The organism is Exiguobacterium sp. J17977, from assembly GCF_018616375.1.
Classification (GTDB): domain Bacteria; phylum Bacillota; class Bacilli; order Exiguobacteriales; family Exiguobacteriaceae; genus Exiguobacterium; species Exiguobacterium mexicanum.
Genome location: NZ_JAEQBB010000003.1, coordinates 115,344 through 229,312, shown reverse-complemented (window position 1 = coordinate 229,312; position 113,969 = coordinate 115,344). Strand labels below are relative to the sequence as shown.

Here is a 113,969-nt window from a genome sequence, read left to right as displayed (position 1 = left end):
ATGAATCATCGCGGCGAGCGTCGTCGACTTCCCCGACCCCGTCGGTCCTGTGACGAGAATGAGGCCGTATGGCTTCTCAATCAACCGCTTTAACACTTGCGGCAAATCGAGCTCGTTCATCGTCGGGATTTCCCCGGAAATGGACCGGAACGCGATCGCGACCGTGCCCCGTTGGTAATAGGCGTTGACGCGGAACCGCGACACGCGCGGGACCCCGAACGAGAAGTCGAGGTCACGCTGCATCTCGAGCCGGCCCCGCATCTCTTCGGTCATGATCTCTTTCAAATAACTCTCGATATGGAGCGGCAACACTTTCTCGTCACCCATCGTGATGAGGCTGCCGTCGACCCGAATAATCGGCGGCGAGCCGGCGGTCAAATGGATGTCCGAGGCGCGTTGTTCGACCGCTTTCGTTAAAATCACTTCAATCGACTGATGGATCATAGGCTCACTCCGTTATCACTGTTCTCAATATTTCTTCGGTGTTCGTCAGTCCGAGTGCGACTTTCTCAAGTCCATCGGCGAGGAGGAAGCGGACGCCTTGTGCTCTCGCATAAGCGACCATTTCGGCCTCCGTCGCCTGGTTCATAATCAACCGGCGTAATCCTTCATCAATCGGCACGACCTCATGGATGGCGAGCCGTCCACGGTACCCCGTGAAGTTACACGAGGCGCAACCGTTGCCACGCATGATCCTTTCAACGGGGACGCCTTCAGCAGCAAACAGTTCCTGTTCGCGTTTCGACACCGGCTGTTCGTGCCCGCAGTCCCGACAGACGCGACGGACGAGCCGCTGAGCGACAAGTCCGGACGTCGAGGCGGCGACGAGGAACGGTTCGACCCCCATATCAATCAAGCGGGTGATCGAGCTGATGGCCGAGTTCGTATGTAACGTCGACAACACCAAGTGACCGGTCAATGACGCCCGGATGGCAATCTCGGCCGTCTCGGTGTCACGAATCTCCCCGACCATGACGATGTTCGGATCTTGTCGCAAAATCGAGCGCAGACCCGACGCGAACGTCAAGCCGACCTTGGTGTTTACCTGGACTTGGTTGATCCCGTCGAGCTGATACTCGACCGGATCTTCGACCGTGATGATGTTCTTCGATTCATCGTTCAGTTCGCGTAGCGACGCATAGAGCGTCGACGACTTCCCTGATCCGGTCGGCCCGGTGATGAGGATAATCCCGTTCGGCCGTTTCAACATGTCGCGGTACACCGTCTCGTTCTGGTCGCCGAAGTCGAGTTTCGTCAAATCGGTCAACCCTTCCGAAGAATCGAGCACCCGGATGACGATTTTTTCGCCATACATCGTCGGGAGCGTCGAGACGCGGAAGTCGTACGGGCGGCCCCGCAGCGTATATTTGATGCGTCCGTCCTGCGGCAAACGGCTCTCGGTGATGTCTAAGTTACTCATGACCTTGAGCCGTGTCAGCATGACGCTTTGAATCTTTCTCGGATAAATCGCCTCGGTCCGGAGGTCACCATCGACCCGGAAACGAACGTACAACTGTTTCTCGTGCGGGTCAAAGTGGATATCTGAGGCGCGCTGGTCAATCGCGCTCAAGAAGAGCTGATTGACGAGCCGGATGACCGGCGCGTCGTCGCGCGACGCCGTCTCTTCGCGCTCGAGTTCCGGCGCTTCTTCTTTTAAAATCTCGATGAGTGACGCGTCCATCTCGTAGTAGCGACCAATCGTCTTGCGAATCTGTTCGCGCGTGGCGATCCCGACCTCGATGTTCATCCCGGTCTGGAGCCTGACGTCATCGATGGCAATCAAGTCGAGCGGGTCCGCCGTCGCGATGAACAGGGTGTTCCCTTGTAACGAAATCGGCATGATGTCATGTTTTTGGGCGATGACTTTCGGGACGAGTTTCGTCACGGTCACGTTGATGTCTTCTGAATATAATGAGATGACCGGCACGTTCAACTGTTCGTGCAACACTTGAATCAGTTGGGTCTCGGTCAAATAGTTCAAACGCATGAGCGCATCCCCGAGCTTTTCCCCGGTCCGCTTTTGTGCGAGCGCTTCATCGAGCTGGGCTTGCGTGATGATTCCCGCCTCGACGAGCATCTCGCCGAGCCGTTTTTTCATTCTTCTCAACTTACTTCACCATCCTCTGTGGTACCTCCTGTGCGACGTCTCGCTGTTCGATGAACGTACTGAGTGCCGCACCGCCGGCCAAACCGAGGGCGAGGAGGACCCACGCCCACCACGTCCGCTCGAGCCCTTCAACATACAGGCTATAGACGCCGAGCGAAAGCACGGCGACGAGCAACACGATGACCCCTTTCGTCTCGCGTTTCCGAATGTACGGAATCGACAAGGCGAACACAGTCAATGTGGCGAGTACCCAAAAGGCAATCAAAATCAAATATCCGATCATCCGACTGCCCCCTCACTTGGTACCGGATCCGTGTCATGAACCGGTGGCTGTTCTTCAAACTGATTCAATCCGTCATCTTCTACATCGTCATCGAACGGGTCATCTTCCAGTGTTTCATCTGGGAAAGTTGGGATGACCGGTTCGACAGGCTCTGGAGGCGGAAGCGGGACGGAACTTTTCGTCACAATCTCCGGGATCGGCTCGTAAAAATCGAATCCGAGCAGTTCGAGCGACTCGCCCGTATCCGTGATGCGGACACGGTATAGCTTGCCTGACTCGCCGGTCTGTCCGGACTGGGTCACAGACGAACTGCCGGCCGTGAGCGATGGCGAGAAGCGGACGATATTTTGGTACGGGACGCTCGTCACGTCTTCGACGCGCGATTCATAGGCGCCGACGAACATCTTGCCGAGTAATTGGACGGTCATCGCGTTCCCTTCTTCCAACACGATGAGCGCGTACGGCGTCTGTTCCGTATTCTGGACGGCGAAGTTTGAGCGTTCATCGACTTTGACGTCGTAGCCGAGCTCGATGCCGGACGGGAGCGTCTCATGTTGCACCCGTTCGAGGATTTGGAACGGTGTCGCCGCGAACAATTGATACATCGATGATCCGAGCGTGCTGAGCGCGTCAAAATCTTCCCCGAACGCTTTCAAGCTGAAGATATCCCCCGCCTCCATCTCGAAGCCGTTCATTCGTTCAAGTGCCGAGCGCATCGCTGGTGTCGGACTCACCGTGATCGAGGCGACGACTTCGCTCTCCGTCGCCGTCATCTCGAGGACAACGTCCGAGTTCAAGTTCGATGCCGCTTCGACGAGCGGTGGTGTCACCATCGATAGCGTCACCGGTTGATTCTCTAAGTAAGGCGTCAATCGCTCTTCGTCGACCGTCGTGACGAGCGGATATGTACCTGGTTCAGAAGCCGTCTTGAGCGTCGCATCGACGTTGAATGAGACGACGTCCTTGCCGACCTCGAGTGCCGTCCCATCGACGAGCGTCACCGTGAACGGCGTGTTATTGAAGTCTTTGATGGCGTTATCGAGTCGGACGACCGCCTCTTGCTTCGTCATCCCCGACACGTCGATACCGGCCACGGTCGTCTCTTTATATGTAGCAGTCGTCTTCGCCGAGGCGTCGAGATAGTTCACGAGCCCAATCGTCGGCAATGACACGAGCAGCACGAGTCCCGCCAGGATGAACAAATGCATCCCATATCGCTTCATTCCATTTCCCCCTCTATTTCAAGTCAAATGAGACTTTTGAATTACTATCCGTTCCCACTGTAACTTTAGTATAATATGCATTGTACAGAAAATAACAATTATTTCAGGTGAAAAGTCTCTTTTTTCCTATCTTTAAATGAATTTTGAAAAGGAGGTCAATGCGTTGGACCGTTCCGAACAAGGTTTCACGCTCGTCGAAGTACTCGTCTCGATCGTCGTCGTCTCAATCCTGGCATTATCGCTCATGAATATCTTCTCCCAAAGCTTGCGAATCACCTCCTCGGATCTTGACCGGACCGTGGCGAACCAAGTCGCCCAAAACACGCTCAATACGTTGAAACGTCGGGCAGCCGAGACACGGGACCCGATCGATATCGCGGCGCTCCAACAAACACCGGCCAACGTCTGTGATTTGTGTGATGTCACCATCAACGGGCGCGCCTTCGATGTGACCATCCTCTCTCCGGGCAATGAGCCGGCCGCTGACCTCGTCAACGTCGAGATTACCGTCGCCTCGGAGACGTTGCTCCAACCGATTACCTTGAAAGGAGTGGTGACGAATGCGACGCTTCAAGATAAATTCCCTGAGACGGACGTTCCAGAGCTTCCGTGACCGTGAGGATGGCGTCACGCTCGTCGAGTTGTTGCTCGCGCTCGTCATCTCTGCCATCTTCGCCGGCATTGTGATCACCGTCTTTTTGTCCGGCTCGCTCGGTTTCCGTCTGACGAACGATACGAGCTCGCTTCGAAGCGAGGCCGACTATTTGATCACGAGTGTCCTCCAAGACATCAACCGGACCGAGTTCGACGCCTTGACCGTCAACGGGGATACATATTCGTTCCACCGTCTCCATACCCCACGCATCTCGACGGAAGGCATCCTGTATCGGCAAGGTGATTATATAGAGGACGCCGTGCTCGAGCTCGACCCCTCGAGCTTTGTGACGAATAACCCTAACGTCATCGTTCAGGCCGTCGACATTGACCTCCGTGACGAAGTGACCGACCCGAGACGCGGACGTGAGGCATATATCACTTCTGGATTGATTGAAATTCAAGTAACACTCGCCTCTCGTGAAGATACGACGCTCGTCAAAACGTTCACGAGCACTATCCCGTTATGAAAAGAGGGAGTCAAATGAAACAAGATGAACGAGGCTACGTCCTCATCCTCGTCCTCGTGACGATGGCGGCACTCGCCGTCCTCTCGCTCGCAGCGATTCAAGTCAACTTGGCCACGAACAAGCAGACGAATCTCCGTGTCGACGAGACACAGCTCGACACCGACGTCAAAGGCGTGCTCGATGTGCTCGTCGCCGACCTCCGAGCGACGTTCCCGCTCCACGATGCGAACGTCGTCCAACCATATATGGAGAACGAGCAATTGTTCCAGGCGAAAGTCGAGACTGTACTTAAACAAGATACGTTGTATGCAGGGACGCGCCAATCGGGCGATAACGATATCCGCTACTCAATTACCCGCTCGACAGCGGACCAGGCGAACGCCCCGTTCACGACGGTGCTCACGTTGACCGCGACCGGGACGACGAAAGCGAAACCGGAACAGCCGATGCAAACAAGCTCGTATAGCCAGGAAGTGTACGTGACGGCCCTCCCGTCATTCCTCTATTATGTGCTCGGGTCGGACGACACGTTGACGGTCAACGGTCCACCGAAGATTGAAGGGAACTTGTTTGCAGGTACGGAGCTCGCACTCGAACGCGACGCGAAGTACCAACTGAAAGACCAAATCAACACGCTGAACAATAGCGCTTCGAGCCGGTTTTATCTCGATGGCCGCATTGACCTCGGAAACGGGGCGACGTGCGACGGCTGTGAAACTCCGAACTATTTCACGAACTCGACTACTCCAGGTGTGAACCATGAACCTGAGATTGGTCCGGTCGAAAGCAGCTTCTCCAATTTCAATTACGGTTACTCGGTCGTTCAATACGTGAATCGGTTTATGGGTTCTTTGGCGGACATCCCGTATAATGCCAATCCGGCCGATGAAATCTTTGCTAAATCGAATATCACTCGAACGAATGAGCCATTCATCGAACAAATCTATCGCCCCGTTAACTCGAACAAACCAGAATTGCTGAAAACTAATTTGATCGATCAAGGTAAATTAGATGCCATCACTGGCATGCAAATCGTGAGGCTACACCCGGAGGCAATCGCTAACTATACGGGCAAGGACGGTATCTCGATTGTCATTTCAAAATCAATCGCTAGCAAGACAACCCCGCTTCTATTAGATGGCGACGTAACCATCGATTCATTGAATGAGATCACAATCAGTCGCCCCCTGATCATTAACGGCGATTTAACGATTCGTGGAAAGGTCGCTTTTAATACAACGGTATATGCGCTCGGTGATACGTATATCGATGGGGCTGACTTGTTGCCGGCGACCGCGGGGGGCAATGACAGTTCACTCGTACTCCTCTCCAAAGGGAAAATTTTGTTAAACCGAATCAATGAGTTCCAGAACACGTCTTCTACACTACAAGCGTTCATGTACAGCGCCTCGACTGAACCGACTCGTCTCTATGCTGTCGGATCAATCGTCAACATGAAAGGCGGTCTATATAGTAAAGGCCCACTCGAAGTGAACACGTTCCGCGGCACATTCAAATCGTTGCCGGAACAGGCAAATAAACAAGCATCTTTCGCCCCGGGAAATGTTGACGCTTATGCTGAAGTCGATAAATCTCGTCTCGTCATGGAATACAACGAAGGCGTATTCCGACAAATCACTACACTACCGGTCACGAACCAGTTGCAACTGTTTGTCGGCCAACAACTGAAGCAATAATAAAGAAGCTACTCGCGTGAGTAGCTTCTTTTCTGTGGCGTCATTAATAGAAATCAGTTGATGGCTCCGCAGTACCTGGATTCGGATCGGCACCTTCTTTGACCTGAACGTAGAACGTCTGGCTGATAACTTCAGGACCTTCTCCCGCCTCAAAGGAGGCGCTCACATCCTGCGTTACAAGCCCCACCTTAGCGATTCCTGGCCTCACGAGTGTCAATACGCCATTTTCAGCTTTGAGCACGTCCTTACCCTCTAACACTGTGAGTCCGTAACCCGTCACGTTCGCCGTCTCCGGCCAGAACTTAACAGGGTACTCGTAAGGACTGTCCGACATATATAACACAACGTTAGGTGTCGCGACACGTTGTGGGTATTCTTTCACTTCAATCAAAGACGTTTCTGTTTGACCTGGGTATTTCGTCAAAGCCGCGATTACCGATACGTTCCCGGTACTTCCGTGTTCGGCTTGGACCGTCGCCGTCGAGTTTTGACTCGATACGATGCTGAGTGCAGTAGAGTTCACGGCCCACGTGGCATCGAACGGATTGTTGACGACTTGGTTATCACCAATTAATTGCGTGAGGTTCAACACTGCTTGTTGTTTCACTAAGCTCCCACTCTTATTTTGATAGACCCATAACACTTTGTCCGTAGAGTCAATTGCGAGATCAGGCAATCTGACTTTTACCGTCACCGGTTGGGATTTCGATTCATATCCGTTGCTATGAACATAAACAGCTTGAATCGTCGTCGTTCCGACTTTTAACGCCTCAACTGATAAACTTTGCTTAGCGACATTTGTCTGTTTTACGACTTCAGGATTCACAATGCTCCATTTAAGCGTTACAGTGGAAGGCATTTTCGCTTTTACTGTCGATATCTCAGCATTCACGTTTCCAGTTTCATTCAAATACAAATTCAACTCTGATGGAAGTTTGATATTCAATGCTTCAACGGTAACAGTTGAGCTAGGCAATTTGCTACCTGGATCTGAAATTGAACGATCATGTTTTACTGAACCATTACCGTTCCCAGCGTGATCTGCCTCTAACGAATAAGAAAATCGACCGTTCGTAAATTGAAACGTTCCTGGCTTCGTAGCCGTCAACTCAAGTGTCAACGAATCGTAAAACGCCTCATTTTTGTATTCATTACAAGATTCTAGTCCCAAGTTCTTCTTACCACACATAATCTCAACCGTCCCTGTCAACGAACGTGTAGCAGAAGAATACACAAGCCCCTTTTTTTCTACTTCAGCCTTATTTACCTCGAAACCTTCCGGAATCGTCTCATTAATGGTTACCGCCCATTCAACGTATTTATACGAATTGATATTCGGACCTTTTTCAAAATCAAGAACGTTATTTAAGGCAAAACGATATTCCAACTTAACCTTTTCTCCTACTAATACCGCATCAGGTGTAACTTTTCGTTCTAACTCATCACTAATAGGATTTTTTAATACGATTCCTTGATTATTCGCAAACGTTGACGTATATGCGAACAACAATAAGACCATCCCTATCACTATGAGGAACCCGTACTTGGATCTTAGCTGCCTCTTCATCGTTGTGCCTCCAGTCGGTTTGTCATCACACTTCTTCAGTTAATTCATACCCCTTTTTCTTCCTGTTCACAAGCGGTTTTTTTCAAACTTTGGAAATAGGTTCTGACCTCACTGATGAAGTAGAGCGACCCGGTCACGACGAGCGTCTCGGATTTCGGTGTTTCGAGCCATGATGCCAACCAATCCTGCCAGTCCACGTAACGGGCCCCGTCGGCAATCAGACTGTCTTTCGTTCGGGTACGCGGAAAATCGAACGTCGTCTCATAGACGTCCGCCACCGTCTGGAGCGACGCGACCATCGCCTCGCGGTCCTTGTCTGCGAGAATGGCGGCGAGCACGGTCACGTCACGCTCGAGTTTCAATTGCTCGACGAGCGCGGCGACGCCTTCTGCGTTATGCGCCCCGTCGAGCACGATGCGAGGCTGTCTCGAGATCAGTTCATAGCGTCCCGGATGTTGCGCCGACTCGAGTCCCGCTTGAATCGCTTCTTTCTTCCAGCCAAGATAGTGCGCGACGGCGACGGCACATGCCCCGTTGTAAGCTTGATGATGTCCGGTCAAACCTAATGTCACCGGAGGCATCCCATCATACGTGACGACCGTGTCGGCCCCATCCTCAATTGACGTGACGAGTGACGTGACGTCTTGTATCGGCGCATCCATCTCTCGTCCTTGTTGTTCGAGCAAGGAAATCAACCGCTGCTCCGTCAAGCTATGGAACATCGGCACGCCCGGCTTCATGATGCCGAACTTCTCGAGGGCAATCTCTTCGAGCGTGTCACCGAGGATACCTTGATGGTCATGCCCAATCGATGTCACGATGGTCGCGAGCGGCTTCTGCAACACGTTCGTCGAGTCGAGGCGGCCGCCGAGCCCGACTTCCCAAATGACGAGGTCAGGCTGTTGCTCATAGAAATAGAGCCAGGCCATGACCGTCAGCAGTTCGAACTCCGTCAACGTCTCCGGCGACTTGGCGGCACAGTCGCGGACGCGATTGGCGATTTGGACGAGGTCGTCTTCACGAATCGGCTCCCCGTTCAACATGATTCGCTCCTCGAACTGGATGATATACGGCGAGATGAACGACCCGACGTTCAAGCCCTGTTTCATCGCCATCGCCCGCAAGAAAGCGACCGTCGACCCTTTCCCGTTCGTCCCTGCCACATGAATCGACGGTAACTCCTTGACTTGTAGCTCGTTCAGCATCCACCCGATCCGTTTCAGGCCCGGCTTAATCCCGAACCGTAGCTGGCCATGCAGCCAATCAAATACATCTTGTCTCGTCTCCATCTTCCATCACTCCCGTTTTCACACTTCTCTCTCATCTTACCAAAATTCGCGAAGCGCTACGCACGGAATCGGCTGTGCTATACTCGAGGCGAAGAAGGGGGAATCACCATGACAACCAATTGGAATTTCGAGGCGACCTACCTCGATCTCCGTGACATCTTTTACGACCGGGGGCCAATCCATCCGGTCGACAAGCCCGAGCTCGTCCTTTGGAACGAATCACTCGCCGGGACGCTCGGCCTCGACGACGAAGCGCACCAAGACGTCACGCTCTTCGCTGGGAATCGCCAGACCGACACGTCGTTCTCGCAAGCGTATGCCGGCCACCAGTTCGGCCATTTCACGATGCTCGGTGACGGGCGGGCACTCGTGCTCGGGGAACATGTCGCCCCGAACGGAAAGCGTTTCGATGTTCAATTGAAAGGTTCGGGTCCGACCGCGTATTCACGTGGTGGTGATGGACGTGCCGCCGTTGGACCGATGGTGCGCGAGTTCCTCATCAGTGAGGCGATGCACGCCCTCGGCATCCCGACGAACCGGGCGCTCGCCGTCGTCACGACCGGTGAGCCGATCATGCGTCAAGGACCGAAGCATGGTGCCATCTTGACGCGCGTCGCGTCGAGCCACTTACGCGTGGGCACGTTCCAATATGCCTCTGCGGCCGGATCGATTGATGACGTCATCGCGCTCGCCGACTATGCGATTCGTCGTCATGACCCGGACCTTGAAGGACAGCCGAATCGTTATGAACAGTTCCTCGGCCGCGTCATCACCCGCCAGGCGAAGCTCATCGCGGATTGGCAACTCGTCGGATTCATCCACGGTGTCATGAACACGGACAACACGTTCATCAGCGGTGAAGGAATCGACTATGGCCCGTGTGCCTTCATGGATACGTATCACCCGAAAACCGTCTTCAGCTCGATCGACCGCGAGGGACGCTACGCCTATGCGAATCAGCCGTATATCGGGTCTTGGAACTTGGCCCGTCTGGCCGAGACGTTGTTGCCGCTCCTCGCTGACACGCAAGAAGGCGCTGTCGAGATTGCCAACAAACTGTTAAACGACTACACGGAAACGTATAAAGAGGCGTATTTCACCGGGCTCGCCCATAAAATCGGGCTCTACGTCCGCAAAGATGGCGACGATGAACTGACGGACGAGTTGCTCCGACTCATGATGGAGTCTGAGGCCGACTTCACGAACACGTTCCGCGCGCTCACGCTCGGCGACACAAATTCGCTTGCCTTTGCTAAGCAAGATGATGGAAAGGCGTGGCTGTCCGCTTGGCAAAAACGCCTCGGAGAGCAAGGTCTCCCGGATGAGGACGTCACCCGGCTCATGCGTCAGCATAACCCGGCCGTCATTCCGCGCAATCATCATGTCGAGGCCGCCCTCACGGCAGCCGAGCGCGGTGACTTTGGACCAGCCCATGCCCTACTCGACGTATTGCGGAAGCCGTACGATTACGAAGCCGACTATGGACGCTATGTTTCACCAGGACCGCCACGACCGTATCCGTATCAGACGTTTTGTGGCACATGAACCATCTCGCTTTCGCGGGATGGTTTTTTGGAACCTTTTTCATTTTCGAACGTAAAGTGGATTACATCACTTTTAGTAGGTCCACCATGCTTTTACTCACTTCGCTCATCGCGTTAGGTTTTGCCTGTTTGATGTCAATCGAGCTATTGCAAGGACCCTTTTTAGACGGCTGGGCCTGGCTCATGCCTGCCTTTTTCTTTGCTGTTTCCTTTTCTACCTTTATGAGACACTTGAATAACCTTGAGTGGAATGAATCGAAATGAAGATGACCGTATTGCTCATGACAATCATCGTCGTGTCCACATCTTATCTCGTCTACAGTTTTTATTTGTCGTTTACGGGTCAGTCGATTCATCCGCAAGTCACCGGACTCGCAATCGGCGCCCTGCTCACGTCGTCTTACTTCGTGACGAACGGACGATTACCGTTTTGGACAGAGCCAGAGGAAGAGGACGTATGAAAGTTCTTTATTCAATTTTACTAGGATGCGGCATGATCCTTTATGTCGTCTATGCCATGCATCTTTTCCGCATCGGCCACCCTCAACCGCTCATCTTTCACACCTTGATTGCCATCGCTCTATTTGGCATCATCCACATTGGACGCAAACGAACCCCCGAACATCGATGAAGACGCTCGGGGGGTTCTTCTTGTCTGAAGACTCAAAGGCCAAAATGAATCATGTCCTTCTGTTCGACTTGGGCTTGAGCGATTTTCGAGATGAGTCGATGCAGTTCGTCTGATTCATGCGTGTACATTGCCTGTTTGACCACTTGATAGAACAGCGTCAATGACTCATGTGGAATGAGCGTGATCCCGCATTCGTTTAATCCAAATCCAGGACGGTCATAGGAGTGGAAATACGTACGCATCTGGTTCAACTCATCGATAAAACCATCTACTAGTTCCCCATCCATCGAGACACAGTCAAAGCGTTCCGGCGTATACATATCATATGACGATTGACGGTTTTGTAAATCTAACACACCGAATTCGTGAGTGTATGGCATGATATTCCCTCCTCCTGAATGAATGATTGCTTACTTTATCGGAAATTCAGCCGACCACGCCTCCGGCAGCGAGTCCGATAGGTCGAGCAATACCTCTTCCGACACATTGCCCGTCACGACGATGAGCTTGCCTTGATCTACATAAAACAAGCCGTTCCCTTCCGGTTGATTCAATCGATACCGCTCATTTGACACGTCCCGCCGTTCAATCAATTCTCCGTCTGCCACACTGAACGCATCGGTCACTAAAATCGTGATGCATTGCGTCTCATCATACAACGTCCACATCTCCACCGGTCGCTCTAACTGATTCATCTCGAAGTGGGTGACAAAGAGCTCTGATTCAGGCAAGTGCAACCCGTGTCGGACTTTTTTGGCCGTCTCGGGAATCATAAAATTTTGAATCCCGTGTAACCCCCACTCCTCGCCCCGTGAATAGTTGAATACGCCGAACGAATCGTCGCGGTTTGGTAACTTGATGGCAATGAGTCCGAGATCATCGATGACGGTTTCATAGATCACACCGTCTTTCGAAGGTCGTTCGGACGTGCCATCCGTATATTGAAGCGTATATTGGGCCGTGACCGCATCGACTAGTCGAACGGTCCCTTTCGGCACGTCCTCAATCATCGAGCCGAACACTTCTTTGTCCGTCGTTACGGGAATCTCCTCGGAAGACGTCTCTTCTGCACTTTCATTTATTGTCACTCCTGATTCCGTCGGTTCAATCGGCTCAGTTCGTTCCGCCACACACCCACTCAATCCCATCACTGCCATACTTAACATCATTCCGATTCGTCTCATGTCACGTCACCTTTATATCGTCTCCTCTCCTAAATTCCACCAAACGACAAAAAAACCTTCTTCGGAGAACAGGTCTCCAAAGAAGGTTGATGTCTTACTTACGCAACTCTTCCAAACGGGCGCGGACTGCGTCACGTTTGTCGAGGTAGTCTTTCTCTTTCGCCTTCTCTTCGTCGATGACGTGAGCCGGCGCCTTGCCAGTGAAGCCTGGGTTGCCGAGTTTCTTCTGAACGCGCTCGACTTCCTTCTCGTACTTCGCCACTTCTTTTTCAAGACGGGCGATCTCTTCTTCAAAGTTAATGAGGTCAGCGAGTGGGATGAACAGTTCCGCACCCGTCATAATCGCCGACATCGACTTATCAGGAGCCGTCAAGCCGCGTCCGATTTCGAGCTCGGTCGCGTTCGTGAACTTCCCGATCGTTGCTTCGTTCGCGCTCAAGTAACCTTGCGTCGCCTCATCTGACGTCGAGATGAAGAGCTGAATCGGTTTCGACATCGGAGCGTTCACTTCCGAACGGATGTTACGGACCGAACGGATGACGTTCATGACCGCTTCAAACGCTGGTACCGAGTCCGCGAAGTGGAGCTCGTCGCGACGTGTCGGGTAGCTCGCACGGACGATCGAGTCGCCTTCGTGCGGCAAGTGCTGCCAAATTTCCTCGGTGAGGAACGGCATGAACGGGTGCATGAGACGCATGATCGAGTCGAGCGTGTACGCGAGCACTGAACGTGTCGTCGCTTTCGCCGCCTCGTCCTCACCGTAGAGCGTGAGTTTCGCCATCTCGATGTACCAGTTACAGAACTCTTCCCAGATGAAGTTGTACAAGTAACGGCCGGCTTCGCCGAACTCGTACTTGTCGACGAGACGCGTCACTTGGTCAATCGTGTCGTTCAAGCGTGTGAGAATCCACTTGTCAGCGAGCGTCTTCTCACCTGACAAATCGATGTCCTCATACTTCATGCCGTCCATGTTCATGAGGGCGAAACGGCTCGCGTTCCAAATCTTGTTCGCGAAGTTCCATGTCGACTCGATTTTCTCCCAATAGAAGCGAAGGTCGTTCCCTGGTGTCGATCCTGTGAGGAGGAACCAGCGGAGCGAGTCCGCGCCGTATTGGTCGATGACTTCCATCGGGTCGACGCCGTTACCGAGCGACTTCGACATCTTGCGGCCTTCCGAGTCGCGGATGAGACCGTGGATGAGCACGTCGTTGAACGGCTGCTTCCCAGTGAACTCGAGCGATTGGAAAATCATGCGTGACACCCAGAAGAAGATGATGTCGTAACCCGTGACGAGCGCGCTCGTCGGGAAGTAACGTTTGAAGTCGGCTGAGTCCGTGTCCGGCCAGCCCATCGTCGAGAACGGCCAAAGCGCTGACGAGAACCATGTGTCGAGCACGTCTTCATCTTGGTGCCAGTTCTCACTGTCCGCCGGTGCTTCTTTCCCTACATATACCTCACCCGTCTCGTTATGGTACCAAGCCGGGATGCGGTGGCCCCACCAGAGTTGACGGCTGATACACCAATCGCGGATGTTCTCCATCCAACGGAGGTATGTGCCTTCGAACCGCTCTGGGACGAAGTTGACTTTCGTATCGTCATGTCCTTGTGCTTCGAGCGCTGCTTTCGCGAGCGGCTCCATGTCGACGAACCACTGTTTCGAAAGATACGGCTCGATGACCGCGCCTGAACGTTCCGAGTGACCGACCGAGTGCGTGTGCGGCTCGATTTTGACGAGCGTGCCGTCCGCTTCTAGGTCTTTGACGAGTTGCTTGCGGCATTCGAAGCGGTCGAGCCCTTCGTACTTGCCGGCGTTCTCGTTCATCTTGCCGCCTTCGTCCATGACGAGGATGCGAGGGAGCTCGTGGCGGTTCCCAATCTCAAAGTCGTTCGGGTCGTGCGACGGTGTGATTTTGACGCAACCTGTACCGAACTCCATATCGACGTAGTCGTCGGCGACGATTGGAATCTCGCGGTTCATGACCGGAAGCATGATCGTCTTGCCGACGAGGTGCGCATAACGCTCATCTTTCGGATTGACGGCAACGGCCGTATCGCCGAGCATCGTCTCGGGACGCGTCGTCGCGATCTCGATGTGGCCTGAGCCGTCAGCGAGCGGATACTTCATGTGGTAAAACGCACCCTCAACTTCTTGGTAGATAACTTCGATGTCCGAGACGGCCGTCTTTTGTGCCGGGTCCCAGTTGACGATGTATTCGCCGCGGTAAATCAAGCCTTTCTCATAGAGGCGGACGAACACTTCCTGGACCGCTTTCGAGAGTCCTTCGTCGAGCGTGAAGCGCTCACGTGAGTAATCGAGACCGAGACCAAGTTTTGACCACTGGGCACGGATCGTGTCGGCGTACTCGTCTTTCCATTCCCACGTCTTCTCGAGGAACTTCTCACGTCCGAGGTCGTAGCGCATGATGCCGTCCTCACGGAGCTTCTGTTCGACTTTCGCCTGCGTCGCGATACCGGCGTGGTCCATCCCTGGGAGCCAAAGGACGTCATAGCCTTGCATGCGCTTGAGGCGCGTCAATAAGTCTTGGAGCGTCGTGTCCCACGCGTGTCCGAGGTGAAGTTTCCCTGTTACGTTCGGTGGCGGGATGACGATCGTGTACGGCTGTTTTGAATCGTCCTCGTCTGCTTTGAATACGTCGTTCTCTAACCAGTAGTCATACCATTTCGCTTCCGTCGCACTTGGATCGTACTTCGTCGGCATGGTGATTTCGTTTGTCTCGTTGGCCATATGCCCAACCTCCTCTAATAATGTGGACAAAAAAACGGCTACTCTCGTCCTTAACGCTAAGGACGAAAGAAGCCGTATCTTCCGCGGTACCACCTTAGTTCGCCACATGTGGCGCCCTCAAAATCGAATAACGGTCGATGGACCGGACCTTCCTACTTCGTTCAAAAGGTCAGCTCCGAGGCGACTTCCGCACCATCCTTCGCGGCCTTGCACCAAGCGGCCGCGTCTCTGAAAAAGGATGTTGTTGGCGTACTATTCCTCATCGTAGCTTTTAATCGTATCTGTTAAACAATTGTAGCGACAGAAGCTGGTTCCGTCAAGATTACAATGAAAACTCTTGTTGCAGCTCTTTGAATGTCGCTTCGACCGCTGCGAGCGTCAAGTCGATATCTTCGTCCGTATGCACGGTCGAGAGGAACAATCCTTCGAACTGTGACGGTGGCAAGAACACGCCGCGCGCCGCCATCTTCTGATAGTAAGCGCGGAACAAGTCGAGGTTCGCCGTCTTCGCCTTCTCGAAGTTCGTCACTTTCTCGTTCGTGAAGAAGAATCCGAACATCGAGCCGGCCCGGTTCGTGTCGTGCGGGATGTTATACTTCTCGGCCGCTTTCGTATAGCCTTCGGCGAGACGGTCCGCTTTGCGTTCGAACTCGGCATAATGCTCAGGCTTGAGTTGCGACAACGTCGTATAACCGGCAATCATCGCGAGCGGGTTACCCGAGAGCGTCCCAGCCTGATAAATCGGTCCTTGCGGCGCGATTTGTTCCATAATCTCGCGTTTCCCACCGTAGGCACCGACCGGAAGGCCGCCGCCGATGACTTTCCCGAGGCACGTCAAGTCCGGCGTCACGCCGAAGTAGCCTTGGGCACAGTTATAGCCGACCCGGAATCCGGTCATGACCTCGTCAAAGATGAGGAGCGAGCCGTACTGTTCCGTGATTTCGCGGAGTCCTTCGAGGAAGCCAGGTTGCGGTGGCACGAAGCCCATGTTACCAGCCGCCGGTTCGACGATGACACCAGCGATATCGTCGCCAAACTTCTCGAAGGCGATGCGGAGAGCATCCAAATCGTTATACGGCACCGTGAGCGTCTGGCTCGCCAAGTCTTTCGGCACGCCCGGCGAGTCCGGGAGACCGAGCGTCGCAACGCCTGATCCGGCTTTGATGAGAAGCGAGTCGCCGTGACCGTGGTAGCAGCCTTCGAACTTCAAGATTTTCGTCTTGCCCGTGTAGCCGCGTGCGAGGCGGAGTGCCGCCATCGTCGCTTCCGTACCCGAGTTGACCATGCGCACCATCTCAATCGATGGGACGCGCTCGATGACGAGCTCGGCCATTTTCGTTTCGAGCTCGGTCGGTGTCCCGAACGTCCAGCCTTTCTCGGCTTGCTCTTGAATCGCCTTCGTGACGACAGGGTCACGGTGGCCGAGGATGAGTGGTCCCCATGAGAGGACGTAATCGATATATTCGTTGCCATCGATATCGTAGACGCGTGAGCCTTCACCGCGTTCAGCGAAGATTGGCGTCATGCCGACTGATTTATAGGCACGGACCGGGCTGTTCACCCCGCCCGGCATGAGCGGACGTGCTTGTTCGAACGCCGCTTCTGAGCGTGTTTGTTTGTAGGTCATGCGTAGTCTCCTTCCAAATAGCGACAGACGTCTTTTGCGAAATACGTGACGATGAGGTCCGCACCGGCCCGTTTAAAGCCGACCATCGTCTCCATGACGATGCGTTGCTCATCGACCCAGTCGTTCAAAGCAGCCGCTTTGACCATGGCGTACTCTCCGCTCACGTTATACGCCACAATCGGCATATCGAGCGAGTCGCGCATGTCACGGATGATGTCCATGAACGCGAGCGCTGGTTTGACAATCATGAAATCGGCGCCTTGCTCGACGTCCGATTGTGATTCGCGGAACGCTTCACGGCGGTTGGCCGGGTCCATCTGATAGCCTTTGCGGTCGCCTTCACCAGGTGCCGATTGCGCTGCGTCACGGAACGGTCCGTAATACGCCGATGCGTACTTGACGCCGTAACTCATGATCGGGATATGGTTGAACCCGTTTTGGTCGAGTCCTTCACGGATGGCGGCGACGAAGCCGTCCATCATCGAGCTCGGCGCGATGATGTCAGCGCCTGCTTGCGCTTGCGTGATGGCCGTCTGGACGTGAAGTGGTAGCGACGCGTCGTTATCGACGTCACCGTTCTTCACGATGCCGCAATGGCCTGTCGACGTATATTCGCACAGGCACGTGTCGGCGATGACCGTGAGCTGTGGTGCCCACTCTTTCACTTTACGGATCGCTTCTTGGACGATGCCGTGGTCATGATACGCTTCCGTACCTTCCGGGTCTTTATGTTCCGGCACGCCGAACAATAGCACCGATTGAATGCCGAGGTCGACGATTTCGTTGATTTCGTCCTCGAGACGGTCAAGTGAGAAGTTGAAGACGCCCGGCATCGAGCTGACCTCGCGTTTAATGTCCGTCCCTTCGATGATGAAGAGCGGGTAAATCAAATCTTCTTTGCGAACATGATTTTCACGTACGAGTGCACGCATCGACTTCGATGAACGAAGACGACGGTGACGGTCAAACTGGTTCATGAAAAATCCTCCCCTATACGCTGTATTAATGCATCCATAGTATAACACTCAGGCACTCGGACCGGTAACGTCGACACTTCCCGGACGGCGCGCTCGGTCACTTCACCGATGGCGTACCACGTCCCGTGGAAATGATCGAGATACTGCGTGAGCGCATGGACGGCGGACGGGCTGAGCACGAGGAGCGCCTCGATTCCTTCGAGCGCCTCGACTTCCGTCGCTGTCAGTTCACGGCCAATCGTCTCATAGACGACCCAGTCGTGGACGTTCTCAAGTTGTGCCATATGCGCCGTATTCGCCAAGTCGCCCCGGGCGAACAGGACGACTTCGCCTGCTTTTACGACAGTCGCAAGGTCGCGGAACAGCGCCTCGCCCGTGTACGTCTCCGGCATAAGCGCGACGGTGAATCCGACGGCCTCGAGTGCTTGTTTCGTTTTCTCTCCGACGGCCGCGACTTTGACGTCACGCGGGACGTCACGAAGGGCCGGCACCGCCGTCTGGCTCGTCACGACGAGCCAATCGAATCGGTGAATCGGCATCTGATTGTGCGTCAATCTCGTCTCGATGAGCGGGACGTGATGAACGGAAAGACCGCTCGCGGTGAGCCGGGCTCGCTGCGAAGCGGTCAGTCGTTTTGTCCCTGTGTACCAGACGTCACGCATTGACCGAGGCGAGAATTTCGCGCCCGCCGCGTCCGAGCAGGTCGTCTGCCACGTCTTTCCCGAGTGCGACCGCGTCTGACGACGTCTTCGTCACACGGAGCACTTCTTTGCCGTCGACCGAGGCGATGAGGCCTGTGAGCGTCACGTCGTCGCCATCGACCGTCGCATAACCGCCGACCGGTACGTGGCAGCTGCCTTCGATTGCCTTGAGGAACGTCCGCTCGGCCGTTGCGGCTTTCGCCGTCACGTCATCGTGAAGCAATTGTAGAATCGCCGTCACTTCAGCGTCGTCCTTCCGGCTTTCGATGGCGAGCACACCTTGTCCGACGGCCGGGACCATCATGTCAGCGTCAAGCGCTTCGAAGTCGACACGGTCCGTCCACCCCATCCGTTCGAGCCCGGCTTTGGCGAGCAAGATGGCGTTGAAGTTTTCTGTCTCGAGTTTTTTGAGACGCGTGTCGATGTTGCCGCGAATCCATTGGATGTCTAAATCCGGGCGCGCTGCGAGCATCTGGGCACCGCGACGAAGCGAGCTCGTCCCGATGACGGCACCTTCCGGAAGCGTCTCGAGCGTATAACCGTTCTCGCAGATGAGCACGTCACGCGCGTCGACACGTTTCGGCATGCAGCTGATGTAGAGTTCCTCTGGCAACTCGGCCGGAACGTCTTTCATGCTGTGGACGGCGAAATCGATGTCACCGGCAATCATCTGTTGCTGAATCTCTTTGACGAACAACCCTTTACCGCCGACTTTTGATAGTTGCACGTCGACGATTTGGTCCCCTTTCGTCACGATCTCTTTGATTTCGAACTCGTTTTGAGCTCCGGCTTTCTTCAATTGATCGATAACCCATTTCGTCTGTGTCATCGCAAGTTGTGAGCGGCGCGAGCCGACGATAATTTTACGCATAATCGGTATCCCCTTCATCAAAAAAGGCGACGAGAGTCGCCGCCTTTTTGGTTTTGTATTAGCGCATCAAGGCGCGAAGTGGTGCTTTCGCTGACATCGCTTCGGCTTCTTCCGTTTCCGGTTCGGCGTCCGGCACGTCGACATCGAGGCCGAACGTCTCCACGAACTGATTGATGCGTGTGTTCGCATCCGGTTGTGCGGCAGCGTCTTTAATATAGTCAATCGGTTCGCGAAGCATCTGGTTGATGATTGACTTCATGTGCTTGCCGATGACTTTTTTATCACGGTCCGACAGATGGTCGAGCTTACGCTCGAGGCTCTCCATCGTCTCTTCTTGAATGTTGAGCGCACGGGCGCGCAATTCGTTCATGATCGGCACGACACCGAGCGTGATGAGCCATGCTTGGAACTCTTGAATCGCCTCATCGATTTTGATTTCAATCTTTTCGGCTTCGATGAGACGGGCCGCCAAGTTTTTATTGACGATGCCGTTCAAATCATCCACATCGAACAAGTGGACGCCCGGAAGCGCCCGGACCGCTGGATCGATATCTCGCGGCACGGCAATGTCGATTAATAACAGTGGACGTTCTCGGCGGAGCAGTTGTGCTGCGGCGACGTCATCATAGGCGATGACCGCTTCTTTCGCACCGGTCGAGCTGATTAAAATATCGGCGTCGAGCAAGCCGCAGGCTAGCTCACGAATCGAGTGGGCCCGGCCTTTGAATTTATCGGCGACAGCTTTCGCTTTAGTTTCAGTCCGGTTGAAGACGGCAATCTGTTTCGCACCGGCCTCGAACAAGTTGAGCGTCGTCAACTCGCCTGTCTCTCCGGCACCGACGACCATGACTTGTTTGTCGTCGAGCGACGAATACATCTCTTGCGCGAGCGTGACCGCTGCCGCGCTGACCGATACCGACATTTCCCCAATTTGCGTGTCAGTATGGGCACGTTTGGCGAGCGTCACGGCTTCCTTGAACAGTTTGTTGAACACCGTTCCCGTTGTCCCATTCTCTTGGGCGCGGAAGAAGCTCGATTTCACTTGCCCTAAAATCTGTGTTTCCCCGATGATCATCGAATCGAGTCCAGACGTGACGCGGAACAAGTGGCGAATCGCCTCTTCTCCTTCACGAATCGACAAGTATGGTGTGAATTGGTCCATCTCTAAATCGAACCAGTTCGCTAAAAACCGTTTTGTATAATAGCGTCCTGTGTGGAGCTGGTCTGTGACGACGTATAGCTCCGTCCGGTTACAAGTCGACAAAATAACCGATTCAAAAATGCTTTTCTCTTCGCGAAGTGCAATCATCGCATCCACGATTTCTTGCTCCCCAAACGAGAACTGCTCCCGAATCGCGACAGGGGCTGTCTTGTTATTTAGTCCAACGACGACAATATGCATGTATCTCTTCCCCTCATCCAAAATCCACCGACGGTTGTCTTTTCTATTTCAATCTCTACCGTACATTATAACAGTTCTTATCTGGTAACTATAATCTTCTGTTTGATTTTCCTGAAATAAAATAAGAACTTTTTGTGACATAAAAAAGTAGAAACGGACATAGCGACCATTTCTACTTGATTCCTCATTTTAGAGAGGATGGATCGGTGATGATTGAACTCTCTTGTTTCTTTTCTTCTTCCTCCGCTTCGAGGTAATGTTTCCGTTCCCTCAGCTTGTAGATGCGGACGATGTTTTTCACGACGACCTTCGCCACCGCATAGAATGGGACCGCGATGAGCATCCCGATAATCCCGGCCAAGTTCCCGGCGACGAGCAAGACGATGATAATCGTCAGCGGGTGCACCTTGAGCGACTTCCCTTGGATGAGCGGCGAGATGACGTTCGATTCGATCTGTTGCACGATGATAATGACGACGATGACCCAGAGCACTTTAATCGGGTCTTGGATGAAGGCGACAACAACGGCCGGTGCCGCACCGAGGAACGGTCCGACGTACGGGATGATGTTCGTCACCATCATGAAGAGCGCGAGCAGAATCGCGTAATCGATGCCGATAATCCATAGCCCGATGAGCGACGTGATTCCGACGAAGAACGCCACAATCAATTGAGCGTGGACGTAGTTTTTAACCGTCGTGTGCATGTCATGCAAAATTTTGCGTGTCTCCGTCTCATAACTCGACGGCAACAACTTCACGATCGAGTCCGGAAGACGTTTTCCGTCAAGCAACATGTACAAGAGCATGAACGGGATGACGACGATTGTGATGACGGCCGACGTGATGAAGCCGACCAGACGACCGAATGACGAGGCGATATTCCCGAAGACGTCTCCGAGATACGACGTCACGTTGTTCGTGAAGTCAGTGAACATGTCATCGTTCTCGGCAATGAATCGTGATAAGAACTCATTTTGCATGAGCGAGTCACGGACGGCGAACGCCTGTACCTGCAACTCTTTAGCGATGCTCGGCATCGCGTTGACGAGCGACGTCACCTGTTCCGCGAGCACCGGTCCAAGGATGCTGAAGACAAGCGTAAAGACGAGCACGAGTCCGCCGAGCGTAATCCCGACGGCGAGCGGCCGTTTGCCTTCCATCCGTTTTTCTAAGAAATCGACAATCCCTACTAAGAAATAATAAAAAAGTCCGGCAATGATGAGCGGTACCGTGACGAGCGCCAAAATGACTTGAATCGGTTCGAATACGAAAGAAATTTCCGTCCCGACCCAGATGACCAAGAAAATCGTCAGCGTCCAAAATAAAAAGCGGTACCATTTGTTCTGAAACATGATTTGCATCTTTCCACCTCGTTCTCTATTCTCTTGTCTTATGTAATTAGGACAATTATACGATACTTACCCGCTCACGTAACCCTGAAAACAAAAAAGACGAGGGGGTTCCCTCGTCTTCGGTCAATCTTCTTCGCGTGTCAATAAATCGTAAATTGCTTTCCACGCCTCGTCTTTTCCTTCTGCCGTCTCCGCCGAGAACGCGACGAACCGGTCAGTCGATTCAAACTGAAGCTTTCGTTTGACGGCCGCTTCATGTTTTTGACGCTGCGCCTTCTTGATTTTATCGAGTTTCGTGGCCACGACGATGACCGGAATCTCGTAATGCTTCAAGAAGTTGTACATCGTCACATCGTCGCTTGACGGCTCATGACGGATATCGACCAACAAGACGACGCCGCGAAGCGCGCTCTGTGACGTCAAATATTGCTCCATCATGATGCCCCACTTCTCCCGCTCCGTCTTCGAAACTTTCGCGTAGCCGTAGCCCGGGACGTCGACGAACATGATTTCATCGTTGATGTTGAAGAAGTTCAGCGTCTGCGTCTTCCCTGGCTTCGAAGACGTCCGCGCGAGTGCTTTGCGCTGACAAATCTTGTTGATGAACGATGACTTCCCGACGTTCGAACGTCCGGCAAGTGCGACTTCCGGCAACTCGTGAATCGGGTAATGGTCCGGTGCGACGGCACTCGTGACAAATTCTGCTTTAGTGATTTTCATTATTTAATTTCCTCCAAATGCTACTTCTAATACTTGATCGAGCGTCGTGACCGGGACGAACGTCAGTTTCTCACGGACGGTGTCTTGAATGTCATCGATGTCACGCTCATTGTCTTTCGGAATGACGATGGTCGTCAAGCCGGCTCGGTGTGCGGCGAGCGCTTTCTCTTTCAAGCCGCCGATTGGCAAGACGCGGCCGCGGAGTGTGATTTCCCCGGTCATCCCGATGTCACGGCGGACCTTCTTCCCGGTCAACGCCGAGATGAGCGCTGTCGCGATCGTAATCCCCGCCGACGGACCGTCTTTCGGGACGGCACCTTCCGGCACGTGGATATGCACGTCTTGGCGCTCGTAAAACGTCGGGTCAATCCCGAACCGTTCCGCGTTCGAACGGACGTAGCTATACGCCGTCTGCGCCGACTCTTGCATGACGTCACCGAGTTTCCCCGTCAACTGGAGCTTGCCTTTACCAGGAGCGAGCGCGACTTCGATCGTGAGCGTGTCGCCCCCGAACGCCGTATAGGCGAGTCCGGTGACAGCACCGATCGAGTCTTCCGTCTCCCCTTTACCGTAGCGGTACTTCGGTTTCCCGAGGTAGTCGCCGAGGCTCTTTAACGAGACGGTGACGCGTTTCTTCTCGCCGATGGCGATTTGCTTCGCCGCTTTCCGACAAAGCGAACCGATGACACGTTCCAAGTTCCGGACACCGGCCTCACGCGTGTAACGGCGGACGACTTCATACAGCGCGTCCTCTTTAATCGTGAGCTGGCTCTTCTTCAAGCCGTGCTCTTTATATTGTTTCGGTACCAAGTGACGCTTGGCGATTTCGACTTTCTCGAGTTCCGTGTAGCCGCCGATTTGGATGAGTTCCATCCGATCGAGCAGCGGCGCCGGAATTTGCGAGACGTCGTTCGCCGTCGCGATGAAGAGCACGTTCGACAAGTCGAACGGTTCCTCGATATAGTGGTCCGAGAACGAGACGTTCTGTTCCGGGTCGAGCACTTCGAGCATGGCCGACGCCGGGTCGCCCCGGAAATCGGACGCCATTTTGTCAATCTCGTCGAGCAAGAACACCGGGTTTTTGCTCTCGGCCTGTTTCAAGCCACGGATGATGCGGCCTGGCATCGCCCCGATATACGTGCGGCGGTGCCCACGAATCTCGGCCTCGTCACGTACCCCGCCGAGCGAGACGCGGACGAAGTGACGTTCGAGCGCCGACGCGATCGAGCGGGCGAGCGACGTCTTCCCGACCCCTGGAGGTCCGGCGAGACAAAGAATCGGTCCACGGAGCGAATTCGTCAATTGACGGACCGCCAAGTACTCGAGGATCCGGTCTTTCACCGACTCGAGCCCGTAGTGGTCGTCATCCAACACATCGGCCGCATGTTTGACGTCGAGCTTGTCTTCCGTCTCGATGCCCCACGGCAGCGAGGCGATCCAGTCGAGATAGTTGCGGATGACGGCATACTCAGGTGACGTCGCCGGGACGACGTTCAATCGTTCGGCTTCGCGCATGACGTTCTTCCGTGTCGTCTCTGGCAAATCCAGCGCCTCGAGTTTCTCACGGAGACGGTTCGGTTCAGACTCTTGCGACTGGTCGCCGAGCTCTTGCTGAATCGTCTTCATCTGTTCGCGCAAATAATACTCTTTTTGTGCCTGTTCAATCGTCTTTTTCGTCCGTTCACGCAACTCTTGCTCGAGCTCGATGATTTCGACTTCATGCGTCATAATCTCGAGCAGCTCCAAGCCGCGTTTGACGGCGTCCGGTTCTTCGAGCATCGCTTGGCGGATATCGACGTCGACGTCGAGCTTCGATGCGATATAGTCGGTCAACGACTCGAGCCGCTCATACATCTCGAAACGACGGCGTTCGTCCGGTGACAATCCTTTGATGGACCCGACGAGTTTGCCGAACTGTTCTTTCAATAGGCGCACGAGTGCCGTCCGCTCGACTTCTTCCCCTTCGACGAGTTCGAGCGGCTCGACGTCTGCGAACCAGCCTTCCTTCGTCTCTTCAATCGAGTTGATCTTGACGCGCTCTTTCCCGACCAAACGGACGCGGACCGTCTCGTTCGACAGCTCGCTCATCTTGGCGATATGGACGCGTGTCCCGATTGCGTACAAGTCTTCCGGTTCAGGTGATTCTTTCCCCGTCTCTTTTTGTGTCACAACAATCAAATCTGTCTCGTGTTCCTTTGCGGCAAGGAGTGCCCGTAGGGAGAGCGGACGCCCCACGTCGATTGTCACTCCGATGAGCGGATACACCACGACTCCACGCAAAGGAAGGATTGGTAATTGTTCCATTACAACGCCTCCTGTGCAAAAAGGCCCAAAACTCGGATGTGCCGAGTGTTTGAGCCTTCTTCGTTCAAAATTATGCTGTCTCTTTATTGTCGCCTGTCTGTTCGACAGTACCATCGCGAAGGACGTATTTCGGACCGGCAAGACCCGTAATCGTTTCATCCGTGATGATGACTTTCTCGATATCGTCGCGCGATGGGACAGTGAACATCACATCGAGCATCATTTCTTCGATAATCGAGCGGAGACCGCGTGCGCCTGTCTTACGTTTGATGGCAAGTTTGGCGATTTCAACCAACGCCTCGTCTGTGAACGAGAGTTCGACATCGTCAAGTTCGAGCATTTTCTCGTACTGACGAACGAGGGCGTTCTTCGGCTTCGTCAAGATTTCGACGAGGGCTTCCTCGTCAAGCGTCGTGAGCGTCGCCATGACCGGTAAACGACCGATGAATTCCGGAATCAATCCGAATTTCTGAAGGTCTTCCGGAAGCGCGCGGGCGAGCAAGTCTTCTTGCGTCAACTCGCGGTTTTCTTGGTCGTTCCCAAATCCGATGACTTTCTTCCCGATGCGGCGTTTGACGACCGCTTCGATGCCAGCGAACGCGCCGCCGACGATGAACAAGATGTTCGTCGTATCGATTTGGATGAACTCTTGATGCGGATGCTTACGTCCACCTTGCGGCGGTACGCTTGCGACCGTACCTTCCAAGATTTTAAGAAGTGCCTGCTGAACACCTTCACCTGACACGTCACGCGTGATCGATGGGTTTTCCGACTTACGGGCAATCTTATCGATTTCATCGATATAGATGATCCCTTTTTCAGCCTTCTCGACATCATAGTCAGCCGATTGAATCAACTTGAGCAAGATGTTCTCGACGTCTTCCCCGACGTAACCGGCTTCCGTCAAGCTCGTCGCGTCCGCGATTGCGAACGGGACGTTCAAGACGCGAGCCATCGTCTGAGCGAGAAGCGTCTTACCGCTACCAGTTGGTCCGATCATGACGATGTTCGACTTCGAAAGTTCGACATCATCCGAACGGCCACCGGCGTTAATACGTTTATAGTGGTTGTAGACAGCTACTGAAAGCGCACGTTTGGCGCGGTCTTGACCAATGACGTAGTCGTCTAGGATGTTACGAATCTCTTGTGGTTTTGGAATGTCTTTAAATTCGACTTCTTCCTCCACACCGAGCTCTTCCTCAACGATTTCATTGCAAAGTTCGATACATTCGTCACAAATGTATACGCCAGGACCGGCGACTAATTTACGGACTTGTTCTTGCGATTTTCCGCAAAACGAGCACTTGAGTTGCCCCTTTTCCTCGTTAAATTTGAACATTCGGTACACCCCTTCTAAATGAAAATGGATGTAAGTGCGATAAATCGCCTATTTGTATTCCCAGGTGCGCATGCACCATGAAAAGACATTTACATCTCTGCGTTGCAATAATTGTAGCATGAACAAATCACTTCATCAAAGATAAACACATGCAAAGTGTCGTGACGAAAAAAAGGACGACTGCTGAGCAGCCGTCCTTCTGTCATCCGATTACTTCGCTTTCCCGTTTTCAACGAGAACGTCGATCGCTTTACGGAATTTGAGGTCACCTTTAAGTGTCTCGATTCCGCCTTGTGGCGCGAGCATCGTGCGGAGTTGATCCGGTGCGATGTTGTAAAGTTTAGACATTTCTTCGAGTTCTTTCTCAGCATCTTCGTCAGACACTTCGATCGCTTCTTTCTCAGCGATTGCTTTCAAGACGAGACGAGCTTTAACGCGCTCTTCAGCTTGCTCTTTCATCTCTTCGCGCATCGCTTCTTCAGTCGTTCCAGTAAGCTGGAAGTACATGTCGAGGTCGATTCCTTGTGAAGAAACACGTGTGCCGAATTCTTGAACCATACGGTCTACTTCTTGGTCAACGAGTACTGCAGGTACGTCGATTGTTGCGTTAGCTGTTGCTTGCTCGACGAGTTGGTCGCGCATTGTGCCTTCCGCTTCTTGTTTCTTCGCAGTCTCTAAGCGCTCACGGATTTTCGCTTTCAACTCGTCAAGTGATGAAACTGACTCGTCGATGTCTTTTGCGAACTCGTCGTCGAGCTCAGGAACTTGCTTCGCTTTGACTTCGTGAAGTTTGACTTTGAATGTCGCTGGTTTACCCGCCAAGTTGTCAGCGTGGTACTCTTCAGGGAATGTTACTTCAACGTCTTTTTCTTCGCCAGCCGTCAAGCCGACCATTTGCTCTTCGAATCCAGGGATGAATTGGCCTGAACCGATTTCGAGCGTGTAGTTTTCAGCTGTGCCGCCTTCGAATTGCTCTCCGTCAGCGAAACCTGCGAAATCAAAGACAGCTGTATCGCCGTTTTCGATTGCGCCTTCTTTGACAGCAAGCTCTGCGCCTTGCTGTTGAAGCGCGTCAAGTTCAGCTGCAACTTCTTCGTCAGTGACTGTTGTTTCAACAGCTTCGTACTCGAGACCTTTGTATTCGCCAAGCTCAGCTTCTGGCTCAACGACGAACGTTACTTTGAACGTTACTGGTTTGCCTTTTTCGAGCGTGCCGTCTACATCGATGTTTTCGAGAGCGATTGGTTCGAAACCAGCTTCTTCGACCGCACCTTGAACTGTGTCACGGTAGAGGATATCGAGCGCATCTTGATAGAGTGCTTCTTCTCCGTACATTTTGTTGAACATTGGGCGTGGCAATTTCCCTTTACGGAAGCCAGGCACGTTCAAAGTTTTGACGACATCTTTGAATGCGGCGTCGACTGCTTTATCAAAAGCTTCTGCAGGTGCTTCGTACGTGAGTACGCCTTGGCTACCTGATGTTTTTTCCCATTTTGCTGTCATGCTAAGTCCCTCCAACAATTCGTTTATACGTACAAGAATGTACAACAATCCGTATTATAGCATAAATCCGGCGACTGCACACAAGGATTTAGTCTAGAAACGCCTCGGTGAAACGCATGTCCGCCTCGAGGATTTCCGCTGCCAGGCCGTCCGTTTCCTCGTGTTGCAAGATGGCCGTTTTCGCCTGTCCGATCGCCGCCTCCACGTCAGACGCTTCTTGCGGTGTGAACGGGTAATGCGTATACATGTAGTTCATGAGCAGTTGTGTCGCGATTTCGTCCCCATATACGACCCGCTGCAATTGATTCGTCATCGCTTCCCACGCTTGTGTATGCACGGCCGCCTCGTCTCGCGTCAACCGATGCCGTGTCCCAAGATCGGTCCATTCGATGACCGGCAACTCGTCGAACGCTTTTTGAAGCACGATCAACTTCATCAATTTCGGACGGTCGGCGACGAGAAGTTCTTTCAAGACGTTGTCGAGGACGTCGTCGATGTTGAAATGGACGTGTTCGAGTGTCTCGATTTGTTCACCGATTCCGCCACGATTCAGGATCCGCTTCACTTTGGCGATTGCCGCCGGGAACTCGGTCAACTTCAACACTTGCAACACTTGATGCGCTTGCGTGTTGACGTGATCGGTCTTCTCTTGCCATTCGAGATAGCGATTGATCCAATGGGCCGCCTCGAACGGTTGGTCACGCATGATGTAATACTGGGCGATTTGAAGCCCGCCGGCTGCAGGTTCTTCTGCCACCGTCATCTGAGTCGTGACGAGTTCTTCGAGTTTCTCGAGCGTCTCCGGTTCTTCCGGACGTTCCATCAGACATTGGAATAGTTCCATGAAAACAAAGGGATCACCGGGCACTGCCTCATACCAATCCCATAGAATCGGTTCGACCCGTTGCCGTTCTCCGGCCGTGTCCGCTTCTTGAATCATCTTCTGAAGCCGCGACCAGTTCCCAGGAAACGGGTACGCTTTCTCTTTTGCCATCTCTCCACACCCTTTCCATTCATCTCCATCTTCCGTTAGGAATCGATTCGTTGTCAATCAATACCCCGAAAAACGAAAAAAGAGACAACCTCCGTGGAGGCTATCTCTATTTTAAATGGAAGTGTCCCAAGAGGGATTCGAACCCCCGACCGACGCCTTAGCTTACCACCATGGCTTTCGCCACCAACGTGTGTTGTTTGTAGTCTGGACTATATCTTCACCATTTCAGGTGCGACACGTGTAGTCTCTACGGAACCTCACGAGCAAACTGCTCCTTCAATGGCTCTACCTCTAAAGGATGACCTTTAGTCCTTCGAACCATCTTGTCCCCGAAAGGAAATAAGTTTCCTCGGTATTACCATCAGCATGATCTGTTAAGGCTTCACCGATATAGTGTCGTCCACTCTATAGGTTTCTGTTTCCCTATAAAGGCTCCTATTTGTCTTGAAGGGCGTTGCTCTATCCAGCTGAGCTATTGGGACATTGACAAGAAAACTATAATAGAAAAATGGTTTGCTGTCAATTCCTTCTTTTCATTCCGTCACAGCTTTCCGCTCACATCGAGATCCTCGACGGCCGAACCGTCCTCAGACCGATAAAAGCGGACGTTGGCCTGTCCGTTCTCGAGATCCATCAGTACATACGTCTTGTCACTCCGTCCGCGCGGCATCCGAATCGAGCCCGGGTTCACGTAGAGCACCCCGTCCTCAATCAACGCACCGGCGACGTGCGAGTGGCCGAACAAGACGACGTTCGCCCCGACCTCTTCGGCCCGGTAACGCAACCGGTTCAAGTCGTACTTCACGTCGTGATGATGGCCGTGGACGATGAGAATCGTGCCTTCGGCCGTCTCCTCGATTCGCTCGAGCGGCAAGTCGCCACCGAAATCGCAATTGCCGCGCACCGTGTGATACGGGAGCAGGTGCTCGTCGACGAGCGCGAGTTGCGAGTCGCCACAATGATACGCATCGTCGATTTCTTGTTCGTGCCGATTGAAGATGATCGATAGTTCTTCGGTCAATCCGTGACTGTCACTGACTACGAGAAAACGCATACGGGTCACCCTTTCATGAACGGAATGATTTCTGCCTCTAACTTTCGTAGTGCTTGACCGCGGTGACTGACCGCCGCCTTTTCGTCGCGTTCGAGTTCTGCTGCCGTCTTATGGAGCGACGGGACGATGAAGAGCGGGTCATAACCGAAACCGTTCTCCCCGTGCGGCGCGTAGCCGATCGTCCCTTCAATCGTACCGCGTACCGTCAACGTCTCTCCTGATGGTTTGGCCAGACAGAGGGCACAGATAAAGCGTGCCGTCCGGTCGGTCGCCCCGTTCAACTTCTCGAGCAAGAGGGCGTTGTTCGCCTCGTCCGATTTCTCAGGTCCGGCGAAGCGGGCCGAATGGACACCCGGTGCCCCGTCGAGTGCGTCGACTTCAAGCCCCGAGTCGTCAGCGAGGACGGCATGACCAAAGTAGCGGGCCGCTTCCTTTGCTTTCAGTTCGGCGTTCGCTTCGAACGTCGTGCCCGTCTCGTCCGTCTCCGGTGCGTCCGGATAGTCGAGCAATGACTCGACCTCGAAGCCGAGCGGCGTGAGCATGCCTTCGATTTCTGCGACTTTTCCTTTATTACGTGTTGCGACGATGAGTTTCATGTTGTTTCCTCCAATTGTTCCCCGACATACCACCATGAGGCACCGAGCGCGTCTTCGGCCGCTTTGAACAGCGTCTCGATCCCGCTCTGGGCCATCTGGAGCATCTCGTTCATCTCGAGCAACGTGAACGTCGCCTCTTCTCCTGTGCCCTGCACTTCGACGAAGCGTCCGCTCGCCGTCATGACGACGTTCATATCGACCTCGGCCGCAGCATCTTCTTCGTAGTTCAAGTCGAGGAGCAGTTGATCGGTCCGACCGACCGAGATGGCGGCGACGCCTTCTTTAATCGGTGTGTCGTCGAGCTTGCCTTGACGGATGAGCGCGTCGACCGCGAGGACGAGGGCACAGAAACCGCCAGTGATCGAGGCCGTGCGCGTGCCCCCGTCCGCTTGGATGACGTCACAGTCAATCCAAATCGTCCGTTCGCCGAGCCGTTCCAAATCGACGACCGAACGGAGCGAGCGGGAAATGAGACGCTGAATCTCCATCGTCCGGCCCGACTGTTTCCCGCGGACCGATTCACGTACGGTGCGGTTGCCGGTCGCACGCGGAAGCATGGAATACTCGGCGTTAATCCAGCCCTGTTTCTTGCCGCGCAAAAAGTTCGGGACGCGTTCTTCGACCGTCGCCGTACAGATAACTTTCGTGTCCCCGATCGAGATGAGGACCGATCCTTCCGCATGCTTGTTCACATGAGGAACGATTTCGACGGGCCGGAGCTCGTCCTGGTTTCGTTCGTTACGCATCGACACCGGACACCTCTACTTTCTCCGCTCTCACGGGCTGACCGAGCCACTCTGTCGCGAGCCGGTCAAAGATGACGACGTCCCCCGTCGCATAAAACTGGTGCGCCGGGACCGTGTCGAGGTCGTTCTCGAGCTCTTTGAAATCAAGGATGGCCGCCACTTCGAGCGCCGTCTCGTCACCTGACGAAATCAAATGGACGTCCGGTCCGACGACGTCTTGAATGACCGGAGCGAGCAACGGATAGTGCGTGCAGCCGAGGATGAGCGTATCCATCTCGGAAGACTGGAGCGGCCGAATCGTCTCGGCGACGATCGTGCGGACGCGTTCCCCGTCGAGTTCGCCGGCTTCGACGAGCGGGACGAACGGTGGACAAGCGAGCGAATACACATCAATCTCGCCGGCCACGTGCCGAAGTGCCGTCTCGTACGAGTTGCTCTCGATCGTCATCTTCGTGCCGATGACACCGATATGTTTATTGCGCGTCCCTTTGACGGCCGCGCGGGCACCCGGATCGATGACACCGATGACCGGGATGTTGAGACGTTTGCGCGCTTCTTTCAAGACGACCGCTGTCGCCGTGTTGCAGGCGATGACGATCATCTTCACATTCTTGCTTAACAGGAACTCAATCAGTTCCCACGTATAGGCTTCAATCTCGTCGTGCGGGCGCGGGCCATACGGACACCGTTCCGTGTCGCCGATATAGATAATTTCTTCTTTTGGTAGTTGGCGCATCAGTTCTTTGACCACCGTCAAGCCGCCAACTCCTGAATCGAGTACTCCAATCGCTCGTTTCATGATCATCACTTCCATTCCCATCTATCTTACCAAAAAAGCCGATTCTGAAAAAGAAACGGTCTCGTGACAAACAAAAAAGACGAGGTAGCCAATTGGCCGCCTCGTCCGTCGCTCAATTACTGAGCAAGACCTTCGCTTGTGAGCATGTCAGAAAGCGTGTTAACCGCTTCTTCTGCATCGTCACCAGCTGCAGTGATTTTGATTGTAGAATCTTTAGCGATTCCGAGTGAAAGAACACCCATGATCGACTTGAGGTTTACTGTTTTACCGTTGTACTCAAGGTTGATATCTGATTGGAACTTAGAAGCTGTGTTAACCAACTGTGTAGCTGGACGAGCGTGAATTCCTGAATCTGCAACGACTGTGAACGTTTTTTCCATGACGTGATAGTCTCCCTTCAAATTTCAATTCTACAGGCGGACCTGCAAAATAATTGTTTGTGAACTCATTATCAAATGATAGCGGATTCGCAAAAATTCTGCAAGCGATTTTTATATTCTGGAGTCCATTCGGTCGGACGACCGGATTTCGACAAGTGCACGAGGCTCGTGCGCCCCGCGAACATGAGTTGGTCTCCATCATATGCCCCGTAATGAATATCACATGAAGTGTTTCCGACCGTCAAGACATTGGCATACACCTTGATCGATTGGCGCGGCATCACTTGGCGGACATAGTCGCACTGGGCGTCCGCCACGACGACGAACCCATCTCTCAATGAGAATCCAGTCGCTTCAAGCAACTCGATTCGCGCATCCTCGAAATAGATGAACGGAATCGTGTTATTCATATGGCCATACGGGTCGCACTCCGAGAATCGGACTTTGACGTCTAGCGCTACCCCTGCTCTGACACGTGTTTCCCAATCGGCTTCCCGGAAGTACTTCGTCATCCGTGACCCTTACGCCTCGACCGCAGAACCGGTGCGGCCTTTGTCGCTACCGAAGAACGATTTGAACGAGTGAAGCGTCGTCTGACGGTTCATCGCAGCGATTGACGTCGTGAGCGGAATGCCTTTCGGACAAACTTCGACACAGTTTTGTGCGTTACCGCACTGTGCGAGGCCACCGTCTTCCATGAGCGCTTCCAAACGTTCTTCCGAATGGAAGGCGCCGGTCGGGTGCGAGTTGAAGAGACGGACTTGCGAAATGGCGGCAGGTCCGATGAAGTTCGATTTGTCATTCACGTTCGGGCATGCCTCGAGGCAGACACCGCACGTCATACATTTCGACAATTCATACGCCCATTGACGCTTGTTCTCTGGCATCCGTGGACCTGGTCCGAGGTCGTACGTCCCGTCAATCGGGACCCACGCCTTCACTTTTTTCAACGCGTCGAACATGCGTTGACGGTCGACTTGAAGGTCACGGACGACCGGGAACGTCTTCATCGGTGACAGACGGATCGGTTGCTCGAGCTTATCGACGAGCGCCGTACACGATTGGCGCGGCTTGCCGTTAATAATCATCGAACAAGCACCACACACTTCTTCGAGACAGTTCATGTCCCAGTTGATCGGTGTCGTCTTGTCCCCGTTCGCGTTGACCGGGTTCCGGCGGATTTCCATCAACGCCGAGATGACGTTCATATTTGGACGGTACGGGACGGTGAACTCTTCCGTGTAGGTCGGTTGATCCGGCCCGTCCTGGCGTTCAATGATAAAACGAATGTCTTTTTGGTCTGCTTGCATCGGCGTCGTCATTTCGTCTTCGCCCCTTTCTTCGAGTAATCCCGTTTACGTGGCGGGATTAACGAAACGTCGATCTCTTCAAACGAGATATCGACTTCCCCATTGTCGTAACGTGCCATCGTCGTCTTCATGAAGCGCTCGTCATCACGCTCCGGGAAGTCCGGTTTGTAATGCGCGCCACGGCTCTCGTCGCGTTTCAGTGCGCCGAGTGTGATGACGCGTGCGAGGTCGAGCATGTGGTCGAGCTGTCGGATGAACGAGGCCCCTTGGTTGCTCCAGCGTGCCGTATCGGTCGCGGAGATGTTGTTGTAACGTTCACGAAGCTCACGGAGTTTGAGGTCCGTCGCTTCAAGTTTGTCGTTGTAACGAACGACCGTGACGTTGTCGGTCATAAGTTCACCGAGCTCACGGTGGATTTGATACGCATTTTCCGTACCGTCCATCGCGAGGATATCGTTGAACCGCTCGATTTCTTCACGTTCGTTGAAGTTGAAGAGCGCTTCTGGCACGCTCTCTGTCGCTTGGTCGAGACCGCGCATGTAGTGAACGGCAGCCGGACCGGCTTCCATCCCGCCGTATACGGCTGAGAGGAGCGAGTTGGCACCGAGACGGTTGGCACCGTGCATCGAGTAATCGCACTCCCCGGCAGCGAACAGCCCTGGGATGTTCGTCATCTGGTCGTAATCGACCCAGAGTCCGCCCATCGAATAGTGGACGGCCGGGAAGATTTTCATCGGGACTTTCCGCGGGTCGTCGCCGACGAACTTCTCGTAAATCTCGAGGATGCCGCCGAGTTTGATGTCGAGCTCTTTCGAATCTTTATGTGACAAGTCGAGATACACCATGTTCTCGCCGTTGACGCCGAGCTTCTGGTTGACACAGACGTCGAAAATCTCACGCGTCGCGATATCACGCGGCACGAGGTTTCCGTAGGCCGGATACTTCTCTTCAAGGAAATACCATGGCTTGCCGTCTTTGTATGTCCAAACACGTCCGCCTTCACCGCGCGCCGACTCACTCATGAGACGAAGCTTGTCGTCCCCCGGGATTGCCGTCGGGTGGATTTGGATGAACTCGCCGTTCGCGTAGACCGCGCCTTGACGGTAGACCGCTCCAGCCGCTTGGCCGGTGTTGATGACCGAGTTCGTCGATTTACCGAAGATGACACCTGGTCCGCCGGTCGCGAGGATGACCGCATCCGATGGGAACGCTTTAATTTCCATCGAGCGTAAATCCTGACATACCGCACCACGGCAGACGCCGGCTTCGTCGATGATGGCCCGGAGGAACTCCCAGCCTTCATATTTCTCGACGAGTCCTTGCGCCTCATAGCGACGGACCTGCTCGTCTAGCGCGTAAAGGAGTTGTTGCCCTGTCGTCGCACCAGCATAAGCTGTGCGGTGATGGAGCGTACCGCCGAAACGTCGGAAGTCGAGAAGACCTTCTGGCGTCCGGTTGAACATGACGCCCATCCGGTCGAACATATGGATGATTTTCGGTGCCGCTTCCGCCATCTTTTGGACCGGCGGTTGGTTGGCGAGGAAGTCGCCCCCATAGACCGTATCATCGAAGTGTTGCCAAGGAGAATCCCCTTCCCCTTTCGTGTTGACGGCACCGTTGATGCCGCCTTGTGCACAAACTGAATGTGAACGCTTGACCGGTACAAGCGAGAAGAGTTTTACCGGAACACCCATCTCAGCCGACTTGATTGTCGCCATGAGTCCAGCCAGACCGCCACCGATGACGATCAAACTTTGATTTGCCATGTACTTTTCCCCCTATTACAAGATGCCAGCGAACGTCAAGATTGAACGGATGCCGACAAAAGATAGTGCCAAGAAGACCGCGCCTGAGACGTAGCTCATGAAGCGCTGTGAACGAGGCGACTGTGTGATCCCCCACGTGATGGCAAACGACCAAAGACCGTTCGCGAAGTGGAACGTAGCCGAGAGGATCCCGACTATGTAGAAGATAAGCATGAGCGGATTGTCGACGATGTTTTGCATCATCTCCGCATTCACTTCGACGCCACGCAATTTCGCCAAGCGCGTTTCCCAAACGTGCCATGCGATGAAGATGACGAGGAAGACGCCCGTGAAGCGTTGGAGCATGTACATCCAGTTACGGGCGTATGAGTAACGGTTCGTGTTGATCGAACCGAGGAACGCATAATACACGCCATACACGCCGTGAAAAATCATCGGCAATGCGATGACCGTGACTTCAAGGAAGTACAAGTACGGTAAGCTCTCCATGAATTTTGCTGCCTTGTTAAACGACTCCACCCCATCGACGATATAGTAGTTGACCGACAAGTGGACGATCAAAAACAGGCCGATTGGGATGACCCCAAGTAGCGAATGGACTTTACGACTGAAATAGTCACGCTGCGAAGCCATTCTAGTTCCCCCTTTGTACGAGCCCTTGGCTCGTTTTGTAAATAAAAGCGTTTTCAAATGTAAATATAGCTTTCTGTCTCCTATTCTACTCTTGTGAATTTTGTATGACAAGACAACCTGACCGATTTGTGACACATTCTTTTGCAAAATACCCGGTGACCAAAAGCCGATTCGTCGTTATAATGGTATAGAGAGATTGGAGTGATGGAAGAAGATGGAAACGATGAGCCAACCCACTTTCGCGATCGAACTGTTGCGCGATTATGTGTTGACGGATTTGCTTGGGGACGATTACGCCCAAGTCATCTATTGGTCGGGTAAACGGGTCGCACGCAAGTTCCCGGTCATGCCCAACGAGGAACTGAGCGCCTTCTTTAGTGAGGCCGGCTGGGGAGATTTGACGTTGCTGAAAGAAAAAGGAAATAAATTCTTGTTCGAGCTTACACCCCCACCCGCGACCCAAGAAAAGGCAACGGGCTACTTCCAGCTCGAAGCTGGGTTTTTGGCCGAACAGATTGCGGGTCGTTTCCAATGTGTCGCCGAAGGCTACGCCGAGGTGGCGCGCAAGGCCGTCCACATCACCGTCCAACTAGACCGAAAAGATACGTATGAATGACGAAGAGCCGATGCGATCATCAGACCGCATCGGCTCTTTCTTTTTGAGTTAATCCTCCAACTCATCCATATCTTCATACGGGAAGAGGCGCTCATTGGCAAAGATATAAAAGTCGATGAGCTCCGTTCTTGAGAACGTACTGTCTGCACCCGCATACGCCGCTGCCGCTTTTTGAATGACAAGCAGGAGATTGGCCGGAATCGGTTGTCGCTTCGCCCACTCGAGCACTTCTCGTTTGGCGAGCACACGTCCATCCGTCTCGTAGGCAATCACCCGCACGAGGTTCAATACGCTATACACGGGATGATTATCAAGCGAGCTCAGGCAATCCACCGCGTCGTCCTTGATTGCTTCTCGGTAATGTTCATCTTCAAACCCGAGCAACAACTCATGTAGCGGAGCCCCATACAAGACACAGCCTCGCTCCATGATGACTTTGAGGTGGGCGGCCAAATCCGGATCGGTCAACTCACGTTGCTCGTGGAGTAGCTCATCGATTGTTGCTTCCTCCAACCGAGAACGCCACTGCTCACTATAATGGAACTCGAACGGACTCGGATGGACCCATTCGTGTAACGCCCGTTCCGTCAGCACGGTCAACTCGAGCGGATACGGCTGCGTCGATGTCGCCAGGCACAGTCGCATCAAACCGAGCCGTTCCGCATCCGACAGGTCTCGGTCGCTCACGAACAGTAAATCGACATCACTCTGCCTCGGATGAAACCCTCCCATTGTCACAGACCCGTGCACGTATGCATGTCGAATCGCGTCCGTCACGTCACGAAGTCCACGAACAAACTGTTCGATGAAAGGTGCTGTCTTGTCTGGAAAATCAGCTAACGCGTCTCGGTTCATTCATCGGTCTCCTCATGGACGTATTGGATTACGGTCTCGGCCAACTTCTCAGGCAGACCCGCTTCTTTTAACTGTTCGAGCGAGGCGAGACGGATTTGCTTCATCGACCCGAAATGACGGATCAACTGCTGACGCCGCTTCGGTCCGACGCCCGGGATGTCATCGAGCACCGACTTCGTCATCTTTTTCGTCCGCAGGCTGCGGTGGAACGTGATGGCGAAGCGGTGGACCTCGTCTTGCATGCGTTGCAGCAGATAGAACGCGCTCGAACGCGAGTTGAGTTCGACGACTCCGCCCCCTTCCCCGAACAAGAGCTGGCTCGTCCGGTGACGGTCATCTTTCTTCAACGAACCGACGGGCAAGTCGAGTCCGAACTCATTCTGCAGGACGTCGAGGGCGGCGTTCAATTGACCGATGCCCCCGTCAATCAACAGCAAGTCCGGCAGACGTTTTTCTTCCGTCAATAGGCGACGGAATCGACGGCGGACGACCTCTCGCATCGTTTCATAGTCGTCCGGTCCCTGGACGGTACGAATCTTGTATTTCCGGTATTCTTTCTTGAGCGGCTTGCCATCCTCAAAGACGACGAGCGCCGAGACGGCGTCCGCCCCTTGAATGTTGGCGTTGTCGATGATGTCGACGCGCGACAAGTTCGGGATACCGATTGCCTCACCGAGCTCACGCATGGCGAGGAGCGTCCGCTCTTCGTCCCGCGCGAGCAGCTCGAACTTCTCGTTCAAGGCGATGCTCGCATTTTTCGTCGCCAAGTCGAGCAGTTGCCGTTTCGCCCCCCGCTTCGGTTGCATCACCTTCGTCCCGATTGCCTCGTTCAACAAGTCGATACGAACGATTTCCGGTACGAGCACTTCTTTCGGCACGACGTTCTGCTCATAGAACTGGACGATGAAACTCTCGAGTTCCTCGGACGGTTCCCCATGAAGCGGGAACAGCGACACGTCGCGTTCAATCATCTTGCCGCCCCGCATATAGAACACTTGGACGCACATCCAGCCCCTGTCGAGCGTATAGCCGAAGACGTCGCGCGCCGTCGGGTCGGCCGTGATCATGTTCTGTTTGTTCATAATCGATTCGACGGCCCGGATTTGATCACGTAGTTCGGCCGCCCGTTCGAACTGCATATCCTCGGCCGCCTTGCCCATGTCGACCTGGAGCTTGGCGAGCGTCTCGCTCGTTTCTCCGTTCAAGAAGCGACGAATCTCTTGGACGATATCCTTCTGTTCATCGGTATCGACAGCGAGTTCACATGGCCCGAGGCACTGCCCGATATGGTAATACAGACAGAGCTTGCGCGGCATCGGTTGGCACTTGCGGAGCGGATACAGCTTGTCGAGCAACCGTTTCGTCTCATTGGCCGCGTAGGCGTTCGGATACGGCCCGAAATAGTAGCCGCCGTCCTTCTTAAGTTTCCGCGTCGTGAGCAGCCTTGGGTACGGCTCGTTCGTGATTTTGATATACGGGTACGACTTGTCATCTTTGAGACGGATGTTGTATTTCGGGTCGTGCTTTTTGATGAGCGTCATTTCGAGCAGGAGCGCCTCGAGTTCGCTCGCCGTGACGATATATTCGAAGTCGCGAATCTCGGCCACGAGTCGCATCGTCTTAATGTCATGCGCCCCTGTGAAATACGATCGGACCCGGTTCTTCAGATTTTTCGCTTTCCCGACGTAAATGATTTCACCGTACTCGTTCTTATGCAAGTAACAGCCGGGTTCGTCCGGGAGGAGCGCCAATTTATGTTTAATGTGGTCAGAATGACTCAAATTCAATCACCTCAGTTTAGGTTCCTTCCAGACGGGAAAAAATTGATGAAGTCTCAGAGGGAGGGTTTTGGAATGAAACGGTACGATGTCATCATCATCGGCAGCGGCTCGGCAGCGAGCCAGGCCGCCAGCGTGTTACGTGACGCCGGTAAACAAATTGCGATTGTCGAGAATTGGACGTTCGGCGGGACATGTCCGCAGCGCGGGTGTGATCCGAAAAAGATGCTCGCGGAAGGAGCCGACCTGATCGCCCGGGCGGAGCGGATGAAGCCGCTCGGTGTGACCGGTGAGCTGAAACTCGATTGGCACGCCTTCAAACGTCGCGTCGACGAGTACCGTTTCGCCGTCCCGACGACGAAAATGCATCATTGGAAAGGGCATGGCATCGACTTGTTCGAAGGAGAGCCTCATTTCATCGACGAGGACTCGATTGTCATCGAAGGGCATGAAATCTCGGCACATCAGTTCTTGATCGCATCGGGTCAAATCCCGCGTCCGCTCGACATCCCTGGTGGAGACGGCGCGATCACGAGCGATGACGTCTTCGACCTCGAGGTATTACCGCGACACATCATCATCGTCGGTGCCGGCTATATCGCCTTCGAGTTCGCCCATATCCTGCGCCGTTTCGGGTGTGACGTGACGCTCCTCGTCCGGTCGCGGGCACTCAAACCGTTCGACCGCAAAGTCGTCAAGCGTCTCGTCGATGAGACGCTTCACATCGGAATCGATGTCCGTTACGGAATCGAACCGGTCAATATCCATGGCGACGTCGTGACGTTATCAGATGACTCTACCCTTGAAGGGCTCGTGCTTAACGCCACCGGGCGGATTCCAAGCATCGAGCGGCTTCGCTTGGACGCGGCCGGCATCGAGTCCGACCACAGCGGCGTCTTGGTCAACGAGTACTTGCAGACGACGAACCCGAACGTCTATGCGGCCGGCGACGTCGCCAAAAGTCGCAATCCGGCCCTCACCCCGTTCGCCGGACAGGAAGGTCGCATCGCCGCGCTCAACCTGCTCCGGAACAATACGCGTCCGCTCCCTGAGCGTCCGGCCCCGACGGTCGTCTTCACAACGCCCCCTATCGCCAAAGTCGGGCTGACAGTCGATGAGGCCAGAGCACAAGGCATCGACTATGAATGTAAAGACAACGACTTGTCCCATTTTCTCACGTATGAGCGCATCAATGACACGACCGCATTCTCCCGCATCTTGCTTAGCAAGGATGGTCATGTGCTCGGTGCCCACTTGATCGGGCAACACGCGCCGGAACTGATCAACTTGTTCTCATTCATTATACAAAACAATATGACCCATCAACACGTCAAACACTTGGAGTTCGCGTATCCGACGTCCGCGTCCGATGTCTCCTATCTCATCTAAAAAAGGCTCTTCCACGTCGGTGGAAGAGCCTTTCGTCATTCGATTCCTTTATCCTTATCTTCTTGCAACGCGTCCTGGAGCGATTTGTCCCAGAGCTTGACCCCTTGGGCGTGCGCCGCCCGCGCAATCAAGTGCCCACCGACCGGAGCCGTCAAGAGGACAAAGAACAAACCGAGCAGGAGCCGTGCGTCAAAGACGCGTTGGTCGACCCAGACATGCAGGAGCGCTGCGAACAAGACGAACATGACGCCGAGCGTCGCGCTCTTCGATGCCGCATGGGCCCGCGAGTAGATGTCCGGTAGCCGGATGAGACCGATGGCCGCGACGACGGTGAAGAATACCCCGATGATCGTGAAGACACCGGTCAAGATGTCATAAATCATTGTTGCGGTCATGTTGGATGATCTCTCCCTTCTCGAGGAATTTCGAGAACGCCACCGTTCCGATAAAGGCTAAAATCCCGAGCAAGAGGATGACTTCGAAGAACATCGTCGTGTCGAGCAGAATCGACAACAGTGAGACGACGGAGATCAAGCCAATCCCAATAGAATCGAGCGCGATGACACGGTCTGCCGTCGTCGGTCCTTTGATGACCCGATACAACATGCCAAGCATGGCGAGCACGAGGATGGCGAGCGCCACGTAAATGATGATATTTAACATTAGCTGGTCGCCTCCTTAATCTTCGTCTCAAAGTTATCGTAAATGTCTCGTCTGAGCGACTCTTTATCCGGCATATGGAGCGCGTGGATATAGAGCGTCTTATTGTCATCCGACACTTGAACGACGAGCGTCCCTGGTGTCAGCGTGATGAGCATCGACAGCCAACTGACCTTCCAACCGGCATCAAGCTCGGTATGGTACCGGAAGATGCCTGGTTTAATTTTCAGTTTCGGACTGAGGACGAGCCGGAGCACCTCGACGTTGGCGAGGATGAGCTCCCGGCAGAAAATCAAGAACAGTTTAAACAGTTTCAAGACGCGGATGAAGTAGAAATCCGTGTTCTTGAAGAAGCGACGCATCATGAAGATGACGAGTAATCCGAGCAAATAGCCGATGATGAATCCGCTCGTCGTGAACGTACCCGTGAAGAACATCCAAATGAACGCCAGGAAAAAGTTGATGAGTAGTTGATAAGCCATCTCTAAATCACTCCTTAATCACGGCATCGATATAGATTTCGGGTTGCACGAGCGGTTCAATTGCCTGGGTAATGAACGGATGCATCGCCTCGGCACCGAACCCGTAAGCCACGGCGACGGCGACGAGCAAGAACGTCGGCACGATGAGTTTCTTCATGTGCGGCACGAGCGGGCCGTCATAGGCACGCTTTTCTTCTCCCCAGAACCCGTACAAGAAGATTTTGATGACAGAGAAGAGGACGAACAAACTCGACAGCAAGATGAGGAGCGGTCCGAACAGGCTGCCCTCGGCGACACCACCTTGAACGATTAACAGTTTCCCGAAGAATCCGCTGAGCGGCGGGATTCCGGCGAGCGACAAGGCGGCGATGAAGAACGTCCAGCCGAACAACGGGAAGCGGGTAATCAAACCACCCATGTCGCGCAACTGACCGGACTTGGTGATGCCAATCATCATCCCGACGAGCATGAACAAGGCGGCCTTGATCAACATGTCATGAATCAAGTAGTAGAGCGCCCCTTCGAGCGATGTCTGCGTATCGAGCGCGATTCCGTATAGAATGACGCCGACCGCGATCATGATGTTGTAGATGATAATCAACTTGACGTCGTTGTATGCGATGGCGCCGATCATCCCGATGACGATCGTCAACACCGCGAGGGAGATCAAGAAGTTCTGCATGAACGCCCCGCCGTCAAACAAGAGCGTGTACGTCCGTAAAATCGAGTACACCCCGACTTTCGTCAAGAGTGCGCCGAACATGGCGAGAATCGGTGTCGGTGCAACGACATACGAGCCTGGGAGCCAGTAGTGAAGTGGAACGAGTGCCCCTTTCAATCCGAAGACGATGACGAACAGCACGCCGATGACGACGATGACGGATTGATTCTCGACGAGCGGAATCTTTTGCGCGAGGTCAGCCAAGCTGAGCGTGCCGACCGTTCCGTACAGCAACGCGACAGCCATGACGAACAACGCCGAGGCGATGACGTTCACGAGCAAGTACTTGATCGACTCGCGAAGTTGGACCCCTTTCCCACCGAGGACGATGAGCACGTACGACGAGATGAGGAACACTTCGAAGAAGACGAACAAGTTGAAGATATCGCCTGTCGTAAAGGCACCGTTCACCCCGACGAGGAGGAACAGCATCGCGACGTAGACGTAGTTCGATTCATACGCGTCCGAGAAGTAATGCGTCGCAAACCAGACAATGAAGAAGACAATCAATGTCGCCGTGGCGACGAGCAATGCCGACAGCATATCTGAGACGAGCGTGATGCCGAACGGTGCCGGCCAGTTTCCTAAGTTGACGGTCAAGATACCGTCTTGTGAGACGGTGAAGATGAGCAACACCGTCATCGCAAACGTTACAAGTAAAGCCCCGAGTGCCACTCCGCGTTGCAGACGAATCTGCTTCGGCGCGAAGAGGAGGATGATGGCCGCAAGCGCCGGGATGACAATCGGAAAGATCGGTAAGTTAATCATTCGATTCCGTTCCTTTCATTTCCTCAATATTATCCGTATTCAGTTCTTGATAGGCCCGATACGCGAGCACTAGGAAGAACGCGGTCACCCCGAAGCTGATGACGATGGCCGTCAAGACGAGCGCTTGCGGGAGCGGATCGGTATATTCCGTCACCCCGTCAACGAGGACAGGTGCCGCTCCGGTTTTCAACCCACCCATCGTCAAGACGAGCAAGTGGGCGGCGTGACTGAGCAGGCCGGTGCCGATGATGATGCGCAACAAACTCTTTGAGAGAATCATATAGACAGCGCTCATCGTCAAGACACCGATGATGATGCTAACGAAGATTTCCATTATTCACTCTCTCCAATCGTTTGAATGATCGTCATCGTCACACCGATGACCACAAGGTAGACGCCAAGGTCGAAAGCGATCGCCGTGTGAAGCGTCTGTTCGCCTAGAAGCGGCAAGTCGAACTTATCGTATGCATGCGTCAGGAACGGACGGTCCCAGAAGATGCTGTGCAGCGACGTCAGCATCGCGATAGCGAGACCGAGCGCCGTCATCTTGCGATAGTCGAACGGGAGCACGTTGGCGAGCGTCTTCGAATCGAAGGCGAGCAACAGCAGCACGAGCGCCGCGGCCGTCATCAAACCACCGATGAACCCTCCGCCCGGCGAGTAGTGCCCGGCGAAGAAGAGGTTGATCGAGAACACGATGATGATGAAGAAGATGATCACCGCGGCCGTCTGTAAGATGACGTCATTGACTTGATCATTTTTTCGGTTCATGTTCACGTGCTCCTTTCGTACGTTCTGTCGTTCTGAATTTGATCATCGTGTAAATCCCGATGGCCGCGATGGCAAGGACGACAATCTCGAACAACGTATCAAAGCCCCGGAAGTCGACAAGGACGACGTTGACCATGTTTTTCCCGGCTGCCAAATCATAGACATTTTCTTTATAGTACTCTGAGATTGATGACAGGGAACGGTTCGATAGCGCCATGAAGCTGAGGAGCATGACCGTCACCCCGACGATAATCGAGACGATTGCATTCTCGATTTTGAATTTCACTCGCACTTCTTTCTTGCTGATCTCCGGCATATGGTAGAAGACGAGCAAGAACAAGGCGACCGATACCGTCTCGATGACAAGCTGCGTCAACGCGAGGTCCGGTGCATTGAAGAAGACGAAGAACAACGCGACCGAATAGCCGACGACACCGAGCAAGATAATCGACGGCAGGCGCGAACGCATGAACGTGATCGCGAGCGCCGCCAAGATGATGACGGCCCCGAGGACATATTCATACGGAGCGACTGGTTCCATCTCGCCGAACGAGAAGTTGAACAAATCGAACCAGTACATCGAGAACAACATCATGCCTGACAAGAACAAGAAGATATAGACCAAGTACGAGCGGATGAAGCCCGTCATATAGTTATCTTTGAAGCGGTACGCCGCCTTGTTCGACCAGACGAGTGACCCGTCGTACATGCCGTTGAGCGTCAAGCGGTGCGGAATCCGGTTATAGATACCCATCCACTTGTTGATCGTGTAGAACATGAGCGTTCCGAGCAAGATGACGCCGATCGTCATGAACAACTCAGGAGTCAATCCGTGCCAGAAGTAGATATCGACTTTCACCTCTTGCCCGCTCGCGACGAGCGTCGGATAAATCGATTCGACGGCCGGCTTGATGAGCGAGTTCGATAACACGTTTGGCACGAAACCGAGCACGACGACGAGGATGGCGAGAATCGCCGGCGGGATGAGCATCCCGATTGGTGCCTCGTGCGGCTGTTTTGGCAAGCGGTCAAACTGCGCTTTGCCCATGAACGTCCGTGTGAAGATGATCAAGCTGTAGATGAACGTGAACACACTCGCGATGAATGCTACGACCGGAATCAAGATGCCGATTGTGTCGAGCGCGAAGAAGTCCATCGAGAACACTTTCGTCGTCGCCTTCAAGAACATCTCTTTACTGAGGAAGCCGTTGAACGGCGGTAACCCTGCCATCGACAATGAACCGATGACGGCGATTGTGAACGTGATTGGCATGACGGTCATGAGACCGCCGAGTTTACGGATGTCACGCGTCCCCGTCTCGTGGTCGACGATTCCGACCATCATGAACAGCGACCCTTTGAATGTCGCATGGTTAATCAAATGGAAGATTGCCGCGATTGTCGCGACCATGTAGATGTTGTCATCCATGCCGTCATAATGAAGCGCCGCGGCACCGAGTCCGAGGAGCGACATGATGAGACCGAGCTGACTGACCGTCGAGAAAGCGAGAATCCCTTTCAAATCAGTCTGTTTGACCGCGTTGAACGAACCCCAGAACAAAGTGAACGTCCCGACCGCGGCAATCGTCCATAGCCAGATCGGTGACTCTTGGAACACCGGGCTCATCCGTGCGACGAGATAGAGACCGGCCTTGACCATCGTCGCCGAGTGGAGGTACGCACTGACCGGGGTCGGTGCTTCCATCGCGTCCGGCAACCAGATGTGGAACGGGAACTGCGCCGATTTTGTGAAGGCGCCAAGCAAGATGAGAATCATCGCCGCGATAAAGAACGGGCTGTCCGCGATGACCGCCTGATTGGCGACCATGTCGCGGATGCTGAACGAGCCGACGATCGACTCGAGAATCACGATCCCCCCGAGCATCGACAGACCACCGAACACGGTGATGAGCATCGATTTACGCGCTCCGTAGCGCGAACGCTCTTTCTCGTACCAGTATCCGATCAAGAGGAACGACGAAATCGACGTGAGTTCCCAGAACATGTACATGACGACCATGTTGTCCGAGAGGACGACACCGAGCATCGCGCCCATGAACAATAGCAGATACACATAAAAATGACCGAGCGACTCTTTGTCTTTATTCAAGTAATAAATCGAATAAAGGACGACGAGCGCCCCAATCCCTGTAATCAGGAGGGCAAACAATAGTCCGAGCCCGTCCACGTAGGCCGTGAAGTTGATGCCGAGCGATGGCATCCATTCGACCGTTTCCGTCACGACGTCTCCCGCGCTCGTGATTCCGATGAAGCGGAAGAAGTACACGAATAGGACGACCGGAACGATTAACACGAACCAACCCGTATGGATTCGCTTCAGCGCCCGGAACAAGAACGGGATGAACGGTGCCGCGAGAAGCGGCAATAAAATAGCTAAATGTAACACCGACAAGAAAATTCCTCCTTCGAACAGAGTCTTACAAACGATGGCTTAATTATTAAGGTCATTTGACGCCATCACGTCTTCTTCATGAGTATAGCGTAAATTTTCAGTCTGTTTCCATGATAAAACCTTGCCGCATTTTCCGGTCTCTTCAAAAATTCCCGAACTGTTAAATATGAAGAGAGTCGACAAAAAGCGACGAAAAAAAGTTAGAATCGCAGTCTATATGTATGCGTTTTCAACTGGTGATTTTTCCGAATTCTCGCTCTCAATCCGTACCGAACCTTAACCGTTGTTATTCCATGCGAAACGACTAAACTCCTTCTTCCCTAACACGCCCAACAAAAAACAGCCGACCGGTTGCCCGGTCGGCTGTACGTGATTATTGTGCTGTCGCGATAAACTCTTTGAGTGCTTCTTTTGGTTGGAAGCCCATTGTTTTCGAAACAGGTTGTCCGTCTTTGAACATCATAAGTGTCGGGATACTTTGGATTTGGAAAGCGCCCGCTACTTCTGGGTTCTCGTCAACGTCGAGTTTGACGATTTGGACTTGGTCGCCCATCTCTTGGTCAAGCTCTTCGAGTACCGGTGCGATCATGCGGCACGGTCCACACCAAGCTGCCCAGAAATCGACGAGGACGACGCCCTCTTTTACTTCTTGTTCAAATGTTTGAGTCGTTGCGTGTTTAATAGCCATTTGGTAAATACCTCCCCAGTAAGATGTGAGAGCCGAATGAATCACTCTCATGCATTTCATGTTCAGAGTATACCACGGAGGGTACGTTTCCCCAAACGTTCTGCATATCAGCTATTGACGAGGTGTTTGCGGAACTCTTCCGTCAAGAGTGGGACGACGTCGAACAAGTCGCCGACGATGCCGTAATCGGCCACGCTGAAGATGTTCGCTTCCGGGTCTTTGTTGATGGCGACGATGACTTTGGCGTTGCTCATGCCGGCCAAGTGTTGAATCGCGCCCGAGATGCCGCAGGCGATATACAAGTCCGGCGTGACGACTTTGCCCGTCTGACCGATTTGAAGCGCATAGTCACAGTAGTCCGCGTCACATGCTCCACGTGAAGCACCGACGGCACCGCCGAGCAGTTCAGCGAGCTCTTCGAGCGGCTTGAAGCCGTCTTCGCTCTTGACGCCACGGCCACCGGCGACGATGACTTTCGCTTCTGACAAATCGACTTTCCCTGTCGCCTTGCGGACGACTTCTTTGACGATCATAGCGAGGTCTTTCAGTTCCACGCTCGGTGTCTCGACCGTCGCGCTTGCGCCGGCTGTGCGTGGGAGTGCGTCGATGTTGTTCGGGCGGATCGTGAAAAACATGACCGAGTCTTTGAATTTCACTTTCTCGAACGCCTTCCCTGAATAGATCGGGCGGACGAACTCGGCGTCTTTGCCTGACCCTTCGATTGAGACGACGTCACTGATGAGACCGGCATCGAGACGCGCCGCGAGTTTCGGGGCGATGTCTTTCCCGAGTGCCGTATGACCGAGCACGATCATGTCCGGTGACTCTTGGTCGATGACTTGGCGGAGCACTTGCCCGTAACCGTCCGGCGTGTAGTGCTTGAGACGCTCGTCTTCGATGACAAGGACGCGTCCTGCGCCGTACTCCCCGAGTTCCGTCGCGAGTGCTTGGACGTCATCCCCGATGACGACCGCCGTCACGTCGTCCGTCAACTGTTTCGCTGCAGCGATTGCTTCAAATGATACGTTCCGTAACGCGCCTTCACGCGCTTCTGCGAGTACTAAAGCTTTCATCTATGTTGTCCCCCTTAAATGACTTTGGCTTCCGTGCGAAGTAATTGAACGAGCTCGCTCACTTGTGACGACGTATCCCCTTCAAGGATGCGCCCGGCTTTTTTCTCTTCCGGCAAGAAGCGTTCAATCGTCTCGATTTTCGCTTCAATCTCGTCTTCATCGAGGTCGATGTCCGACAGTTCAAGTTCTTCGAGCGGCTTTTTCTTCGCCTTCATAATGCCTGGAAGGCTCGGGTAACGCGGTTCGTTCAATCCTTGCTGCGCGGTCACGAGGAGCGGGAGCGCCACTTCGATCACTTCCGTGTCCCCTTCGACGTCGCGTGTGACCGTCGCCGTCGTGCCGTCGATATCGAGCTTCGTGATCGTCGTCACGTAGTTCATATCCAACAGTTCCGCGACGCGTGGTGCGACTTGGCCGCTACCGCCGTCGATGGCGACGTTCCCCGCGAAGATGAGATCTGGCGCTTGCTCTTTCAAGTACGTGGCGAGCACTTTCGAAATCGTCACATGGTCTGCGTCCTCGACGTCATCCTCGATCGAGATGCGGACCGCTTTGTCCGCACCCATCGCGAGCGCCGTCCGAAGTTCTTTGTCCGCGTCTTCAGGTCCGACCGTCACGACCGTGACTTCTCCCCCGAGATCGTCACGCTTGCGGATGGCCTCCTCGACCGCATACTCATCGTACGGGTTGATGATGAACTCAGCGCCGTCTTCTTGAATTTCCCCATTCTCGAGCTGAATCGCTTCCTCTGTATCGAACGTACGCTTCAGCAACACAAAAATATTCATCGTAGTTCCCCCTTATAAGTTGTTCGCACCATCATTCATGAATCAGCGTTCATTTTTTGAGCTAGCGAGAGGGCTTACGGTTAAGCAAGCCCTTTTTTTAACATATGGTGTACTTTCGGTAGCGTCGACATCAAGTCATACTTGAAGCCGCTCGCCATCCAACTCGTGACCACTTCATCGATCGTGCCGAAAATCATCTGCCGAGCCAGGCGATAGTCGAGCTCGCGATCGAATTCGCCGGTGTCGATTCCATGTTGCACGACCGCATCGATTAAGTTCAAGTACGGTTTGAGCACTTCGCTAATCTTTTGACGGAGCGCCAAGTTCGACTGCCGGAGCTCGATTTGCGTCACGACGGCGAGGTCGTAATCGGCCGATAGTTGCTTCAAGTGCGACTCGATCAACTGATACAGTTTGTCGCCGGCCGTCGTCTCCCGCTCGATTTGTTGTTTCGAGTAGTCGATGAACAGGCCCATCTTCGTCTGGAACAATTCAATCAACAGATGTTCCTTGTTTTTGAAGTACAGATAAATCGTTCCGTCGGCGACGCCCGCCTCTTTGGCGATGGCCGTCACCTTTGCACCGTGATAGCCATGGTCCGCAATCACTTTCACTGCCGCATCGATAATGCGGTCACTTTTTGATCCATTCTTTGTCATAAACACCCAAGCTCCTTACCGCTGCATAAAAATGAATGATGGTTCATTCATTTATTATTCTATCATGTGACACCGTTGTGTCAACTGCTTTGTTTCACTTGTTTCGCCTTCTCTTCGTCGACGAGGACGCGGCGCAAAATCTTACCGACGAACGTCTTCGGCAACTCTTCGCGGAACTCATACAACTTCGGCACTTTATACGCTGCGAGCTTCTCGCGGCAGTGCTTGTCGAGCTCTTCTTCCGTCACGCTGGCGCCGTCACGCGTCACGATGAACGCCTTGACCGTCTCGCCGCGATACGGGTCCGGCACGCCGATACAAACCGCTTCCTTGACAGCCGGATGTTCATATAGCACTTCTTCGATTTCACGCGGATAGACGTTGAAGCCTCCGGCGATAATCATGTCCTTCTTCCGGTCGACGATATAGAAGAAGCCGTCCTCGCCCATATAGCCGAGGTCACCGGTCGCGAGCCATCCGTCCTTCAAGACGGCTGCCGTCTCTTCCGGCTTCTGCCAGTACCCTTTCATCACTTGCGGGCCATGTAGCATGATTTCCCCGATCTCGCCGATCTCGGCCAATGTCTCTCCGTCTGCCTTTACAATCTTAGCAGAAGTGTCCGACAACGGCACCCCGATTGAGCCGACAATCCGTTTATCCCATAAGAAGTTCGCGTGTGTGACCGGTGACGTCTCCGACAGGCCGTACCCTTCGACGATGCGTCCGCCCGTCACTTTCTCAAACTGTTCTTGCACCTCGATTGGCAGCGGGGCCGATCCCGAGATACATGCCTCGATTGACGACAGGTCGTATTTCTTCAGTTTCGGGTCGTTCAAGATCCCGACGTACATCGTTGGGGCGCCTGGGAAGAAGTGTGGTTTCTTCTTGTTGATCGTCTTCAAGACGTCGGTGACGTCGAAACGCGGCACGAGGACGAGCTCATATCCGTTCGCCATTCCGAAGTTCAGGCAGCATGACATGCCGTAAATGTGGAAGAACGGCACGACACACAAGACGCGCTTGTCGTCACCTCGGTTATATTTATAGAAGAAGTTCGAAATCTGGTCGACGTTCGCCGTCAAGTTGAAGTGGGTCAACATGACGCCTTTCGGCAACCCCGTCGTCCCGCCTGTGTATTGGAGCACGGCGACGTCTTCTTTCGGATCGACCGCGAGCGGCGTGATCGGGCCGAAGTCTTTATAGTCCTTGAACGCGACCGAACCCGTCGTATCGATGACGATATTGTTCTCGCGCTTCACTTTGATCGGATACAGCTTGTTCTTCGGGAACGGCAGATAGTCGGCGATGCTCGTCGTGATAATCGTTTTGACGTCCGTCTTCTGCTTCACGCGAAGCGATTTTGGATACAGGAGGTCGAGCGTGACGATGATGCTCGCTCCGGAGTCCGTAATCAAGTTCTCGAGCTCATGCTCCGTATAGAGCGGATTCGTCTGGACGACCGTTCCGCCGGCGTACAGGACCGCATAGAACGAGATGACGAATTGAGGACAGTTGGGGAGCATCAGACTGACGCGATCCCCTTTTTGCAGTCCTTTCGATTGAAGCATCGTCGCCAACCGTTTCGCCGCATCGTCGACTTCGGCGAACGTCAACTCTTTGCCGATGAAGGAGATGGCGGTCTTGTTCGGGTAATCGGTCGCGGCTCGGGATAGCGCCTCATAGAGTGGTTTCACCTCGTAATCGATTGTTTCAGGCATGTCAGCTGGATAATCTTGCAACCACGGTTTGTTCATCGCTTTTCCTCCTTGGAATGAATAGTCATTCAGTTAACTCTATTATAATGCGAAGAAAACGCTTTCATCTACCCTTTACCCAATAATTTTCAGAAAATATCGAAAAAAACGTGTGCGGAGGAAGTTTCCGCACACGTTCAAATTCTCTTGAAATAAGCTTCCGTCTGTTCTTCGTTGCTGATTTTCTCGTCCAAGCGGTCCTTTAAATCTTTTTCCCACTTGATTGTCGAGAAGTCGATGTCGAGCCACGCCTCCATCTCCGGACGTGAGAACGCGTATGTCCGGTTCGGGAAAGCGAAGCGCACGATTTCCGCGTTCCGAACGAGCGTGAAATACGTCGCCGCATTACGGATGGCCAACCGTTCTTGCTCGATGCGCTCGATTTCCGGGTCGCTATAGCGGACCGTCAAACCGTAAGGCCGCTTCGACGTCTGCAGCTCGATCGACTTGTAACAGTCATGCATCGGCAACGTCTGGGCAATCCCTGAGACGGCGCTGTTGTCACCGACATACGAACCTTTGTATTGGAAGGCGTTCGGTCGATGGGTATCCCCACATCCCGCGAGCATGACGAGCAAGACGACGAACAGACTGAGCCGTTTCATGGAATTCCTCCTTACGATTTGAGTTTCAAGTTAAAGCGGTAAAGCAATCGTTTCGCGAGCAAGTGGGCGATGAAGCCTCCAAGCACGAAACCGATGATGTATAAGACCATATTTGGCGAGAACGTGACGGCTGACAGCAGAATGCCGCCGAGCATACCGAAAGTGAGCACCATGACGAGATGGACGAGCCAGAGCCAGTTCGAGAACATGAAGAAGCGGCCGTTATTCTCTTGCGGGGCCCGGTTGAACGCCCATAAACCGAGACCGAACGAGATGACGATTGAAGCGAGTGCACTGAGCGGTGCCACCGTGACAAAGTCTTCCCATAACCCGTTCGATCGGAAGATGTCATACGTGTCGATGTTGAAAACATTCGCCAGCGGAGAGATGACGCGCAACGGGATACTCTCCATCCACATTTGGGTCAAACTGTACGACACATCCACAAAGCGCTCGAACGTGTATAGCGACCCTTCAATCAAAGTAACGATTCCAATCGGGAATAAAAGGGCAACGAACGACCAGAGCGCCTGGGAAATCGACTCGCCTCCAAATGAACCCATCCAAAGCGAGATCGAGAAGACCGAGATGCCGGTCAACATCATAAATAGAATCATGATGGAGACCTCTAAATCTTTTGGCTGAATCAAAAAGCTAAAGTCTGACAAGTGGATGATCGCCATCAAGAGCGGGCCGCCGAGCAACGTCGCGACGACGAAGCCGCTGGCCCCAATCAGCCATTTCGATATGTACAATTGGGTCCGTGTGAACGGCAACGACATCGAGAAGTCGGACATTTGGCTGTTCCGTTCCCCGCCAATCAATACCGACGCCATGAGCAGTCCGAAGACGACGTAAAGGAAGATGACCATCCCCATCGGAATGAGTGACATCAAACCGTTGTAAAGCATCCCGACGCTATCGCCCGATTCAAAGAACCATCTGTTCGGCAGGTTTGAGGCGTCCAATGGCACCCCTTCAAAAGACGAAGGGTTGGCCCGGATATTCTCGATTTCTCGATTGAAGTCTTCCAGCTGGGTCCACGCCGGTACCGTGAACACGATGACGCTCAACACGACGAGCAACATCCACAAAATCGAGACTTGTTTCCAATCTTTCTTTAATAGGACTTTAAAAGACACTTGCCTCACCTCCTAATTGGACCCGGAAGATGTCTTCGAGCGACATCGGGATCTCTTCGATTAACATCGGGTCGTGCGCATCGACGAACGTGTCGAGTTCTTTCGTCCGTTCTTTCGCCATGAACAGGGCGACGCGTCCCGTGACGTTGATGACCTCGATGTCTTTCCGTTCGAGCAGTTCGACCGGTACTTGCTCGTTAAAGACGACTTGTAGCTTGACGCTCGTCTCGCGCGCCTCATCGAGCGACATGACCGCCTTGACGCGGCCCTTCTCGATCATGATGATACGGTCGGCGATTCGTTCGAGCTCATGTAACTGGTGGCTCGAGACGATAATCGAACAGTTGCGCGCCTCGACTTGGGCAATCATCAGCTTTAACACGTCCGACTTGGCGACGACGTCGAGTCCGTCCGTCGGTTCATCGAGCAAGTAATATTTCGCTTGGACGGCGAACGCGAGCGAGAGCGTCACCATCGCCTTCTGCCCTTTAGAGAGCTGGCGAATCTTCTTGTTATCGATGTTGTATCGGGTGAGCGTCTCTCTGAAAACGGACCGGTTGAATCCTGGGTAAATCGATTCGTAGAGCGCTGCCGCTTCGTTAATCGTATAATGTTTGAGGGCGTCGGCCGAATCCGGGACGAAGATGACGTCACGCTTCAACTCGGCTTTCTCGAAGATGCTTGACGGTCCGTAACGGACATCTCCTTTATCCGGTCGGATGATGCCGACCATCGTCCGGAGCAACGTCGTCTTGCCGGCCCCGTTCCGGCCGACGAGCGCGATGATTTCCCCGGAGTTGACCGTGAAGTCGATATCTTCTAACACTTGCTGGCGATCGATCGTCTTACTCAGTTGCTGTACTGTCAGCATGGTTCTCCCCTACTTTCTTATACTCTGTCTCAAATAACGTCAGCGCTTCGTCGAGCGCGATGTTCGCGTAATGGCAATCGATGGCGAGCTTTTTGATCGCTTCAAGGATCGGTGTGCGCGGCGAGTCCTGGTCAATCCAGTCCTCGGACACGAACGTCCCGCGCCCGCGATGCATCTCTAGCAAGCCGAGCCGTTCGAGTTCCTGATACGCCTTGCTGACCGTATTCGGATTGATGACGAGATCGGTCGCAAGCTCTCGCACCGACATGACTTTGTCCCCCGGACGTAAGATGCCACGGATAACGAGTGCTTTCGTCTGATTGACGATTTGTTCATATAGCGGTTCCGCGCTCTTCATATCGATTTTATATAACATGGGTCACACCCTTTCTTGTGTACGTAACTTAAGTGTATTATATGTATTAGTACACGTAAAGATATTAGTTCTTCAAGGGCACTTTTAGTTTACAGGTATTTGGTAATAAATTGAATACGACTTTGGACCGAGGTAGTCCACTTCCATTTCAGGTACATTGGTAGAGAGGTGAATCAAAAATGAAAAAACGATGGTTAGTCGCGACCGCTGTCGCCGTGACGGCGCTTGGCACGACGTGGTCGACATATGCAAAACAAGCTGAGGAAGAACGATACGCGTCTTACATTGAAGATACATATGGAGAGGACGTCGAGGTCACGCTCAAGCGCGACTGGAAGATGGGCGGCTATGCGGCCGAGTTCACGTTAACGAGTCCAGAGCTCGCCGGTGATTATTGGGCCGAGACGTATCGGTCTGATCAAACAATTCATGACAACGTGCTCGAACACGTCTGGCAACAGGAGGCCGAAGACACAATCAAGGAGCGGCTCGAGCAGCTCGATTTGTTGACGGAGGCGGAGACGGTCCGCGCCAGTGTCCCGACCGGTGTCGATGAAGATGTTGCGACGACCGTACGCCCTACCCCCACGTCCGTATTTGACGTCGATTCGAAAGAGTTCTTGGACGTGTCGGTCATGTTCCATGAGAAGTGGGCGAACACCGATGCGCAGAAACAACGGATGCTCGATGTGATTCGCGCTTTGGAAGACGACGTCTACTCCATCCATTTCTCGTTCGACGGCACACCGTATGAGAATGACGACTTCACCGAGCGGTATTTGAACGTCTCACACGACTCGTTACCGGGAGAACCGGCGATGCATGAGCTGCAGTCAATCGACGATTTGAATCGGCACGACCGACTGTACGGTTTCGACGAGGCGACGTTCATCCACGACTATCACTTCGATGGCACCAAATATGAAGACTGATTTCCATTCGCAAAAGCGGATGGTTTTTTTGTGAGCATTCTCCTTTACAGGACGTCGTGAATGTTTTACATTTGACGAGTCAACAATTGACTTATCAAATGAGAGGGGTGAGATACCACAGATGGAGTTACGAGACATCAGCCGACTGCTATACCAAATCAAACTGGCGGACCAGCGCGTCGCGACCTCATTCGAGAAAGAGACGGGCTTCAGCCTGACACGCTACGAGATGCTCATGATCGTGCACGACAAGGGCATCTGTCCACAAAGCGAGATTCAGCAGGCGATGAAAATCGACAATGCGGCCATCACCCGCCATTTGAAGATCCTTGAAGAAAAAGGCTACGTCCGACGGGAACGGAACACCGCGAACCATCGCGAAGTGTTCGTCCATTTGACCGACGAAGCCAAACAAGACTTGATGAGCTGTGAACAAGACCACGACCGCGGCAAACACTTGATTACGAAAGTGCTGTCCGAGTCAGAAATCAACCAGCTATCGAGTCTGCTACAAAAGTTGAACCAACTATAACAAGAGAGAAAGAGGTAATCCCCATGGCAACTACATTCGAAAACAACACATTCACTGACGTGATGCTCGGTCGTAAATCGATTCGCGTCTACGACGAGAACGTCAAAATCTCACAACTTGAAATGCTTCAAATGATTGAGGAAGCGACAACGGCACCGTCTTCAGTCAACATGCAACCGTGGCGCTTCGTCGTTGTCGAGAGCCCAGAGGCGAAAGAGACGCTCAAGCCGCTCATCCGCTTCAATGTCCGTCAAAACGACACGTCGGCTGCGATGGTCCTCATTTTCGGCGACATGGAATGCTACGAGCTCGGTGAAGACATCTATGACCAAGCTGTCGCGGAAGGCAAGATGCCACAAGAAGTACGCGACCAACAGCTCGCTGCCATCCTCCCGTACTACAAAAACTTGTCGAAACAAGAGATGAACGACATCGTCAAAATCGATTCGAGTCTCGCCGCGATGCAATTCATGCTCGTCGCCCGTGCTCACGGTTACGACACGAACCCGATCGGCGGTTTCGAGAAAGACCAACTCGCGGAAGCGTTCGGCTTAGACAAAGACCGTTACGTGCCGGTCATGATTCTCTCGGTCGGTAAAGCAGCAGAAGAAGGCTACCAATCGGTCCGCCTCGACGCTGAAACCATCACATCATTCAAATAAGCTAATCGGAGGATACGAATATGATCTTAATTAACGCCATCTTTGACGTGAAAGAAACAGAATTTGACAACTTCTTGGCCGACATCAACAAGCTCATCGACTCGTCGAAGCAAGAAGACGGTTGCTTGAGCTATGAGCTGTTCCAATCGACGACATCGGAGAACCGTTTCGTCATGATTGAGAACTGGGCCGACCAAGCGGCCGTCGAGCAACACAACCAAAACCCGGACCTCATCGCGTTCGCTCAAAGCGTAGGCAACTACGTGACGGCGAAGCCAGTTATCCATGTGACGGAAGTCCCGACAGCCAACTAACATGTCCGGGCTCACACTCGTCCTCGGAACGCTCGTCGCACTCGAGTTCTTCTACATTATGTATTTGGAGACGTTCGCCACTCGTTCGAACACGACGGCTCGTGTCTTCAACATGACGGAACAAGAGCTCGCGCGCGACTCCGTGTCGGTGCTGTTCAAGAACCAAGGCGTCTATAACGGATTGATTGGCGTCGGTTTACTGTACGGTCTGTTCGTCAGCCAGTCGATCGAGATCGTCACGATGATTCTCATCTATATCGTGCTTGTCGCGTTGTATGGCAGTATCACAAGCAATAAAAAAATCATCCTCACCCAAGGTGGATTGGCGATTTTGACGCTGTTGTCCATGTTGATGTGAAACTAAAAAAGTTCTCCTTCCAAGCAATTGGAAGGAGAACTTTTTTTAATGGTGTGGTTCCGTCACGGCTTCAACCGGTGCAGCCCCTTCATATAAAGCGGCCCATTCGGCTTCTGTCAATTCCCCGACGATGAACTGTTTTGCCGGAAAGATCGTCGAGCCGTTCGCCTGCGCATGGACCCGGGCAATATACAGTCCATCTTCTTTGAAACTGGCCGTCAGTTCATACGTATCGTCGGCGATTCGCGTCGCTTCCTGCATGCCGTACGATACCGTCCCATCGGCCTTCTGTAACTCTAGATGCACGAAGTCAGGTTCGACGTCGCCTTCTACCGGAAAGCCGATTTCGAATGTGATTGGCTCTCCTGCTTCCACGACTTCTGGAAAATCAAGAGTCGCTTGAAGCGGAGTCTCTTGTTTATACAGTTCGACCGCATCTTCCTTGACTGCACAGGCCGATAACGCCGTGATGGCAACGAGGCTGATGCCTAGTATGAATCGTTTCATCGTCATTCCCCCTCACCCTGCATTCAAAAATCGTGTCAATTTCGTCGAACGACGAATAATCAACCAATCGAGCAGCGCGACGACAAGCAGCGACAGCCCGACGAGCGGGAAGATGATTCCGAAGCTGACGAGCAACACGATCAATACGTTTCGTCTTGTCCGACTCGGAGCCGATGGCGCCCCACTCTTTGCGACAGGTTTACGCGAGTACCAGAGATACACCCCGCTCACGACAACAAGGATGACACCGAGACAAATTGCGAGACTGATCAATTGGTTCGACAGCCCGAACTGTGTCCCTTTGTGGAGTGTAATTCCGAGCGCGACGGCCTTGCCGACGATGCCATAGTTGTCGTAACGATAGTCAGCGAGGACGGCACCCGAATATTGGTCGACATGCATCGTCGCCTCATCCTGGGCCCGGTCCGGATACGCGGATAACGTATAGACGCCATCGGGTGTGCTCGGGATGCTGATCGTGTAGCTCGGATCCATCCCGACCGTCCCGGCAATCGTCTCGACTTGCTCGAGCGACAGCGGTACGTACCCAGCGACTTCAGAGTTTGGTACCGGCAGCGTCTCGGCCGCCCACGGGACGTCGGCGACATCCTCGGTCTTCACGGTTGAAGTCGGTGCGTCTCCGCCCCAAATCGACGGTGGATACCCGACACCGGCATTCGTCGCAATCGATTGGAAATTCGCCCCCCAAAATCCTGACCATGGCAATCCGGTCAAAACGAGAAACAGTAGTCCTGCCGTCACCCAAAAACCAGGGACGACATGAAGGTCACGACGCAAAACCCGTTTCCCTTTCCGGAGTCGTGGATACATCGTCCCAGACGCCTGTAGCCCGTTTCGTGGCCAAAATAGATATAATCCGGTCGCCATCAGAACAATCGTCCAGCAGGCGACGAGTTCGACGATGCGGTCACCGAGTGGACCAATCATCAATTCACCATGAATCAATTCGACTTGGCTCATGAATCGGTCAGCATTCAATTGACTTCCGATGATGTCCCCTTTGTAGGGATTGACGAATACCGTCGTCGCTCCCTCTTCTGTCATGGCTCGGAACTCGGCCGAGCGGTCCGCGCTCTCACCAGGCCGATAGCGCGTGATAGGTGTATCCGGATATTCGGCTTGGACCCGATTGTACAATTCGGTCGCACTCAAGCGCTCCCCGGCCGGTTCGACTTGATAATAATCAGAATAGATGACTTGCTCAATCTGTGGTTTGAATAAATAGACGGCTCCTGTCACCGCGAGCACCAATAAGAATGGTGCGATGATAAGTCCTGCGTAGAGATGCCAGCGCCAAACGGCACGGTACCAATCGCGACTCGATGAAGATGATGTCATAAACGTTCCCCCGATTATGTATTGTGTCCAATATGTGAACAGATTAATTGTACGCACTCACAATTATTGTGACCGCTTTCTTTGTGTCTGTTCGTTGTCAATCGAGCGAAATAAACGTGAAGTGCGATTCATCAAAAATACACAACTTGACGCGATTGACGGTAAGATAACATTAGCGAAACGACACGGTTTCAATGTTTCGCATCTTAAAAATGATGAGGTGATGTTCGATGACATACACATGCCCTTGTTGTGGCTATCAAACACTTAACGAGGAACCACCCGGGACGTATGATATTTGCGGCATCTGTTTCTGGGAAGACGACGGGGTCCAGTTCAGAGACCCGGACTACGAAGGTGGCGCTAACACAGTGTCGCTCAGGCAAGCGCAGCAGAACTACATCCGCTTCGGGGTAAGTGAACTGCTTTTTAGCGATTCTGTCCGTACGCCAACTGAGCACGACATCAAAGACTCAAAGTGGCGACCGTTAACAAACACATAAGCATACAAAAGCCGCTTCTACACATTGGTAGAAGCGGCTGTTTTGTTTATACACCGAGAATCGCGAACGAGACTCCGACGACACCGATGAGCGCCATCGCATAAACTGGTACGCGCGGCATTTCACCGTTGTTATCGAGCGCCTTCCCGAACATGTAGAACACGATTGGGTGGACGAGGAACGGCATCGAGAAGATGAGCGGGATAAGAAGCGACGCTTCTGTCCCGAACATGCCGCCTTGGACGGCTGCGAAGAGTCCAAAGTGCGAGATGGCTGACGATTGAGCCATCGTCGTGTAGTCGAACGCGATTGAGCTGAAGCTGAGGATGACGAGTCCACCGAAGACCGCCATCATCTGCCAACCGAACGAGAACTGCATGAGCGCCTTCACTTCTTTGAAGTCTTCTCCGTTGGCACCGCGCAAGTTTTTGAGCGAGAGCGCCGTCAACGTGAGACCGACCAAGACGATGAGTGCCGTCGGCCAAATCCAGAGCGCCCCGTTATCGGCACTGACTGCCAAAATCGAGAACACGAAGATGTGACCGAAGAACGGGATGTTGATCATGATTGGGGCACGTTTGGCTGCTACTTGACCGAAATCACCAGCCGTACATGCGCCTGTGAGACCACTGTGCGAGAGCGAGCCGGCCATACCTGGTGCGAGGTTGCGGATGTGTCCTGTGCGGGCGAACCACATAAGGAGCGCAATCCCACCGAACATCCAGAACAATTGACCGAAGAAACCGTACACGAGAATCGAGTTCATACCTTCAATCGCGAACGCATCACCGATTCGTGACCCACCGACCATGAAGTTGGCGGCCAAGACGACCGGGATCCCGGCGAATAGAAGCGCGCGGACGGTCGGTCCATACGTCCAGTTATGGAAGATGGCACCAAGTGCTGACGAGATTAACATGGCGAAGAAAATTTGTGGCAATGCGATGATTGGTTGTACCGCCATGGCGATGCCGTACGAGACGAACAAGATGACGAGCATCAAGACTGTCTCGATGACACCTTTACGCATGTATACCTTCTTGTCGTCGATTTGCGCCTTGTGGTCGATCAAGAGGAACGATGCCGCGAGACCGATTAACGCGAGGATCGGGTAGTAGAGCATGATGCCCTCTGCCGCGCCCGGTTGAATCATCATACGGAAGAACCCTTCGAGACCGACGAGCAAGAAGAACGAACGGACGATGAAGATGAACTGTGTCCGCCCTGTCCCGAGGAACATCTCTTCTTTAGACGGCACGACGATATCCTTCACGTCGAGCTCTTGCTTGCTCAAAATCTTACGAAGCTCTTGTCCACCGACGAAGAACGATACGACGAGCGCGATGATCGTCGTCCGTGACATGAAGTCGACGAGCGGGAATTCAGGAAGACCCGGTGTCGCGATGCCCATCTCGACCATGGCGAAACCAAGTCCGAGACCGAAGATGACGATGACGAGGATTGGTGAGAACCGTGAGCCGGCCACGACCATCCGCGATAAAATGACCATCGGGATGACGAAGGCCATGAGCAACCAGAATTGGTTGAGTAATTGTACTTGCGATAATTGCTGAACGATTTCCATGGATAAACCCCTTATACATTTTTTTCACACTGTTTCGAAGTTTACAGGATTGAACATTCTGTGACAAGGGGGTGTGACGGATTGTAAACTTTGAAAGCGGAACCAACTGAAATGGTTCCGCTTTCGGTTACTTATTCGATTGGCGCAGGCCCCAAATGCCCTTATTTCCCGTGGAATAAAACAAGTCCTCTTTCCCCGCGAAGCTGGCCGAATCGCTCGAATGGGCCCGAATCTGTTTATTGACGTGCGCCTTCCAATCTTTATACCGATCGAGCTCGAGTTGATAGTATGAACGCTCGATATATTCGTTGATTTCTTTCAATGACGCCGTCCCGCCGTGATGCTGGAGGGCGAATTGGATTTTGCGAAGTAGTGCGCGTTTCAAGTTAAAGACTCCTTTCCCGATCATTCTGAAGCTTTACGACTGAAGTAATGATGTAGTCGTACTTCAACGATTTGACTGACCCATTCGTAAATCAAAGGATGAGCAAACGCTTCATTATGCTCGATATGTAGCGCTTCCTCTGACACGAAGAACGGTCCTTTAGCTATTTTATCAAATGGCATCCGTAAGAGTAACTTTTCAATCTTTTGTTGATGGAACGGTGATTGGAAGTCTTTTGTCTGTCCATCAATCTGTTGCCGATATGGGAAAGCATTGATGAACTCATAGAATGGACGAGCTGCCTCGCTCGCTGGTAGTGGCTGAAGCCATCCATCAATTCCACGACTTAACATGATGGATAACACAATCATCTTATAGCTCTTCGTCATGTCGGTGTATTCCACTTCAAGCAATAGCGACTTCGCCTCTTCAAACAGATGTTTTTCCTCGTCATTCAGCTCTCCCGTCCGGTTAAGGAATCCATAAAAACCACCGTCTTTCTTCCATTCAGAACGATAAGCGTCCATCGAGTATTCCCCTCGCTGGACCAACTCTAGATAACTCGGTCGTCTCCCGAGTTCCTCCTTCACCATGAAGTAGTTCCGCTCCAGCTGTTGTCGGCGTGTCGAAGAACGCGTGACCATTCGCTTCAATAAATCGATGGCATGTAAATCAAATTCGATGGTACAGCCATTAGGCAAGGTCCCGTTTGTCGGGAGCTCTTTGACAATCGGCTGTCGTTTTGTCGTCAACAACGCCAACTTCTTATCGATGTTTTTATAGTTGCCAATCAAATCGATGATGGTGCAGTGCGTCTTACCGCTCAATAGACGTAACCCACGACCGATCTGTTGTGTGAAGACCGTCAACGATTCCGTCGGGCGACAGAACAATAACGTATCAATCTCCGGGATATCGACCCCTTCATTGAATAAGTTGACCGCGAAAATGATATCGAGATGTCCTTGCTTCAATTGACTCATCACATCGGCGCGGTCATATTCGGTCTGACTATGTAATGCGACGGCTTGAACACCTTGCAGGCGGAAATAGTCGGCCAAATATTCAGCCTGTGTGACCGATGAGCAGAACCCGAGCGCTCGCGTTTGGTGATGCATCCGCCAGGCATCAAAGATTTTTTGAGCGACACTTTCCTTTAACTGCTCCGCCAACAATTCGTCTTGATCATAGCGACGACCGTTAATCAATCGAATTTGGGAATAATCGATCTCATCATAAACACCAACATAATGGAACGGTGTCAAATACGATTCTTCAATCGCTTCAGTGAAATGCATCTGATAGGCGACATTGTCATCGCATAATGCGTAGACGTCTCCCCCGTCTAGTCGGTCCGGCGTCGCCGTCAATCCGAGCAAAAACTTCGGCTCGAAGTAATCCAAGACACGGCGATAGGATGGTGCGGCCGAATGATGGAACTCATCGACAATAATCAAGTCGAATTGGTCAGGCGCAAGCTGTTGCATCCGATATTTGGATGCCAATGTTTGAATCGAAGCAAATAGCACGTCGGCGGTCTGCTCATCTCTCGAATCACCACCCAGCAACAAACCTGTCGTCCAATCACTAGACACTCTCTTGTATGAAGCTTCCGCTTGGAGCAGGATTTCTTTCTGATGCGCGATAAAGAGCACCCGCTTGAACTGACGGGCGAAGAAGGCACTCAAGTACGTCTTCCCTAGTCCAGTGGCGAGCACTAGCATCGCTTTGCGTCTACCTTCGTCCATCGTCTCGCGTAACGCCTTCAATGCAGCGTCTTGAACCGTGTTTGGCGTAATCGTATCGTCCTCGATATAAACAGGTGGTGGTTCTGCAATCAGCTCCGCTTCCTTCATCCGCTGTTGCTTCGCATCGTATTCTTCGCGATATGGCTGTAACGAGATACCGTTCATGATTTGGGCGTAATCACTATAAAACAGGTCATGAAACGCGTCGACTGACTGTTCAAACACGTCCTCCGAGATACTAGCCGGAATCTCGACGTTCCATTCGACGCCTCGATTTAAAGCGCTGTGCGACAGATTGGAAGAACCGACAAAGAACGTCCCGCCATCCTGGCTTCGGAACAAATAGGCTTTCGGGTGGAATGACTGTCCTTTCGATCGATAGAGCCGTAGTTCCACCCCTTGAATGTCCATTAACATCTCAAGCGCGTCCGGGTTCGTCAAATAGAGGTAGTCTCCAATCAGAATCCGGACTTGGGCACCGCGATTTACTGCTTGTCGAAGTGAAGCAGCAAGTTCTTGAACACCCGATACTTGCGCAAACGCGACGACCATATAGATTTCAGTCGCCGCGTTGATTTGGTGTTGTAATGGAATTCGTAAATGACTCGTGTGCAGACGTAACTCACTCATGGTCAAGGACCTGTTCCAAGAAGAGACCTTTTTCAAACCCGCCCCGCTTCTCTCGTTTTTCCTCACGAATGCGATTCAACTCTTCAAAACTTGCACCATGCATCTTTCCAAGCGTATAGACGAGTTCCAAAATGTCAGCAAGTTCTTCGAGCGATTCTTCATCGATGTTCGTCTCTTCGTACTCTTTGATTTCTTCATAGAGTTTCAAGCGAGCCTGTTCGAAATGTTCGGCTTGATTGAGGTGTTTGACGACAGGAATCTGCCCTGCTTCGTGAATGATTTCAGGGATACGGTCGCGGATTAGTTTGTTATAGATTGTCATATATTTATTTCCAACTCCTTTTAAAGTTGTTTTTCTAGATCTTATAACCAACTACATATACAATATTAACTATTATCCCACATATATACAGTTTGGAGTGATTTAATGGGTACAATAATACAGGCAGAAATTAATAAAATTATTGAATTTGCTCTTTCGTCTTCACCTTCGATAGAATTATCAGAGGAACAAGCTTTTAATGTTTTAATGTTACAATATTATTCTTTTAAGGAGGCTGATTTACAAAAAAACTGGCATGATATTAAGTTACTAATTACTGATGGGAAAGATGATGGAGGAGTAGATGCAATTTACTTCGATGAAGATGATTCTAAAATTGTACTTTTTCAAAATAAGTATAGTTCGTTGCCTTCCGCACAAGATGCGGTTTCAGAAATATCAAAAGTCATTAATACACTTGAAAATTTTATGCATGGGCACACAGGATCATACAACAACAAGGTACAAAAACTTTTACAAGAGTCTCTAGATAGATTATCAGAAGATAATGAAGGTAATATCGAAGTCGTATTTTCTTCTTTCGCACGATTGAACGAAGATAAAGTAAAAGATAGATTGATGAATATTGAGGAGAGAGTTGCCTATATTACTGTTTTCAATGATATACAAATAGAAGCAATGATTGAAAAGCTTCAACTGCAACATGACTTAATTATAGAAGATAGCATCAAAATTGATGAAGCAAGCAACTATTTGGAATATTCTAACGAAGAGTTAGAAGGTATTTTTGTAAATGTTAGTTCACGTTCAGTGAGTAGCCTATATAACAAATATAATCAAAAAGGGCTGTTCAACTTAAATATAAGAAAATACATCAGAAATAAAAATGTAGACGATGGGATTACACGTTCGTTAAATAATAATAGACAAGATTTTTGGTTCTTAAATAATGGCTTAACAATCGCTTGTACAGACTTTACAATTGATGGAGATAAAATTAAGCTATATAATTTTTCAATTGTGAATGGTGGTCAAACTACAACTTTGATTGGAAAATATAAAGGAACAAATAAAGACGAGTTTTACATTCCGTGTAAAATAGTATCTTATGGTGCGAATAAATCTTTAGAAGATTCGTTACATTTTTTTAACAACATAGCAGAAGCCACTAATTCTCAAAAGCCTATTCAACCTAAAGATTTGAAATCCAATGCTCCTGAAATGAGATCCTTGCAAAATCTTTTAAAAACGAAAAAGGTGTTTCTTGAAATAAAACGCGGCGAAATTATTCCTAGAGGGATGACAAGTAAAGTAAAGAACGATGAATTAGCTCAATTGATTTTTTCATTTGTAAATCAAAAACCGGGTACTGCTCGCTCAAATAAAAACGCTCTGTTTAACAATAATAAATTCTATAAGCAGATTTTTAACAAAAAGTATTCTAAGGATGTAGATAAAGCAGATTTTTTGATTGATTTGATTAAATTAAATGACCGTTTTACAATCATTCAAAAAGAATTTAAAAATGATATTGATAACGAGTTTGATGCAAATCAAGCCAATGTTTTTAATAATGGAAAATTCGTTCTGTTTGCTTTATTTGGGCTAGCTTATAGAATTCTTAACAGCGATGTAGATATGAACACATTAAAATCTGATCCTGGAATTGTTGATGGGGATGATTTTGTATATGGAAAATTTTTATCTAACTATGACCAAGATGATATTGATCAAAAAATCAAAGATTTACTTAAATTCTTTGTTGAGCATTTAGAAAACGAATATCGAATACAATTTGCAGAAAAAAACGTAACAAGCGTCAGTAATTTTTTTAAAACTGATAAGAAGTACCAGAACGATATCATCATCTCTTTTGCCAAAAAATTGAGTAAAACACGGGATAAAAATGATTTATACGACTATGGAGCATTTTTAAAAAGGGATTAAAAAACTCAATGGATAGTTCTCAAAGAAACCAGAAAAGATTTTCTTCTCTGGTTTCTTTGATTGAATTAATTATTTGAATACTATTATGCTCATTCCACAATCTCAAACGCCTTCACATAGACGACATGGTCGAGGAAGATGATCCACTCGTCCTCGAACTGGACGAACCCGTCCGTCGCATGACGGAACGACTGATAAATCGATTCGAGCGCCGCATAACGACTCTCCGCCTCCACCACTTGCGTCAACACCTCATCGTTGATCATATGGAACTCAATTTCAAACTGTTTCATCGTGTCCACTCCCCTTCACTCAATTCCATGCTTCCTTATCTCTTTTCCCAATTTGAGACGTCCCATTAACTATTCTCTGGCTTTCTCGCATCAATGATGAGTGAAGGGAAAGCAAGGCATTCCCCTTGGTTTCGGGGATCGTACTTCTTGGAACGAAAGATGACGCCATCGACTCCATCCCAATCCTGTTGATGGAATGTTCCGTCCTCATCGCAGTATTCAAGCAGGTCAACCTCAAAGCCCGCACTTTCAAACAAATCGATCATCGTGTGATACGCATAAACGATTTTGTGACTGGCGGCCGAATGGTCTTTCGGACCAGGTCCGCCGACTTGAACAATGTTTTGATACGATTCATCCGGAAAATATCCATCCGGCACTGCACAGCGAATGTAGCCCGAAGGCTTCAAATAGGTAAAACAAATTCTCGCTGCCGCTACTCCTTCTTCATACGTCAGGTGTTCCCAGACGTGTTCAGCCAGAATCGCCATGATTGAATTTGATTCGAATCGATGTTGCCACGTCGTCTCATCCCACACATTCAGTTCTTCCTCTTGCGTATGAAGCCAACCTGGATTGTTGTTGTATTCCCCGGCACCAATCACCAGCTTGATATCCTTCTGTGTTTCATTCAATCATCACATCCCCCTTCCACCCGGCTCAGTAATCTCTCTTACACTCTTTTCCCCATTCCGTCCCATACTCCTCTCAAAACCAAGACGAAAATTTTCTCAGCTTTCAACAGGAAAGTTTTTCCTTTACACTATGATAAATAGTCAGAAAATTACGTGTTCTTACATATTTAATAATGACTATTTCATCCCACCAAGAGAGGAAGCTTCCAATGGCCTATGATTTTGAATGCAAACACCTGACGAAACGGTTTGATAACGGCGACATCGCGACGCTCGCGCTCGAAGATGTGAACCTTCACTTCACCCACGGCGATTTCATCTCGATTATCGGTCCGTCCGGTTCGGGTAAGTCGACACTGCTCAGCTTGATTGGCACGCTCGATCGTCCGACCGACGGCACACTCTTATTCAACGGCGAACCGATCTCAACCTTGTCCGCAAAACAGCTCGCCGACTTCCGCTTCGACAACATCGGATTCATCTTCCAACAGTTCCACTTGATCCCGACGTTGACCGCGCTCGAGAACGTCATGGCACCACTGTTCGGACGGAAAGTCGATTATGACGGCGAACAACGTGCACTCGAACTGTTGAAAGAAGTCGGCTTGAGCGACAAGGCGAACTCACTGCCGTCGCAACTGTCCGGCGGTCAGCAACAACGCGTCGCCGTCGCCCGCGCCCTCATCCACCGTCCGAAGTGGCTACTCGCGGATGAGCCGACCGGGAACCTCGACACCCATACGGGTGATATCATCTTCGACTTGTTGACACGTCTGAATCGGGACAACGGCTGTGGCGTATTGTTCGTCACGCACGACCCGGAGCTCGCCGACCGGGCGAACCGAAAAATCGAGATGCGCGACGGGCAGGTCGTCGCCATGAGCGACGTCCATCATGCTTAAGTTCATCTGGAACTCATGGTGGCGGAATAAGGAACGGTTCATCCTGCTCATGGTCGGGATGCTCATCGTCAGTACCGGGCTCAGTTATCTTCTCGGTGTGACGCAGGCGAACAACGGGACGGTCGTCAACGAGCTCCAAAAACGTTGGGACTCGTCGTATCACATCGTCGTCCGGCCGGAAGGCAGCCGCAGCGTGACCGAGGATTTGAATCTGCTCGAACCGAACTATATGAGCGGGCTCGAAGGCGGGATCACGCGCGAGCAATATGAGACGATTCAACAGATTGCCGACGTCGATGTCGCGGCACCGATCGCGATGATTGGCTCGACTTATTCGAGTTCGTTCACCCAAACGCATACGTTTGATAAAGCTGGTCTTTATCGCCTCAAGATGAACACACTCATCGATACGGGCATTGAAAAAATCAATGACTTCCAAGACTTGAAAGCCTACTTTTGGGTCGGCTGGATGCCGAACGGCGATTCGACCCACATCGGCATCGGTCCGACCGCCCTGTATGAAGAATTCCCACTCGATTACGGAAGCGATGTCATGCTCGCCGGGATTGACCCGGTCGCCGAAGCGAAACTCGTCGGGTTAGACGATGCCGTACAAGCGACAGAGTTCAGTCGTTACTTCAATGAAGAGGATGCCCCAGAGCCTTACGATGAAGAAGTCACGACAATCCCGATTTTGATGAGTACAAAAGACTACGTCGATGCCTCGATCAACTACACCATCGAAGAAATCGATGTCGATACAAGCGATCAAGAAGCCTTTATCCAAACCTATCTCGAGAAAGGGAAAGACGAGTATCTAGATAGCTTGAAAGGGACAACAGTCGCCTCATACGACTTTACAGCGCAACAAATGCACGACAATATCACAAAACACATTTTAGAAGGGAAACCGCAGCCACAAGATCCTCGTCTCACCATGGAATATACGTGGATTGCGGAGAAGGCGTCGCCACTCGTCTATGAAGGCGTGACGAGCCCGTTCCCGAAACGGTGGCCATATTCGTATCAAATCAAGCCGTTCCTCGCTGAGGGTCGTGTAGCTTTTGGTCAAGAAAGTATGTATCGCAAGTCTAATTTATACGCGGAAGACATCAACGATGCACCAAAAGTGAGATATAACTACATCGGATTATTCGACCCTTCGAAACTAAAGCTGTCGAAAGACCCGCTGACGGAACTACCGATGGAAACGTATTTCCCGGCCAGTGCCGAATGGGTCATGAACTCGAAGGATGAGCCGGTCAACCCACCGACGACCGTCAAGCCGACGAACAACCCGTACAGCTTTCTCACAAAGCCACCTTCGATGTTGACGACACTCGACGCCGCATTCGCCATCGCCGGCGACAAAGCAATCTCTGCGATTCGCGTCAACGTGAAAGGCGTGGACGTCTTAAACGAAGAGAGTGAGGCGAAGCTTCAAGCGGTCGCCAAAGAGATTGAAGACAAGACCGGTCTCATCACGGACGTCACGCTCGGCTCGTCTCCACAGTATGCCGTGACGTATCTGCCTGGACTCAAAGATTCGAGCGCGCTCGGCTGGATTCAACAGCCATGGATTAAACTCGGATCGTCGATTACGATTTTCCAAGAAGCGAAACTCGGCTTCTCTGGCGTCGTCGCGAGCGTCATCCTCGTCGCGATGCTGTACGTATTCAGCTCGAACATCATCATGCTGTACGCGCGGAAGAAAGAGTTTGCCATTCTGTTATCGCTCGGTTGGCGGCCGAGCCAACTGTCGAAGCTGTTGTTCCTCGAAGCGACGATTCTCGGTTCGATGGTCGCGCTCATCTCATGGATGATTCTCGGGACATTCCTTTGGACGGCAGCCGGCTCGACGTCGATTACGCGCATCCTGTTGATTGGTTTGGCCGGTCTGTTGATTTACTGGCTCGGGACGCTCATCCCGATTCGACTCGTCCAGAAAATCAAACCGTATGAGACGATGCAGTCAGGAGAAGTATCGAAAGGGCGCCGCCTGCTCCGCTCTCGCTCGAGCGTCGGCATGAGTTTGAACCAGCTCGTGACGTATTGGCCGCGGACGACGTTGTCGATTCTCGCCATCGCCTTACCGACGAGTCTGTTCGGTTTCTTCCTATTCGTCACATTCCGCCTTCAAGGCGTCTTGTATACGACATGGATCGGCGAGTTCGTCGCCCTTGAAGTCGGGACAATGCATTACGTCGCCATGGGGGTCGCGTTACTCATCGCGATGCTGACGACGACTGAAATCATGTGGCAAAACGTCTCGGAGCGCAAGCCACAGCTCGCTGTCTTGAAAGCGCTCGGTTGGCAGAACACGTCCATCCGTCGCCTCGTCTTGACGGAAGGCGCGTTGACCGGTTTCTTCGCCGGGCTGCTCGGCGTGACCGTGACCATCATCATCGTCACCGTCATGTACCAACAGTTCCCGACGTCCGAGTTACCGTTCTTGTTCGCGACCATCCTCATTCCGGTCGTCACCGGTGTCCTCGGAGCCTTGTTGCCTGCCGAACGCGCCGTCCGGATCACACCGGCGGAAGCTATCGGCGGGCACGTCGTCAACCAGAAGAAAGTCGAAAAACGATTCCGTCTCGTGCTCGGGACGACCGCGACGGCACTCGTCGTCGGAATCATCAGCTTGTTCGTCTTCACGTCACCAGAAGTCAAACCGGTGACGGAAGACGCGAAGACGACACCAGCTCCGACCGCACAGACGACCGGTGCGAAACAAGCTGATTTAAAAGCGGATAAACCGAAAGAAGCCAAAGCTACCACACCAAAAGAAGATGACCTCCAAAAAATCATGAACCTCGGTACGTTCCAAACGTTTATCGGTGATCCACAAATGAAGAAACGTGAATTCCAAGTCGGACAGCCTGTCTTCGCCTCACCGGATGGGACCGAACCGGAAGCTGGAAAACGATTCGTCAGTCTGCCCCTCTCTCTCTTTCATGAGGATGATGGATATGGTGGCACTATGGACTATCGACCGAACGGGTTCCGCATGTACACGCCAGACGGGAAAAAATATAATCCAATCGATATGGTCAACCACAACAAAAAAGCGTTCAAAAACGGTTTTCGCTATTTCGCAGGCGAGAAATCCGAAATCGATTTAGTCTTCCTCGTTCCAGAGAAAGAGAAAACGCTCGTCTTGTATGCTTCAAGTGGCGCCATGCCGAAAGTGTATACCGTTAAAATTGATGTGCCGTAAATGAAACAAAGTCGTTTGATTTGAGGGAAAGCATTAAGAAATTCTCTCTATTTAAACAAAAAAATAAAAAATAGGGGTTGTCCTGACGTGAGTCGGAACAACCTCTATTTTCTTTAGAATTTTTCATTAAAATAATTAGATAAATAATGTATCATTCTCTCAATTTGAATATTTTAGCTAGTTCTTATTTTTTTCAAGACGATTAATATTTTTTTTAAGCTTAGCTTCGAACTTTTCAAATTCATAAACTTGATTCAAAACTTTAAAATCACGTGTTGCTAATATCGCGATATAATAATTTATTAACATACTCATAGCATAAATCATTGGCAATAAACCGTTCTGTAATTGCGAAGATATTAGTGAAAAATATTGGAATAGATAGAGAAAAAATGCCGATATAGTTGATAATAAAAGTATACGTAAAACACTAATTAAGCCAAATGAAATTAGTTTGCTTAAATTTTCCTTTAGTTTTCTTCTTTCGTTCAACTCATGCATTAAATTACTAACTCGTTTTACTCTACTTCTTTCAGAGTAATTTGAATAAAAGTTTACAATTCTAGGTGTTACTAAATTAGTTATAACCCCTAATGGAATTACTAAAATTATAGCAATTATTGAGAGAGTGTTCCCTAAGTTCATGTACTTTTTCCTTTTTTCATTAATTTATTATATTCTATATAACATTCAAAATAACTTAATATACTTTTTCTTTACCATATAACAGCTAAGATTATATTAATTAAATTTTGAATTTAGGATTTTTTTATAAAACTTTTATTTTCAAGCTATTATAAGTATTCAGTTGGATTTGGTATCTCATCTAATATAATTTGTTTATCAGTAAACTTTAAGAAAAAGAATAGTGTTGAATCGATAATTCGAAGCCGTCGATTTGTAATATCATAATCAAAAAGTGGTGGGACAACTGACTTTTTATTCTGAAGGACCCCGAGCCCATGTAATAAATTTGTCATATCACCAGGTCTAACATCTTCTGATCTGTAATGTACATCTTTAATTTTCGAATGTAGTTCTTGTCTTTGAATTCCTTGTTTTAAATCTTCAATGTCTGTTTCAAGAATAACTTTTACTATGTAATAGGGTAAAAAAAGACCTCTTTCATAAAGACGACTAGCGTCAGCTATACTTTCAAGCGCTCTAAGATGTCTCGAAGTATAACTCTCTACCTTAATACCAATCGCTTCCTCTAATATTTCTATATCCTCTAATATTAAACAATTTTCAGTTTTACCTATCACTTTAGAAGAAATACAGAATTGCTTACAAATTTCTTGCACAATACCGATATTCCCAAAAGAGACCTCGATAATTCGACGTTTCACTTCATCAGAAAAACGAATGTTTAATTGATTAACGCCTTTATTAATAACTTGATCAAAATCTTTATCCTCCCAAGGCTCAACAGGTATCTCTACTATTCTGTCAACTAAATCTCCATTAAATTGATTTAGCCGATTTCGCTCACGCCATATTCCTAAAATAATAAATCTTATTCCTATTTCTTGAAATGAACGTAAATCAAAGGCTAATTTACGTTGAACCTCATCACTTAAATAATGGAAGTTTTCTAACACAATTACTTTATCTCTTTTTGTAATATGAATTACTTCTCCAATATCTTGAGCTAACTCTAAATTAATATCAATTGACTTATAATTTATTACTTTTTCGACAGCATCCGAACCTTTAATTCCTAAACTCCCATCACCTTCACCTAAAAAAGGAACTTTAACCTTTACTTTAATTCCTGCATTTGCCTCACCGGCTTTAATTGTTTTTTCTGATGAAGAAGTTTCTAAAAGAATTTCAAATTGCCGTAGAATCGATGCATAGATGTCTGCTGTGTTATGTTGGGGACCGCATTGTATTAATATCTCTTTTTCCTCAGAGAGATGCTTTCTTCTGAGTGCAGATTTGCCTTGTTTAGAAGAACCATAAACAATGATATGTTTGTCTCCCTCTAATGCTTCTTTAAATTTTGCGTCTACTTGATCTCTTTCAATGTAACTAAGAACCATATCTTTACTCACACCAAATACTTGAGAAACCGTTAATCTCATTAGTATACACATCCATTTATTTTTTAATATATTTTACCACATACCTATTTTAAATATCCTATAGATTCCAAAAATAGAATCTTCATATAAATAATTTATGAAATTTTATAAATAAAAAACTGCAATCAGTGTAGAAGAATGCAGTCTTTTTTAACTTTAGTCTTAATAAAAGATAAACCACAGTGCCGCTGCCACTAAAAACAGGCCGGCCCCGATGAAGAGAATCTTCGCTAGTCTCTCATATACCATGTCTTCACCTCACCAACGCCGCACCAACGACGAGCGAGACCCCAATCGAGAGCAGGAACGCCATCAAGCCGACGGCGATATTCCCTTTCCCGATCTCCTCGTTCACTTTGAGCGACGGCGTCAAAAATTCGAATAGCCAATACGTCACCAACAAGAGCAAGAAGCCGAAGCTCCCGCCGACCAACACGTCCATCGTCTGATCGTGATGGCTCTCGACGACGCGGAAGATATTGGCGAGACCGACGATTTTCCCGCCGGTCGCGAGTGCGACGGCAATATTTCCTTTTTGAATCTCGCGCCAATTGCTGTACGGTGTCGTCACCTCGAAGATGGCGAGACCGACGACAATCATGAGCCCGGCAATCGTATACAGACCGAGCGACTCAAGCAATACACCGAACGTTACGTTCCCCATTATCATCATACCCTCACTTCAGCTCGACGACCGTGACACCGAGTCCGCCTTCCCCCATCCCCCCGGGGCGCTGACTCTTCACGTGACGATGTCCTTTCAGATACTCCTGCGTCGCTTGGCGCATCGCCCCGGTCCCAAGACCGTGGATGATGCGGACGTTGTCATACCCGGACACGAGTGCCTCGTCGATATATTTGTCGAGGCGGGAAAGCCCTTCTTCGACCCGGACGCCGCGCAAGTCGAGTTCCGACTTCGTCGAGCTCTGACGTTTGAGCGAGCTGCCTTTCGACTGGAGCGACTGCTCTTTCGACGGGCCGATCTTTTGAAGGTCGTCCGCTTTGACGTTCACTTTCATAATCCCGACTTGGACGTTGTACTCGTTATCGTTCAATTGCTTGACGATATAGCCCTTTTGGTTGAACGTCGTCACTTTCACTTCTTCGCCTTTACTGAACGTACGTTTCTGTTGCGCTTTTTGTTTCACTTTTTGGATCTTTTTGTCTTGGAGCGTCGGTTTCGCCGATTCGAGCTGTTTCTTCGCGGCGATAATCTCGTGCTCTTTGATGATGCCTTCCTCACGCAGCTTCTTCAAGCGGTCGATGACTTCGTTTGCCTGGCGCTTCGCCTGTTCGACTGCCTTCTCGGCACGGGCCTCGGCTTCACCGTACATCGTGTCGCGCTCGCGCTCGAAATCGGTCAGCTTCGCTTCGAACGCAGCCTGCTCTTCTTCGAGGTCGTGGCGTTTGACGATCAATTCTTTCTCGAGTTGCTCGGCGCGATGCTTGGCCGCCTCGAGCTCATTGATCATCGATTCGACCGACTCGGCGTCGGTACCAACGTGGCTCCGCGCCTTGTCGATGACCTGTTCCGATAAGCCGAGACGTCGGCTAATCTCGAACGCGTTCGAACGTCCCGGTACGCCAATCAATAGACGATACGTCGGGCTGAGCGATTCGATATCGAACTCCATCGAGGCGTTCATGACGCCTTCGCGGTTATAGGCGTACGCCTTCAGTTCCGAGTAGTGCGTCGTCGCCGCCACACGGGCGCCGCGACGTTTCACTTCGTCAAGGATGGCGATGGCAAGGGCCGCCCCTTCTTGCGGGTCGGTCCCGGCACCAAGCTCATCGAATAGGACGAGTGACATGAAGTCAATCTTGTCGAGCATGCTGACGATGTTCGTCATGTGCGAGCTGAATGTCGAGAGGCTCTGCTCGATTGACTGCTCGTCGCCGATATCGGCATAGATGGCGTCAAAGACGGACAGCTCCGTCCCGAATTCGGCCGGCACGTACAGACCTGACTGCACCATCAATTGGAGCAGTCCGAGCGTCTTGAGCGTGACCGTCTTCCCGCCGGTGTTCGGTCCGGTGATGACGAGCGATGTGAACGCCTCACCGAGCTCGACCGTGATCGGCACGACCTCGTCTTGCGGGATGAACGGATGGCGCGCCTGTTTCAACTTGATTTCTCGCTCGTCGTTCAGTTTCGGTTCCGTCGCTTTGAGCTGATGGCCGTAAGCGACTTTCGCGAACACGAAGTCGAGCGTGGCGAGCACGTCGAGGTTCGTCACGACCGAATCGGCGACACCGCCGACGAGGTCCGACAGTTCGCTCAAGATGCGGTCGATTTCGGCGCGCTCTTTCAAGCGTACTTCTTGAATCTCGTTGTTGATCGACACGATCGCCTGTGGCTCGATGAAGAGCGTCTGGCCCGATGCCGATTGGTCGTGGACGATCCCGCCGAACGCTTGGCGGTACTCCATCTTGACCGGGACGACGTAGCGGTCGTTCCGAATCGTGACGATGGCGTCCGACAGCATCTTCGCATTGTTGCGGAGGATGTTGTCAATCCGTGAGCGGACGCTGCCCTCGAAGCTACGGAGCTGGGTCCGGAGACCGCGGAGACGGTCGCTCGCCGAATCTTGGACCGTGCCTTGGTCGTCGATGGCCTGACGGATTGTCTGTTCGACCTCGATTAGTTTCGTCAAACGCTCGGCATACTCGTCGAGACGCGGGATGCGGAGGTCTTCATTGTCCTCGTGAAGCTTCTCGAAGAAGTTCTTCACTTGGCGGCCGCTGTACATGACGGCGGCGACGGCGAGCAGTTCGCTCGTCGAGAGGACCGAGCCGATGGCGGCCCGTTTCACTTCACTGCGGACGTCGGTCAGTCCACCGAGCGGGAGACGGTCCCGGAGCCTTACGACCTCGGTCGCCTCGCGGGTGACGTTCAAGTTCGACAATACCCGGTCGTACGTATAGTCGGGCTGCATGTTGAGCGCCCGTTCTTTTCCGAGCGAGCTCGCGGCGTGGGCGGCGAGCTGCTGGCGGAGTTTTTCATATTCTAAAACGCGTAACGCGTGATCCATCTAGCATGTTCCTTTCTGTCGCTTCGCGTCGATGAACGCCTTGGCGTCCTCGAACGAGAGGCAGTTGATGATGTCTGACGGTTCGAGATAGGCTTTCCGGGCGTGCAGGACGCCGAGTGCCATATCTTCCATCATATCAGGGTGGTGCGTGTCGGTGTTGATCATCAGTTTAACGCCGGCCGCCTTCGCTTTCTTAAGCGTCGAGGCTGTCAAGTCGAGCCGGTTCGGGTTCGCGTTCAACTCGAGCGCCGTCCCCGTCTCTTTCGCGAGGGCGATCAAGCGCTCCTCGTCGATCGGATACCCGTCACGGCGCCCGATGAGGCGACCGGTCGGATGGGCGATGACGTTGACGTACGGCGAGCGGCAGGCGTTCTCGAGCCGAGCCATAATCTCGTCGACGGATTGGTCCATCTTCGAGTGAATCGAGGCGACGACGTAGTCGAGTGTCGCCAAGAACTCAGGCTCATAGTCGAGCGTCCCGTCCGGGCGGATGTCCATCTCGACACCGCGCAGGACGTGCATATCGTGCTTTTTGGCGGCGGCGAGAATCTCTTCCCCTTGCGCCTCGAGCCGTTCCTCGGTCAAGCCGTTGACGAACGACATGTATTTGCCGTGGTCGGTGATGGCAATCCACTCATAGCCTCGCACTTTCATCGCTGCGACGAGTTCGTCGACCGTCAGCTTCCCATCCGACCAGACCGTGTGCATATGGGCGTCGGCCCTGATGTCGTCGAGCGTGACGAGCTTCGAGAGGTCGTGCTCGAACTCTGCGTTTCCGGCCCGGAGCTCCGGCGGGATGAACGGCAGCCCGTAACGTTCGAACAACTCGGCTTCCGTCTCCGGTTGCCAGAGGCCGTCCGCCGTCTCGACGCCGTACTCGGAAATCGACTCACCCTTCGCTTTGGCGAGCTGGCGCATGCGCACGTTATGGTCTTTCGAGCCGGTGAAGTGATGCAGTGTCGCGGCGAAGGCGCCCGGTTCGACCATGCGGAAGTCGACCGACACCATCTCCTCACGTTCGAGGACGAGTGATACTTTCGTCTCGCCGGCCGCGATCACCTCATTGATGAACGGGAGGGCGAGCAGCTTGTCACGGAGGGCGACAGGCTCTTCGGTCGCGATGATGAAGTCGAGGTCTTTACACGTCTCCTCGGCGCGGCGGAAACTGCCGCCGACCGAATGGCGCAAGACGAGCGGCTCGGCTTCGAGCACCGCTTCAATCTCTTCGACGACCGGACGCATCATGGCGTACGCGAGGCGTTCCGGGCGTGACTCGAGGTTCCGGGCCGCCGTGAGCAACTTCTCGACGCTCTTGGCGCCGAAGCCAGGCAGGCTCGCGGCCGTTCCGTCCTCTAATACGGTGATGAGCGTCTCGAGGTCGACGACGCCGACCTCACGGAGCTTGGCGAGCTTCTTGCCGCCGAGTCCTTGGATTTTGAGCAGTTTCATGAGACCGTACGGAATCTCTTCTTGGAGTGACTCGAGCACTTCACTGCGTCCCGTGTCCCGCCATTCTTCGAGGACGGCGGCCGTCCCTTTGCCGATTCCCGCGATTGTCGTCAAATCTTCGATGTCCTCGAGTTCGAGTTCCGTGTTCTCGAGCGCCGTCGCGGCTTTGCGGAAGGCGTTGATTTTGAACGGGTTCTCCCCTTTAATCTCCATATATTGCGCGATTTTCTCTAGCAGCATCATCGCTTCGACTTTATTCATCGTGCTTCCCCCTTTTCCATACAGAAAAGGCCGAGACACAAGCACTAGCTTGCATTCCGGCCTGTCGTGTTACAACATCTTATTCGAGAACCATTCAGAGAGATATGGCGTGTCTTGAATGATGTACGTCGCGAGCGACGAGTTGTCGACGGCGCTTTGGACGCTTGCCATCGGTACGAACGCGATGACCCACAAAATGAAGAACGTGATCACGTACGCCTCGAAGAAGCCGAGGACCGCTCCGATGATTCCTTTCAATTGACGCAAGATCGGCAAGTCCGTCAAGAAGTCGAGCATCGATAGGATGAGATGCAAGACGAGCTTCGTGATGACGAACAAGACGACGAACCAGAAGACGTTATAGAACGTCATCTCGAGTCCTGTCAGTGCGTTTAAATCGATGACACCTTCCGGAAGCGAGCCGTCGAGTTGCGACGGATATGGAATCCATAGCTTGAACGCTTCGGCAAGATCACGGTAGTAGGCATTGGCGACGAGGAAGCTGATGATGAGCGCGACCCAATGGCCGAGTTGCAAAATCGCCCCGCGACGGAATCCGTTAACGATTCCGATGAACAAGAAAAACAGTATAAGTAGAGTAACCATAAAGTGATTTATTCTCCCGTATTTCGTTTAGTTTTGACGTGATCACTCGCGATTTGGATAGCGGCGAGCACCGCTGCCTGACGAGCGTCTAGATGAGGGGACTGTTCACGAATCTCACGGATCTTGCTATCGACCAGAAAGCCCACTTCCCTCACATGATCGGCCGGCTCTTCGCTGACGATCGTATAGTCCTGACCCGCGATATGGATCGTTGTTCGTTGTACCTGCACGCGTCACCCCTCCTTTACGTCTATTCAAAATTAATCATAACATCGTTTGTATATTAGGAAAAGAAGAAGGTCCCTCCCTTTTCCACTCCAACATTTTGTGATACCCTATTTCAAAGTTGTCAAACGTCAATCTTCGTTGGAAAATGAAAGATAGGGTGGCAACACGTCACTAAATGTGCGAAAATAGCAACAATTCAAACATTAAGAGAGGATGATTTTTTTGAAATTACGTATTGGCCTTCTAGGTCGCATCATCATCGCTATCGCATTCGGGATTCTACTCGGTAGCATCGTACCAGAAAGCCAGAACTGGATTGTCCGAACGTTTGTCACGTTCAACACCGTCTTTGGGCAGTTCTTAGGCTTCGCCATCCCACTGATCATTCTCGCTTTCATCATTCCAGGAATCGGGGAACTTGGAAAAGGCGCTGGGAAATTGGTCGGTTTGACGGCCGCCATCGCCTACATCTCTACAGTCGTCGCCGGGACGCTCGCTTACTTCACAACGAGCAACTTATTCCCGCAAATCTTGGCACGCAGCAACACGTCAGCTGAAAACCCGGAAGAAGCCCTCTTGAAAGGCTTCATCGAATTCGAGATTCCACCGGTATTCGGCGTCATGACGGCGCTCATTCTCGCCTTCGTCATCGGCATCGGGATTGCCGCCATCGAAAGCAAGCGCTCGCTCGACCTAGCTATGGATTTCCGCGATATCATTGAACTACTGATCAGCAAAGTCATCATTCCACTATTACCGATTCACATCGCCGGAATTTTCATGAACATGACGTATGCCGGACAAGTCGCTGAGATTCTCTCGGTGTTCTCGCTCGTCTTCGTCACGATCATCGTCCTTCACATGACGATGCTCTTGATTCAATACTCGATTGCAGGGGGCCTCAACAAAGAGAACCCGCTCCGTCTCTTGAAGACGATGATGCCAGCTTACTTCACAGCTATCGGGACACAGTCGTCAGCGGCGACAATCCCGGTCACACTTCGTCAGGCGAAAGCGAACAACACGGACGAAGGCGTCGCCAACTTCGTGGTGCCGCTCTGTGCGACCATCCACTTGTCAGGATCGACGATCACGCTCACATCGGTCGGTGTCGCTCTCATGTACTTGAACGGTATGCCGATGTCATTCGCCATCGTGCTCCCGTTCATCCTCGCCCTCGGCGTGACGATGATCGCGGCACCAGGCGTACCAGGTGGAGCCGTCATGGCCTCACTCGGATTGTTCGGCTCGATTCTCGGGTTCGATGCGACGATGCAAAGTCTCGTCATCGCCCTCTACTTGGCACAAGATAGCTTCGGTACGGCGACGAACGTCACGGGAGACGGGGCCATCGCCAAAATCGTCCATTACTTCAAGCGCAACACAAAATTGCTCGACGATGCGAAAGCGCGCGAGGAAATCGCGTAATCCTGTCTATAATTTGATAGAATGAAAAAAACGGGCAAGCCATCAGGTTTGCCCGTTTTGTATACATACGATGAAAGGGTGTTCATATGGAACTGATTCGTTGGAACGACCTATCCGGATTTGAAGAACGTGTCATGCCCTACCTGCTCGAACATGAGGCCGAGAACAGCTTGATGATTGGCGTGCTCGATGCCATCAAGCAAGGCCGCTACGAGACGTATCATCAACTGACCGTCGAAGAGGACGGTGAGGTGCTCGCAATCCTTCAAGTGACGCCGCCTCATCCGCTCAACTATGTGCTCGTGAAGCTCGAGCGAGAGGATGACGTCCTTCGTTTGCTCGTGCCTGAACTGTTGAATGGGGATATCCCCTTCACCGAGGTCGTCTCGCAAGCCGATTTAGCGATGAACTTCTACACGCTCTGGTATATCCTGACGGCGCGAGAGCCGAAAGTCTTCATGGAGCAAGGACTGTATCGTCTTGATCACGTCAACGACATCCAACTGTCAGAAGGATCGATGCGACGGGCGACCGAGGACGATATGACGTTCCTCGTGAAAGCGTACAGCGCGTTCGAAAAGGAAACCGGTTTGCCTGTCTCGTCGAAGACGGACGCGACACAAAAGATAGCGACGATGCTCGAGAATCAAGAAGTGTACGTCTGGGAAGTCGACGGCAAGGTTGTCTCGTGTGCGAAAAAGTCGCGCGAGACCGCGAACGGCGTCACCGTCTCGTTCGTCTACACGCCAAAAGCGCTTCGTAAGCGCGGCTATGCCCGCTCGCTCGTCGCCGAGTTGAGCCGGGAGCTCTTGACGTCGAAACAATATTGTACGCTCTATACGGATTTGAGCAACCCGACATCGAACAAGATTTACAAAGAAGTCGGCTATCAAAAAATCTTCACTTCGGCGTGGATTCGATTGCCTAGCTGATTTGATGCGCCTCCCCTATACTGTAGGTGGAGGCGATTTTTGATGAACAGATTATTCGGTTGGTGGCAACGCATCCCGCGCCGGGTCCGCTTGACCGCCTTGACGGTCGTCACGCTCGCCGTGATCGGCTATATGGTGTTCCTCGGCGGGCGGAGCATGCTCGACGACCCGAACTGGGAGACGCTCTGGCTGAGCGTCATCGGGGCCGCTCTCTTGACCTTTATCGCGTATAAGGCAACAAAAAAGTGATCGACGCGTTCGTCGATCACTTTTTGTATAGGCTTAGAAGAATGAAGCTGGGTTGACCGTGTTGCCCGCGCTCGAAGAAGAGTACGAGTAACCACCACGGTGGATTTCGAAGTGCAAGTGTGAGCCAGTCGAGTTCCCTGTGCTACCCATGCCGCCGATATGTTGACCTTGTGTCACACGTTGGCCGGCCGATACCGATACCGAGCTCATGTGTGCATATACAGTCGTCCATACTTGACCGTTCAAGACGTGCGTGATGATGACGTGGTTCCCGTAAGCGCCACCCCATCCAGCTGTCGTGACCGTGCCTGTTTGGGCTGCATTGATTGGTGTGCCAACTGGTGCTGCCAAGTCAATTCCATTGTGGAACGTGTAGCCGTTCGCACCGCTAGCTGGTCCCCATCCCTGTGTGAGGCTACCGCCTGAAGGACGTTGGAACATGCCGCCGCTTGCCGGCACAGAAGATGCCGCTGCCGACGCTGTCGGCGTGCTTGCCGCGCTAGCGCCAGTGTTTGTCGCTTGTTTTTTCTTCGCAGCCGCTGCTGCCGCTGCCGCACGTTTCGCTTCTTCGGCCGCACGACGTTGTGCTTCCATTTCAGCCTTGATGGCTTTCTCTTGCGCTTTGAGTGTTGACTCCATTTCTTGGAGGCTCATCAATTTCGATTCGAACTTCACTTTCTCAGCGTTGAGTTTCTTAATCTTCGCTGCGCGCTCTTTCATTTTTTGGTTGAGCGTCTTTTGACGTTGTTCGAGTTCTTCTTTTTGTTTCACGAGAGCATCGCGCTCGGCTTTCAATTCAGCTTGCGCTGCAGCCAATTTTTCTTTCGTCGCTTGATACTCTTCGAAGATTTGTTTGTCGTTCTCTTGAATCGTACCCGCCGTGATCATGCGTGTGAGCAAGTCACCGAAGTCTTTCGATCCGAAGATGAACTCTGCCCAGTCGATTGAGCCGCCGCCATTTTTTTGCATCGTGGCCATGCGCTCTTTCATGAGCTCTTCTTGCGCCTTCATTTTCGCTTCATATTGTTTAATCTGCTTTTGAAGGGCTGCAATTTTTTGTTGTGTTGCACGAATCTCAGCTTTCTTTTGCGCGACGTCGCTGATGACGTCTTGGAGTTCAGCGTCTAACTTGTTGATTTCTTGCTGCTCTTTGCTGATCGCCTGTTCACGTTTTTTGATCGAGGCGTTCGCTTTGCTCTGTTCACTGTTATTCTGTTGTTGTTGCTGCTGCACCTTTTTTTGCTTGTCCGTAAGTGACGCTGCATAGCCAGGTGTCGTGCCGCTAATGAGAATAGCTCCTAAAGTGACGGTTGCTGCAAGTTTCTTCAAGTTAACCAATGTGCTTCCCTCCGCTGAGTTCTCTGAATTTCTATATAAAATAGATCGCATAAGTTATAAGTTAAAAGGCGAATTCCGATATCGCTCTGAGACTCATTATAGCAATCTAAACCTAAAGTTATTTTACACTTATATTTCATTCCCGTTACATTGACCTAATTTAGGTTTTATCCGTTTAAAAATGGGGGTATTAAAGGATTTCGAAATTTTTCTTGTCACACAAACGTTATAAATAAAAAAGAAAAGCACTTCATGAAAGCGCTTTTCAAATAACTACCTATATGATTTTTTTACCACCTTGGGGCCACGAACCCTGACCGCGACCGTTTATGACGGCCTTGTTTGAATAGTAGAAATCCGCCGATGAGGAGGATGCCGCAGGCGGCACCGAAACTATCGAGCAGGACGTCTTGAATGAGCGGCGTCCGTTCCGGCGTCAAACTTTGATGGAACTCATCGAAGATGGCGACCGTGTTCGCGAGTGCCCAGGCGAACAATAGTGTCAGCCCAGGATGGAGTCGCGTGCGCGAGACCGCTTTGACGAGGAGTGCCCCGAGTGCAAAGAAGACGGTGAAGTGCGCCGCTTTCCGAATCAAGAACTCGATCAAGCCGACGCTGCCTTTCGCCTCAAGCGATACCGGTCCCCCGGCATACTCGAAATCGACGGTCGAGAGGACCGGCTCGGCCCACGTCCAATTAATGCGTTCGAGCGGTGAGACGATACTTTGGTCCGAATACGGGGTCGCGCTCGAGAAGAATAAGCCAATCAGGATCAAACCGATCCATATAAATTCATTTTTCAATATGTACATGACACCTTTCCTTTCTACAACGAGTCTCATTATACGCCGTCCATCATGTTTCATTGTAACAACGACTTCATCATTTGATGACAATTTGATTGCGGACGACCGATTCAAAGTCGTGTCTCGAAATCGCGCTTGATATAATAAAAAGAAAAAGGGGGAAATGAGACATGATTTATCAATATGAAGCGGCCGACATGAGCGGCAAGCTCCAACCGCTATCTAAATACGAGGGGGACGTCCTGTTAATCGTCAACACGGCGAGCAAATGCGGCTTCACCCCGCAACTCGACGGACTCGAGAAGCTATACGAACGTTTGCACGGCCAAGGGTTCCATATCCTCGGCTTCCCGTGCAACCAGTTCGGCAATCAAGACCCGGGATCGAACGAGGAAATCAACGAGTTCTGTCAATTGAACTACGGCGTGACGTTCCCGATGTTCGCCAAAGTCGACGTGAACGGCAAGGACGCCCACCCGCTCTTCCAATACTTATCGAAAGAAGCACCGGGCCTGCTCGGCTCAAAGGCGATCAAATGGAACTTCACGAAGTTCCTCGTCGACCGGAACGGCAACGTCATCGAACGGTTCTCGCCGCAGACGACGCCGGACGAGATCGAGACGGCCGTCAAGCGCCTGTTATAAGTCAAAGGATGGTCCGCCGTAATTCGGCGGGCCATCCTTTTTGTCAACGCGGTGTGATGAAGTTGATCGTGTAGAACGGACTCGACTCCTCATTGTAGACGAGGCCGACCGACACGTGGGTGAAGCCATTTTTCAAGATATTCTCCCGGTGGCCGAGCGAGTTCATCAATCCCCAGTGGGCATGGAAGACGCTCATCTGTCCCATCGCCAAGTTCTCACCGGCGAGGGAGTAAGCAATCCCGGCCTCGTTCATCCGCTCGAACGGATCGCGGCCCTCGGGGTCGGTATGGCTGAAGAAGTTGTTCCGGGCCATGTTCTCACTATGGGCGCGGACGACCGGCAACAACGGTTCATAGTCGGCGAGCGCCGACAGTCCGAACTTCTGGCGGTCCCAGTTCATGAGCATCCGCATCAACTGTTCGTTCGCGACGAGATTGTCTTCTGATACGTCGCCGTAATAGCCGTCACTCGACTCCTCGACGTCCCGGTCGACGGTGAGTACGGCCTTCAGCTTGTCGTCGTCATGCTGATCGAAGAACAGCGTCACGTAGTCATCATCCATCGCATAGACGTTGAACGACGGGTCGTCGGGAATCAAATAACGTTTCAGTCCTTTATTGTATGACTTGACCTCATCGAAACCGATCTGTTCGACTTGTTGTCGCGTCGTCTCGCCCACGATGAGCCCTTCAAAGATGCTGCCCGTCTCAAACTGATACTGGCCTTGCTTCGACCCGTCGGCATCAATCAACTCGAGGCTGCGTTCCCCGCTCTTCTCGAGCAAGTACCAGTCGTGCCCGGCATATTGGCTCGTGAAACGCGGGGCGTCGGTCGAGCGTTCTTGCTGCTCCTCCGCCACTTCCGTCGACTTCACTTGAATGCTCGTCGGCGCCGACACGTTCGGCACTTCAAATTTCCAGGCCGCATACATGCCGATGGCGAGCAATAAAATCACTAATTTACGAAACATCGCGTCTCCTTTCGAAAACCTTACTCCTCTCGCTCACCGAACGCACGCAGTCGTGCCTTGATGTCGATGAGCATCTCCATATAAGCGACATACGTCGCTTCATCTATATTCAGCATACCACTCACTTTGAGCGGCACCTCTTCTGCCTGCTCACGCAGTGCGCGCCCGGACGGTGTGAGCGATAACAGGACACGGCGCTCGTCGTCGGTCGCCCGTACCTTCTCCACGTAGTCGAGTTGCATGAGCCGCTTGACGAGTGGTGACAACGTGCCCGAATCGAGCGTGAGCCGCTCCCCGAGCTGCTTCAAATCGATATGGTCCTCTTCCCATAAGACGAGCATGACCAAGTACTGGCTATATGTCAGGTTTAACGGCGCCAAGATTGGGCGATATAGTCTTGTAAGCTCTTTTGAAGCGGTATAGAGCTGAAAACAGATTTGATGCTCTAATGTTAACGAACTTTTCATAGAATGTCCTCCGGCTATAGTCTTAGGACAAGCATATCATTTGCTTATCTGTTTGACTGCCCTATAATTAGATTGTGCACAACTTAATTGCCTAAAAACGAAATGGAGGAATTGAATCATGAAACCATTATTCACAGCTTCTGCAACTGCAATCGGTGGCCGCGAAGGTCGCGTCACATCGACGGACGGCGTCATCGACTTGAACGTATCAATGCCTGGCTCTAAACACGCGGACGAAGCGACGAACCCGGAGCAACTCTTCGCAGCAGGTTATGCGGCATGTTTCGGTAGCGCCTTGAACCTCGTCATCGGCAAAGAACGTATCAAAACAGACGGCACGAACGTCACAGGACACGTGACGCTCAACCAAGACGATGAAGGCTTCTTCATCTCGGTCGAACTCGAAGTCGAAATTAAGGGTGTCGATCAAGCGACGGCGGAACGTCTCGTCGAAGCGGCACACGAAGTTTGCCCGTACTCGAAAGCGACACGCGGCAACGTCGACGTCAAGTTGACAGCCAAAGCAGCATAATCCGATGGCCCGCTTCTGAGCGGGCTTTTTTTTGCGTCCGGAGCATCAACAGAGTAAACTGAAGAAACGAACGATTCATCGAGAGGAGGCGGACGATGTTCAAAGGCAAACGCAAATATGTGACGATCGGCATCGGGGTCGCGTTCCTCCTCGCCGCTTTCTATAACGGGCTGACCGTCCGGAACTACGCGGTCGAATCGGACAAGCTCGCGTCGGGACAATCGTTCCGGGTCGTCCTATTGTCCGATTTGCATGGTTACTCGTACGGCGACGACCAACGCGTTCTAATCGACAAAGTGCGGGAACAGGAACCGGATTTGATCGCCCTGCCCGGCGATATTCTCGACCGCTTCCGCTCACCCGACGCCTCCTTCGAATTGATTGAAGGCTTGCAGGGCATCGCGCCGATGTATTTCGTGACCGGTAACCACGAGATTGACGGCTCTGACGATTTCGTGCGTCACGACGTCAAAGACGTGTTCCGCTCTTACGGCGTGACGGTGCTCGAGAATGAGACGGCGTCGGTAAATGTCAACGGTGTCGACATCCTCGTCGGCGGGCTCGAAGACCCACTCCGGACGTATACCGAAAATATTCATGCGAGCTGGGAAGAAACGGCGTTGACCTCGCTCGGCGATGTCGACACCGAGACGGCGTTCAGCCTATTGTTGTCACACCGGGCCGAACAGGTCGAGACGTACGCCGCCCTACCGTTCGACCTCGTCTTGTCGGGCCACGCCCATGGCGGTCAGGTCCGTATCCCGTATCTCTTGAACGGACTGTACGCGCCGGACCAGGGCTTCTTCCCGAAGTATGCCGGCGGCCTGTACGAGCACGAGTCATTCACCCACGTCATCGGGCGCGGCTTCAACTACAGCGTCAGCGTACCGCGCGTATTCAACCCTCCGGAGATTGTCGTCATCGACGTCACTGGGACTGGGGCTCCTCAGTGAGCCCCTTTTCCTATTTTCCCCAAAAATCCGGTTCGCATGCGTAAAGGAGGGGTACAGTACTCTTGTTGTGACTTACCTGTTTTTGAAAAAAGGAGGAAGTGAACATATGCGTGCTGTCACCTATCAAGGAGCGAAGAATATCGAGGTCAAAGACGTGAAAGATCCGGAGATTGAGAACCGGGAAGAGATTATCGTCAAAATCACCTCGACGGCCATCTGCGGATCAGATTTGCACATCTACTTAGGCAATATGCCGACCCGCCACGGCTATGTGATTGGACATGAACCGATGGGCATCGTCGAGGAAGTCGGGCCGGACGTGACGAAAGTGAAAAAAGGCGACCGCGTCGTCTTACCGTTCAACGTCTCGTGCGGACACTGTTATTACTGCGAGCACGAGATGGAAAGTCAGTGCGACAACTCGAACCATTCGCCGCATACCGATGCGGGCGGTTATTTCGGGTTCACCGAACAGTTCGGGAACCACCCGGGCGGCCAAGCCGAATATTTGAAAGTGCCATACGGCAATTTCATGCCGCTCGTCATCCCCGAATCGTGCGAGCTCGACGACGAGGCGCTCCTCTTCCTCTCCGACGTCATCCCGACCGCTTGGTGGAGTTTGGACAGTTCCGGGATGAAGGCCGGTGACACGGTCGTCGTCCTTGGTTCGGGACCGGTCGGCCTGATGACGCAAAAGCTCGCCTGGGTGCGAGGCGCGAAACGCGTCATCGCCGTCGACCCGGAAATGTATCGCTTGAACCGGGCCAAACTGTCGAACAACGTTGAGACCGTTCTCATGAAAGACCCGATCGATACGGGCAAATACATTTATGAGATCACGAACGGCGGTGCTGACGTCGTCATCGACTGTGTCGGCTTCGACGGCAAAATGTCTCCGATTGAGAAAGTCGAGCAAAAGTTGATGGTTCAAGGCGGCACGCTCAGCGCCATCAAAGTCGCCAAAGAAGCGGTTCGTAAGTTTGGGACGGTGCAATTGACCGGGATTTACGCGATGAACTATAACCAGTTCCCGCTCGGCGACTTCTTCACCCGCAACGTCAGCATCCGGACGGGACAAGCGCCGGTCATCCACTATATGCCTGAGCTGTTCCAGATGATCGTCGACAAGAAGTTCGACCCGACCGACATCATCACGCACCGGTTGCCGCTCGAGCAGGCGGCCGACGCCTATAAGATGTTCAACGATCATTTGGACGACTGCGTCAAGGTCGTCTTGAAGCCATAAGAAAAGCGGTCCCCGACTTCTGTCAGGGACCGCTCATTCGTTTACCAGATGGTTCGTTTCTCACAGCACTGTGCCTCCCGTTCGATTTGAACGGTCGAGCGCTCGAACGTGGCGAACTGCCGGATTCGTTCCGTCACGTCACGCAAGACGCGCTGGTCGTCCGTGTCCGCCTCAATCAAGACGTGGCACGTGACGGCGAGTTCGTTCGATGAAATCGACCAGACGTGCAGGTCATGGACTTCTTTGACACCGGCCACACCTCCGAGCTCCCGTTGCATCGCCACGACGTCGACTTGGTTCGGTGTCCCTTCCATCAAGATGTGAATCGCCTCCCGCGTCACCCGGTAGCCGCTCATCAAGATGAGTACGGCGACGAATAGGCTCGCAATTGGATCGGCGAGCGTCCAACCGAACGCCATAATCAACAATGCGGCCGTGATGGCCCCGACCGAGCCGAGCAAATCGCCGAACACGTGCAACAACGCACTGCGGACGTTCAAATTGTCACGTTCACCCCGCATGAGTAGCCATGCCGCGAGCACGTTGACGAGCAGCCCGATGATGGCGACCGTGAGCATGCCGCCGCTTAAAATCTCTGGCGGTGCGAACAAACGCTGATACGCCTCGATGATGATGTAGATGGAAATGACGAGCAACGTCAAGCCGTTGACGAACGCCGCCAAAATCTCGAAGCGCCGATAGCCGAACGTCCGCTCCGGCGTCGCTTGCCGTGCCCCGAACCGGACGGCGAGAAAACTGAGCCCGAGTGCCGCCGCGTCGCTGAGCATGTGGCCCGCGTCCGACAAGAGCGCCAAACTGTTCGTCCAGATTCCGCCGATGACCTCGACGACCATGAACGTCGCAATCAGGACGAACGACCAGAATAATGCCTGTTGGTTCGTCGTATGATGATGGTCGTGCCCGTGATGATCATGATGTGCGCCCATAGCGTCGCCCCCTCTCTCTATTATTCTATACCTTTCACCTTAAACATTCAAACGTTCATTTGAATGAATACCTAAAAAACAATCGCCGAAAGGGATGTCCTCTCGACGATTGTCGTTATTTCTGTTCGATCCGGACCCGCATGACGCCGTCATACGGGAACAACTTCAACTGGCGGGTCTCACCCTCATACCAACTGCCGGCGCTTTGACTGCTCGTCGCCGTCACTTCAGGCGTCGCGACCGCTTGGCGGTCCCAGTCAATCGCACGCACTTGTTGGTCACGTACCATCAAGAAGAAGCCGTCATAGAAATGGTATGCGTTCACTTGGTCACGCTGTATCGCTTTCGGGGCACCGAGCTTGGCCCGGACGCTGTCGATGTCTTGCCCGAGCACGTCGAGTGTCGCTTCATCTGCCGTCGGGACGACGGTCTTCCATGCTGCGGTCACATCGTCGTCCGAGACGCTCGTCGCTTCCCCTGTCACTTGCGCTTCCGTCACCCATCCGGTCGTCCGCTCGTTCAATTGGAGTTTGACGAAACCGCTGATGGACTCGAGCTGTTCGAACCGGTCCCCGAGGTCGGCCTCATAAATGACCGTCACCCTGTCGTCCGCGAACACTTTCGTATAAGGTGCCGCGATATAGACGTACGTTCCCGCCGACTCATCGGCCTCTGCTTCCGCATCGGTCTCTTCTGTCGCCTCTGCTTCACTATTGACCGACTCGGTCGCGATATCGTCCGTCTCCGGCAATGCCGATTTCTTCGAGTCCATGAGGGCCGCGAAGGCGATGACGCCGACGAGTGAGGCGATCAATGCGATGACCGTCGCCGTTTGCCATAGCCGTTTCCGTTTCCGTGATGCGGCCCGTGATGCCCGAACTTCTTCTTTCATATGATTCCACCCCTATTTGTTTCGTCTGTCCTGTTCGGATTCGGCAAGGGGGATGCCGTTTCCTGCCTCGTCGAAGAAAATGTGCGGCTCGCTCGTCAATGTCTCGAGCGTCTGTAGCGTCGCGTCGACGTCGACCGGCGGCATTGTATCTCCGGACTCGAGCACGCGCACCTTCTCTCCGAGCTCGATCGTCCGGTCCGTCAAGCGGTGGAACGTCCGGTCGTGCGAGATGAGAATCAATCCGCCTCGATACACCTCGAGGGCGGCTTCGATTTGCTCACGTGTGGCCACGTCCAAATAGTTCGTCGGTTCATCGAGGGCGAGCACATCCGCATCCGAGAAGTACAAGATGAGGAAGGCGATGCGGCACTTCTCCCCCATGCTCGCCTCTCGGATCGGCTTATACACCTCATCGCGGCGAAACAAGAAGTGAGCGAGTAGCGTCCGTGCCTCCGTCTCGGTGATGTCACTTTCGGCTAGGAGCGCGTCGAGCAACGTTCCTTCTGTCGGTAGTCGGGCGAGTGTCTGTGAGAAGTAACCGACCTTCAGTTTCGGATGACGCCTGACGTGCCCAGCATCCGGGACGAGTTCACCAATCAACAGTTTCAACAACGTCGTCTTCCCGCTCCCGTTCGGCCCGATAATGGAGATGCGGTCACCCCGGTTCACCGTGAACGAAAGTCGCTCGAACAGGGATACGTCGTAACCGAACGAGATGTCGTCGACCGCAATCCACGTCTTCGCCTCGAGCGGGTCGGCTTGGAAGCGGACCGAGATATGGGCCGCCTCTTTCGGACGGTCCGGTCGCGTCCCCTCGAGTTGTTCGAGTTTACGCTCCCGCGCCTTCATCTTGACGGCGAGGTTCGCCGCGCCTTTTTGAGCACCCGGACTTCGCACGCTCGCCGTCGCTTTCGCTTTCAAATGCCAGCCCTTGTATTGGGCGATCATATCGAGCAGCTCCGACTTTCGCGCCATATAGCGGGCATGGGCCCGTTCGTCGCGTACCCGTTCTTCAGCTTTCTGATGTTTATACGCCGTGTAGTTGCCCGGGTAGCGGACGATGGTCCCCTCATCTAGCTCGAGAATGACCGTCGCGACGTCATCGATGAATTGCCGATCGTGGGAGATGGCGAGTACCGTGCCCGGAAACGCGTTTACCCAGCGCGTCAGCCACTCGATCGACTCTAAATCGAGATGGTTCGTCGGCTCGTCTAAGAGGACGATGTCGACGTGTCGCATCGTGAGACGGGCGAGTTGGACCCGTGTCTGTTCACCGCCGCTCAACTCGCGGAGTCGGCTCGAGTCATGTCCGTCAAGACCGAGCCGTTTGAGCGCCTGTCTCGCCTCAAGCTCGAGCCCGAAGGCGTCGGTCGCGAGTGCCTCGTCATACGCGTCGAGCACGCGCGCCGCATCACCTGATGTGACGGCAAGATAGAGGTTGTAGCGCGCCAAGTCGCCTTGCATGACGTAGTCGAGCGCGGTCTCTTCCCCCTCAAACACGGTCTGTTCGACGACACCGACCGTGCCCAAGACGTCAATCACGCCCGACTGTGGGGCCAGTTCGCCTACGAGCAACTTGAATAGCGTCGTCTTGCCGGACCCGTTCTGGCCGAACAAGACGGCCCGTTCGCCTGCCGCGACGTCGAACGAGACGTTGTCGAATAATGGTTGCCGGTCGTGGTCGAACCGGACTTGCTTCATACTTAACATATTGTTTCACCTCGCTAGTTTGTCCGATACGCGATGAAACAAAAAACACCATCCGCAACGTGCGGTGGTGTGAAGAGATCCGGTCAAGCGGAAAGAAGGGTCACCCCCTTAGCCTGAAATTGGACACACTTCACCCGAGACTGTTCGTGCGAACAGTGATGATTCGTTTCATCAGTTGAGTGAGTGTGACTTTTTCATGGCACGATGTACCTTCCTTTCCTAAGTTACTGTCACCGTACCAAATTGTAAGCGGATTCGCAAGAGTCAGACCACAATCTCCCATTTTTTCTACACCTTCCGGCGGATGCGGGGTCGTCGGTCGAGCGGTATGATTAAACCATCTTAGATGATGAGGTGACTGTTATGCGATTACGAAACCTGCTCGTCCCGAGCGCCGTCTTGGCGAGCGTCGGTACGTTCTTATATACCCGATTGAAACGAAGACTGCCTCGTCCGGCCTTCAAAGTCCCGACGGTAAAACCAGACCTCGCCTCGTTCGACGAGACGATGGTCAGTGCCACCTGGGTCGGCCATTCGACCGTGCTCATTCATTGGTACGGCTTGAAAATCTTGACCGACCCGGTATTCTCGAAGCGGATCGGGGTCCACGTCGGGCCGGTCACGTTCGGCATGAAACGCCACACCGCCCCTGCCCTCTCGATCGAGGAAATCGGGCACGTCGACGTCATCCTGCTCAGTCACGCCCATATGGACCACTTCGACCATAAGAGCCTGAAACGACTCATCACCCGCGACACGGTCGTCATCTCGGCCCCGGGCACGAGCAAGCTGTTGCGCAAGTACCCGAGCTTGCAGACGCTCGAGATGCATCCGCACGACAAGTTGACGCTCGCGAACGGGCTGCACGTCCAAGCCATCCCCGTCGCCCACTGGGGCAATCGTTTCCCGTGGGACAAACATATGGGCTATAACGGCTACGTCTTGAAATATAAAGGCGTCCGCATGTTGTTCGCCGGGGATACGGCGTACACCGAGTCATTCAACGGGCTCGCCAACAAAGAACCAATCGACCTCGCCTTCTTCCCGATCGGCGCCTATCAACCGGAGTCGTTCGAGGAAGCGCACTGCACCCCGGAGCAGGCGTGGACGATGTTCAAACAGAGTGGCGCGAAGCGTTTCTTCCCGCTGCATTGGGACACGTTCGTCTTATCGTATGAACCGGTCGAGGAGCCGTATGAGCGCCTCGTCGCCGCTGCCAAACTCGAACGTGACCAAATCGTCATCAAGGCGCACGGCGAAAGCATTCGGCTGTAGCTTTCGCTTTCACTTCTATGCGATTTTCGGTAACGTATGAGTTGAGAGGGAGGGAATCAATATGGAATGGACAACACTCAACAATGATGTGAAACTGCCGATGCTCGGGCTCGGTGTGTACAAAGTGGAAGACGGGGCGGTCACGGTCGATACGGTCAAAGCGGCGCTTGACGCGGGCTATCGATTGATCGACACGGCCGCTATCTATCAGAATGAGGAGAGCGTCGGCCAAGCGATTCGCGAATCCGGCGTCCCGAGGGAAGACATCTTCGTGACGACGAAACTGTGGAACGAGTTCCACGGCTATGACGAGGCGCTCCAAGCGTTCCAAGACAGCCTCGACCGGCTCGGTCTCGAGTACGTCGACTTGTTCTTGATTCACTGGCCGATGCCGCGCTTCGGCAAGTTCGTCGAGACGTATAAGGCGCTCGAACAGTTGTATGAGGAAGGCAAGGTACGGGCCATCGGGGTCTCGAACTTCGAGGTCAGCCACCTCGAGCAGATCATCCAGTCGTGCTCGATCGTCCCGGCGGTGAACCAGGTCGAGATCCACCCATACTTGTCCCAAAAAGAGTTAATCGCGTTCTGCCAACGCTACGATATTCAAATCCAGGCGTGGAGCCCGCTCATGAAAGGGCGCGAGGCGCTCGAGGATCCGGTCATCACCGAGATCGCGGCCGAGCACGGGAAGTCACCGGCTCAGGTCATCCTGCGTTGGCACTTACAGAACGGCGTCGCCGTCATCCCGAAATCGGTCACGCCGAGTCGGATTCGCGAGAATATAGAGGTGTTCGACTTCACGTTGACGAAAGAAGAGATGCACGCGATCGACGGACTCAACCGAAACGAACGGACCGGGTCTGACCCGAACGAGATGCACAAAATCCACTACTGAGGAGAGATTTGACATGTTCAAAAAACTAGCTTCTGATTTGACGGGATTCAGCGATATCGGTGAAGTCATCGACCCGCAAGACTTCGATAAGGCGGATTCGGATGATTACGTCCTCCATGAGGACAACGAGAAGATTTACTTCCTCATCAAGTCGAAATCGGACGAGTATTGCTTCACGAACTTGGCGATGATTCACCTCGACGGGACGAGCGCGATGAGCTCGAAGCGCGTCCTCTATCGCTATCCATACGCCCACTTCCCATTGAACAACGTCATGTTCGAAACGGCCGGCACGGTCGACATGGACGTCGAGATCAAGTTCACCATCGGCGACAAGCCGTATTCGATTGACGTGAACAAGAAACAAATCGAGCATGTGAAAGACTTGTACAAATCGCTCCTCGCCATCGCCGAGAAACAGCGCGAAGGCCGGAAGATGATGGAGTATGCCAACGCGTCGCTCACGCATTCGGTCTCAATCTTGAGCGGGCTGCGTCAAGGGGATATGAACGTCGCCTCGACGTTCAAGGAATTGAACGAGCAGAGCTTCGACTGGCTCAAGGGTCACTATCATGAGTGGAACCGCAAAGACTTCGGTGACGTGTTCGAGAAATACATCAATAACTAACGAAAAATGGCCCGCGATTCAGACGAATCGCGGGCCATTTTCATTTACCTTCATCAATCAACTGTTCGGCGAGCCGTTGAAACAAATGGCTCATATGGACGGCCGAGGCGATGGCGAGCGACTGCTGGATGCCGTTCGTCTCGTTCGTGCGCACATTGGCGAGGAGCGTCTCGGCCTGCGCCTCGAACGCCTGCATGTTCTGCTCTTTCTGGACCTGGTACGCGTCATAGAAGTCCTCGAGCGAGAAGCCCTCGTCCGACTCGTTCAGCGGCCGGAGCGTCTCTTTGATGTCATTGATCGAGAGCAGTCCTTTCATCTCGTAAATCAGGCTGAGCAACATCAAGTGCTCGTTCGTATACTTCTTGTTTCTGACGGGATGGAACAACTTCCCCTTGGCATAGTTGTTAATCATCGTTTTCGTCAAAATCGTCTCGTCGTCACTCCGTTTCATCTTGCCGTAATGTTGCTCGAACAGCTGGATGACTTGGTCCATATATAAGTCGATCGTCGGGAGCACCTGCTTCGGCAGCGTCCCTTCCGTCTCTACAATCTCGTGCGGTTTCATCGAATCACCTCCCCTTCAGTATACGGACAAACCAGATTTGTCGAAACAAAAACCTTGTTGTTTTTAAGTATACAGCTTATCATGTAGTTATCGATACTACATGACGTGATAAGGAGTGTTTTTACATGAATTCGATTTTTCGGGAACCGATTAACGCACTGACCCATTTGGCTGGGGCCGTGCTCGCGTTCATCGCGTTGATTGCGATGACGGTGAAAGCATCAATGCTCGGCGAGCCGCTCGCCATCATGGCCGCGATTTTGTTTGGAATCAGCCTTGTTTTCCTCTACTTGTCGTCCGGTCTGTACCACAGCATCATCGCCTCACCGAACGTCATCGCCTTCTTCCGGAGAATCGATCATGCGATGATTTACGCCTTGATTGCCGGGACGTATGCTCCGCTCACGTTGCTCGCGCTCGAAGGACCGACGCGCTGGGTGCTGTTCGGCACCGTCCACGCACTTGCCTTGTTCGGCATCGTCTTCAAGCTCGTCTGGTTCCACGCCCCGCGCTTCTTGTCGACGGCGCTCTATATCGGCATGGGTTGGTTATCGGTCTTCTTCATCGGACCGCTCCATAACGTCATCGGCAACGCCGGCATCTTCTGGCTCATCCTCGGTGGCGTCATGTACACGATTGGCGGGCTCATCTACGGGTTCAAGCCGAAGTTCGTCAACTGGCGCGGTTGGGGCTTCCACGAGGTGTTCCACTTGTTCATCTTGTTCGGCAGCTTCGCCCACTTCGTCTGCGTGTTCTGGTACGTTTTCTAAGCCTTCCTCGTGAGGGCTTTTTTTCGTGAGCACATTCATTTACTTCGAATTCAAGACATCCTACACTGACTGTAGGAGGGATTGAAAATGAAAATTGAAGTTTGGTCAGACTACGTTTGCCCGTTCTGTTATATCGGCAAGCGCCGTTTAGAAGAAGCGCTCGAACAGTTCCCGCACGCGAACAACGTCGAAGTGGAGTTCAAGAGCTTCGAGCTCGACCCGAACGCCCCGACGACCGACTCGCGCTCGATTTATGAAGTACTCGCCAAGAAATATAGCATGCCGCTCGAGCAGGCGAAAACGACGACGGCACAAGTCGCTGCCCAGGCCCGCACGGTCGGACTCGAGTACGATTTCGACAACATGGTCGTCACGGGCACGCTTGACTCGCACCGATTGACGCACTATGCGAAGACGGTCGGCAAAGAGAAGGCATTGTCAGAAGCGCTCCTCAAGGCGTACTTCGTCGACGCGAAACATATTGGTGACCACGATGTCCTCGTCGAGATCGCGACAAGTGTCGGACTCGATGCCGACGCCGTGAAAGACGTGCTCGCTTCAGACGTATACACAGAAGACGTTCGCGCTGAAGAGAAGCGTGCGAGTGACCTCGGCATCACCGGTGTCCCGTTCTTCGTCTTCGACAATAAATACGGCGTCTCTGGCGCGCAACCGACCGAGGCGTTCACGCAAGTGCTCGAGAAGACGTGGGCCGAATCGGCACCGACGCTTCAAGTGCTCTCGGGCGGTGCGACGTGCACGGACGACAACTGCGATATCTGACGTTACAGAATAAAAGCAAAGCATTCGCCCATACTTGGACGAATGCTTTTTTGATTCAATTTACTTGTTCAAATCCTTTACCATATTATCAAATGAAATTGCCTCGGAATGCTTCTGGTGCACGCTCATCGCTTCACTATAAAGTTTTAAGTCGTGCTCATCCTCGATTCGTTTCAAGACAGCATCGCGAAAGAGAGTCGAGAGGGACAGGTTGTTAGACCTCGCATACCCTCTTATGAGGCGCTCATCCTCCTCATTGAGTCGTACAGATATCATTCCCATACGATTAACCTCCTTTATACACATTGTATTACGAATTGAAATATTGATGTAGTCAGCTCAAATCCCGGCTTCTTTTTTGTAGCTTTCTAAATCGTTCTGAAGGATAATTATTATTACCTAATAAGAATCGAGGACTGAACCATATGTGGAAAAATCGCAACGTCTGGATCATCTTGACCGGGGAGTTCGTCGCCGGTCTCGGGCTTTGGCTCGGCATCATCGGCAACTTGGAGTTCATGCAGGAGAAAGTGCCGTCTGACTTCGTCAAGGCGCTCATCCTCGCCGGCGGATTACTCGCCGGGGTCGCCATCGGGCCGCTCGCCGGCCGTCTCACCGACCAAGGCTCGAAAAAGAAAATCATGCTCATCTCAAGTATCGTCCGTGCACTGAGCGTCCTGTTCATGTTCGTCGCCATCGAGACGGGAAGCGTGCTGTGGATGGTCGTCTTCCTCGTCTTCCTGCAAGGGTCGGCCGCGTTCTACTTCCCGGCACTCCAGGCCGCCATCCCCCTTATCGTCAAGGAACGGGAGCTGCTCGCCTTGAACGGGGTGCATATGAACGTGTCGACGCTGTCGAGGGTCATCGGGACAGCCATCGCCGGGATCTTACTCACACTCATCTCGCTACGAGACGTGTACGCACTCTCACTCGTTGCCTATCTGCTCCTTGCCGTGGCGACGTGGTTCTTGAAGATTGATGAGACGGTCGTTCCGTCCGCGAAGAAAGTCGACAAGTCGTCCGGGGGCTTCAAGGACGTCTTCCCGATCATCAAGTCGATTCCGGTCATCTTTATGACGCTCGTCATGACGCTCATCCCGCTCCTCTTCATCGGCGGCTTCAACTTGCTCGTCATCAACATTAGCGAGTTGCAGGATTCGACGGCGATTAAAGGATGGATTTACACGGCCGAAGGGATTGCCTTCATGGCCGGTGCGTTCCTCATCAAACGGATCGGCGAAAAGTTCTCGGTGTTCTCGATTTTGTTCACGTTCTCGTTCTTGATCGGGGTCGCCCAGCTCATGCTCTACTTCGCCGACATCCCGGCCGTCTCGATCGCCGCGTTCGTCTTGTTCGGCTTCTCGGTCGGCTGCTTCTTCCCGACGGCGGTGACGATTTTCCAGACACGGATGCCGAAAGACTATCACGGACGTTTCTTCTCGTTCCGGAACATGCTCGACCGGATCGTCTTCCAAGTCGTGTTGCTCGTCACCGGCTTCTTCCTCGACTTGATCGGCTTGCAGCTCATGGTCGTCTTGTTCGGGATCAGCTCGATTCTCATGACGGGTGCGTTCCTCGTCTACACGCGCAAACACAAACTTCATATCGAGACGGATGAGGCCGAACGCCTCTCTTCGTAAAAACAAGCGGTGACCGAGTCGGTCATCGCTTGTTCGTGTCTTCGATTTCACGCCACCACTCACTCGTGTCGTTTCGTCCATCGAGCGTGATGCGCTCCCCGATTTTCGGGGTGAGCACGTCTTCGCGCGGCAAGAGTCCCACCATCTGTTCGGCCGGGTCGAACCAGGCGTGGAACGATAACGTGAACGCGCCCCAATGAATCGGGAGCATCTTGTCGGCCCGAACGTCACGGAACGCCTGTGCCGTCTCACTCGGTTGCATGTGCACGTCCGGCCAACGCTCATCGTATTGCCCGCACTCGAGCGCCGCGAAGTCGAACGGTCCGTACGTGTCGCCGATTTCTCTGAAGTGTGGCCCATACCCGCCGTCCCCGCTGAAGAACAGGCGGTCCGTCTCGCCGAGGACGACCCATGAAGCCCAGAGCGTCGCGTTGCGGTCGGTAAGCGAGCGGCCCGAGAAGTGCCGCGCCGGCATACAGACGAACGTCCATGGACCAAAGTTGTACGTCTCGCCCCAATCGCGTTCGACGATTCGTTCCGCCCCAACACCCCACCGTTTCAAGTGGCTGCCGACGCCGAGCGGGACGATGAAGACCGCAACTTTGTCTTTGATTGCTTGAATCGTCGCATAATCTAAATGGTCGTAATGGTCGTGCGTGAGCAAGACGACATCGATATCCGGTAAGTCGTCGAGTTCGAACGGCAAGTCCTCGCTGAACCGCTCGTTCTTCGCGAACGGAAGCGGCGATGGGCTACGGCCGAACATCGGGTCGACGAGCATCGTCTTGCCGTCCATTTGGACGAGCATCGCCGAGTGCCCGAGCCAATAGATGCGCGTGAAGCTCGAGCCGAGTTTCTCGCTGAAGTCGATCGGGACGACCGGTAAGCGCTCGCTCGGTTTCCGGAGCGAGTCCGGATTCAAATATTCCTTGGACATCGAGATCATGTCGTCCGATGAGAATCGCATCGGCGTGTCGAGCTGATTCCGGAACTTGCCGTTCACGAGGTTTGGCGACCGGAGCGCCTTCGGCTTTTGTCCGAGCGGTTTATATTGGGTGAGTACCGTCCCCGTTACAGCCGCTAGGCCCATCAATGAAAATAATAGTGTCTTCTTCAATCTCATCCACTCCTCTACGCTTTCATTATACGCCACGAGCGCCGATTCCCCTGTTTTTCGAATACAGAAAAGACGGCACTGGGCCGTCTTAAGACTCTTGTAAAATCTTGATGTCGCTGACGATGTCCTCAATCGGCACGTCTTGGAATCCTTGATACGCTTTGATGATTTTCCCGTCCTGATCGACGAGATAGAACCACGTCGCATGGTCGACTTGCGTGCCTTCCGACGGTTTTCGGACGAGCGCTTTGAAGTTCTGTTGCGCGAACGCCTCAATCTCTTCTTGCGAATAGCCCGTCAAGAACTGCCAATCGGCCTGTGCTAAGTCGTAATCAGACATGAACGCTTGAATCTTGTCCGGCGTATCGACGGTCGGGTCGACGCTGAACGACACGAACTGGACATCTTCGACGCCTTCCTCGACGAGCGCTTCATTAAGCTTCGTCATGTTGTACGTCATCGGCGGGCAGACCGTCTCACAGCTCGTGAAGACGAAGTCGGCCATCCAGACTTTCCCTTTCAAATCATCGAGACTGACTTGCTCTCCCTCTTGGTTCATATAGTCGAACGACTCAATCTCCCAATTGAGCGGGTCTTCAATCTCCTGGCCGCATGCGGCGAGCACCGCCATCAGGCTAATCAATCCGATGAGCATCCATTTCTTCACACGTTCCATCTCCTTCGTTGTCAGTTGCGTCTCACGCGCCAGACGAGGAGCGTGATCAAAGTAAATGCCGTCAAGGCAAGGAACGGAATCGTCACGAACCCGAACCAATTGATGTATTGCACGTTGCACGGTACGCCTTGGACGCACGGCTTGATATCGGCGAAACCTGGTACTTTTTGAACCAAATAATGGTACAGTGAAATCAGACCTCCGATGATGGAGAGCGGCAATACATATTTCTTCACCGCCCGGTCGTCCGTGAACACGGCGACCCCAAGCAAGATGACGAGCGGATACATAAAGATGCGTTGAATCCAGCAGAGCTCACATGGCACGAACTCGCGAATCTCGCTGAAATAAAGACTGCCGAGCGTCGCCGTGAGGGCGACGAGCCAAGCGAGATACAGACCATAACGGGTCAAGAATGACTGCTTCATGGCGTGCCTTGCTCAATCAATCGTTCAATCGTCTCGTAGTCGAACGGATCCTCGAGCATGACGCCGTTAATCATGATTGACGGTGTGAACTGGACACCGTGCTCTTTGACGAGCCCGTCATCGAGACTCACCTGTTCGAGCACCGTCGAGTTCTCACTCAAATCGTCCTCGAGCTTCGCCACATCGACCGATGTCGTCTCGCTCGCAATCTCTGTCAACCGCTCGACCGTGACCCATGCCTCGTCGTGCTGCTGACTCGCCGGTTGCGCGTCGTAAAGCGCCTTATGGAAATCCCAGAACGCGTCCGGGTCTTGTTTATACACCGACTCAGACGCGAGCGATGCCAAAATCGACTCTTGTCCGTGGAACAGCACGTTGATGTAGCTGAAACTGATTTTGCCTGTGTCGATATAGTCTTCTTCCAACTTCGGATAGACCGTCTCGCCCCACTGTTTACAAGACGGGCATTTGTAATCGCCGAACTCGACGACCGAGACGGGTGCGTCCGCATCACCGAGCGTCGGCTGGCCTTCCGTCGACACGTGTTCTGTCGTCGCCGGTGCCGCTGTCTCGGCTTGTTCGGTCGGTTGATTCATCAGGACGACCACGACGGCCACGAGGGCGACCGCGAGCAGTGTCGCGATGACCAATAGTTTATTCTGTTTCAATCGTCTCACCTCTATTTGTATCGATTCGTCTTTCATTATAACGAAAGCGCTATCTGTTTCCACGAAATCGACCTTGTTTTTTCTCAACTTTGCTTCATGTCACAAAAAAGATGACGATGAACAAAGTGGATGTTGTTATTGTAGGAGGAATTTGTTTATGAAATCGTTTTCGATGCGCCTCGGTCTCATCTTGGCGCTCAGCATCGCCACGCTCGTCTTTTTGCTCACCATCACGTTGACGTACATGACGAGTCAACGTTCCGCCGCCTCGCTCGAAGCGGAAATCGGGGAACGGTTGTCGATGACGTCGCACCAGCTCGTCGACAAGCTCGACTTTTACATGTGGTCGCGCTATCAAGAAGTCCAATTGCTACAAGGGCTCGACGCCTTGAACGACCCTGCTTCGAGCCGGGCGCTTCTCGACCAGGTCCAGACGAACATCCCTGCTTTCTCATGGATGGGCGTGACCGACGCATCAGGGAATGTCGTCGCGTCGACGAACGGGATTTTAGAAGGCGCTTCGATTGGCGAACGTCCCGTGTTTCTAAATGCACAGCAAGAGCCGTTCATCGGTGATGTGCATGAAGCTGTATTGCTCGCCGAACTGTTGCCGAACCCTAGCGGCGAACCGCTCCAGTTCGTCGACATCAGCGTCCCGCTCGTCCGCGACGGCGCCTTCCAAGGTGTGCTAGCGACCCACCTCAGTTGGGAATGGGGCAAGGAAGTGCTCCGCCACTTCAATCGGACGCTCCATCATCAATCCGACTACACCGACTTGTTCGTCGTCAGCGGACGCGACAACACGGTGTTGCTCGGACCAGATCATCTCATCGGCAAGCCGCTCCCGACGTCATTGAAGGAAGGCTGGCACGTCGACACATGGCAGGACGGAACGTCTTATCTGACCGGTGTCGCCACCGGCGAAGGGTATGAAGATTACGCCGGTCTCGGTTGGAGCGTCGTCGTTCGCCAGCCGACCGAGGTCGCATTCGCCCCGGTCATCGAACTTGAGAATAAAATCTTATGGATTGGTCTCATCGCCTCGCTCGTCACGTCCACGCTAGGATGGTTCCTCGCCTCGATTGTGACTCGACCGCTACAACGCATCACCGAGACGGCCGCTCTCATGAAACAAGGGAAAGCGAAGACGTTCCCGCACCAGTCGGGCATCCATGAAATCGAAACGCTCGCATTCGCCCTCGAGTCACTTGTCACGTCGCTCACCGAGTCCGAGTCGGAACGTGTCCATTACGAGTCACTCGCCAACCGTGACGTCTTGACCGGACTCGCCAATCGGACGGCGCTCCGTCACTATTTGAACGAAGCCCAGGCGACGAAGAACGAATACGTCTGTTTCTATATCGACCTCGACGGCTTCAAAGCCGTCAACGACACGTATGGCCACGCCACGGGTGATGTCGTCTTGATTGAGATCGCCGAACGATTGAAACGTGTGACGCTCGACGGTGCCTATCCGGTCCGGTTGAGCGGTGACGAGTTCTTCCTCTTGTTCGAACGGAATGGACAGAGCGAACAAGCGATCACACAGATTGGACAAGACCTCATCGCCTCCCTGTCCGAACCGATTGTCATCGAAGACGGGTCGACAAGCGTCGGGGCAAGTATCGGCGCCTCGCTCTGGCAGACAGAAACGGTGCCACACGCCGCAATCGAACGGGCCGACCAAGCGCTATACCGTTCGAAAGCGAACGGGAAACATCAAATCACGCTCGATGAAACGCTCATCGCATAAGCAAAGGTCCATGCCGCTCGGCATGGACCTTTCTGTATTACGCTTCGAACAACAATTGTTCTGGATCTTCAATCATGTCTTTAATGTGCTTGAGGAACGTCACGGCCTCACGACCATCGACGATGCGGTGGTCATACGAGAGCGCCACGTACATCATCGGACGGTTCTCCATCGTGTCCGCGTCGATGGCGATCGGACGGAGTTGGATTGAGTGCATCCCGAGGATGGCGACTTGTGGGCCGTTCAAGATCGGTGTCGACAAGAGTGAGCCGAAGACGCCACCGTTCGTGATTGTGAACGTACCACCTGTAAGGTCGCTCAACCCGAGCTTGTTGTTGCGGGCTTTATCGGCGAGGTGCAAGATATCCTTCTCGATCTCACCGAAGTTTTTGCGATCCGCTTCGCGGACGACCGGGACGACGAGGCCGTCCGGAGCCGACACGGCGATGCCGATGTCATAGTATTTCTTCAAGACGATCTCATTGCCTTGAATCTCAGCGTTCAAGTACGGCATCCGTTTGAGTGCCGCGACGGCTGCCTTCGTGAAGAACGACATGAAACCGAGTTTGACGTCATTGTCTTTGATGAACTTCTCTTGGCGACGTTTACGGAGCGCCATGACAGCCGACATATCGATTTCGTTGAACGTTGTGAGCATCGCCGCTGTCTGTTGCACTTCGACGAGGCGGTTGGCAATCGTTTGACGACGGCGCGTCATCTTGATGCGCTCCTCTTCTTTGCCGCTCGCCGCCGGTTGCGGTGCCGCTGCCGGTGCTTTCGGTGCTTGTGGCGCCGGTGCCGGTGCCGGTTTCGACTCGTGGCTCGTCACGTCATGGACGTTGATGCGGCCAATCGGGTCGTTCGTTTGGATGGCTGACAAGTCGATGCCTTTCTCACGGGCCAACTTACGGGCCGCCGGTGTCGCAATCGGTCCTTTGCCAGGGCTCGCGACGTGCTCTTCACGGCGCTCGACTTTCTTCGATTCCCCGACCGCTTCGACTTTCGTCTCGGCTGGTGCTGGAGCCGTCTCAGCAGGTGCTTCTGTCTTTGTCTTCGTCGCGACGGCCGTGCCGCCACCCGATCCTGAGCTGAGGCGAGCGATCACTTGTCCGACTTGGACCGTGTCCCCTTCGGCCGCCAATTGCTCGTCGAGCGTGCCCGACTCATCGGCCGGCACCTCGATGTTGACTTTGTCCGTCTCGAGTTCGACGATGGCTTCCCCTTTTTCGACGTGGTCGCCTGGCTGTTTGAGCCAAGACGCGACCGTTCCTTCCGTAATGGACTCTGCTAATTCCGGTACTTTAATTTCGATCACAATGAGTTCCCCCTTAACTTATTTACGATCTTTTTGGTATGTGCTCGTTCCGGCAGCAGCCGAGACGGCGTCACGTGAAATGGCTTCACGGATGATGCGTGCTTGCTCTTGTTTATGGGCTGTCGGGTTTCCTTCAGCCGGGCTCGAACGACGGCGACGGCCAACGTAGCGAACGTTTAGACGGTTCGATGTGACCGCTTCGAGACGTGGCTCAATGTACGTCCATGCCCCCATGTTCTTCGGTTCTTCTTGAACCCAGACAATCTCTTTCGCGTTCGGATAGCGGCTGATCAATTCGCGGATCTCACGGACCGGGAACGGATAGATTTCTTCGACGCGGATGATGTGCAGGAAGTCGAGTGACTCCTCTGACTTCATCGTCGCTTCTTGCAAATCGATCGCCATCTTCCCTGAACAGAAGACGAGACGTTCGACTTGCTCCGGATTCTCACCGAGACCGACTTGCTCGATGATCGGGCGGAAGCTGTTGTCTGACAGTTCATCGACCGATGAGGCTGCAAGCGGATGACGGAGCAGGCTCTTCGGTGTCATGATGATCATCGGACGGACTTGTTCCGTGCCGAGCATCTTCGCCTGACGACGCAAGATGTGGAAGTACTGCGCGGCCGTCGACAAGTTCGCGACCGTCCAGTTTTTCTCTCCGGCGAGCGTCAAGTAACGCTCCATACGGGCGCTCGAGTGCTCTGGCCCTTGGCCTTCATAGCCGTGCGGCAACAGCATGACGAGACCTGACTTCTGTCCCCATTTGGCGCGACCGGCCGAGATGAACTGGTCGAACATGACCTGGGCCGAGTTGGCGAAGTCGCCGTACTGGGCTTCCCAAAGCACGAGTGTATCTTGGGCAAACACGTTATAGCCGTATTCGAAACCGAGCACCGAGCCTTCTGAGAGCGGGCTGTTGTGGACCGAGAACGAGGCGTTCGCCGTCGACAAGTGATGGAGCGGCGAGAACTTCTTGCCTGTCTCGACATCGTTCAACATGATGTTACGTTGCGCGAACGTACCGCGCTCCGAATCTTGACCGCTCAAGCGGATTGGTGTGCCATCCGAGATAATCGAGGCGTACGCGAGCGTCTCGGCATGGCCCCAGTCGACTTTCCCGTTGTCCGCGAACGCGTCGCGGCGACGGTCGAGCACTTTTTGTAGCTTATGGAACACGCCAAAGCCTTCCGGCCAGACGAGCAATTCATCATTCAATTGCTGGAGCACGTCACGTTCGACGCCTGTCTCGACGAACGGGAAGCCTTTGTGGACCGCGTCCGGCAAGATGATGTCGGCATCTTCTTCTTCGGCCGGGACGAGGTCGCGGGCCGATTTGAGGCGGTCTTCAATCGATTGCTCGATCGTCGCTTTGTCTTCTTTCGACATGACGCCTTCCGCTTCGAGCACGTCCGCATAGACGTGACGGACCGATTGGTGTTCTTTGATGGCCTTATAGAGCACCGGGTTCGTGTTCATCGGCTCATCCATCTCGTTGTGACCGTAGCGGCGGTAACCGACGAGGTCGACGAGGATGTCTTTATGGAACTTGGCGCGATATTCGCTGCACAGTTTGGCGACAGCGACACACGCTTCCGGATCGTCCGCATTGACGTGGAACACTGGAATCTCATAGCCTTTGGCGATATCGCTCGCGTAGCGTGTCGAGCGCGAGTCGCTCGGGTCGGTCGTGAAGCCGATCGTGTTGTTGGCGATGACGTGGACCGTCCCGGCTGTCCGATAGCCTTTCAAATTCGTCATGTTGAGCGTCTCCGCGACGATGCCTTGACCTGGGAACGCGGCGTCCCCGTGAATCAAAATCGATGCCGCTTTGTCGTCATGTTGGACGGCCATCCCTTTTTCTGAGCGGTCGTCTTGCGCGGCGCGCGTATAGCCTTCGACGACCGAACCGACGAACTCGAGGTGACTCGGGTTGTTGGCGAGGTTCAAACGGACCTCTTTCTTCTCTTCTAACACTTTGCGGTCGAGACCGAGGTGATATTTCACGTCGCCGGACCAACCGAAGTTGATGCCAATCGATCCTTCCGACGGGATCAATTCTTTATTCGGGGCGTGCTGGAACTCGGCGAAAATCATTTCATACGGTTTGCCGAGCACGTGCGCGAGCACATTCAAGCGGCCGCGGTGGGCCATCCCGATGTTGATATGTTCTGACCCGCTCGAGATCAGTCCGCCGACCATGGCATCAAGGAGGGGCACCATCGCGTCGAGCCCTTCAATCGAGAAGCGTTTTTGGCCGACGTATGTCTTATGAAGGAACGACTCGAACAATTCCGTCTCGGCGAGGCGTTGGAACAACTCGATTTTCTCGTTCTTCGAGTATTTCGCTTTGAGTGCACCTTGCTCGATGCGGCGGCGAATCCAGCGCTTCTCTTCCATGTCATCCAAGTGACGGAGCTCGATCGCGACCGTGCCCGTATAGACGTCAAGCAAGTGACGCACGAGCTCGAGCGCGTTCGCGCCCGGCTTCGGCACGTCTTCCGACAACAAGTGGGCCGGGACTTGCTCGAGGTCCGCCTCACTCAACCCGTAACGGTCAAACGCAAATAAGCCGTGCTCGCGCGGGTGGTCTTTGAGCGGATAGATGTCGGCCGCTTTATGGCCGAGTGCCCGGATATCATTGACCAACCGTGTCGCTGCCACGACTTTCTCTAAATCAAACGATGCAGCCGGCGCGACAGGTGCGCTCGCTTCCGGTGCCCCGTGTTCGTCAAAGTATTGACGCGTCTCCGCATCGACTGATTCTGGGTCTTCCACATACTGCTCGTACAATTCAACGATGTAGCCTAAGTTTGGACCATAAAATGCTTGCACTTGTTCGCGACCGTTCGACGACTCTCCCATTGAATAAATCCCCCTATCCGTTCCTGTGCGTCCGATGTGTGAACGCTTTCATTTTAACATTAAGCACGAAGCAGTTCATCCTTCTGATTCGTCCTGCAAAAAGAGCCAAATCTTGCCTCTTTCTCTCCTCTCCATACTACACCTTTCCATATGGAAAGACCCATTCAAATTCACAATTCGTCCATACTATTTCGATAAGTTTTCCTTATCAATAAATTGTGAAATCACGCTTTTGTTTCAAACATTTCAAAAATAGGTGAAACCTTGTTTCAATCTGCCCCGTATAATACGGTAATCCAGTTGGAAAATACTCTCAACGAAAGCAAGGTGACCCTATGTTATCCGTACAAAACGTACACAAGAAAATGGGACAGACGAACGTCCTGACGAACGTCAGCTTCGACGTCACCCCTGGAGAAATCTTCGGATTCCTCGGACCGAACGGCGCTGGGAAAACGACGACGATCCGCATCATCACCGGCCTTATGCCGGCAACGCGTGGAACCGTCACCGTCGACGGGTTCGACGTCTCGACAGATCGCCAACAAGCGCTCAGTCGCATCGGAGCCATCGTCGAGAACCCGGCCTTCTACCCATATTTGACGGGCCGCGAGAATTTGATTCACGCGATGAACTTGATTCCCGGCATAAAGAAAGTCGACTTGAACGCGCTCGGCGCTCTCGTCGGACTCGAGACGAAGCTCGATATGAAAGTGAAACAATACTCGCTCGGGATGAAGCAGCGCCTCGGGATTGCCCGTGCCTTGCTCCATAATCCAAAAGTCTTGATTCTCGACGAACCGACGAACGGGCTCGATCCGGCCGGCATCGCCGATTTGCGCAACTACTTACGGCATTTGGCCGACCATCGCGGCATCGCTATCCTCATCTCGAGTCACTTGTTGAGCGAGATGGAGCTGATTACCGACCGGTTCGCTATCATCGACCAAGGACAAATCAAGTCGATTCAAGGCGACGGCGAAGCGAAGACGGAGAGCGTCATCCTCTGCAAAGTTGACCGCAAACAGATGAACGAAGCGCTCGATGTCGTCGCGCACGCGTTCGATGACGTGAAAATCATTCAACAGTCGGCCGAGACGTTCATCGTCCCGCGCCCGGAAACAGATATCCCCCACTTATTGAAACATCTTGTCGACCGTGACATCGCCGTCTATCAAATCGGCATGAAGCACGAGACGCTTGAGGAGCAGTTCTTGAAAGTGACGAAGAAAGAAGGAGGCACGAACAATGCGTTCATTACTAGCCAATGAATTTATGAAGTGGCGGCGCACGATTAAACCGTTGATCGCGCTCGGCATGTATACGGGGATCATCATCTTGACGTACTTCATCGTCCGGAGCGGTGATAATCCAGGTGACGCGGAAACGTTCGTCAACTATGCGACGATGGCCGCTATGACGTTCCTCGGAATTTTCACGATCGTGTTCACGGCCGAGATGATTGGGAACGAGTTAAAATTTGATACGTTGAAGCACTTGCTCATGAGCCCATACTCGCGCGACCGGATTTTACTCTCGAAGCTCGTCGCCGCGCTCTTGATCATGCTCGTCCAGTTCGTGTTCATCCTTGCCGTCACATATGGCTTCGCCTGGACACTCGACGGCGCGTTGACGTTTGAGCAGTTCCGCAACATCTTACTGAGTGTCTCGAGCGGCGTGTTCGTCATTTTCTTGACGCTCATGTTCTCGGTCGTCTTTAAGTCTGTCGGTGTCGTCATCGGGTTCACCGTGCTCGCGAACTTCCTCTCGACGATGATTGGTGGACTCCTCATCACGTGGAAACCGGACATCGCCAAGTGGATCGTCTTCTTGCATACAGACCTATCGATTTATTACCAGAGCCCTGGCTTCATGGAAACGATGGACGTGACGATTTGGTTCTCGGCGTTCTATGTGTTGATTCATATCGTCGCGTTCTACGTCATCACGGCGTTCGTGTTCCGGAGCAAAACGTTCGCGGAATGACGATTAACGTCGTCAACGGAGTGGTACCTCATAAAGTGAGACTCACTTTTGAATGGAGGGACCACGATGTCAAAGACGGCGTTACTCATCATCGATATGTTCAATGATTTCGACTTTGTCGGCGGGGAGGACCTACTTCGAAACACGGAGCCGATTGTCGACCCGATTTTGAAACTGAAACGACATTTCAAGGCGAACGACTTGCCGGTCATCTATTGCAACGACAACTTCGGACAATGGAAAGATAGCACTGAGGACATCATCCGTCACGTCGAGTCCTCGAAAGGCAGCGCCATCGCTGAACGGATCGCACCGGAAGAGAAAGAGTATTTCATCATCAAGCCAAGGCATTCGACGTTTTACGGGACGCAGCTCGACATCTTGTTGCGGCAGCTCGACGTCACGTCACTCGTCCTGACCGGTGTCGCCTCGGACATCTGTATCTTGTTCTCAGCGAACGACGGCTATATGCGCGAGTATGAGCTTCACGTCCCGCGCGACAGTGTCGCAGCTGAAACAGACAAACGAAATGACAGCGCCTTAATCGTCATCCATGAGGCGCTCGGCATTCCGATTGACGATGCCGAGACTTATATCGATCAGCAAAACGTGTGACAAAAGCCTCTGATTGTTGGACACAGAATCCCAACATTTCAGAGGCTTTTTCGTTTTGTTTTCAGCTATGCTAAAAGTATGAAGAAACCATGAAGGATGTGACAACATGTATCTCATCATTGGATTATCGTTACTCGTTTGTTTGCTCGCCCTCGTCTTTACCATCATGGTCGGACTAGGAAAAGACAAATCGGACTACAGCCAGAAGAAGAGTTGGTCGATGGTGTCGTGGACATATATCGTCCTCTTCCCGATCTCATTCTTGGCGCTCGGCCTGTTATACTATTTCATTACCCGATGAGCTCATGCATCGGGATTTTTTTATTTGACCGCGACGGTGATCCCAATCGGATAATGGCGCGTCCCCCGCTTCGGTTCGACGAGCACGCCCCGCTGGTAATAGAACTCGGTCGATGTGAACGGGGTGAACAGCGCCTCGAACTCGACCTCGGTGAACTGATGGACATGGAACGGCTCATTCGTCGGTTGCCCGACCCCTTGACCGAACGGTGTCGACAACACCAAAATCCCGCCTGGTTTCAATAAGTCCCACACGTTCGTCATGAACGCCTCATAGTCGGTGACATGCTCAATCGTCTCGAAGCTGACGATGCAATCGAACGTCCCGAGTTTGTCCGGCAACGTCCGGTCGACGACATCGCCGACGATATAGTCGACGTTCGGGTGGTGATAGCGCCCTTTCGCATAGCGCGTCGCTTCTTCCGACAAGTCGACGGCGACGACCTCGGTCACCGTCCCCTTCAAGTTCTTCGCAATCAATTGACTGCCATACCCGCTCCCGCTCGCAAAATCGAGGACACGCCCGTTCATATATAACAGGGCGAAATGGTAACGTGCGATATGTTCGAGCAACAAGCCGTTCAGCGGGTCCATGCGATCTGGGATGACCCGTTCTCCCGTATAATCTAATGTCATAAATTCTCCTTTGGAAAGTTACTCTGCTTTCATCTTAGTCCTCCTAGGGCGCGACGACCACAAAAAAAGAGAAAAGATTGTCTCCAACCTTTTCTCTCTTCATTATTGGTCTTGCTTGAAGCGGAGTAAATCCGAATAGATGAGCTGGTCGTTCATCTCAAGGATTTTGTTCGCTTCTTCTTCAAGTGGCGTACACGCCTCACCGTCTTCTGCGACTTCGCCCGTCTTGGCATCATAACACATTGACTGCGTGAACAGATGGTCTTGCGTCACGACCGTACCATCACGGAAGATGGCGCGGTCATAATGCTCTTTCGAGAACAAGTCATTCCCAAATCCGACCTGCTCCGACGTGTCGATTCCGAGCAAGTGCTGAATCGTCGGGTTCATGTCAACATGACTCCCGATCGTCTCGTGCACTTCACCTTTGTCTTGTCCCGGCAAGTGAATCGCGAACGGGACCGCTTGGAGCTTGGCGACGTCGAATGGCGTCAACTCGTCCTTGCCGAGCAAATCAGCCATCGCGGCGTTATGGTTCGTCGAGATGCCATAATGGTCACCGTAGACGACGAAAATCGTGTCATCCCATGTACCGTTCGCCTTCAACTCATCGATGAACAAGCCGAGCGCATAGTCCTGATAGGCGAGCGCTTGCGGGAAGTTGTTGAGCGTCGTCGAATTCGTCTCGAATTTCGGGACGAGCTCGTGCTTCTCGCTCGGCATCGTGTACGGGAAGTGGTTCGTGAGCGTGATGAACTTCGCGTAATACGGTTCCGGCAGTTCTTCGAGCATCGGGATTGACTGCATGAAGAACTCATCGTCGAGCAGACCCCACTCCGTCATATCCTCAGGGTTGCCGAGGTCATAGCTGGCTTCGTCAAAGAACTTGTCGACACCGATGTTTTGATACATCTGGTCGCGGTTCCAGAACGATTTATTGTTGGCATGGAACACGGCCGAGTAATAGTTGTCATCTTTGATGACCTCCGGTAACGCATTGTATTCGTTATCGGCGTTCGTGAAGTAGACGCCGCCACGCGACAGACCGTAGAGCGAGTTATCGAGAGCGAACTCGGCATCTGATGTCTTCCCTTGACCGGTCGTATGGTAATAGTTCGGCCAGTAGTGGGACTCTTCAATCAGTTTGTTCAAGTTCGGCGTGATGTACTCGCCGTTCGATGCTTTCATGTTGTGCGTGAAGTTTTGGGCAGACTCGAACGAGACGACGATGACGTTCTTGCCTTTATACTTCCCGAACATCTCCGGGTCCGGAGCCGCATAGTTCTGACGTGTGAAGTTCTCGACTTCATCCAGTTCAGAACCGTCCGCGAGCGCCTTCTGGGCCGATGTCTTCGTTTGAAGCATGGCATCATAGACGTGGAAGTTGAACGTACCTAAGTTTTTCACCAACAGCTCTCGGTCGAACGAGCGCGTGAGTAACTCTGGACGCTCTGTTTCGGCGAGGACGAGGTTGAACCCGAACATCGCTGCGGCTGCCGTGAACGTGATCAAGACGCGACGCTGTGACGCCTGGCTCGTCTCGTTCATCTTCCATAATAGGAATGGAAGTACGACGAGGTCACCTAACAAGAGCAAGTCTTTCCATTCGAGAAGTGACAGGAATGACGACGAGAGCGTCTCCATGTTCGACGACTGGAACAAGACCGGCACGGTCAAGAAGTCTGTGAACTCACGGTAGTATGTCGTATCCGCGAACAAGATGAGCGACGAGACGAGATATAGGCTGTATAGCGCCCACTTCCGCTTATTCCCCCCGAAGAAGAAGCTGAACGCGAACAGGAACAACGTGAAGCTGAGCGGGTTGATGATCAAGATGAATGCCTGGACCGCGTTCTCGGCCGGCATGTTGAAGAAGAACTGATACGCGATCAGTGACTTCGTCCATAACAGGATGGTGAACATCCAGAACAGACGGTGCGTCTTGAACGAGTCGAGCGCCGCCTGGCGGAATCGGTCCATCCTTCCTTTCGGTTGATTCGTGTGATTCATGTAAACACTCCTTATATGCAATTCAATTCAATTCTTAGTTAATGGTTCATTCTCTTTTAGACGTATACCCTGTATTTTAACGTTCCCTTGAACTCAATTCAACTAATTGACGTTTACAACTATACATAAACTTAACAAATCGATTGCAATGTTTACACAAAAAAGACTACCGAGTCGCCTCGGTAGCCGATTAGGAGTGATTCGCTCACCCGATGATATCCATCCAAATTTTTACTGTGCTCGCTAAAATGAGTAGCGCTAAAATCATCTGCAGTGACTTCGTCTTCATGTTTTTCCCGACGTTCGCGCCGAGCGGTGCGGCAATCAAACTGGCGATAATCATGATGACGGCCGGTTCCCATACGATTTGGTCGGTGATGATTTTTCCTGCAGTCGAGCCGATGGACGAGATGAACGTGATGGCGAGCGAACTCGCGATTGCCATCTTCGTCGGAATCCGAAGCACGACGAGCATGATTGGCATCAAGATGAACGCACCCGCCGCTCCGACAATCCCAGCTGCCACCCCGACAATGAACGCCGAGCTCGCCGCAATCAGTTTATTGAATATGACTTGGTCGAGCGGAACGTCCTC

At 52.7% G+C, this 113,969-nt stretch carries 115 protein-coding genes and 1 other annotated feature (2 of these 116 cut by a window edge); of the genes, 35 read left to right on the top strand and 80 right to left on the bottom strand.

All coding sequences use genetic code 11. The features are described 5' to 3' along the window. The 4 genes in view from KNO58_RS07325 to KNO58_RS07310 are tightly spaced (at most 10 nt apart) and all read right to left on the bottom strand, a layout consistent with a single transcriptional unit that may run on beyond the window. Positions 1–444 carry the 5' end (the start) of a type IV pilus twitching motility protein PilT gene (locus tag KNO58_RS07325; protein WP_021066866.1) on the bottom strand. It extends 591 nt beyond the left edge of the window, so the window shows 444 of its 1,035 coding nt (coding positions 1–444); its start codon is at positions 442–444; its stop codon lies beyond the left edge, outside the window. 4 nt (positions 445–448) lie between these two features. Continuing rightward, entirely contained in the window at positions 449–2,098 is a 1,650-nt protein-coding gene (locus KNO58_RS07320) for a GspE/PulE family protein (protein WP_251026152.1), read from the bottom strand. Between the two features lie 10 nt (positions 2,099–2,108). After that, entirely contained in the window at positions 2,109–2,390 is a 282-nt protein-coding gene (locus tag KNO58_RS07315; RefSeq protein ID WP_214752671.1) for a hypothetical protein, read from the bottom strand. After that, positions 2,387–3,613 (bottom strand): G5 domain-containing protein, encoded by a 1,227-nt coding sequence (locus tag KNO58_RS07310; RefSeq protein WP_214752669.1) that lies wholly within the window; start codon positions 3,611–3,613, stop codon positions 2,387–2,389. The genes KNO58_RS07315 and KNO58_RS07310 overlap by 4 nt, the downstream gene beginning before the upstream one ends. Positions 3,614–3,776: 163 nt before the next feature. Here KNO58_RS07310 and KNO58_RS07305 point away from each other — a divergent pair, with 163 nt between their 5' ends. From KNO58_RS07305 to KNO58_RS07295, 3 genes are read left to right on the top strand one after another with little or no spacing between them, the layout of a single operon-like run. After that, positions 3,777–4,226, top strand: coding sequence for a prepilin-type N-terminal cleavage/methylation domain-containing protein (locus tag KNO58_RS07305; protein WP_029595841.1), 450 nt, complete (start codon positions 3,777–3,779; stop codon positions 4,224–4,226). Next, the gene (locus KNO58_RS07300) at positions 4,174–4,737 is read left to right on the top strand and encodes a PilW family protein (RefSeq protein ID WP_214752667.1); all 564 of its coding nucleotides are present in this window, start codon (positions 4,174–4,176) and stop codon (positions 4,735–4,737) included. Before KNO58_RS07305 ends, KNO58_RS07300 begins: the two co-directional genes overlap by 53 nt. Positions 4,738–4,751: 14 nt before the next feature. Further along, positions 4,752–6,434, top strand: a complete 1,683-nt coding sequence (locus KNO58_RS07295) for a hypothetical protein (RefSeq protein ID WP_214752664.1) — start codon at positions 4,752–4,754, stop codon at positions 6,432–6,434. Between the two features lie 43 nt (positions 6,435–6,477). Here KNO58_RS07295 and KNO58_RS07290 read toward each other — a convergent pair whose 3' ends face one another. Beyond that, complete coding sequence (locus KNO58_RS07290; RefSeq protein ID WP_214752662.1) at positions 6,478–8,001, bottom strand: hypothetical protein; 1,524 nt, start codon at positions 7,999–8,001, stop codon at positions 6,478–6,480. 44 nt (positions 8,002–8,045) lie between these two features. Then, positions 8,046–9,290: a bifunctional folylpolyglutamate synthase/dihydrofolate synthase gene (locus KNO58_RS07285; RefSeq protein WP_214752660.1), complete on the bottom strand. Its 1,245-nt coding sequence runs from the start codon at positions 9,288–9,290 to the stop codon at positions 8,046–8,048. Between the two features lie 108 nt (positions 9,291–9,398). Here KNO58_RS07285 and KNO58_RS07280 point away from each other — a divergent pair, with 108 nt between their 5' ends. The 3 genes from KNO58_RS07280 (at position 9,399) to KNO58_RS07270 (ending at position 11,465) form a co-directional block, all read left to right on the top strand. Then, positions 9,399–10,835: a protein adenylyltransferase SelO gene (locus tag KNO58_RS07280; RefSeq protein ID WP_214752657.1), complete on the top strand. Its 1,437-nt coding sequence runs from the start codon at positions 9,399–9,401 to the stop codon at positions 10,833–10,835. Positions 10,836–11,094: 259 nt separating this feature from the next. Further along, positions 11,095–11,295 carry a hypothetical protein gene (locus KNO58_RS07275; RefSeq protein WP_214752655.1) on the top strand — a complete coding sequence of 67 codons (201 nt, stop codon included), beginning with the start codon at positions 11,095–11,097 and terminating at the stop codon, positions 11,293–11,295. Further along, positions 11,292–11,465, top strand: coding sequence for a hypothetical protein (locus tag KNO58_RS07270; protein WP_214752653.1), 174 nt, complete (start codon positions 11,292–11,294; stop codon positions 11,463–11,465). The genes KNO58_RS07275 and KNO58_RS07270 overlap by 4 nt, the downstream gene beginning before the upstream one ends. A gap of 32 nt (positions 11,466–11,497) precedes the next feature. Here KNO58_RS07270 and KNO58_RS07265 read toward each other — a convergent pair whose 3' ends face one another. The 23 genes from KNO58_RS07265 to KNO58_RS07155 all read right to left on the bottom strand — a co-directional run bounded on the left by KNO58_RS07265 (position 11,498) and on the right by KNO58_RS07155 (position 36,471). Further along, positions 11,498–11,845, bottom strand: a complete 348-nt coding sequence (locus tag KNO58_RS07265) for a short-chain dehydrogenase (RefSeq protein ID WP_214752651.1) — start codon at positions 11,843–11,845, stop codon at positions 11,498–11,500. Positions 11,846–11,875: 30 nt separating this feature from the next. Then, positions 11,876–12,649 carry a hypothetical protein gene (locus KNO58_RS07260; protein ID WP_214752649.1) on the bottom strand — a complete coding sequence of 258 codons (774 nt, stop codon included), beginning with the start codon at positions 12,647–12,649 and terminating at the stop codon, positions 11,876–11,878. Positions 12,650–12,743: 94 nt separating this feature from the next. Further along, complete coding sequence (locus KNO58_RS07255) at positions 12,744–15,395, bottom strand: valine--tRNA ligase (protein WP_214752647.1); 2,652 nt, start codon at positions 15,393–15,395, stop codon at positions 12,744–12,746. Positions 15,396–15,450: 55 nt separating this feature from the next. Beyond that, positions 15,451–15,670: a binding site (T-box leader), on the bottom strand. 47 nt (positions 15,671–15,717) lie between these two features. Next, positions 15,718–17,022, bottom strand: a complete 1,305-nt coding sequence (gene hemL / locus KNO58_RS07250) for a glutamate-1-semialdehyde 2,1-aminomutase (RefSeq protein WP_029595852.1) — start codon at positions 17,020–17,022, stop codon at positions 15,718–15,720. Next, complete coding sequence (gene hemB / locus KNO58_RS07245) at positions 17,019–17,999, bottom strand: porphobilinogen synthase (RefSeq protein WP_214752645.1); 981 nt, start codon at positions 17,997–17,999, stop codon at positions 17,019–17,021. The genes hemL and hemB overlap by 4 nt, the downstream gene beginning before the upstream one ends. Next, positions 17,996–18,661 (bottom strand): uroporphyrinogen-III synthase, encoded by a 666-nt coding sequence (locus KNO58_RS07240; RefSeq protein WP_214752643.1) that lies wholly within the window; start codon positions 18,659–18,661, stop codon positions 17,996–17,998. Before KNO58_RS07240 ends, hemB begins: the two co-directional genes overlap by 4 nt. Next, entirely contained in the window at positions 18,654–19,571 is a 918-nt protein-coding gene (gene hemC, locus KNO58_RS07235; protein ID WP_214752641.1) for a hydroxymethylbilane synthase, read from the bottom strand. The genes KNO58_RS07240 and hemC overlap by 8 nt, the downstream gene beginning before the upstream one ends. A gap of 58 nt (positions 19,572–19,629) precedes the next feature. Continuing rightward, positions 19,630–20,973: a glutamyl-tRNA reductase gene (hemA, locus tag KNO58_RS07230; RefSeq protein WP_214752639.1), complete on the bottom strand. Its 1,344-nt coding sequence runs from the start codon at positions 20,971–20,973 to the stop codon at positions 19,630–19,632. Positions 20,974–21,157: 184 nt separating this feature from the next. After that, positions 21,158–22,336 (bottom strand): AI-2E family transporter, encoded by a 1,179-nt coding sequence (locus KNO58_RS07225; protein ID WP_214752637.1) that lies wholly within the window; start codon positions 22,334–22,336, stop codon positions 21,158–21,160. Between the two features lie 114 nt (positions 22,337–22,450). Continuing rightward, positions 22,451–23,047, bottom strand: a complete 597-nt coding sequence (gene yihA / locus KNO58_RS07220) for a ribosome biogenesis GTP-binding protein YihA/YsxC (protein WP_021066847.1) — start codon at positions 23,045–23,047, stop codon at positions 22,451–22,453. A gap of 3 nt (positions 23,048–23,050) precedes the next feature. Beyond that, a complete protein-coding gene (gene lon / locus KNO58_RS07215; RefSeq protein ID WP_021066846.1) occupies positions 23,051–25,351 on the bottom strand; it encodes an endopeptidase La in 2,301 nt (766 codons plus the stop codon). A gap of 70 nt (positions 25,352–25,421) precedes the next feature. After that, the gene (clpX, locus tag KNO58_RS07210) at positions 25,422–26,690 is read right to left on the bottom strand and encodes an ATP-dependent protease ATP-binding subunit ClpX (protein ID WP_021066845.1); all 1,269 of its coding nucleotides are present in this window, start codon (positions 26,688–26,690) and stop codon (positions 25,422–25,424) included. Positions 26,691–26,900: 210 nt separating this feature from the next. Beyond that, positions 26,901–28,193, bottom strand: a complete 1,293-nt coding sequence (tig, locus tag KNO58_RS07205) for a trigger factor (protein ID WP_021066844.1) — start codon at positions 28,191–28,193, stop codon at positions 26,901–26,903. A gap of 88 nt (positions 28,194–28,281) precedes the next feature. Next, positions 28,282–29,187, bottom strand: a complete 906-nt coding sequence (locus KNO58_RS07200; protein WP_214752635.1) for a hypothetical protein — start codon at positions 29,185–29,187, stop codon at positions 28,282–28,284. 541 nt (positions 29,188–29,728) lie between these two features. After that, positions 29,729–30,241 carry a metallophosphoesterase family protein gene (locus KNO58_RS07195; RefSeq protein WP_214719951.1) on the bottom strand — a complete coding sequence of 171 codons (513 nt, stop codon included), beginning with the start codon at positions 30,239–30,241 and terminating at the stop codon, positions 29,729–29,731. 5 nt (positions 30,242–30,246) lie between these two features. Further along, positions 30,247–30,837: an XTP/dITP diphosphatase gene (locus KNO58_RS07190; RefSeq protein WP_214752633.1), complete on the bottom strand. Its 591-nt coding sequence runs from the start codon at positions 30,835–30,837 to the stop codon at positions 30,247–30,249. Then, the gene (rph, locus tag KNO58_RS07185) at positions 30,834–31,583 is read right to left on the bottom strand and encodes a ribonuclease PH (RefSeq protein WP_214752631.1); all 750 of its coding nucleotides are present in this window, start codon (positions 31,581–31,583) and stop codon (positions 30,834–30,836) included. The genes KNO58_RS07190 and rph overlap by 4 nt, the downstream gene beginning before the upstream one ends. Continuing rightward, positions 31,576–32,382, bottom strand: a complete 807-nt coding sequence (gene racE / locus KNO58_RS07180) for a glutamate racemase (RefSeq protein WP_285222555.1) — start codon at positions 32,380–32,382, stop codon at positions 31,576–31,578. Before racE ends, rph begins: the two co-directional genes overlap by 8 nt. A gap of 116 nt (positions 32,383–32,498) precedes the next feature. After that, a complete protein-coding gene (locus KNO58_RS07175; protein WP_021066838.1) occupies positions 32,499–32,762 on the bottom strand; it encodes a phosphocarrier protein HPr in 264 nt (87 codons plus the stop codon). Between the two features lie 71 nt (positions 32,763–32,833). Continuing rightward, a complete protein-coding gene (locus KNO58_RS07170) occupies positions 32,834–33,274 on the bottom strand; it encodes an acyl-CoA thioesterase (protein ID WP_214752629.1) in 441 nt (146 codons plus the stop codon). A gap of 9 nt (positions 33,275–33,283) precedes the next feature. Continuing rightward, a complete protein-coding gene (gene sdhB, locus KNO58_RS07165; RefSeq protein WP_214752627.1) occupies positions 33,284–34,084 on the bottom strand; it encodes a succinate dehydrogenase iron-sulfur subunit in 801 nt (266 codons plus the stop codon). Continuing rightward, complete coding sequence (gene sdhA / locus KNO58_RS07160; RefSeq protein WP_214752625.1) at positions 34,081–35,838, bottom strand: succinate dehydrogenase flavoprotein subunit; 1,758 nt, start codon at positions 35,836–35,838, stop codon at positions 34,081–34,083. The genes sdhB and sdhA overlap by 4 nt, the downstream gene beginning before the upstream one ends. A gap of 15 nt (positions 35,839–35,853) precedes the next feature. After that, complete coding sequence (locus KNO58_RS07155) at positions 35,854–36,471, bottom strand: succinate dehydrogenase cytochrome b558 subunit (RefSeq protein WP_214752623.1); 618 nt, start codon at positions 36,469–36,471, stop codon at positions 35,854–35,856. 223 nt (positions 36,472–36,694) lie between these two features. Here KNO58_RS07155 and KNO58_RS07150 point away from each other — a divergent pair, with 223 nt between their 5' ends. Further along, entirely contained in the window at positions 36,695–37,087 is a 393-nt protein-coding gene (locus KNO58_RS07150) for a YslB family protein (RefSeq protein ID WP_251026136.1), read from the top strand. A gap of 48 nt (positions 37,088–37,135) precedes the next feature. Here KNO58_RS07150 and KNO58_RS07145 read toward each other — a convergent pair whose 3' ends face one another. Both KNO58_RS07145 and uvrC read right to left on the bottom strand, forming a co-directional pair. After that, complete coding sequence (locus KNO58_RS07145; RefSeq protein ID WP_214752619.1) at positions 37,136–37,942, bottom strand: aminoglycoside adenylyltransferase domain-containing protein; 807 nt, start codon at positions 37,940–37,942, stop codon at positions 37,136–37,138. Then, the gene (gene uvrC / locus KNO58_RS07140) at positions 37,939–39,723 is read right to left on the bottom strand and encodes an excinuclease ABC subunit UvrC (protein WP_214752616.1); all 1,785 of its coding nucleotides are present in this window, start codon (positions 39,721–39,723) and stop codon (positions 37,939–37,941) included. The genes KNO58_RS07145 and uvrC overlap by 4 nt, the downstream gene beginning before the upstream one ends. Before the next feature lie 72 nt (positions 39,724–39,795). Between uvrC and KNO58_RS07135 the strand changes: the two genes are divergently transcribed. Beyond that, positions 39,796–41,109, top strand: a complete 1,314-nt coding sequence (locus KNO58_RS07135) for a dihydrolipoyl dehydrogenase family protein (RefSeq protein ID WP_214752614.1) — start codon at positions 39,796–39,798, stop codon at positions 41,107–41,109. 35 nt (positions 41,110–41,144) lie between these two features. On the opposite strand, the gene mnhG is transcribed toward KNO58_RS07135, so the two are convergent. From mnhG to KNO58_RS07055, 16 genes are all read right to left on the bottom strand, one after another. Then, positions 41,145–41,504 carry a monovalent cation/H(+) antiporter subunit G gene (mnhG, locus tag KNO58_RS07130; RefSeq protein ID WP_214752612.1) on the bottom strand — a complete coding sequence of 120 codons (360 nt, stop codon included), beginning with the start codon at positions 41,502–41,504 and terminating at the stop codon, positions 41,145–41,147. After that, positions 41,482–41,772 carry a Na(+)/H(+) antiporter subunit F1 gene (locus KNO58_RS07125; RefSeq protein ID WP_214752610.1) on the bottom strand — a complete coding sequence of 97 codons (291 nt, stop codon included), beginning with the start codon at positions 41,770–41,772 and terminating at the stop codon, positions 41,482–41,484. Before KNO58_RS07125 ends, mnhG begins: the two co-directional genes overlap by 23 nt. Beyond that, the gene (locus KNO58_RS07120) at positions 41,772–42,251 is read right to left on the bottom strand and encodes a Na+/H+ antiporter subunit E (protein ID WP_214752608.1); all 480 of its coding nucleotides are present in this window, start codon (positions 42,249–42,251) and stop codon (positions 41,772–41,774) included. Before KNO58_RS07120 ends, KNO58_RS07125 begins: the two co-directional genes overlap by 1 nt. A gap of 7 nt (positions 42,252–42,258) precedes the next feature. Further along, a complete protein-coding gene (locus tag KNO58_RS07115; protein WP_214752606.1) occupies positions 42,259–43,740 on the bottom strand; it encodes a Na+/H+ antiporter subunit D in 1,482 nt (493 codons plus the stop codon). Further along, positions 43,733–44,074, bottom strand: a complete 342-nt coding sequence (locus KNO58_RS07110; RefSeq protein ID WP_021066825.1) for a Na(+)/H(+) antiporter subunit C — start codon at positions 44,072–44,074, stop codon at positions 43,733–43,735. Before KNO58_RS07110 ends, KNO58_RS07115 begins: the two co-directional genes overlap by 8 nt. Then, positions 44,074–44,511 carry a Na(+)/H(+) antiporter subunit B gene (locus KNO58_RS07105; RefSeq protein WP_214752604.1) on the bottom strand — a complete coding sequence of 146 codons (438 nt, stop codon included), beginning with the start codon at positions 44,509–44,511 and terminating at the stop codon, positions 44,074–44,076. Before KNO58_RS07105 ends, KNO58_RS07110 begins: the two co-directional genes overlap by 1 nt. Then, the gene (locus KNO58_RS07100; protein WP_214752601.1) at positions 44,495–46,924 is read right to left on the bottom strand and encodes a Na+/H+ antiporter subunit A; all 2,430 of its coding nucleotides are present in this window, start codon (positions 46,922–46,924) and stop codon (positions 44,495–44,497) included. The genes KNO58_RS07105 and KNO58_RS07100 overlap by 17 nt, the downstream gene beginning before the upstream one ends. Positions 46,925–47,297: 373 nt before the next feature. Next, complete coding sequence (gene trxA / locus KNO58_RS07095; protein WP_021066822.1) at positions 47,298–47,612, bottom strand: thioredoxin; 315 nt, start codon at positions 47,610–47,612, stop codon at positions 47,298–47,300. 107 nt (positions 47,613–47,719) lie between these two features. Continuing rightward, positions 47,720–48,685, bottom strand: coding sequence for an electron transfer flavoprotein subunit alpha/FixB family protein (locus tag KNO58_RS07090; RefSeq protein ID WP_214752599.1), 966 nt, complete (start codon positions 48,683–48,685; stop codon positions 47,720–47,722). 14 nt (positions 48,686–48,699) lie between these two features. Next, a complete protein-coding gene (locus KNO58_RS07085) occupies positions 48,700–49,473 on the bottom strand; it encodes an electron transfer flavoprotein subunit beta/FixA family protein (protein ID WP_021066820.1) in 774 nt (257 codons plus the stop codon). An 80-nt stretch (positions 49,474–49,553) separates the two neighbouring features. Next, positions 49,554–50,132: a fatty acid metabolism transcriptional regulator FadR gene (locus tag KNO58_RS07080; RefSeq protein ID WP_214719966.1), complete on the bottom strand. Its 579-nt coding sequence runs from the start codon at positions 50,130–50,132 to the stop codon at positions 49,554–49,556. An 80-nt stretch (positions 50,133–50,212) separates the two neighbouring features. Next, positions 50,213–51,886 (bottom strand): AMP-binding protein, encoded by a 1,674-nt coding sequence (locus KNO58_RS07075; protein ID WP_214752597.1) that lies wholly within the window; start codon positions 51,884–51,886, stop codon positions 50,213–50,215. A gap of 137 nt (positions 51,887–52,023) precedes the next feature. After that, the gene (locus KNO58_RS07070) at positions 52,024–52,491 is read right to left on the bottom strand and encodes a DUF4825 domain-containing protein (RefSeq protein ID WP_214752595.1); all 468 of its coding nucleotides are present in this window, start codon (positions 52,489–52,491) and stop codon (positions 52,024–52,026) included. Between the two features lie 11 nt (positions 52,492–52,502). Continuing rightward, positions 52,503–53,633 carry an ABC transporter permease subunit gene (locus tag KNO58_RS07065; protein WP_214752593.1) on the bottom strand — a complete coding sequence of 377 codons (1,131 nt, stop codon included), beginning with the start codon at positions 53,631–53,633 and terminating at the stop codon, positions 52,503–52,505. Continuing rightward, the gene (locus KNO58_RS07060) at positions 53,623–54,504 is read right to left on the bottom strand and encodes an ABC transporter ATP-binding protein (RefSeq protein WP_214752591.1); all 882 of its coding nucleotides are present in this window, start codon (positions 54,502–54,504) and stop codon (positions 53,623–53,625) included. The genes KNO58_RS07065 and KNO58_RS07060 overlap by 11 nt, the downstream gene beginning before the upstream one ends. Beyond that, entirely contained in the window at positions 54,479–54,880 is a 402-nt protein-coding gene (locus KNO58_RS07055; RefSeq protein ID WP_214752589.1) for a GntR family transcriptional regulator, read from the bottom strand. Before KNO58_RS07055 ends, KNO58_RS07060 begins: the two co-directional genes overlap by 26 nt. A 179-nt stretch (positions 54,881–55,059) precedes the next feature. Here KNO58_RS07055 and KNO58_RS07050 point away from each other — a divergent pair, with 179 nt between their 5' ends. From KNO58_RS07050 to KNO58_RS07030, 5 genes are all read left to right on the top strand, one after another. After that, entirely contained in the window at positions 55,060–55,812 is a 753-nt protein-coding gene (locus KNO58_RS07050; RefSeq protein WP_214752587.1) for a hypothetical protein, read from the top strand. 121 nt (positions 55,813–55,933) lie between these two features. Next, complete coding sequence (locus tag KNO58_RS07045) at positions 55,934–56,344, top strand: MarR family winged helix-turn-helix transcriptional regulator (protein WP_214752585.1); 411 nt, start codon at positions 55,934–55,936, stop codon at positions 56,342–56,344. Between the two features lie 23 nt (positions 56,345–56,367). Then, positions 56,368–57,006 carry a nitroreductase family protein gene (locus tag KNO58_RS07040; protein ID WP_214752583.1) on the top strand — a complete coding sequence of 213 codons (639 nt, stop codon included), beginning with the start codon at positions 56,368–56,370 and terminating at the stop codon, positions 57,004–57,006. Positions 57,007–57,026: 20 nt separating this feature from the next. Further along, complete coding sequence (locus KNO58_RS07035) at positions 57,027–57,320, top strand: putative quinol monooxygenase (RefSeq protein WP_214752581.1); 294 nt, start codon at positions 57,027–57,029, stop codon at positions 57,318–57,320. Position 57,321: 1 nt separating this feature from the next. Beyond that, positions 57,322–57,678, top strand: a complete 357-nt coding sequence (locus KNO58_RS07030; RefSeq protein WP_214752579.1) for a DUF1304 domain-containing protein — start codon at positions 57,322–57,324, stop codon at positions 57,676–57,678. A gap of 45 nt (positions 57,679–57,723) precedes the next feature. Here KNO58_RS07030 and KNO58_RS07025 read toward each other — a convergent pair whose 3' ends face one another. Further along, entirely contained in the window at positions 57,724–58,185 is a 462-nt protein-coding gene (locus KNO58_RS07025; protein WP_214752577.1) for a FixH family protein, read from the bottom strand. 12 nt (positions 58,186–58,197) lie between these two features. Then, complete coding sequence (locus KNO58_RS07020) at positions 58,198–59,544, bottom strand: PepSY-associated TM helix domain-containing protein (protein WP_214752575.1); 1,347 nt, start codon at positions 59,542–59,544, stop codon at positions 58,198–58,200. A 230-nt stretch (positions 59,545–59,774) separates the two neighbouring features. Here KNO58_RS07020 and KNO58_RS07015 point away from each other — a divergent pair, with 230 nt between their 5' ends. Further along, positions 59,775–60,047, top strand: a complete 273-nt coding sequence (locus KNO58_RS07015) for a CPCC family cysteine-rich protein (RefSeq protein WP_214752573.1) — start codon at positions 59,775–59,777, stop codon at positions 60,045–60,047. Between the two features lie 46 nt (positions 60,048–60,093). Here KNO58_RS07015 and KNO58_RS07010 read toward each other — a convergent pair whose 3' ends face one another. The 4 genes from KNO58_RS07010 to KNO58_RS06995 all read right to left on the bottom strand — a co-directional run bounded on the left by KNO58_RS07010 (position 60,094) and on the right by KNO58_RS06995 (position 64,717). Then, positions 60,094–61,632: a hypothetical protein gene (locus KNO58_RS07010; protein WP_214752570.1), complete on the bottom strand. Its 1,539-nt coding sequence runs from the start codon at positions 61,630–61,632 to the stop codon at positions 60,094–60,096. A 127-nt stretch (positions 61,633–61,759) separates the two neighbouring features. Beyond that, a complete protein-coding gene (locus KNO58_RS07005) occupies positions 61,760–62,017 on the bottom strand; it encodes a hypothetical protein (protein WP_214752569.1) in 258 nt (85 codons plus the stop codon). Between the two features lie 20 nt (positions 62,018–62,037). Continuing rightward, entirely contained in the window at positions 62,038–64,395 is a 2,358-nt protein-coding gene (locus tag KNO58_RS07000) for a DEAD/DEAH box helicase family protein (RefSeq protein WP_214752567.1), read from the bottom strand. Beyond that, positions 64,388–64,717 carry a nucleoside triphosphate pyrophosphohydrolase gene (locus tag KNO58_RS06995; RefSeq protein WP_214752565.1) on the bottom strand — a complete coding sequence of 110 codons (330 nt, stop codon included), beginning with the start codon at positions 64,715–64,717 and terminating at the stop codon, positions 64,388–64,390. Before KNO58_RS06995 ends, KNO58_RS07000 begins: the two co-directional genes overlap by 8 nt. 105 nt (positions 64,718–64,822) lie before the next feature. On the opposite strand from KNO58_RS06995, the gene KNO58_RS06990 reads away from it, so the two are divergent. Next, complete coding sequence (locus KNO58_RS06990; protein WP_214752563.1) at positions 64,823–66,625, top strand: AIPR family protein; 1,803 nt, start codon at positions 64,823–64,825, stop codon at positions 66,623–66,625. An 89-nt stretch (positions 66,626–66,714) separates the two neighbouring features. Here KNO58_RS06990 and KNO58_RS06985 read toward each other — a convergent pair whose 3' ends face one another. Further along, positions 66,715–66,918, bottom strand: a complete 204-nt coding sequence (locus tag KNO58_RS06985) for a hypothetical protein (RefSeq protein ID WP_021066795.1) — start codon at positions 66,916–66,918, stop codon at positions 66,715–66,717. 65 nt (positions 66,919–66,983) lie between these two features. Next, complete coding sequence (locus KNO58_RS06980) at positions 66,984–67,553, bottom strand: class I SAM-dependent methyltransferase (RefSeq protein WP_214752561.1); 570 nt, start codon at positions 67,551–67,553, stop codon at positions 66,984–66,986. Positions 67,554–67,762: 209 nt separating this feature from the next. Here KNO58_RS06980 and KNO58_RS06975 point away from each other — a divergent pair, with 209 nt between their 5' ends. Together KNO58_RS06975 and KNO58_RS06970 are read left to right on the top strand one after the other, a co-directional pair. Then, complete coding sequence (locus KNO58_RS06975) at positions 67,763–68,455, top strand: ABC transporter ATP-binding protein (protein WP_214752558.1); 693 nt, start codon at positions 67,763–67,765, stop codon at positions 68,453–68,455. Further along, positions 68,448–71,672, top strand: coding sequence for an ABC transporter permease (locus KNO58_RS06970; RefSeq protein WP_214752556.1), 3,225 nt, complete (start codon positions 68,448–68,450; stop codon positions 71,670–71,672). Before KNO58_RS06975 ends, KNO58_RS06970 begins: the two co-directional genes overlap by 8 nt. Before the next feature lie 177 nt (positions 71,673–71,849). Here the strand turns inward: KNO58_RS06970 and KNO58_RS06965 are convergent, their stop codons facing one another. The 7 genes from KNO58_RS06965 to zapA all read right to left on the bottom strand — a co-directional run bounded on the left by KNO58_RS06965 (position 71,850) and on the right by zapA (position 79,337). Continuing rightward, the gene (locus KNO58_RS06965; RefSeq protein WP_214752554.1) at positions 71,850–72,317 is read right to left on the bottom strand and encodes a hypothetical protein; all 468 of its coding nucleotides are present in this window, start codon (positions 72,315–72,317) and stop codon (positions 71,850–71,852) included. A 149-nt stretch (positions 72,318–72,466) separates the two neighbouring features. Then, positions 72,467–73,759, bottom strand: coding sequence for a hypothetical protein (locus tag KNO58_RS06960; RefSeq protein ID WP_214752553.1), 1,293 nt, complete (start codon positions 73,757–73,759; stop codon positions 72,467–72,469). Positions 73,760–74,012: 253 nt separating this feature from the next. Continuing rightward, on the bottom strand, positions 74,013–74,423 hold the full coding sequence (locus KNO58_RS06955) for a DUF350 domain-containing protein (RefSeq protein ID WP_251026135.1): 411 nt from the start codon (positions 74,421–74,423) through the stop codon (positions 74,013–74,015). Between the two features lie 13 nt (positions 74,424–74,436). Continuing rightward, positions 74,437–76,791 (bottom strand): endonuclease MutS2, encoded by a 2,355-nt coding sequence (locus KNO58_RS06950; protein WP_214752549.1) that lies wholly within the window; start codon positions 76,789–76,791, stop codon positions 74,437–74,439. Next, on the bottom strand, positions 76,792–78,501 hold the full coding sequence (gene polX, locus KNO58_RS06945; protein WP_214752547.1) for a DNA polymerase/3'-5' exonuclease PolX: 1,710 nt from the start codon (positions 78,499–78,501) through the stop codon (positions 76,792–76,794). Between the two features lie 69 nt (positions 78,502–78,570). After that, positions 78,571–79,107, bottom strand: coding sequence for a CvpA family protein (locus tag KNO58_RS06940; protein WP_214752464.1), 537 nt, complete (start codon positions 79,105–79,107; stop codon positions 78,571–78,573). Positions 79,108–79,115: 8 nt separating this feature from the next. Then, positions 79,116–79,337, bottom strand: a complete 222-nt coding sequence (gene zapA, locus KNO58_RS15385; protein ID WP_021066785.1) for a cell division protein ZapA — start codon at positions 79,335–79,337, stop codon at positions 79,116–79,118. A 211-nt stretch (positions 79,338–79,548) separates the two neighbouring features. Between zapA and KNO58_RS06930 the strand changes: the two genes are divergently transcribed. From KNO58_RS06930 to KNO58_RS06920, 3 genes are all read left to right on the top strand, one after another. Next, positions 79,549–80,763 (top strand): dicarboxylate/amino acid:cation symporter, encoded by a 1,215-nt coding sequence (locus tag KNO58_RS06930; protein ID WP_214752545.1) that lies wholly within the window; start codon positions 79,549–79,551, stop codon positions 80,761–80,763. Between the two features lie 86 nt (positions 80,764–80,849). Next, the gene (locus KNO58_RS06925) at positions 80,850–81,695 is read left to right on the top strand and encodes a GNAT family N-acetyltransferase (protein ID WP_214752543.1); all 846 of its coding nucleotides are present in this window, start codon (positions 80,850–80,852) and stop codon (positions 81,693–81,695) included. 42 nt (positions 81,696–81,737) lie between these two features. After that, positions 81,738–81,944, top strand: coding sequence for a hypothetical protein (locus tag KNO58_RS06920; RefSeq protein ID WP_214752541.1), 207 nt, complete (start codon positions 81,738–81,740; stop codon positions 81,942–81,944). Between the two features lie 33 nt (positions 81,945–81,977). Here KNO58_RS06920 and KNO58_RS06915 read toward each other — a convergent pair whose 3' ends face one another. Both KNO58_RS06915 and KNO58_RS06910 read right to left on the bottom strand, forming a co-directional pair. Beyond that, a complete protein-coding gene (locus KNO58_RS06915) occupies positions 81,978–83,282 on the bottom strand; it encodes a murein hydrolase activator EnvC family protein (protein ID WP_214752539.1) in 1,305 nt (434 codons plus the stop codon). A 290-nt stretch (positions 83,283–83,572) separates the two neighbouring features. Continuing rightward, the gene (locus KNO58_RS06910) at positions 83,573–84,094 is read right to left on the bottom strand and encodes a VanZ family protein (protein WP_214752537.1); all 522 of its coding nucleotides are present in this window, start codon (positions 84,092–84,094) and stop codon (positions 83,573–83,575) included. 164 nt (positions 84,095–84,258) lie between these two features. Between KNO58_RS06910 and KNO58_RS06905 the strand changes: the two genes are divergently transcribed. Continuing rightward, a complete protein-coding gene (locus KNO58_RS06905; RefSeq protein WP_214752535.1) occupies positions 84,259–84,732 on the top strand; it encodes a glutathione peroxidase in 474 nt (157 codons plus the stop codon). A 43-nt stretch (positions 84,733–84,775) separates the two neighbouring features. Here the strand turns inward: KNO58_RS06905 and KNO58_RS06900 are convergent, their stop codons facing one another. Beyond that, a complete protein-coding gene (locus tag KNO58_RS06900) occupies positions 84,776–85,702 on the bottom strand; it encodes a CAP domain-containing protein (protein WP_214752532.1) in 927 nt (308 codons plus the stop codon). A 20-nt stretch (positions 85,703–85,722) separates the two neighbouring features. After that, positions 85,723–86,169: a MarR family winged helix-turn-helix transcriptional regulator gene (locus KNO58_RS06895; RefSeq protein WP_214752530.1), complete on the bottom strand. Its 447-nt coding sequence runs from the start codon at positions 86,167–86,169 to the stop codon at positions 85,723–85,725. Between the two features lie 118 nt (positions 86,170–86,287). Here KNO58_RS06895 and KNO58_RS06890 point away from each other — a divergent pair, with 118 nt between their 5' ends. The 3 genes from KNO58_RS06890 to KNO58_RS06880 all read left to right on the top strand — a co-directional run bounded on the left by KNO58_RS06890 (position 86,288) and on the right by KNO58_RS06880 (position 88,900). Then, a complete protein-coding gene (locus tag KNO58_RS06890) occupies positions 86,288–86,701 on the top strand; it encodes an organic hydroperoxide resistance protein (protein ID WP_214752528.1) in 414 nt (137 codons plus the stop codon). A gap of 95 nt (positions 86,702–86,796) precedes the next feature. After that, on the top strand, positions 86,797–87,654 hold the full coding sequence (locus KNO58_RS06885) for a metallophosphoesterase (RefSeq protein ID WP_214752525.1): 858 nt from the start codon (positions 86,797–86,799) through the stop codon (positions 87,652–87,654). 106 nt (positions 87,655–87,760) lie between these two features. Continuing rightward, positions 87,761–88,900, top strand: coding sequence for a zinc-dependent alcohol dehydrogenase (locus KNO58_RS06880; protein ID WP_214752523.1), 1,140 nt, complete (start codon positions 87,761–87,763; stop codon positions 88,898–88,900). Positions 88,901–88,941: 41 nt separating this feature from the next. On the opposite strand, the gene KNO58_RS06875 is transcribed toward KNO58_RS06880, so the two are convergent. From KNO58_RS06875 to abc-f, 3 genes are all read right to left on the bottom strand, one after another. Beyond that, positions 88,942–89,847 carry a cation diffusion facilitator family transporter gene (locus KNO58_RS06875; protein WP_214752521.1) on the bottom strand — a complete coding sequence of 302 codons (906 nt, stop codon included), beginning with the start codon at positions 89,845–89,847 and terminating at the stop codon, positions 88,942–88,944. A 115-nt stretch (positions 89,848–89,962) separates the two neighbouring features. Next, a complete protein-coding gene (locus KNO58_RS06870) occupies positions 89,963–90,739 on the bottom strand; it encodes a hypothetical protein (RefSeq protein WP_214752518.1) in 777 nt (258 codons plus the stop codon). Positions 90,740–90,751: 12 nt separating this feature from the next. After that, complete coding sequence (abc-f, locus tag KNO58_RS06865; protein WP_214752516.1) at positions 90,752–92,449, bottom strand: ribosomal protection-like ABC-F family protein; 1,698 nt, start codon at positions 92,447–92,449, stop codon at positions 90,752–90,754. 363 nt (positions 92,450–92,812) lie between these two features. Here abc-f and KNO58_RS06860 point away from each other — a divergent pair, with 363 nt between their 5' ends. The 3 genes from KNO58_RS06860 to KNO58_RS06850 all read left to right on the top strand — a co-directional run bounded on the left by KNO58_RS06860 (position 92,813) and on the right by KNO58_RS06850 (position 95,247). Next, positions 92,813–93,724: an MBL fold metallo-hydrolase gene (locus tag KNO58_RS06860; RefSeq protein ID WP_214752513.1), complete on the top strand. Its 912-nt coding sequence runs from the start codon at positions 92,813–92,815 to the stop codon at positions 93,722–93,724. Positions 93,725–93,785: 61 nt separating this feature from the next. Beyond that, positions 93,786–94,619, top strand: coding sequence for an aldo/keto reductase (locus KNO58_RS06855; protein ID WP_214752511.1), 834 nt, complete (start codon positions 93,786–93,788; stop codon positions 94,617–94,619). Positions 94,620–94,632: 13 nt separating this feature from the next. Beyond that, positions 94,633–95,247 (top strand): PH domain-containing protein, encoded by a 615-nt coding sequence (locus KNO58_RS06850; RefSeq protein ID WP_214752509.1) that lies wholly within the window; start codon positions 94,633–94,635, stop codon positions 95,245–95,247. Between the two features lie 40 nt (positions 95,248–95,287). Here KNO58_RS06850 and KNO58_RS06845 read toward each other — a convergent pair whose 3' ends face one another. Further along, positions 95,288–95,812: a DUF1836 domain-containing protein gene (locus KNO58_RS06845; protein ID WP_214752507.1), complete on the bottom strand. Its 525-nt coding sequence runs from the start codon at positions 95,810–95,812 to the stop codon at positions 95,288–95,290. Between the two features lie 125 nt (positions 95,813–95,937). Between KNO58_RS06845 and trhA the strand changes: the two genes are divergently transcribed. Both trhA and KNO58_RS06835 read left to right on the top strand, forming a co-directional pair. After that, the gene (trhA, locus tag KNO58_RS06840) at positions 95,938–96,582 is read left to right on the top strand and encodes a PAQR family membrane homeostasis protein TrhA (RefSeq protein ID WP_214752504.1); all 645 of its coding nucleotides are present in this window, start codon (positions 95,938–95,940) and stop codon (positions 96,580–96,582) included. A gap of 87 nt (positions 96,583–96,669) precedes the next feature. Continuing rightward, complete coding sequence (locus tag KNO58_RS06835) at positions 96,670–97,365, top strand: DsbA family oxidoreductase (RefSeq protein ID WP_214752502.1); 696 nt, start codon at positions 96,670–96,672, stop codon at positions 97,363–97,365. Positions 97,366–97,425: 60 nt separating this feature from the next. On the opposite strand, the gene relB is transcribed toward KNO58_RS06835, so the two are convergent. Then, positions 97,426–97,647: a type II toxin-antitoxin system RelB family antitoxin gene (gene relB / locus KNO58_RS06830; RefSeq protein ID WP_214752500.1), complete on the bottom strand. Its 222-nt coding sequence runs from the start codon at positions 97,645–97,647 to the stop codon at positions 97,426–97,428. A gap of 143 nt (positions 97,648–97,790) precedes the next feature. On the opposite strand from relB, the gene KNO58_RS06825 reads away from it, so the two are divergent. Further along, complete coding sequence (locus tag KNO58_RS06825) at positions 97,791–99,005, top strand: MFS transporter (protein WP_214752498.1); 1,215 nt, start codon at positions 97,791–97,793, stop codon at positions 99,003–99,005. A gap of 22 nt (positions 99,006–99,027) precedes the next feature. Here KNO58_RS06825 and KNO58_RS06820 read toward each other — a convergent pair whose 3' ends face one another. The 4 genes from KNO58_RS06820 to KNO58_RS06805 all read right to left on the bottom strand — a co-directional run bounded on the left by KNO58_RS06820 (position 99,028) and on the right by KNO58_RS06805 (position 101,894). Continuing rightward, positions 99,028–100,128: an MBL fold metallo-hydrolase gene (locus KNO58_RS06820; protein WP_251026134.1), complete on the bottom strand. Its 1,101-nt coding sequence runs from the start codon at positions 100,126–100,128 to the stop codon at positions 99,028–99,030. Between the two features lie 82 nt (positions 100,129–100,210). Continuing rightward, positions 100,211–100,798, bottom strand: a complete 588-nt coding sequence (locus KNO58_RS06815; protein WP_214752496.1) for an SCO family protein — start codon at positions 100,796–100,798, stop codon at positions 100,211–100,213. 11 nt (positions 100,799–100,809) lie between these two features. Continuing rightward, positions 100,810–101,226, bottom strand: a complete 417-nt coding sequence (locus tag KNO58_RS06810) for a disulfide oxidoreductase (protein ID WP_114166344.1) — start codon at positions 101,224–101,226, stop codon at positions 100,810–100,812. Beyond that, positions 101,223–101,894, bottom strand: coding sequence for a DsbA family protein (locus KNO58_RS06805; protein ID WP_214752494.1), 672 nt, complete (start codon positions 101,892–101,894; stop codon positions 101,223–101,225). The genes KNO58_RS06810 and KNO58_RS06805 overlap by 4 nt, the downstream gene beginning before the upstream one ends. 157 nt (positions 101,895–102,051) lie before the next feature. On the opposite strand from KNO58_RS06805, the gene KNO58_RS06800 reads away from it, so the two are divergent. Continuing rightward, entirely contained in the window at positions 102,052–103,647 is a 1,596-nt protein-coding gene (locus KNO58_RS06800) for a diguanylate cyclase domain-containing protein (RefSeq protein ID WP_214752492.1), read from the top strand. Between the two features lie 37 nt (positions 103,648–103,684). Here KNO58_RS06800 and odhB read toward each other — a convergent pair whose 3' ends face one another. After that, the gene (gene odhB, locus KNO58_RS06795; protein ID WP_214752490.1) at positions 103,685–104,962 is read right to left on the bottom strand and encodes a 2-oxoglutarate dehydrogenase complex dihydrolipoyllysine-residue succinyltransferase; all 1,278 of its coding nucleotides are present in this window, start codon (positions 104,960–104,962) and stop codon (positions 103,685–103,687) included. Between the two features lie 18 nt (positions 104,963–104,980). Then, positions 104,981–107,827 (bottom strand): 2-oxoglutarate dehydrogenase E1 component, encoded by a 2,847-nt coding sequence (locus tag KNO58_RS06790; protein ID WP_214752488.1) that lies wholly within the window; start codon positions 107,825–107,827, stop codon positions 104,981–104,983. A 335-nt stretch (positions 107,828–108,162) separates the two neighbouring features. Here KNO58_RS06790 and KNO58_RS06785 point away from each other — a divergent pair, with 335 nt between their 5' ends. The 4 genes from KNO58_RS06785 (at position 108,163) to KNO58_RS06770 (ending at position 110,729) form a co-directional block, all read left to right on the top strand. Continuing rightward, positions 108,163–109,098, top strand: a complete 936-nt coding sequence (locus tag KNO58_RS06785; protein ID WP_214752486.1) for an ABC transporter ATP-binding protein — start codon at positions 108,163–108,165, stop codon at positions 109,096–109,098. Then, positions 109,076–109,813, top strand: coding sequence for an ABC transporter permease (locus KNO58_RS06780; RefSeq protein WP_214752484.1), 738 nt, complete (start codon positions 109,076–109,078; stop codon positions 109,811–109,813). Before KNO58_RS06785 ends, KNO58_RS06780 begins: the two co-directional genes overlap by 23 nt. A 66-nt stretch (positions 109,814–109,879) precedes the next feature. Beyond that, positions 109,880–110,428, top strand: a complete 549-nt coding sequence (locus KNO58_RS06775; RefSeq protein WP_214752482.1) for a cysteine hydrolase family protein — start codon at positions 109,880–109,882, stop codon at positions 110,426–110,428. 106 nt (positions 110,429–110,534) lie between these two features. Then, positions 110,535–110,729, top strand: a complete 195-nt coding sequence (locus tag KNO58_RS06770; protein WP_214752480.1) for a hypothetical protein — start codon at positions 110,535–110,537, stop codon at positions 110,727–110,729. Between the two features lie 20 nt (positions 110,730–110,749). Here the strand turns inward: KNO58_RS06770 and KNO58_RS06765 are convergent, their stop codons facing one another. From KNO58_RS06765 to KNO58_RS06755, 3 genes are all read right to left on the bottom strand, one after another. Continuing rightward, on the bottom strand, positions 110,750–111,364 hold the full coding sequence (locus tag KNO58_RS06765) for a class I SAM-dependent methyltransferase (protein ID WP_214752477.1): 615 nt from the start codon (positions 111,362–111,364) through the stop codon (positions 110,750–110,752). Between the two features lie 102 nt (positions 111,365–111,466). Continuing rightward, complete coding sequence (locus tag KNO58_RS06760; RefSeq protein ID WP_214752475.1) at positions 111,467–113,374, bottom strand: LTA synthase family protein; 1,908 nt, start codon at positions 113,372–113,374, stop codon at positions 111,467–111,469. Positions 113,375–113,579: 205 nt separating this feature from the next. Next, positions 113,580–113,969 carry the 3' end of a sulfite exporter TauE/SafE family protein gene (locus KNO58_RS06755; protein ID WP_214752473.1) on the bottom strand. 390 nt of this gene lie beyond the right edge of the window, so the window shows 390 of its 780 coding nt (coding positions 391–780); its start codon lies off the right edge, out of view; the stop codon is at positions 113,580–113,582.

What these genes read in the sequence shown, in the direction of transcription:
- KNO58_RS06760 (WP_214752475.1), bottom strand. Translation starts at nt 113,374, where the DNA reads ATGAATCACACGAATCAACCGAAAGGAAGGATGGACCGATTCCGCCAG.
- KNO58_RS07000 (WP_214752567.1), bottom strand. Translation starts at nt 64,395, where the DNA reads ATGAGTGAGTTACGTCTGCACACGAGTCATTTACGAATTCCATTACAA.
- racE (WP_285222555.1), bottom strand. Translation starts at nt 32,382, where the DNA reads ATGAAACGAGCGATTGGAGTACTCGATTCAGGAGTTGGCGGCTTGACG.
- KNO58_RS06835 (WP_214752502.1), top strand. Translation starts at nt 96,670, where the DNA reads ATGAAAATTGAAGTTTGGTCAGACTACGTTTGCCCGTTCTGTTATATC.
- KNO58_RS06955 (WP_251026135.1), bottom strand. Translation starts at nt 74,423, where the DNA reads ATGGGGAACGTAACGTTCGGTGTATTGCTTGAGTCGCTCGGTCTGTAT.
- KNO58_RS07315 (WP_214752671.1), bottom strand. Translation starts at nt 2,390, where the DNA reads ATGATCGGATATTTGATTTTGATTGCCTTTTGGGTACTCGCCACATTG.
- KNO58_RS07125 (WP_214752610.1), bottom strand. Translation starts at nt 41,772, where the DNA reads ATGTTAAATATCATCATTTACGTGGCGCTCGCCATCCTCGTGCTCGCC.
- sdhA (WP_214752625.1), bottom strand. Translation starts at nt 35,838, where the DNA reads ATGGCAAATCAAAGTTTGATCGTCATCGGTGGCGGTCTGGCTGGACTC.
- KNO58_RS07120 (WP_214752608.1), bottom strand. Translation starts at nt 42,251, where the DNA reads ATGGCTTATCAACTACTCATCAACTTTTTCCTGGCGTTCATTTGGATG.
- KNO58_RS06930 (WP_214752545.1), top strand. Translation starts at nt 79,549, where the DNA reads ATGATTTTTTTGAAATTACGTATTGGCCTTCTAGGTCGCATCATCATC.
- KNO58_RS07145 (WP_214752619.1), bottom strand. Translation starts at nt 37,942, where the DNA reads ATGAACCGAGACGCGTTAGCTGATTTTCCAGACAAGACAGCACCTTTC.
- KNO58_RS07070 (WP_214752595.1), bottom strand. Translation starts at nt 52,491, where the DNA reads ATGAAACGGCTCAGTCTGTTCGTCGTCTTGCTCGTCATGCTCGCGGGA.
- KNO58_RS07170 (WP_214752629.1), bottom strand. Translation starts at nt 33,274, where the DNA reads ATGACGAAGTACTTCCGGGAAGCCGATTGGGAAACACGTGTCAGAGCA.
- polX (WP_214752547.1), bottom strand. Translation starts at nt 78,501, where the DNA reads ATGAATAAAGTCGAAGCGATGATGCTGCTAGAGAAAATCGCGCAATAT.
- KNO58_RS06820 (WP_251026134.1), bottom strand. Translation starts at nt 100,128, where the DNA reads ATGAGATTGAAGAAGACACTATTATTTTCATTGATGGGCCTAGCGGCT.
- KNO58_RS06890 (WP_214752528.1), top strand. Translation starts at nt 86,288, where the DNA reads ATGAAACCATTATTCACAGCTTCTGCAACTGCAATCGGTGGCCGCGAA.
- yihA (WP_021066847.1), bottom strand. Translation starts at nt 23,047, where the DNA reads ATGAAAATCACTAAAGCAGAATTTGTCACGAGTGCCGTCGCACCGGAC.
- KNO58_RS06910 (WP_214752537.1), bottom strand. Translation starts at nt 84,094, where the DNA reads ATGTACATATTGAAAAATGAATTTATATGGATCGGTTTGATCCTGATT.
- KNO58_RS06990 (WP_214752563.1), top strand. Translation starts at nt 64,823, where the DNA reads ATGGGTACAATAATACAGGCAGAAATTAATAAAATTATTGAATTTGCT.
- abc-f (WP_214752516.1), bottom strand. Translation starts at nt 92,449, where the DNA reads ATGTTAAGTATGAAGCAAGTCCGGTTCGACCACGACCGGCAACCATTA.
- KNO58_RS06850 (WP_214752509.1), top strand. Translation starts at nt 94,633, where the DNA reads ATGTTCAAAAAACTAGCTTCTGATTTGACGGGATTCAGCGATATCGGT.
- KNO58_RS07135 (WP_214752614.1), top strand. Translation starts at nt 39,796, where the DNA reads ATGAAACGGTACGATGTCATCATCATCGGCAGCGGCTCGGCAGCGAGC.
- KNO58_RS07295 (WP_214752664.1), top strand. Translation starts at nt 4,752, where the DNA reads ATGAAACAAGATGAACGAGGCTACGTCCTCATCCTCGTCCTCGTGACG.
- KNO58_RS07300 (WP_214752667.1), top strand. Translation starts at nt 4,174, where the DNA reads ATGCGACGCTTCAAGATAAATTCCCTGAGACGGACGTTCCAGAGCTTC.
- KNO58_RS06765 (WP_214752477.1), bottom strand. Translation starts at nt 111,364, where the DNA reads ATGACATTAGATTATACGGGAGAACGGGTCATCCCAGATCGCATGGAC.
- KNO58_RS06925 (WP_214752543.1), top strand. Translation starts at nt 80,850, where the DNA reads ATGGAACTGATTCGTTGGAACGACCTATCCGGATTTGAAGAACGTGTC.
- KNO58_RS07240 (WP_214752643.1), bottom strand. Translation starts at nt 18,661, where the DNA reads ATGCGTGACGTCTGGTACACAGGGACAAAACGACTGACCGCTTCGCAG.
- KNO58_RS06785 (WP_214752486.1), top strand. Translation starts at nt 108,163, where the DNA reads ATGTTATCCGTACAAAACGTACACAAGAAAATGGGACAGACGAACGTC.
- KNO58_RS06800 (WP_214752492.1), top strand. Translation starts at nt 102,052, where the DNA reads ATGAAATCGTTTTCGATGCGCCTCGGTCTCATCTTGGCGCTCAGCATC.
- KNO58_RS06860 (WP_214752513.1), top strand. Translation starts at nt 92,813, where the DNA reads ATGCGATTACGAAACCTGCTCGTCCCGAGCGCCGTCTTGGCGAGCGTC.
- KNO58_RS07075 (WP_214752597.1), bottom strand. Translation starts at nt 51,886, where the DNA reads ATGAACAAACCGTGGTTGCAAGATTATCCAGCTGACATGCCTGAAACA.
- KNO58_RS06810 (WP_114166344.1), bottom strand. Translation starts at nt 101,226, where the DNA reads ATGAAGCAGTCATTCTTGACCCGTTATGGTCTGTATCTCGCTTGGCTC.
- lon (WP_021066846.1), bottom strand. Translation starts at nt 25,351, where the DNA reads ATGGAACAATTACCAATCCTTCCTTTGCGTGGAGTCGTGGTGTATCCG.
- KNO58_RS06975 (WP_214752558.1), top strand. Translation starts at nt 67,763, where the DNA reads ATGGCCTATGATTTTGAATGCAAACACCTGACGAAACGGTTTGATAAC.
- KNO58_RS07035 (WP_214752581.1), top strand. Translation starts at nt 57,027, where the DNA reads ATGATCTTAATTAACGCCATCTTTGACGTGAAAGAAACAGAATTTGAC.
- KNO58_RS06905 (WP_214752535.1), top strand. Translation starts at nt 84,259, where the DNA reads ATGATTTATCAATATGAAGCGGCCGACATGAGCGGCAAGCTCCAACCG.
- clpX (WP_021066845.1), bottom strand. Translation starts at nt 26,690, where the DNA reads ATGTTCAAATTTAACGAGGAAAAGGGGCAACTCAAGTGCTCGTTTTGC.
- relB (WP_214752500.1), bottom strand. Translation starts at nt 97,647, where the DNA reads ATGGGAATGATATCTGTACGACTCAATGAGGAGGATGAGCGCCTCATA.
- KNO58_RS07090 (WP_214752599.1), bottom strand. Translation starts at nt 48,685, where the DNA reads ATGAAAGCTTTAGTACTCGCAGAAGCGCGTGAAGGCGCGTTACGGAAC.
- sdhB (WP_214752627.1), bottom strand. Translation starts at nt 34,084, where the DNA reads ATGACGACGCCGATGCAAGCAGACCAAAAAGACATTCGTTTTATCATT.
- tig (WP_021066844.1), bottom strand. Translation starts at nt 28,193, where the DNA reads ATGACAGCAAAATGGGAAAAAACATCAGGTAGCCAAGGCGTACTCACG.
- mnhG (WP_214752612.1), bottom strand. Translation starts at nt 41,504, where the DNA reads ATGACCGCAACAATGATTTATGACATCTTGACCGGTGTCTTCACGATC.
- KNO58_RS07085 (WP_021066820.1), bottom strand. Translation starts at nt 49,473, where the DNA reads ATGAATATTTTTGTGTTGCTGAAGCGTACGTTCGATACAGAGGAAGCG.
- KNO58_RS07320 (WP_251026152.1), bottom strand. Translation starts at nt 2,098, where the DNA reads ATGAAAAAACGGCTCGGCGAGATGCTCGTCGAGGCGGGAATCATCACG.
- KNO58_RS07010 (WP_214752570.1), bottom strand. Translation starts at nt 61,632, where the DNA reads ATGGAAATCGTTCAGCAATTATCGCAAGTACAATTACTCAACCAATTC.
- KNO58_RS06940 (WP_214752464.1), bottom strand. Translation starts at nt 79,107, where the DNA reads ATGGTTACTCTACTTATACTGTTTTTCTTGTTCATCGGAATCGTTAAC.
- KNO58_RS07195 (WP_214719951.1), bottom strand. Translation starts at nt 30,241, where the DNA reads ATGCGTTTTCTCGTAGTCAGTGACAGTCACGGATTGACCGAAGAACTA.
- KNO58_RS07265 (WP_214752651.1), bottom strand. Translation starts at nt 11,845, where the DNA reads ATGCCATACACTCACGAATTCGGTGTGTTAGATTTACAAAACCGTCAA.
- KNO58_RS06880 (WP_214752523.1), top strand. Translation starts at nt 87,761, where the DNA reads ATGCGTGCTGTCACCTATCAAGGAGCGAAGAATATCGAGGTCAAAGAC.
- hemC (WP_214752641.1), bottom strand. Translation starts at nt 19,571, where the DNA reads ATGCGTAAAATTATCGTCGGCTCGCGCCGCTCACAACTTGCGATGACA.
- KNO58_RS07015 (WP_214752573.1), top strand. Translation starts at nt 59,775, where the DNA reads ATGACATACACATGCCCTTGTTGTGGCTATCAAACACTTAACGAGGAA.
- KNO58_RS07080 (WP_214719966.1), bottom strand. Translation starts at nt 50,132, where the DNA reads ATGACAAAGAATGGATCAAAAAGTGACCGCATTATCGATGCGGCAGTG.
- KNO58_RS06895 (WP_214752530.1), bottom strand. Translation starts at nt 86,169, where the DNA reads ATGAAAAGTTCGTTAACATTAGAGCATCAAATCTGTTTTCAGCTCTAT.
- KNO58_RS07270 (WP_214752653.1), top strand. Translation starts at nt 11,292, where the DNA reads ATGAAAGTTCTTTATTCAATTTTACTAGGATGCGGCATGATCCTTTAT.
- KNO58_RS07275 (WP_214752655.1), top strand. Translation starts at nt 11,095, where the DNA reads ATGAAGATGACCGTATTGCTCATGACAATCATCGTCGTGTCCACATCT.
- KNO58_RS07155 (WP_214752623.1), bottom strand. Translation starts at nt 36,471, where the DNA reads ATGGCTTCGCAGCGTGACTATTTCAGTCGTAAAGTCCATTCGCTACTT.
- KNO58_RS07060 (WP_214752591.1), bottom strand. Translation starts at nt 54,504, where the DNA reads ATGCTGACAGTACAGCAACTGAGTAAGACGATCGATCGCCAGCAAGTG.
- KNO58_RS07280 (WP_214752657.1), top strand. Translation starts at nt 9,399, where the DNA reads ATGACAACCAATTGGAATTTCGAGGCGACCTACCTCGATCTCCGTGAC.
- trxA (WP_021066822.1), bottom strand. Translation starts at nt 47,612, where the DNA reads ATGGCTATTAAACACGCAACGACTCAAACATTTGAACAAGAAGTAAAA.
- KNO58_RS07260 (WP_214752649.1), bottom strand. Translation starts at nt 12,649, where the DNA reads ATGAGACGAATCGGAATGATGTTAAGTATGGCAGTGATGGGATTGAGT.
- hemB (WP_214752645.1), bottom strand. Translation starts at nt 17,999, where the DNA reads ATGAACCAGTTTGACCGTCACCGTCGTCTTCGTTCATCGAAGTCGATG.
- KNO58_RS07050 (WP_214752587.1), top strand. Translation starts at nt 55,060, where the DNA reads ATGAAAAAACGATGGTTAGTCGCGACCGCTGTCGCCGTGACGGCGCTT.
- KNO58_RS07110 (WP_021066825.1), bottom strand. Translation starts at nt 44,074, where the DNA reads ATGGAAATCTTCGTTAGCATCATCATCGGTGTCTTGACGATGAGCGCT.
- KNO58_RS07200 (WP_214752635.1), bottom strand. Translation starts at nt 29,187, where the DNA reads ATGGCAAAAGAGAAAGCGTACCCGTTTCCTGGGAACTGGTCGCGGCTT.
- KNO58_RS07055 (WP_214752589.1), bottom strand. Translation starts at nt 54,880, where the DNA reads ATGTTATATAAAATCGATATGAAGAGCGCGGAACCGCTATATGAACAA.
- KNO58_RS07310 (WP_214752669.1), bottom strand. Translation starts at nt 3,613, where the DNA reads ATGAAGCGATATGGGATGCATTTGTTCATCCTGGCGGGACTCGTGCTG.
- KNO58_RS07045 (WP_214752585.1), top strand. Translation starts at nt 55,934, where the DNA reads ATGGAGTTACGAGACATCAGCCGACTGCTATACCAAATCAAACTGGCG.
- KNO58_RS06855 (WP_214752511.1), top strand. Translation starts at nt 93,786, where the DNA reads ATGGAATGGACAACACTCAACAATGATGTGAAACTGCCGATGCTCGGG.
- KNO58_RS07285 (WP_214752660.1), bottom strand. Translation starts at nt 9,290, where the DNA reads ATGGAGACGAGACAAGATGTATTTGATTGGCTGCATGGCCAGCTACGG.
- rph (WP_214752631.1), bottom strand. Translation starts at nt 31,583, where the DNA reads ATGCGTAACGAACGAAACCAGGACGAGCTCCGGCCCGTCGAAATCGTT.
- KNO58_RS07105 (WP_214752604.1), bottom strand. Translation starts at nt 44,511, where the DNA reads ATGAACCGAAAAAATGATCAAGTCAATGACGTCATCTTACAGACGGCC.
- KNO58_RS06870 (WP_214752518.1), bottom strand. Translation starts at nt 90,739, where the DNA reads ATGAAAGAAGAAGTTCGGGCATCACGGGCCGCATCACGGAAACGGAAA.
- KNO58_RS07225 (WP_214752637.1), bottom strand. Translation starts at nt 22,336, where the DNA reads ATGCAAATCATGTTTCAGAACAAATGGTACCGCTTTTTATTTTGGACG.
- hemL (WP_029595852.1), bottom strand. Translation starts at nt 17,022, where the DNA reads ATGACCTACAAACAAACACGCTCAGAAGCGGCGTTCGAACAAGCACGT.
- KNO58_RS06815 (WP_214752496.1), bottom strand. Translation starts at nt 100,798, where the DNA reads ATGGAACGTGTGAAGAAATGGATGCTCATCGGATTGATTAGCCTGATG.
- KNO58_RS07150 (WP_251026136.1), top strand. Translation starts at nt 36,695, where the DNA reads ATGAGCCAACCCACTTTCGCGATCGAACTGTTGCGCGATTATGTGTTG.
- KNO58_RS06965 (WP_214752554.1), bottom strand. Translation starts at nt 72,317, where the DNA reads ATGAACTTAGGGAACACTCTCTCAATAATTGCTATAATTTTAGTAATT.
- KNO58_RS06920 (WP_214752541.1), top strand. Translation starts at nt 81,738, where the DNA reads ATGAACAGATTATTCGGTTGGTGGCAACGCATCCCGCGCCGGGTCCGC.
- KNO58_RS07020 (WP_214752575.1), bottom strand. Translation starts at nt 59,544, where the DNA reads ATGACATCATCTTCATCGAGTCGCGATTGGTACCGTGCCGTTTGGCGC.
- KNO58_RS06790 (WP_214752488.1), bottom strand. Translation starts at nt 107,827, where the DNA reads ATGGGAGAGTCGTCGAACGGTCGCGAACAAGTGCAAGCATTTTATGGT.
- KNO58_RS07115 (WP_214752606.1), bottom strand. Translation starts at nt 43,740, where the DNA reads ATGATTAACTTACCGATCTTTCCGATTGTCATCCCGGCGCTTGCGGCC.
- KNO58_RS06775 (WP_214752482.1), top strand. Translation starts at nt 109,880, where the DNA reads ATGTCAAAGACGGCGTTACTCATCATCGATATGTTCAATGATTTCGAC.
- KNO58_RS07190 (WP_214752633.1), bottom strand. Translation starts at nt 30,837, where the DNA reads ATGAAACTCATCGTCGCAACACGTAATAAAGGAAAAGTCGCAGAAATC.
- KNO58_RS06770 (WP_214752480.1), top strand. Translation starts at nt 110,535, where the DNA reads ATGTATCTCATCATTGGATTATCGTTACTCGTTTGTTTGCTCGCCCTC.
- KNO58_RS06950 (WP_214752549.1), bottom strand. Translation starts at nt 76,791, where the DNA reads ATGGATCACGCGTTACGCGTTTTAGAATATGAAAAACTCCGCCAGCAG.
- trhA (WP_214752504.1), top strand. Translation starts at nt 95,938, where the DNA reads ATGAATTCGATTTTTCGGGAACCGATTAACGCACTGACCCATTTGGCT.
- KNO58_RS06780 (WP_214752484.1), top strand. Translation starts at nt 109,076, where the DNA reads ATGCGTTCATTACTAGCCAATGAATTTATGAAGTGGCGGCGCACGATT.
- KNO58_RS06900 (WP_214752532.1), bottom strand. Translation starts at nt 85,702, where the DNA reads ATGTTTCGTAAATTAGTGATTTTATTGCTCGCCATCGGCATGTATGCG.
- KNO58_RS07030 (WP_214752579.1), top strand. Translation starts at nt 57,322, where the DNA reads ATGTCCGGGCTCACACTCGTCCTCGGAACGCTCGTCGCACTCGAGTTC.
- KNO58_RS06995 (WP_214752565.1), bottom strand. Translation starts at nt 64,717, where the DNA reads ATGACAATCTATAACAAACTAATCCGCGACCGTATCCCTGAAATCATT.
- KNO58_RS07255 (WP_214752647.1), bottom strand. Translation starts at nt 15,395, where the DNA reads ATGGCCAACGAGACAAACGAAATCACCATGCCGACGAAGTACGATCCA.
- KNO58_RS06885 (WP_214752525.1), top strand. Translation starts at nt 86,797, where the DNA reads ATGTTCAAAGGCAAACGCAAATATGTGACGATCGGCATCGGGGTCGCG.
- KNO58_RS06845 (WP_214752507.1), bottom strand. Translation starts at nt 95,812, where the DNA reads ATGAAACCGCACGAGATTGTAGAGACGGAAGGGACGCTGCCGAAGCAG.
- KNO58_RS07290 (WP_214752662.1), bottom strand. Translation starts at nt 8,001, where the DNA reads ATGAAGAGGCAGCTAAGATCCAAGTACGGGTTCCTCATAGTGATAGGG.
- KNO58_RS06875 (WP_214752521.1), bottom strand. Translation starts at nt 89,847, where the DNA reads ATGGGCGCACATCATGATCATCACGGGCACGACCATCATCATACGACG.
- KNO58_RS07175 (WP_021066838.1), bottom strand. Translation starts at nt 32,762, where the DNA reads ATGGAAAAAACGTTCACAGTCGTTGCAGATTCAGGAATTCACGCTCGT.
- KNO58_RS06825 (WP_214752498.1), top strand. Translation starts at nt 97,791, where the DNA reads ATGTGGAAAAATCGCAACGTCTGGATCATCTTGACCGGGGAGTTCGTC.
- hemA (WP_214752639.1), bottom strand. Translation starts at nt 20,973, where the DNA reads ATGCATATTGTCGTCGTTGGACTAAATAACAAGACAGCCCCTGTCGCG.
- KNO58_RS06970 (WP_214752556.1), top strand. Translation starts at nt 68,448, where the DNA reads ATGCTTAAGTTCATCTGGAACTCATGGTGGCGGAATAAGGAACGGTTC.
- KNO58_RS07040 (WP_214752583.1), top strand. Translation starts at nt 56,368, where the DNA reads ATGGCAACTACATTCGAAAACAACACATTCACTGACGTGATGCTCGGT.
- KNO58_RS07025 (WP_214752577.1), bottom strand. Translation starts at nt 58,185, where the DNA reads ATGAAACGATTCATACTAGGCATCAGCCTCGTTGCCATCACGGCGTTA.
- KNO58_RS06960 (WP_214752553.1), bottom strand. Translation starts at nt 73,759, where the DNA reads ATGAGATTAACGGTTTCTCAAGTATTTGGTGTGAGTAAAGATATGGTT.
- KNO58_RS06985 (WP_021066795.1), bottom strand. Translation starts at nt 66,918, where the DNA reads ATGAAACAGTTTGAAATTGAGTTCCATATGATCAACGATGAGGTGTTG.